Genomic DNA, 115343 nt, shown 5'->3' with positions numbered 1-115343 from the left:
AACACGGCGCCTGTCGCCGGACCAAGGGACTAGGAGCACAAGGTGCAAAATACGCTTAAGGCATCAGTGACATTTGAAGGGGTGGGCCTACATTCAGGTCAATCCACACGCTTGGTCGTTCATCCAGCAGCAGCTGGACATGGCATCGTCTTCAAACGTACTGACATTGCTTTGGGCAATACACTTGTTCCCGCTCTTTGGGATCATGTGGAACGCACGGCGCTTTGCACCCGGCTGGTCAATGCCTCCGGTGTTTCGGTCTCAACCGTTGAACATGTGATGGCAGCCTTGGCTGGCTGTGGTATCCACAATGCTCTCATCGAAATTGATGGTCCGGAGGTTCCAATTTTGGATGGCTCTTCGGCTGAGTTTGTGCGCGGCTTTCTGGGGCAGGGCATTCACCGTCTGGCGCAGCCAGTGTCCGCGATTGAGGTTCTCAAACCTGTCACGGTTGAAAAGGATGGCGCCACAGCCACCCTGTTGCCCTGTGATCGCCTAATGATTGAATTCCATATCGACTTTGACGAACAGGCCATTGGCCGCCAAAGCCGTGTTCTGGATCTGCGTAATGGTGCTTTTGTGCGTGAGTTGTGCGATAGCCGCACCTTCTGCCGCCGCGCCGATGTTGAAACCATGCAGGCCAATGGTCTGGCGCTTGGGGGTGTCCCTGGCGAAAACGCGATTGTCTTTGATGGCAGCCGGGTTGAGAGTGGTGCCGGGCTGCGCCATTCTGACGAACCTGTGCGACACAAGATGCTGGATGCATTGGGCGACTTGGCCCTGGCTGGCGGCCCTCTGTTGGGGCGCTATGTCGGTGACCGTGCTGGCCATGCGCTGACCAACACTCTGCTGCGTGAACTCTTTGCCACCCCCGGTGCTATGCGTCGTGTGGATTGCGATCTTGCGATGACGGCGCGCCTGCCCGGACAGGGACTTGTCCGGTCTGAAATCCCGCGCAGCATCCGCCGCGTCGCCTAACAACGACTCTTGCTGCTGCCCTGACTGTATTGTTGAGTTGGGGTACTTGTCCCCCTTCGATCTCGCCCCTCTACAGGTCCCGTTCAGCGGGACTCTTTTGCCGTTTGAGAGGCGAAGCCTCGCCGTTGAGCAGGCCTTGCCGGGCGGAGAGGCTTGACCATTCCAAACATTCTCTGCCAAGTGGGGGCGAAGTGGGTGAAAGGCGTTTTGCAAGCCGATTGAATGTGCTAAACGGGGCAGAACCCGGGGCACGGCACCCGAAAGTCAACGACGGTGAGGTTTAGGCAATATGATCGGCATCAAGGCAGGAGCCAAATTTGTCAGCGCGGCTCTGTTGATGGCTGCACTCTCTGGATGTGGCGGGGATGGTGGCGCCGCTGATCAGACCGTGCCGCTGGAGAGCTACACACCTCAGCAGATCTTTGAACGTGGTGAATTTGAACTGGCGCGCAGCCGTACCAAAGATGCTGCTTTCTACTTCTCTGAAATTGAGCGTCTTTACCCCTATTCCGAATTCGCCAAACAGGCCCTGATCATGCAGGCCTTTGCCAATCATCAGTCCAAAGACTATGAGGCCAGTCGCGGTGCGGCGCAGCGGTTCATTGATTTCTATCCCACAGATGAAGACGCCGCCTATGCGCAGTATCTCTTGGCCCTCAGCTACTATGATCAGATCGACGAAGTTGGTCGGGATCAGGGGCTCACCTTTCAGGCGCTGCAATCCCTGCGCACGGTGATCGAAGTCTACCCTGACAGTGAATATGCAACCTCGGCAATTTTGAAATTCGATTTGGCTTTTGACCATTTGGCGGGCAAGGAAATGGAGATTGGCCGCTATTACCTGCGCCGTGGCCACTATACTTCGGCGATCAGTCGTTTCCGGGTTGTGGTTGAAGACTTCCAAACCACCAGCCATACGGCAGAAGCTTTGCATCGCCTTGTCGAGGCCTATCTGTCCTTGGGGCTGACCGAAGAGGCTCAAACCGCGGGGGCTATACTTGGCCATAACTACCAATCCACCGATTGGTATGAAGACAGCTATAAACTGCTGACATCGCAGGGGCTAAAGCTCAAAGATCGCGGGAACAACTGGTTGAGCCAGATCTACCGTCAATCGATCAAAGGGCGCTGGCTCTAAGCTGCCTGCCGACGAAACAAGGCGATAAATCCGGCCATGCTGCGTGCACTCGATATTCGTGATCTCTTGATCATTGACCACCTGGAGCTGGCTTTTCAGCCAGGTTTGAACGTGTTGACCGGCGAAACCGGGGCAGGCAAATCCATCCTGCTCGACTCCCTTGGGTTTGTTCTGGGCTGGCGCGGGCGCGCGGAACTGGTGCGGCAGGGGGCTGCCCAGGGGGAGGTTATCGCGGAATTCGACATCGAAGAAGGCCACCCGGCCCATGCTATTTTAGACGAAGCGGGGCTGCCTGGCGGTGATGAGTTGGTGCTGCGGCGGGTCAATACAGCGGATGGTCGTAAAACGGCTTGGGTCAATGACCGGCGCTGCTCTGGCGAAGTCCTGCGGCGCCTCTCGGAAACCCTGGTTGAACTGCACGGTCAGCATGATGATCGCGGGCTTTTGAACCCACGTGGGCACCGGGCGCTGCTGGATGCCTTTGCCTCGGTCACGGATCTGCTGGCACAGACCCGGTCCGCATGGGGGACGGTGGCCAAGGCACGCAAAACGGTGCAGGCAACTCGAGATGCCCTGGAGGCTGTCAGGGCCGAAGAGGAGTTTCTGCGCCATGCGGTGGCAGAACTTGACAAGGTCGACCCTCAGATCGGCGAGGATGAGAGCCTGGATGCCCGGCGCCGTCAGATGCAACAAGCTGAGCGCATTCGCGGCGATATCGCCAGAGCGCATGCCCTGTTAAGCGAAGGCGCTGAGGCCTCACTGGGGGAAGCGCAGCGCTGGCTTGAAGGGGTGGAGGGTGCCGAGGATACCGGATTGACTGCGCCACTGGCTGCGCTGAGCCGGGCAATGGTCGAACTGGGCGACGCCCAAGATGGTGTGCTACGGGTGCTCGAGGGGTTGGAGTTCAATCCCGGAGATCTGGAAGACTGCGAAGCCCGGTTGTTCGAAATCAGAGCTTTGGCCCGCAAATATTCGGTTCAGCCCGATGATCTGGCTACTCATGCCGACCAATTGCGAGAAAAACTTGCGGCTTTGGACGCGGGCGACCAGGATCTTGCAGATCAGGAGGCGGCACTTTCCCAGGCGGAAGCCGACTACCAGACCTTGGCAGATCAGCTGAGCGCTGCACGTTGCGACAATGCCGAGGCGCTAGACCGTGCCGTCATGGCCGAGCTAGCACCCCTGAAAATGGAGCGGGCAGTGTTCAAAACACTGATCGACCCAGCGGAGCCTGGTCCTGAGGGCTATGACGCGGTGGCCTTTACTGTGGCCACCAACCCAGGCGCCCCATCCGGGCCACTGAATAAGATCGCCTCGGGCGGCGAATTGAGCCGTTTCTTGCTTGCATTGAAAGTCTGTTTGCGGGGCAATGACCAAAGCAAAACACTGATTTTTGATGAGATTGATCGTGGTGTTGGCGGGGCAACTGCCGATGCAGTGGGGCGTCGCCTAAAATCTCTTGCCGCCTCTGGCCAGGTGCTGGTGGTGACGCATTCTCCGCAGGTGGCTGCCCAGGGTGGGTTTCACTGGCGGGTGCAAAAGCGAGTTGCAGAGGGTATTACCCTGTCTGAGGTCGTGCCCTTGGATGCCGAAGATCGCATTGATGAGATTGCCCGAATGGTTTCCGGTGATACAATCACCCCAGAGGCCCGCGCGGCTGCACGGGCGCTCTTGGCCAGCTAGGGCAAGTGGTAGGCGCGAAATTTCGCTCGCCGTTCGTGTGATCCCAACCAATTGTTTACGCTCTGTTTCTATTTTGAACAGAGACACCCAAAGCCATTACACAGGATCCAAATGCCCAAGACACGAGACATCGCGCAGGCTGCCCTCTCTTCCAGCTGGATGTCTGGAGCTCGGGACCTTTGGAGGGTTCTGCTACACCGAGGGCCCAGTCAGTTTCAGTTTTGGATGATTGCCCTGCTGATCGGTATCAGCGCGGGATTTGCGGCCCTGTTGTTTCGCAAGGGGATTTCGGCGCTGCAGGCCTGGGTTTATGGCGCAGAAGATGCCAACTACCTTCATAGCTTTGCAGCAGACCTTCCCTGGTACTGGCTGATTTTGATTGCCACTCTGGGCGGCTTGATCGTTGGCCTTATCCTGGATCGCTTTACGCCGGATGGGCGGGTGCGCTCGGTGGCGGATGTGATCGAAGGGGCCGCTCTCCATGAGGGACGAGTGGAAGCGAAAGCAGGCCTGGCCTCTGCGATTGCCTCGTTCTTGACCCTCTCCACGGGGGGATCGACCGGCCGCGAAGGGCCGGTGGTGCATCTGGCAGGGGTTATTTCGAGCTGGGTGAGCGACAAGATCCGCGCCGATGGGATCACCGGGCGGGATTTGTTGGGCTGCGCCGTCGCAGCCGCGGTTTCGGCCAGCTTCAATGCTCCGATCGCAGGAGCGCTGTTCGCGCTGGAGGTGGTTCTGCGTCATCTTGCGGTTCATGCCTTTGCTCCCATTGTGATTGCATCGGTGGCGGGAACGGTGATCAACCGACTGGCCTATGGGGATGTGACCGAATTCTCCATGCAAACTCCGGGGGCGTTGCAGTTCTATGTGGAGTTGCCCGCGTTTTTGATGCTGGGAGTGATCTGCGGGCTGGTGGCCGTTGTCCTGATGCGGGCGATCTTTTTCACCGACCAAGTTGGAGATGCGATACAAAAGAGGCTGCGGATCCCCCGTTGGCTGCGACCTGCAATTTCGGGTCTGCTGCTGGGGGGGATTGCGATCTGGTACCCTCATATCATTGGGGTTGGCTATGAAACGACAGAACTGGCACTGACAGGTGGCTTGGTCCTGTCGCAGGCGCTGATCTTTGTGGTCGTCAAAACAGCCGCGGTAGCGATTACCATGGGGGGGCGTATGGGCGGTGGTGTTTTCTCACCCTCTCTGATGATTGGCGCCCTGACCGGCTTGGCCTTCGGCCTGATAGCGACCTCCTTCCTGCCGGATGTGTCCGGTAACCATACGCTCTATGCCTTTGCTGGGATGGGGGCGGTCGCTGCTGCCGTTCTGGGTGCGCCCATATCGACGACCTTGATCGTCTTTGAACTGACCGGGGAGTGGCAAATTGGCCTCGCGGTCATGGTAGCGGTGTCTATTTCTACCGCTCTCGCCTCGCGTCTTGTGGATCGGTCCTTTTTCCTGACCCAGTTGGAGCGGCGCAATATTCACTGTGCGGCAGGGCCGCAGGCCTATCTTTTGGCTTTGCTGAAATCCGATGCGGTGATGCGTCCACTGGGAGACCCGCGCTGCGCTTCGCGTGAAGAGTGCGAGGCTTTGCTGGGTCAGGGGTTGAGCCTCGATATGGGGGCTTCTCTGGAGGCGGCTTTGCCTATCTTTGATCGCGCAGAGGTGGCCTTCTTGCCCGTGGTCTCGATGCATGAGGGCAAAGAGCAACTCTGTGGGGCGATCTACCATGTCGACGCGTTGAAGGCCTTTAACCGGGCTCTGGTTGCGATTGCTGCAGAAGAACACAGTTAAAATTGCCCATCTCGAACCTTTAGTGTCTGTAGGATTCAGGAGATTTGGTGAAATTTTGGGCAAGAGTTTTATGATATACCCACGCACAAGCGTGATTTTTGCGAAATTTCGCCAAAATGCGAGGTATCTACATCACATATTGGTTAATTTTTTCTTTCTATTGATTCGCACTTTGGATTGTCGGATTCTGTTTTTGCGGTAATATTCGTTACCCTTGGGCGGAAGGAAGAAAATGCGTGCTTTTCAAGGCGGCCCAGAAGAGGCTGCGCAAAGTTCGGCTGTAGGTGAGCAGGAAAAAGAACAGGCTTCTCTGGAGGCATTGATAGACTATGCAATTCAATGCGCCATGGAGACCAATGTCTTTAGTGCGGACGAGAGATTAGAAGATGTGCGGCGCAACCTGTGCCGTGCTGTGCTGTAGCAAAGCGAGAAAAACACAGTTCAGGTGCGCAGAAAGTTCAGGTGCGCAGAAAGTTCAGGTGCGCAGAAAGTTCAGGTGCGCAGTAGGTCATTGCGGATCCTCTGTGCAGTCTCTGGGCCTTGGGGCGGGTGTCTGATATCCGCGATCCATTGGGCTGATCCAAGCGGTGTGCTTTGATATTTTGCGCGCATAGCCCGTTCTGGCATCTCTCTGCCAGTTAGCGCGTATTTCCCACTAGAATCTTACTTTAGGGCCTTCTGGGGCCGTGAGGTTGCAAAGCCCTCTAGACATCGTCTTTCATAGCAAACTTTGGGCCCCAAGAAACTGCGACACTTCTTTGCCGCAGCTCCCTGCTGTTATGGGATTATCGGGGGGCGGCAGTTCTTGGATCAGATCTGCTCGACTTTGACAGAGTCACTTACATGAAAGGCAAGATAGCCTTTGATTTCTGCAAGATCTTCATTTGGAGCTTCATAGCTCCAGACTGCATTTTCACTCACAGAGGATTTATTGACGATCGAGTAATAGGTTGCATCGCCCTTATGGGGGCAATGGGTGGTTTTGGCGCTGGGGTCCAAAAGGGCTGTCGCGATGTCTTCACGGGGGAAGTAGATCACCGGTTCATAGCCATCTTCGTCCAATTCCAGCGCGCGCGTGGTCTCACCCAATACGGCGCCGCCGGAACGGACAACCCAGGTACCAGTGGCCTTGCGGATACGAATATTGCTCATGTCTTCCCCCGAATTGTTTCTCATGGCACGTCTCTATGCCCAAACTATGTAACAATCTGTTATCAGATTGCTTTGGTGACGTCATCCAGCCAGGTTTGCGCTGCAGAACTAACGTGAGGGCGCAGTTTCGCGGCTGTCTCGGCGTGATAGCTATTGAGCCAGTCCCTCTCAGCTGTCGTTAGCATTTCGGTGCAGATCAGGCGTCGGTCAATTGGTGCATAGGTCAGCCCGCGCCAGCACAGCATGTCACGTTCGCTGTCCCCGGTTTCCAGTGCGGGGGCTGGTTCGACCACCAAGAGGTTCTCGATGCGGATGCCAAAGGCTCCCTCGCGGTAGTAGCCTGGCTCGTTGGAAAGGATCATCCCGGGTTCCAGCGGCACGGTGGACACTCTGCTCAACCGCTGCGGCCCTTCATGGACGCTGAGATATACACCAACCCCATGACCCAGCCCGTGGTTAAAGTCCTGTCCGGCCAACCAGAGCGGCATTCGTCCCACGGCCTCGATGTCACGGCCAGCCAAGCCTTTGGGCCAGCGTAGGCGGGACATGGCGATCATGCCTTGCAGCACCCGGGTAAAGGCGGCGCGTTCCTCGGCGCCAGGCGTGCCGATGGCAATGGTGCGGGTGATGTCGGTGGTCCCGTCCAGATATTGCCCACCGCTGTCCAGGACCAGCAAATTCCCCTCTTCCAAGCGGCTGTTGCTTTCCTCGGTCACGCGATAATGCATCACGGCCCCGTTTTCGCCGGTGCCAACAATCGTTTCAAAACTGATGTCACGTAGGGCAGGGTCGTTCCGACGCAGGGTCTCGAGCTGTTTGGCCACCTCGATTTCGGTGAGGCTGCCGACGGGCTGTGCATCCAGCCAGCACAGCAGCTCTACCACTGCGGCGCCGTCACGCAGGTGCGCTGCCGCAGTCCCTGCGATCTCGGCCGCGTTTTTGCGCGCTTTGGGCAGGGCGCAGGGATCACCAGCGTCCACCAGGCGGGCGCCGAGGGCATCTGCCACGATCTGGGGCAGGCTGCCACTGTCTGCGGCGACGGAGCCATTGAGAGCAGCAACTGTTTGCACAAACGTCTCTGGCGCGTGGGGGGTGACGCTGGCAGGAAGATGGTCTTTGATCTCATGCAGCTTTTCTGAGGCCATAAACAGATCTACCCTGGCGTCGTCATGCAGGATGGCAAAGCCATGCGCGAGGGGATTGCGCGCGACATCTGAGCCGCGGATATTCAACAACCACATAATGCTATCGGGCAGGGTGATCACGGCTGCTGAATGGCTGGCCTGACGCAGATCTTTGGCCAGACGTTCACATTTCTGCGTCGCAGGCTCTCCGGCGTAGTCCAGCGCGTGAGGCAGGGCAGGGTTCATGGGCGGGGCGGGCTGATCCTCCCAGATCCGGTCCACAAGATTGTCACACTGCACCAGCGTAATAGCTGTACCTTCCAGCTCCTGTGTCAGTGTCTTGATTTGTGCGGCGGCATGCAGCCAAGGGTCAAAGCCGACCTTGCCTCCAGTCGGAAGCTGCTCTTTTAGCCAGTCACCAAGCTGAACCTCAGGCCAGGGGACCGGCGTAAAGAGATCGGCAACCTGCCGCTTGACCTGAGTGCGGTAGCGCCCGTCGATGAAGACCCCGGCGCGGTTGACAAGCGCGGCACAAAATCCGGCAGATCCGGTAAACCCAGTGAGCCAGCTGAGCCGCTCATCGTGGGGGGCGACATATTCGCCCTGATGCGCATCGGCGCGGGGCACCAAGAAACCATCTAGCCCTTCACGGCTCAGTTCTGCACGCAGGGCCTCTAGTCTAGGGGGGCCTTGTTCGGGGCGGGCTGTGACATCATAGGTCTGAAACATGGAGGTCTCCTGCTTGGGCGGGTGTCAGCGGCGCCAGAGAACCCGGAAGCCTGGCCAGGCGCAACCCATGAATTTCAGCTGTCGCTGACGGACGGATTATTGAACCGGCCTCTGGCAAAGGGATGTGTCAGAGCGTGCTCCAGCAATTCCAGATGATCCTGACCATAGTAAGGATCCCCATCCAGAACATAGGTCGGGGAGCCAAAGAGGTTCATCGCGAGAGCAGTTTTGGTATTGTCTTCCAAAACTTGTTGTACGTCGGGCCGCATCGCCCCTGCGAGCAGGGGGGCTGGGTCCAGCCCTGCGGACTGTGCGGCTTTGCTAAGATCATCTTGATTCATCAGGTCGATGTCATCCCGCCAGTGCGCCTGCAACAGGGCATTGGTTAAGGCGTCGACATCCTGTCCCAGCTGCGCGGCGAGGATAACCATCCCGCTTGACAGGGTCAGCGCGTTGTCATGGTAGGTGGGGCGATGGTCTAGGATGGGCAAGCCACGATAGGCGGCCCAGCGTTCGATCTCGCGGCCAAAGAAATAATCGACATGGGCCTGGCTCCGCCCAGCAAAGGGTTGGCCCCCTGCCTGTTCAACGACCGGAGACAGCAAAAAGGGCCGGTGTACCAGTTCACAGTGATGGGCTGCACAGATTTCACCCAGACGTTTGGAGCCCAGATAGGCATAGGCGGAATGGGTGGAGTAAAAATACTCGATCCTATGCGGCATCCTACCTGTCCCTCTGTTCAGCCGACCTTCTTCATGCCCATCACCCGGGCGCGGGCGCGTGGATCACTGTCAAACAGGGCAGCCAGTTGTTCGGTCATCGCGCCGGCAAGCTGCTCCACATCGGTGATGGTCACCGCGCGGTCATAATAGCGGGTCACGTCGTGACCGATACCAATAGCCAGCAGCTCTACCTGCTTGCGTTTTTCCACCATTGCGATGACATCGCGCAGGTGTTTTTCCAGATAGTTAGCAGGGTTTACCGACAGCGTGCTGTCATCAACCGGCGCCCCATCTGAAATCACCATCAAGATCTTGCGGGCCTCCTGGCGGGCGGTCATGCGACGGTGGGCCCATTCCAGCGCTTCACCGTCGATGTTTTCCTTCAGCAGGCCTTCTTTCATCATCAATCCCAGATTGGGCCGCACCCGGCGCCAAGGAGTATCTGCGGATTTATAGATGATATGGCGCAGGTCATTCAGACGGCCCGGCATCTGTGGCCGCCCGTCATTGAGCCAGGCCTCACGGGCCAGACCGCCCTTCCAGGCGCGGGTGGTAAAGCCGAGGATCTCGACCTTGACGTTGCAGCGTTCCAGGGTGCGGGCCAAAACATCGGCGCAGATGGCGGCAATGGAAATAGGCCGTCCACGCATCGAGCCGGAGTTATCCAGCAAGAGCGTCACCACGGTGTCGCGGAACTCAGTGTCTTTTTCATGTTTGAAAGACAAGGGCGTGGTGGGGTTGGCAATCACCCGCGCCAGACGCCCTGCATCCAGAATGCCCTCTTCCAGGTCAAACTCCCAAGAGCGATTCTGCTGCGCCTGCAGGCGGCGCTGCAACTTGTTGGCCAGCCGACTGACGGCTCCCTTCAGAGGTTCCAGCTGCTGATCAAGATAGGCGCGCAGGCGCTCCAGTTCCGCCGGTTCCGCCAGTTCTTCGGCGGCGATTTCTTCGTCATTGACGTCCAGGAAAACCTTGTAGTCCGGGTCGGCCTCGGACACGGGGGGCGGCGGCGGCGGATCCAGCGGCGCCTCACCATCGGGCATCTCGGTTTCTTCAGCCAGCTCCTCGTCGGCCATCTCATCCATCGAGACCTGGGCCTGGCTTTCGTCCTGTTGCTGTTCCTGAGCCTGCTCTGCGTCGGCCTCGGCTTGCTCGTCGTCGGAGTCATCCTCGCCATTGCTGTCGGGATCGGGCTGCTCTTCGGCGTTGTCTTCGGCCTCGTCATCCTGATTGTCGTCCAGCTCATCCGGGTCATCGCCCAGCTGATCGCCATAGCCGAGATCGGCAATGATTTTGCGGGCGAATTTGGCAAATTCCGACTGGTCGGCGATCTTATCGTCGAGGTTCTCTAGCGTTTCACCAGCCTGAGATTCAATGAAGCCACGCCACAGCTCCATCACATTGTCTGCACCCTCTGGCAGGGGGCGACCCGTGGCCAGATGGCGTACCAGATAGCCGGCCGAGGCCGCCAGTGGCGCCTCGGAGGAGCTCTTCATCTGGTCATAGCCGCGCCGGATGGCCTCGTTGCGGATCTTGACGTCGATATTGGAGGCGGTGCCGGGCATGTGCCGTGCGCCCATGGCTTCGCAGCGGGCGGTTTCCATTGCCTCATAAAGGTCGCGCGCCATCTCCCCCTGTGGAGTGTATTTTGCATGGGTGGCGTCGTCGTGGAACTTGCGCCGCAGCGCCAGCGCATCGGCGGTGCCACGGGCCAGCAGTACCTCCTCACGCGTCATGCGACGGGAGACCTGCGGCAGGCGCATATTGTCACCTGAGACGCCCGAGGGGTCGACGGTATAGGAAACGCTCAGCTCGGGATCATCGGCCATGACCTTGGTTGCTTCGGCCAGGGCCTTTTTGAAGGGATCAGCTGGGTTGTCGTTTTGTTTTTTCATCTTGTCGCGCTCACTTCATCGAGGTCGGTGTCACCCGCCGCAAGCTGGGCCAGCAATTCCACATGTACGTCCAGTGCATCTACGACCCTATAGCCTGGGTCCTTTCCGTCAAAGGCCAGGTTCAGATCGGTGCCTGCGAGAACAATGGCCTGCGCCCCCTTTGTGTCCACCAAACGTTGGCCTGCATCCAGGAACGTTTCGCGCAGCTGAGGGCTGCAAGTCCCGGCTACGGCCATGTCGACATAGCTTTGACCCAAACTATCAATTTCGTCATCCAGAGTTACGGCCCGTGTCTGCGTCAACTGCCCATATAGCTTGGTGCGCATAACGACACTTGTGCCAAGCAGGCCGACAGTATTCAGCCCCTGCGCCGCAAGATAGCCATCCAGTGGAGACACAGCAGAGACCAAGGGCAGGCTCGACAGTGGTACAGTCTCGTCGAAACAAAAATGTCCACCCAAAGAGGTGATAGCGGCACAATCAGCTCCGGCTCCGCGCAACTGATCGATCAGGCCAGCATATATCTCAGCCTGGGCAGCCTGGTTATCTGTACGGTTGTTCCGAAGAAGATCCTGAACATCTGCATGCACAATGGTCATTTGGAGAGGCAGGTTGCGGGCGGCCATGACGGCAGTGAGCCGTTGATAGTAGACCACCGTGGCCGCAACACCGATCCCCCCAATCAATCCAATATGCATGTGTTTTTCCCTGCTTGATCAGCCCAGGCTTACGCTGGCGGCGCTTTCGGGCAGCTCTTCGTCAAAACAGCGCTGGTAGAACTCGGCGACGGTCTGGCGCTCCAGCTCGTCACATTTGTTCAGGAAGCTGAGGCGGAAGGCATAGCCCACATCGCGGAAGATCTCGGCGTTCTGCGCCCAGTTGATCACGGTCCGCGGGCTCATCACGGTGGACAGATCACCATTCATAAAGGCGGTGCGGGTCAGATCCGCGACAGTCACCATTTGGCTGATGTTCTTACGGCCGGCCTCGGTGTTGTAATGCGGCGCCTTGGACAGCACGATTTGGGTCTCGGCATCGTGGCTGAGGTAGTTCAGCGTCGAGACCAGCGACCAACGGTCCATCTGAGCCTGGTTGATCTGCTGGGTGCCGTGGTAGAGGCCGGTGGTGTCGCCCAGACCAACGGTGTTGGCGGTGGCAAACAGACGGAAGAAGGGGTTCGGGGTGATGATCTCGTTCTGGTCCAGCAGCGTCAGCTTGCCGTCATGCTCCAGCACTCGCTGGATCACAAACATCACATCGGCGCGGCCGGCGTCATATTCATCAAAAACAATCGCAACAGGGTTGCGTAGCGCCCAGGGCAGGATGCCCTCATGGAATTCAGTAACCTGCTTGCCGTCGCGCAGCTTGATCGCATCCTTACCGATCAGGTCAATCCGGGAGATGTGGCTGTCGAGGTTGACCCGAACGGAGGGCCAGTTCAGACGCGCGGCAACCTGTTCGATATGGGTCGATTTCCCGGTGCCGTGGTAGCCTTGGATCATCACACGACGATTGTGGCTAAAGCCCGCCAGGATGGCCATGGTGGTGTCGGGGTCGAACTTATAGGTGGGATCGATGGCCGGAACGCGGTCAGAGCCTTCGGCAAAGCCCTTGATGGTCATGTCGGTATCGATGCCAAAGACATCGCGCACCGAAATGGGGTCGGTGGGTTTTGCATTCATATCCAGCATGCCGTCGGTCATCACAGTCGATCCTTGTTCCTCTCCCGCCGATTGCGGGGTCAATCCGGTGGATTGGTGCCCGATCTTGCGGTGAAGGGCAAGAGGCAGAGTAGGGGGCGGCCAAATAACGTGATGTTGCAGGCCGATCTGGCCTTATTGCTGGTTTGCGATTTGGACCAGGAGGCAGCAAATACGAAAATTAGGCATGAAAAAAGGGCAGCTTGCGCTGCCCCTTTTCAATTTTGCATCTCTCTGGACCTCGCGCGCTATTTGAAGCTGCGGCTGTCCTTGATCTGATCCCAGGCCCAGCGGACCTCTTGCAGCTGCTCTTCCTGGCTACGGTCGCCGCCGTTCATATCGGGGTGCAGCACCTTGATCAGCTTTTTGTAGGCTTTGCGGATGTCGGCCTTGGACCAATCGTCCTTGGCCTCCAGCAGCTCCAGCGCCTTGCGCTCGGTTGCCGGCAGGCGACGCCCTGTCGCGCCAGAGCGACCTGGGTTCTGCGTGGCATTGCCGCCAAGCACCTGATGCGGATCTTCAATGCCCAGGCGGGCCCAGGCGCGGGCCTCGGGGTCGCCCATGGGTTTGGTCTGGCGCTCCCAGACCTTGTCCTTGGATTGCTGGGCGTTCAACTCGGCCTCTGTGGTGCCTTGGAAGAAGTTCCAGTGGTTGTTGTATTCGCGAACATGCTCCTGGCAGAACCAGAAATAGTCATCCAGCACATCCGGGGCCTTGGGCGCGCGGAACTTGCCGGGCTGGTTGCAGCCTTCCTTGTCACAGATACGCGTCGAGGTTTCCGACGCACCGCTTGCGGCCCGGCGGCCCCGCGGGTTTTTCTTTTTTGCAGAGCTGACGGACATATCGAAACCGAAAGGATCTGATTTACTCATGGGGTGCACCTTCTCGACGCAGCTACTCGACTCGGAGGCAGCAGTTTAGTCTAAGGGGCGTCAGATAGAAGGGGGTGCGAGAAATAAAAATGAGGATGAGCGGAATATGAGCATTCGTGTCGAGATGGAGCAGCGGCTTCGGGAAGCCTTTGAACCAACGGAGCTAGAGGTTGTCGATGACAGCAACAGTCATATTGGCCATGCGGGCCATGATGGCAGTGGTGAAAGTCACTTTAATGTGAGGATCCGATCAGTCGCCTTTGAAGGCCAGAACAGGGTGCAGCAGCATCGGGCGGTGCACAGGGCGCTGGGGGACATCGTGCCGCGTATTCACGCACTGGCGCTGGATATTGGCAGCGTTTGATCTGTCAGTCACCGCTGCAGGTGCCTCGGCGCTTGGGGCCCTGCAGCGCGTAAAGATTAGTCGTTATCTGCTGAGTGCTGCTTGGCACGGGCCTTCAGGGCGGCGGTCATGCCTGAGACTGGGCTCAGCTCTTCGACACCATCGTCGGCGCGCATGCTGGCAGCCCCTTGACCCGGTACAGGTGTTGCGTCTTCGGGGGCCTCGGGATCGCCTGCGGTGGCGGTAAGAGGCGCAGCTGCAGGGGCAGTGGTGCCGGGTATTTGCACCGCAGGCGCATTGCCTTCGGGGGCGAGGCTCGCAGCAAGGGGCTGCGCTGCCAAACCCGCCGCGTCAGACAGGGCGCGGCGAAACACCAGCACGTTGCGCCAATTGGTGGTTGAGCCCGTCAGGCCAGAGCGCTCATCCGAGGGCAAGAGTTCAGCGCGTTGATATTCCCACCCCTGCGCCGCCATTTCATTCAGCGTGATCTCGATGGAATTGGCAAACCGGCCCTCAGCTGATTTGACGCCTTTGGCCTTGGTGCCCTTATGGGGGGCGGGAACTACTTTATACTCAAACGCCTGCATTGCGGTCTCCTGACTTCCGGCGCAGGTTTAACCTATGCAGGCGAGGGGTCAAGTCTGGCTTCGCTGCGCGACGCCCACTGAAGACGCAAGCCCTGGGGCAGCGGTTTCAGTTTAGGCGGTCAGCGAGTTATTTTCTCGCCGCCAGCCGGGCGAGTGTCAGACAAACCTGCAGCGAGTCGGCCATGTCCTGTACCGACACCCATTCCAGGGGGCCGTGAACACATTGCATCCCACAGAAAATGTTTGGCGTCGGGACCCCCATTTCGGTGAGGCGCGACCCATCCGTGCCGCCCCGGATGGGCACGGAAATCGGATCAATCCCATTGGCGCGACAGGCCTCCAGCGCGAGATCGACCGGCGTCATATCTTCTTCCAGCCAATAGCGCATATTGCGGTACTGCGGATAGATTTCGCAGCTGATCTCGGCGCGGGGCTCGGAGGCCTGCACAGCCGCGCAGACACTGCGCAGCAAATCACCCTTGGCCGCCAGCCCGTCGCGTTCAAAATCGCGCAGGATCAGCTTGATCTCCATCTCTGACGACCCACCCGCCATATCGGTGACATGCAGGAAGCCCTCGCGCCCGTCGGTGGTTTCCGGCGTCATGGTCGCCTGTGGCAAGGTCTGCACGATCTTAGAGGCTAGATGGGCGGCGTTGACCATTTTTTCTTTGGCCCAACCGGGGTGGATCGACACGCCCTTGATCGAAACAATCGCGCGATCCGCCGAGAAACTTTCGTAGATGATTTCACCTAGGTCGCTGCCATCCAGCGTATAGGCGAAATCAACGCCCAGATCTGCGGGCAGTTTGGCATCGACGCCGCGACCAATTTCTTCGTCCGGGGTAAAGGCGATGCGGATGGGGCAATGCGGGATGTCCGGGTTTTCGATCAGATGCCGTGCCAGGGTCATCACGATGGAGACGCCCGCTTTGTCATCCGCTCCCAGGAGGGTCAGCCCAGAGGCGGTGATCAGATCGTGGCCTTCCTTGCCTGCCAGATAGGGGTGGTCCTTGGGTGACAGCACCAGATCTGGATCGTCGGGAAAGGTGATTTCGCCGCCGTTGTAGCCTTTGATCACACGGGGTTTTACCCCTGCAGCATTGAACTGTGGCGCGGTATCTACATGGGCGAGGAACCCAACCGTGGGGCCTTCCACCGTGCCCGGAACGGTAGCCAGAACCGTACCATAATCCGTGAGGGTAACATCTTGAGCGCCGATTTCCTTCAGCTCCTCAACCAGCAGATTGGACATGTCGAACTGGATGTCGGTGCTGGGCGAGGTGAGCGAGTTCTCGTCGCTCTGGCTGTCGATGGCGGCATAGCGGACCAGGCGGTCCTGAAGCTCTTGATTGAAATTATCTTGCATGAGACCTCCTGCGGTTTGGGCAGAGAAAAACCCGCAAGGCCGGGGAGGTCAAGGCTGAGGTGGCGAGATAATTTAAGAGGTTGCCCAGGTCAGAGCCTGACCGCAGGCGCAAACGAAGTGCTCGCCCATGAGGGCGGCCGGGCGATGGGGGCGCTGAACGAAAAAGGCGCCCGTGGGGGGGCGCCTTTCAATACATTTGTTGGGCTGGATCAGCTGCCCAGTTTTTGGGCAACCAGCTGGTTCACTGCCTTGGGGTTGGCCTTGCCGCCGGTGGCTTTCATTACCTGACCCACAAACCAGCCTGCCAGTTTGGGGTTCACTTTGGCTTTCTCCACCTGCGCGGGGTTGTCGGCGATGATCTGGTCCAGGGCGGCCTCAATGGCGCCAGTGTCTGTCACCTGTTTCATGCCGCGTTCTTCGACGATCTGCGCCGGGTCACCGCCTGTCGTATAGACGATCTCAAACAGATCCTTGGCGATCTTGCCTGAAATGGTCTCGGCCGAGATCAGCTCGACAATGCCGCCCAGTTGTGCCGGGGTGACCGGGCTGTTGGCAATATCGGCCTCATCCGCCTTGAGACGTCCAAAGAGCTCATTGATTACCCAGTTGGCGGCGAGCTTGCCATTGCGGCCCTCGGCCACGGCCTCAAAATATGCGGCGGATTCTACATCTGCGGTCAGCACCGAAGCGTCATAGTCACTGAGCTTGAAATCAGCGATGAAACGCGCCTTTTTTGCGTCGGGAAGTTCGGGCAGGTTGGCGGCGATATCATCCACCCAAGCCTGTTCGATCTCCAGCGGCAGCAGGTCGGGGTCGGGGAAATAGCGGTAGTCATGCGCTTCTTCCTTGGAGCGCATCGACCGGGTCTCACCCTTGTCGGGATCATAAAGACGTGTCTCCTGATCGACTTCCCCCCCTGCCTCGATGATGGCGATCTGGCGGCGCGCTTCGATCTCGATGGCCTGCTGGATAAAGCGCATGGAGTTCATATTCTTGATTTCGCAGCGGGTGCCCAGATGGCCAAAGTCCTGAGTTTCCTGATATTTCTCATACTGGCCGGGGCGGCAGACCGAAACGTTTACATCTGCGCGCAGGTTGCCGTTTTGCATATTGCCATCACAGGTGCCGAGATATTTCAGGATCTGGCGGATCTTGGCGATATAGGCGGCGGCCTCTTCGGGGCCACGGATGTCAGGGCGGGAAACAATCTCCATCAGACAGACGCCGGTCCGGTTCAGATCGACAAAGGACATGTTGGGATCCATGTCATGGATCGATTTGCCTGCATCCTGTTCCATGTGGATGCGCTCTACCCGCACGGTGCGGGCGGTGCCGTCGCCCAGCTCTACCAGAACTTCGCCTTCGCCCACGATGGGGTGATAGAGCTGGCTGATCTGATAGCCCTGCGGCAGGTCGGGGTAGAAATAGTTCTTGCGGTCAAAAGCAGACCAGAGGTTGATCTCTGCCTTGAGGCCGAGCCCGGTGCGCACGGCCTGTTCGACGCAGTATTCGTTGATCACCGGCAGCATGCCGGGCATGGCCGCATCCACAAAGGAGACGTTGGAATTTGGCTCCGCGCCAAATTTGGTCGAGGCTCCGGAGAACAGCTTGGCGTTGGAGCTGACCTGGGCGTGGACTTCCATACCGATGACCAGTTCCCAGTCATGTTTGGCGCCCGAAATCACCTTGGGCTTGGGGAGTTCATATGTCAGGTCGAGCATCTCGCACTGGCTCCTATTATCGCGTTTAATTGGCGTTCTAAGCCAGCCGGGCAAGCGGGGCAAGTGGTAGCGGAGATTCTGCCGGTGCCCGCAGCTGTTGCGCGCTGGCTGCGGGGGAACCGGGGTAAATTATCGGGCGGCACCTGCCTTGACGGCGCAAGCTTTTGCTTGGCGGCGGCCCGCGGCGCAGCTAAGAAGATCGCCCGAGCGAGCCTTTGGCTCCGAGCAGACAGTATGCACAGACAAATAAGAGGATGCGTCTTGGAAACAGCCGCCCGTATTGCCCAAAGAATTGCCAGTGAGATTGGCGCCGCTCCCAAACAGGTGACCAGCGCGGTAACCCTGCTGGATGAAGGCGCGACGGTGCCCTTTGTGGCGCGCTACCGCAAGGAAGTCACAGGGGGGCTGGATGATACGCAACTGCGCACCCTCGCGGAACGGCTGTCTTATCTGCGCGAGCTGGAAGCGCGCCGTGCAACAATCCTCGACTCGATCAAGAGCCAGGACAAACTGACGGATGAATTGGGGGCTTCGATCGCCAGGGCCGAAACCAAAGCCCAGTTAGAAGATATCTATCTGCCCTTTAAGCCCAAGCGCCGCACCAAGGCGATGATCGCGAGAGAAAACGGGCTTGAGCCACTGGTGGAGGCCATTTTGGCCGATCACATGGCAGAGCCCGAGGCTCTGGCGGCGGGCTATGTCAACGAAGCAGTGCCAGGCACCAAAGAAGCCTTGAATGGGGCGCGTGACATCTTGACCGAACGGATGACCGAAAACGCCGCGTTGCTGGGACGCCTGCGACAGTTCTTACAATCTGAGGCGCGGCTGACAGCGCGGGTGGTCGAGGGGAAAGAGCAAGAGGGGGCAAAGTTCTCTGATTATTTTGACCACAATGAGCGTTGGGCCGATTTGCCTTCGCACCGGGCCCTGGCGATGTTGCGCGGTTCAAATGAGGGGGTGTTGACGCTGGATATCGGTCCCGAACCGGAAGAGGGCGTCGCGCGGGCAGAGGCAATGGTGGCGGCAGAGCTGGGGGCCAGCGGCACAGGGCTTGGAGACAAATGGCTGCGCAAGGTGGCTGGCTGGTGCTGGCGCGTGAAACTGTCCTTGTCGATGATGCTGGAGCTGATGGCGGATCTGCGGGCCCGTGCGCAAGATGACGCCATTCAGGTCTTTGCCCGCAACCTCAAGGATCTGCTTTTTGCTGCTCCAGCCGGTGCGCGACCGACGCTCGGGCTGGACCCGGGCATTCGCACCGGCGTCAAGGCGGCAGTGGTTGATGCAACCGGGAAACTGCTTGCCACTGAAACGCTTTATCCCTTTCAGCCAAAGAATGATCTGCGGGGGGCTCAAATCAGTATTCTGAAACTGATCGCCGAACATGGCGTGGAACTGGTCGCCATCGGCAATGGCACCGCCAGTCGCGAGACCGAGCGCATGGTGGCGGAGGTGATCAAGAATCTGCCTGCCAAGGTTAAGAAACCGACCAAGGTGGTGGTTTCGGAAGCTGGAGCCTCGGTCTATTCGGCCTCGGAACTGGCGGCGCGGGAGTTTCCAGAGCTGGATGTGTCGCTGCGTGGCGCGGTGTCGATTGCGCGGCGGTTGCAGGACCCACTGGCGGAACTGGTTAAGATTGAACCCAAGAGCATTGGCGTTGGCCAGTACCAGCATGACGTCGACCAGCATCGCCTGTCCAAGTCGCTAGAGGCTGTGATTGAGGACGTGGTGAATGCTGTTGGCGTGGATCTGAACATGGCTTCCGCGCCCCTGTTGTCCCATGTCTCCGGCCTGGGGCCAGGACTTGCTGAGGCTATTGTGGCGCATCGGGATGTGAACGGGGCCTTTGTCTCGCGTAAGGAACTGCTGAAAGTCGCGCGTCTGGGTCCCAAGGCCTTTGAGCAATGCGCGGGCTTTTTGCGCATTCGTGACGGCAAGGAACCGCTGGATGCCTCGGCTGTGCATCCGGAGGCCTATAGTGTTGCCCGTAAGGTGGTGGCCGCCTGTGGACGTGATATTCGCCAGATCATGGGCGATGACAGTGCCCTGAAAGGGCTGCGCGCGGAGCAGTTTGTTGATGAGAGTTTTGGTCTGCCAACGGTGCGCGATATCTTTGCAGAGCTTGAGAAGCCTGGACGTGATCCGCGGCCCTCTTTCGTGACCGCCAGTTTCGCCGAAGGCGTTGAAACCATGCAAGATTTGAAGCCGGGCATGGTCTTGGAGGGCACCGTGACAAATGTGGCGGCCTTTGGGGCTTTTGTGGATATTGGCGTGCACCAGGACGGGTTGGTACATGTCAGCCAATTGGCCGACAAATTTGTCAAAGACCCCCATGAGGTGGTGAAGACCGGCCAGGTGGTCAAGGTTACGGTGACCGAGGTGGATGTGGCGCGCAAGCGAATTGCTCTGACCATGCGTAAGGATGGCGGTGCCTCTGCCCGCGAGGACCGCAACGCGCGCGGTGCTGCGGCAGGCGCAGCCAAAGGGCAAAGAGCCAACGGCCGCGGGAGCGGCAAGGGGGGCGCGGCAAAACGTGGCGCCATGTCATCGGCGCCTAAATCTGACCGCCCTCAAACCGGGGCATTGGGGGCGGCGCTTCTGGATGCCTTCAAGAAGACCTGAAGGGTGGCGCCTGAAGATCCGGGGGGCGGCAGGCCGTGCGAGGGCGCTGTCTTTTGCCGGATGACAGGGCAGGGGGCGCTGCCCCCTCGCGCCTTTGGCGCTCACCCCTGGAATATTTCAAGAAAGATGATGCTGGGCCAACAGTTTGGAGCGGGACGGCCGGAGAGCCGACTAAGCCGGGATCAGGTCAACCCCGTCTGGCGAAAAGGCGATCTTGTGGCCGCTATCGAGTTCGTCGCAGAATATTCCGGCTATGCATTGCAGGGCCTTGGCTTGACCATGGGCGGCAAAGCGGCGCAGCGAGGTGACGCGGGCATTGTTATCAAAGCCTTCGCAGGCATGGGCCCAGATCAGTGGGTGGAGCTCATGCAGGTGGCTGCGTACCAGCCAGTTGGCGGCCTTGGAGATCTCCAGCCGGTTTGAGTCGGCTGCTGGGTTGCTCCCCAGGCCATTGGGTAGAGTTATGGCGCAATAGGCAGCAAGCAGGTTGGTCATTTCCTGGCTGGGGTCTGCGCAGAGAATATCCTGCAACCCATCTAAGAAAAATTGGGGATCGACCCGGGCACAGGCCTGTGCATCAATGGCCATGGCGTCAAAATAGACCCAGGTGTAGCCTCCGGCGCCCCAGTGCTGTTGTGTGCGTGCTGCTGTGCGACGGGCTTCCAACTCAAGTGCGGCATAGGATCCATTGGCACGTGGCAGCATCTGCGCCCCAAGTGCGCGCATGGGGCGCGGGTTTTCGGGGGCTTGGTCAATGAGCGCGCCATAGGCGTCTGCGACGTCAACGGTATCAGCGTTCTGGCCCGCAAAAAGAGCACATTGTGCAGCCGATAAGAAAGCGCTGTCGCGACTTTGATTTTTGAGCGGTGCCAGCAAAGCCGCCGCACGTTCAAAATGGGCCGTGGCACGGCGCAGCTGCGAGTCTTGCCGGGTTTGGTTTGCGGCGCTATCGGAGGCGGCACCGCGCCAGATCCAAGCAATGTCGATATGGGCCAAAGCAACGATGGCCGTTAGGTATATGTCCTTTGGGTGGTCGCGCCGCAGGGATTCCAGGGCCATAACCCCGTCAATGAGGATTGGGTTCTCACCAGTTTTGCGTCTGCGAGTTGTTTTTGTGCCGGAGACTTTGTTGAAGGCGCCTGACCTATGGCTGCGATCCTGCAATGCGTGTTCCACCGCGTTGACCACATCAGAGCGGGCCCCATAGGCGAGAAGGTCTGCTTCGGGCTGGTCGCTCGTCGTGCGGCTATGGGCCTGGTCGGCGGCCTGGATCAACTGAGACAATTCGGGCCAGCGTTCTTGCCGTGCCAGGAACTGGCCTTTGTCCTGCAGGGACTGCCTGTTTTGACTGTCCAGGTCTTCATCATGGATTGGGATCAAGAGCTTTTCGGCAAAGCTCTCCACCTCATCTGTGCCCTCTTGTTGAGGTACTGCGGCCTTTGGATGCTCTGCTGTCAGCTGCGGCGTTGCGTAGGGGGGCTGTTGCTCGCAAGCGAGAGTTTGGGGGCCGCCCTGTTTTGTTTGGCGGCGCGGTCCCGTCCCTGAGAAGCCGGCCGAGATCCAGGCTGGGAACTCCTTTTGCAGTCTGGAGAGGTGCGTCCACATTTGAGAGTGAGGTCTGAGCATTCAAAATCCTGCAGGTTGGCAGCTGATCGGTAAGGCTCAAAATGATTGCTCAATGCGGCGCAAACGTGGCGGCGATGGGGTTATTGCCGTTAACAATTGGGAAATGGCGTGGCAGGCGGGGTGCTACCGTTAGATAACCGTAAAGTGGTGGCGCTCGCTGGGAATGCCCTTGGCGTTCAGCTGGTCTTCAAGCAGTTGAACTGGGGGAAGCGCAGGCTGGGGGAGGCGAATTTTGGCACCATTGCGTAGGATGAGAGTCGCGCGAAAAGAAAAATCCCAGCGCCGGTCAAGCCGCAGAGATGCAATCTCTGGCAGAGCGACACCTGTGTTGCGGGCACCACAGAACCAGCTGATTTGATCTTCCGTCAGGGTCAGGCCTGAGATGGGATTGCGCCATAGTTCCCAAAGGCCCGGCAGAAGTGGCAGGGCGAGCACAAAGAGAATGCCGGATGTGATCTGCAGCAGGAAACCGCCCAATAAAAGAGCGGCAGACCAAAGAGCGATGGCCACGATAAGTTGCGCCGATCTGCCCTGCCGTTCAAACTGCAAGAGCGGTGGCAGAGCCCCCGTGACCTCACAGGTCACGGGTGTTTGTGTCTCTGGGGCTTCAGGCATCCAGGATACGGCTGACCATTTCATTGGTATCGCGGCTCAACTTTGGTGCTGCTTTGATCCGCTCGAGTTGGCTGCGGATCAAGGCCTGACGGTCCAGGTCATAGCGTTTCCAAGTTTGAAAAGCCGTGCACATGCGCGCGGTGGTCTGAGGGTTCAGACTGTCCAGCGCGATCAGTTTGTCAGCCAGCAATTGGTAGCCCGCGCCTGACCCATGGTGGAAGCCCCCATGATTACCGGCCAAGGCGCCCATCACCGCACGGAAGCGGTTGGGATTCTTCAGGGTGAACAGAGGGTGCTGCGCGATTTTCGCAGCCACTTGGGCGGCTTTTTGCGGCGCGGCAAAGGCCACCTGCAGCGCGAACCACTTGTCCATCACCAGCCGGTCATGCTTCCATTGCTCGTAAAAGGCCTGGTTTTGGGCACTACCGGTTTCGGCCTGCAACAGGCCGATAAGGGCAGTGTGCTGCTGGGTCATATTATCGGCGGCGTCATATTGGCGTGCGGCCTGCTGTCCGCCGTCCAGCCGCGTGAGCAAAAATAGGATCCGCGCGTTCAGGTCTCGCTTTCCGGTGCTGGTGGCATCGGGGCTGTAGGGGCCGTCGATCGTGGTCGTGGCATAGAGCCGCGGCAGACTATCGGCGAGCCGTTCTGCCAGCGTCTGTGCAAAAGTCTCAGCGGCGTTGTAGATCTTTTGCGGGTCTGGCACATGGCCGCGTTCATGCAGGGTCTGAGCAATGTCTGACTGGCTGGGCGGCTGCAGCACCAGCGCCCTAAAGGCAGGATCCAGGCTGTCGTCGCGCACCAGCTTTTGCAGCGCATCCAGGTAGGCGGCGTCTGGGGCAGAGCCCTCTAGCACCATGGCTATGCGGGCCTCGCGAGCGAGGGCATTGCCTGCTTCCCAGCGATTGAAAAGATCGCTGTCATGGGCCAACAGAAATGCCCGTTCAACATTGTTGGTCTCGCGCTCCAGAATGACCGGTGCCGAAAATTCCCGCAGGATCGATGGGGTCGGCTTGCTGGCCAGGCCCTCAAAGCTGAAGCTCTGCTTTGCCTGGGTCATCTCCAATACGGTAGTTGGCTGGACCTCATCGCCGTTGTCATTCAACAGCCCCACGGCGATGGGGATCACGCGGGGATCTTTTACCGGCTGGCCAGGCGTTGGCGCGGTGCTTTGTTCAAAAGTTAACGTATAGGTGCCCTCCGCAAAGCTCTCGGCGACCTTCAAGCGCGGTGTGCCTGCCTGAGAGTACCAGCGTTTGAACTGCGCCAGATCGCGGCCAGTGCTGTCTTCAAACACCTGTAGCCAGTCCTCAATTGTGCAGGCCTGGCCATCGTGGCGATCAAAATAGAGATCAACCGCTTTGCGATAGGCCGCGTCCCCCACCAGACGTTTCAGCATGCCGATGATTTCGGCGCCTTTCTCATAGATGGTAGCGGTGTAGAAGTTGTTGATCTCCTGAAACTCTTCGGGGCGTACCGGATGCGACAACGGCCCTTGGTCCTCGGGAAACTGGCGGGCGCGCAGATCAATGACATCAGAAATCCGTTTTACCGAGGCGGAGCGCATATCGGAGGTGAACTGGGCGTCACGGAACACCGTCAGCCCCTCTTTGAGGCAGAGCTGGAACCAGTCGCGACAGGTGATGCGGTTGCCGGTCCAGTTGTGAAAATACTCATGGGCAATAATTGCCTCGATGCGCTCAAAATTGGCATCCGTCGAGGTCTCCGGGCTGGCCAGCACGCAGGAGGAGTTGAAGATATTCAGCCCCTTGTTTTCCATCGCACCCATGTTGAAGTCATCCACCGCGACGATGTTGAAAATGTCGAGATCATATTCCCGCCCATAGGCTTCTTCGTCCCAGGTCATGGATTTCTTCAGCGCTTCCATGCCAAAGGCGCATTTGTCTTCATCACCTGGGCGCACCCAGATGTTCAGCTCGACCTCTTTGCCGGAACGGGTGGTGAAAGTATCGGGGTGATTGACCAGATCGCCTGCCACCAGCGCGAACAGATAGGCCGGTTTGGGCCAGGGATCATGCCATTCTGCCAGACCCTGGGAGCGTGAGACCGGATTGCCGTTGGACAAGAGTACCTCTTCCTCGCCCTCAATGCGCACAGAAAAAGTGGACATCACATCGGGACGGTCGGGGTAATAGGTGATCTTGCGAAAACCCTCAGCTTCACACTGGGTGCAATACATCCCGCCAGACATATAGAGCCCTTCTAGCGCTGTGTTGCCTGCAGGGTCGATTTCAACCTCGGCTTCCCAGAGGAAAGGGGTTTGAGGCACGCTGCAGGTCAGGCCTTGGGGGGTGACTTCGGGGGTGACCGCCGCACCGTCGATTTTGGCTGAGATCAGTTTGAGCTGTTCGCCGTGTAGGAAGAACTGCGGATCTGCTGCGCCGGGTTTGGGAGTGAAGCGGATCTGGCTCAGAACGCGCGTGGCATGGGGGGCCAAGCGAAAGGTCAACGCGACGCTGTCCACTTCAAATTCAAAGGGGGTGTAGTCTTTCAGATAAAAGGTTTCTGCATCGGCCTGGGCTGCATCTGTCGTCATCACGCTATCCTCATCTCACCGCGACCACGAGGGGCGATCGGGGGCTTTGATCTTTTGGTTGTCCCAGTGGTAGGCAATGGCGCAGAGCCGGGCAAGCGTATGACGCGGAAAATGCGAGCAAAACCGGCAGGAATTACCCTGAAATGTTTGAAGCTGATTTGAACTTGATGGGAAAACTTGAAACAGTGTCGCGGAAACTGGTAAAATAATATTACCGCATCTGTTGCCGATAGGAAACTTTTCCTGTATCCGGAAACCGGATCGACAACCGGGTAAGGAGAAAATCAATGAGCCAGATGCGCACAATCGAAGGGATGCAAGTTGCATCCGAGCTGGCGGAATTCATTGAAAGCAAGGCGTTGCCCGGCACTGGGGTGTCGGCGGCGACGTTCTGGGCGGGCCTGTCCGGGTTGGTGAACGGTATGGGAGATGAGAACCGCGCGCTGCTGGCAAAACGTGCCGATCTGCAGGGGCAGATTGATGCCTGGCATGTGCAGAACCGGGGGGCACCACAGGATGGGGCCGCCTATACCGCCTTCCTGCGTGAGATTGGATATCTTTTGCCTGAAGGCGATGACTTCGAGATTGAGACAACCAACGTAGATGCCGAGATTGCCTTTACGCCTGGCCCGCAACTGGTGGTGCCAATCACCAATGCGCGTTTTGCGTTGAACGCGGCTAATGCCCGCTGGGGCTCTCTGTATGATGCACTTTACGGCACTGATGCCATGGGCGATCTGCCAAGCGGAAGCGGTTACGACGCGGCGCGTGGCGACCGGGTTATCGCCTGGGGGCGCCGTTTTCTGGATGAAACCTTCCCTCTGCAACAGGGGTCCTGGAGCGAGATCACCGGACTTTCTGTTGTTGATGGGGCGCTGGTACCTGGGCTGAAAGATTTGGCGCAATTTGCAGGTCATGTTGGCGCCGCTGATGCCCCCACGCGGGTTGTGCTGAAAAACAACGGTCTGCACGCAGTGATCGAGGTGGACGCCGCAGGCGACATTGGTGCCTCAGACGCGGCCGGCATTAATGACATCACGCTAGAGTCCGCGCTTTCAACGATCATGGACTGCGAAGATTCCGTGGCCTGTGTCGATGCTGAAGATAAGGTCGTTGCTTATTCAAACTGGTTGGGCCTGATGAAGCGCGATCTGGCAGAGGAGGTCACCAAAGGTGGCAAGACCTTCACTCGTGTGCTGAACAGTGATCTGGACTACACGACAGCCGCCGGCGAGGCTGACAGCCTCAAAGGACGTTCCTTGTTGTTGGTGCGCAATGTCGGCCACCTGATGACGAACCCGGCAGTTCTGGACAGTGCCGGACGTGAGGCGGGCGAGGGTTTCCTGGATGCCATGATCACGGTGATGATCGCCATGCATGATTTGCAGTCCACGGGCGGCAATTCGCTCAAAGGGTCGGTCTATGTGGTCAAGCCTAAGATGCACGGGCCTGAAGAAGTCGATTTTGCCTGTCGCATCTTTAGCCATGTGGAGGCCGCGCTGGGCCTGCCGGCCAATACCGTCAAGATCGGCATCATGGACGAGGAACGCCGCACCAGCGTGAACCTCAAGGAATGTATCCGCGCCGCCAAATCTCGCGTTGCCTTTATCAACACTGGCTTCCTGGATCGCACCGGAGACGAGATCCATACCTCAATGGAGGCAGGCCCTATGCTGCCCAAGGGCGAGATGAAAAGCACGCCCTGGATTGCCTCCTACGAGGACCGCAATGTGGATATCGGTCTGGCCTGTGGTCTCAAAGGGCGCGCTCAGATCGGAAAGGGCATGTGGGCGATGCCGGATCTGATGGGCGAGATGCTGGCGGCAAAGATTGGCCACCCCCAATCGGGTGCCACCTGTGCCTGGGTGCCATCACCCACCGCCGCGACACTGCACGCCACCCATTACCACCAGTTTGATGTCCTGGCCCATCAGGACACCCTGCGCGCGGGTGGCCCCCGTGGCAGCTTGGAGGATCTGCTCACTGTTCCGGTGATGCAGGGGCAAAATCTGTCGGAGGCGCAGATCACCCGAGAGATTGAGAACAATGCCCAGGGTATTCTGGGCTATGTGGTGCGCTGGGTGGACCAGGGCGTCGGCTGTTCAAAGGTGCCCGATCTCAACGATATCGGCCTGATGGAAGACCGCGCAACCTGCCGCATCTCCAGCCAGGCCCTGGCCAACTGGCTGCACCACGGTGTGGTGGAGGAGGCTCAGGTGATGGCTGCGATGCAAAAGATGGCAGCCGTGGTGGATCAGCAAAACGCCGGGGATGCCAGCTACAGGCCTATGGCACCGGGGTTTGAAGGCATTGCTTTCCAGGCGGCCTGCGATCTGGTCTTCAAGGGCCGCATCCAGCCCTCGGGCTATACAGAGCCTGTGCTGCATGCTCGCCGTCTTGAACTCAAGGCGGCAAACTGAGACGCCATCGATCAATTGGGGCAGGGATCTTCCTGCCCCTTTTTCACAACCAGATCCTGATCACGAGGACAAACCCATGACGATCACATTGAAATCCGCCCAGACCATTATCGATACGGCCCTGGCCAAGGGCCGTGAAATGGGCCTGAAGCCGCTTTCCGCTGTAGTGCTGGATGGCGGAGGCCATGTGCAGGCCTTTGCCCGTGAAGACGGTGCCGCTCCAGGTCGCTTTGCCATTGCCCATGGCAAGGCCTACGGCGCTGTGATGTTGGGCATGGCAGGCACCGCGCAGATGGCGCGGGCCGAGGCTCAGGCCTATTTCATGGCGGCGGTGAACGGGGTCTACGGCGGTCAAGTGATCCCAGTGCCCGGTGGCGTGTTGTTGCGGGATGAAAGCGGCGCAGTCATTGGCGCTGTTGGCGTGACCGGGGATACCTCTGACAACGATGCGATTGCCGCGATGGCGGGGATCGAGGCGGCAGGGCTGATCGGCGAAATTTAAGTCGCAGACAAAGTCGCGCTTTTTAGAGGGACGTTGCAGTGTGCGGCGTCCCTTTTGCGTTTGGGCGCAATCCTTGTTTCCGATTTGCCCGGTTTTGTCGCGAATCTTGCCGGTGACGTGACGGCGTGCAGAATTGAACAACCGACTGCGCGCGTTCCCGGGGCCTCGGAGCTTGCGGGACGCAGGGCGAGGCCTTAGCCTTCACATGTTCTAACACACTCGGAGTCACCATGGCGCGTCCCAAAGTCGGCATTATCGGCAATTCCTATCTGCTCAACGATCAATATCCCGCACATGCTGGCGGCACCATGAATTCTGAGGCCGTAGCCGAGGTTGCCGGTTGTATGCCGCTGCTTATCCCTTCAGATCCGCGGTTTTTGTCGGTTGAGGAACTGTTGGAGAGCTTTGACGGATTTTTGCTTACTGGCGGGCGTCCCAATGTGCACCCTAATGAATATGGCGAGGCCGAAACGGAGGCGCATGGCGCCTTTGATCGCGCCCGCGACGCCATTGTCCTGCCCTTGGTTCGGGCCTGTGTCGAACGTGGCCAGCCTTTCTTGGGGATCTGCCGGGGCTTTCAGGAGGTTAATGTGGCCATGGGCGGCACGCTCTATCCTGAGATCCGCGACCTGCCGGGACGAATGAACCACCGGATGCCCCCTGACGGCAGCCTCGAAGAAAAGTTTGCTCTGCGTCATCCGGTTAAAATGACGCCGGGGGGTGTGTTCAACGGGGTCTTTGGCGCCGAAGAAGTTATGACCAACAGCTTGCATGGCCAGGGAATTAAGGCACCAGGCGCGCGGATTGTGATCGACGGTCATGCCCCCGATGGCACGCCTGAAGCGATCTACGTGCGCGATGCTCCCGGCTTTACCCTTTCGGTGCAATGGCACCCGGAATGGGACGCCAACAATGATCCGGTTTCCCGGCCGCTGTTTCAGGCCTTTGGCGCGGCCGTTCACGCCTGGGCCAATGGGGCGAATAACCTTGGTGGCTTGCAGCAAGCAGGCTGACGGCAGGCTGAGAATCGGCCAAGCGGCTGATCGCGATCTCGATTGTGGCCACTGAGGTGGCACCGTGTCCACTCTATGATCCAAACACATGATCTTAGTGCTGGATTTTAACTGCAAAATCCTGGCCTGCGCGGTGTGCTATGTCTGCGCCGAGATCTTTTCGGGTGGTTGCAACTTGGGTGTTTGGTTTCCTTTGAGCGCTGTGCCATACATTGCAAAAGACGATATTTTGGAGATGAATGAATGCGCGACCTAATTTTCGACATCGGTGCCAACAATGGTGACGATACAGCATTCTATTTGAAAAAAGGCTTTCGTGTTGTTGCGATTGAGGCCGACCCTGCGCTTGCTCAGAAACTCTATGACCGCTTTGCAGAAGACATTGCTGCTGGCAACGTAGTGATCGAAGGTGTTGGCGTTTCAGATAAGGTCAGCTCTCTTGAATTTTACGTCAACAGCCACGCGAGTGGAGCTCTTTTGTCAAGCAGGGCAAGGCCACGCAGGAGAATGACTTCGAAGTCATTCGGGTGCCAACCATGCCCTTGTCGACATTGGTGCAGCGTCACGGCGCTTCTCGCTATTTGAAGATCGATATTGAGGGCTTTGAAAAGGCAGCACTCTCTACTTTGACCAAAGACCTGCCTTTGCCGCAATACCTGTCGTTTGAAGTGAATCTGGATCGCAATGACCTCATCTCCATGATGAGCGAGATTGGCTATGATGCGTTTCAATTGGTGCGCCAGGGTAAGCCCTTTTTGACTGCCCAGCCAAACCCCGCCCGCGAGGGAGACTTTGCCGATATCGAGTTCAACAGCTCGATGAGCGGTTGCTTTGGTCGAGATCTAGAAGGTGAATGGCTGGATCTGGAAGCAATGACGGCCTTCCTTGAAACCTTTGATGCCGAGGCCGCAGAGGCGATAGCCCGCGGAGAGCGGCGTGGTTGGCATGATGTCCATTGCCGCCTGCAGGGCGCGGACTAACCGCCGGTTTTATCTTAACGGAAGTCAAATAATTAGCCCCCCGCCGATTTGCCTTCGGTGGGGGGCTTTTTGTTACATGGTCTTGTTTAGGCGTGTCTTACAAAAAGCTGAAGTGCCTACTCAAAGGCAACTCGCGTGCACGTTTCCCGGTGAGGTCAAACAGCGCGTTGGCCAATGCCGGAGCTGCAGGCGGAGTGCCCGGCTCTCCTGCGCCGCCCATGTGTTTTTGCTCCTGCAATACAGCGACCTCGACGGCGGGCATGCTGGGCATGCGCATGGCGTCGTAGTCGGGGAAGTTTTCCTGCTCCACTGCGCCTCCATCAAAGGTGATTTCGCCAAAACAGGCCGCTGATAGCCCGTAGGCGAGGCCACTGAACAGCTGCGCTTCAACGTTGTGCGGGTCCACCGCCAGGCCAAGATCGGCAGCGATCCAGGCTTTGGTAATGGCGATCTCGCCATCGCGATCGGCCACCTCAATGATTTGCGCCGTTGGGGTGCCAAAGCTGTAGACCAATGCGACGCCGCGCCCGATGCCTTCGGGCGTTTTGCCGCTCCAGCCAGACATGTCGCGGACAGTTTCCAGTACTTTGGCTGCGGGCTCCCATTCGGCGCGGGCCAGTTCCAGACGGAACTCCAACGGGTCGCGGTCAGCCTTATGGGCCATCTCGTCGATGATACTGTCCGAGAAGAAACCATTGAAGGAGGCTGCCACCGAGCGCCAGAACCCAACCGGGATCATCGGTTTGGCGATATAGCCCTCGACACGGAAATTCGGGATCGCCAGGGGCTGGTTAAAGGCCGCGTCCACATGGCCTTTGTCGGGGCCGGACATGGGAAGACCCAGCATCCGCCCGGCACCTTCCTGGGTGGTGGACTGGGCGGCGATCTTGCCGTGCACCATAACGGCCTTGCCATCCTGGACGGCAGCGCGGTAGCGGCCGATGGCACCAGGACGGTAATAGTCGTGCTGCATATCTTCTTCGCGCGACCAGGTGAGCTGCACCGGAGTGCCTTTCAGCTTCTGGGCGATCTGAACGGCCCGGTTGCAATAGTCGACCTCGATACGGCGGCCAAAGCCCCCGCCTAGATAGGTTGTATTGACGTGCACCGCCTCTGGATCCAGGCCAGTGAGCGCGGCGGCGGATTTTTGGACAATGGTAGGCCCTTGATTTGGCGCCCAGATCTCCAGCCTGTCGCCAGAGTAGAGCGCGGTTGCATTCATCGGCTCCATGGTGGCATGTGCCAGATAGGGGAGGCGGTATTCGGCTTCGATCAACTCCGCCCCTTCGGGCAGGTTGTCCACATCGCCGTCATCGCGCATGGTCGAATTGGGGGCATCGCCAAAAGCCGCTTCAATCTCGGCAAAGATGGCTTTGGTGGTTTCGGGGTAGGCAGCAGGTTCCCAATCCACCTCGATGGCATCCACTGCTTGCTGTGCCAGCCAGGTGTTGGAGCCCACAACGGCAACCGCATCACCCAGATCCAAAACCTGATCAACACCGGCCATGTCTTTGGCTGCGGAGGCGTCAAAGCTGCGCATGCCTGCGCCAAAATGCGGGTTCTGTTTGATGGCGGCAAACTTCATGCCGTCAATCCGGGTATCCACGCCAAAGCCGGCGGTGCCAGTGACCTTTGCCAGCATATCGATACGCGGAACCGGCTTGCCGATGTATTTCCATTGTGCCGCTGGGCGCAACTCGGCCTCTTGCGGGTCAACCGCGGCGGCCTCGGTGGCCAAGTCTGCGTAGGAGAGTGTGACACCGCCGGGGGCCAGGACTTGGCCATCCCTGGTTTCCAGCAGGGCGCGGGAGACGCCAAGCCGTTGCGCTGCGGCCTCTTTTAGGGTTTCGCGGGCGCTGGCGCCGGCCAGGCGCATCCGGGTAAACCCATCTTTCATAGAAGAGGATCCGCCTGTCACCTGCAGGTCGAGGAACTTGGAGAAATTCCCGACGACCTGGCCAAGGGAGTGCTGGAAGTCGCTGGCGTTGTAGCCGCGACCAGGCAGGGCCTCGGCCATCATCGCGCTGTTGTAATAGGCCTTGGCGGCGGGACCATGGATCACGGTGACCTGGGCTGGATCCACATCCAGCTCCTCGGCGATCAGCGCCGCCCAGGAGCTGTGCACCCCCTGACCCATTTCGGCCCTTGGGGCGATCAGGGTGACACCGGATTGGTCCACAAAGACAAAGGGGTTTAGCACCGCCTTGCCCTCACCCGGCTCCAGGGGGTTGGGGGCGGGCTGGTGATACTTATAGGTGCCAAAGGCGACCCCGCCCAAAATAGCGGCAGAACCGACGAGGAAGCTGCGGCGGGCAATTTTTTTCAAGCTGGCCATGAGATCAGGCCTCCTGCATCATTTTAGCGGCGGTGTGGATGGCGGCGCGGATGCGCGGGTAGGTGCCACAGCGGCACAGGTTTCCCTGCATCGCCTCGTCAATATCGGCGTCGCTGGGGGTGGGGTTGTCCGCCAAGAGGCTGGCCGCCTGCATGATCTGGCCGGACTGGCAATAGCCGCACTGTGCTACCTGGTGGTCAACCCATGCCTGTTGGATCTTGGCCATGTTGTCGGGCGTGCCCAGACCTTCGATGGTGGTCACCTCACCCTCGATATCGCCCAGGCTCAGCTGGCAGGACCGCATGGCCTCGCCATCAATTTGCACGGTGCAGGCGCCACAGGCGGCCACGCCGCAGCCAAATTTGGTGCCTGTCAGGCCGATCTCGTCACGCAGCACCCAGAGCAGGGGCACATCATCGGGCAAATCCACCTCATGGGTTTCACCATTGATACGGAGCGTTTTTGACATTGGACTGGCCTCTTTGCTGGGTCCGGAAGGTTCTGACAAAATGCACTTCAAATGTCAGGATGTCAATTGACAAAATGCGGCAAAACTGTCAGAAGCGAAACCATGACGTTTTCTGCACCTGACACCAAGACACAGACCATTCTTGCCGCCGCTTGGGCGGGTTTTTCTGCCTATGGATTTCGCAAGACCTCAATGGATGACATCGCGCGCGCAGCCGGCATGTCGCGCCCTGCGCTTTATCTGCATTTCAAAAATAAAGAGGCGATATTCCGCGCGCTCGTCGAGAGCTACTACGATGAGGCTAGGAGGCATGTCACAGCAGCTCTGGCGCAGGAAGGCCCCCTGTCGCAGCGCCTTGCGCAGGCCTTTGCGGCCCATGGCGGCGAGACCATGGAGGCGATGATGTCTTCTGCCCACGGAATGGAGCTGTTTGAGGCCACCATGAATGTTGCTGGCGATATGATAGATCGAGGCGAATCCCAGCTACAGGGGCTCTACGCAGAGTGGTTGCGGGAGCAGGAAGCGCAGGGCGCGGTTGTCCTGACCGCCGATGCCGATGCCATGGGGCGTTTGTTTTGTGCCTGTCTAAAAGGGGTCAAACACACCGCCCAAAGCTACGATGATTATCGCCTTGGCGTTGCAACCTATGCCGCACTCTGTGCACAGGGGCTGACCCCGGCAGGATGACCTCGGTGGCGAGCCAAGGGTTCTGTTCCGCCTAAGCTTGGCTGTAGAGCGCGACCGCGCCGCGCGTGAGCGCGGCGCTCGGCCCAACGGGAGCCGATATCTTTGATGTCGCGAGACGGGCGGGAGCCTCCCCCTTCACTTGTTCCCAAAGATCACAGTGTGGTACGCAGGTGCCAAAGTTCGGGAAACAACTCCACCTCCAGCATGCGTTTGAGGTAATTCACCCCACCGGTGCCGCCGGTTCCGCGTTTGAAACCGATCACGCGCTCCACAGTGGTGACGTGATTAAAGCGCCAGCGGCGGAAGTAATCCTCAAAATCCACCAGTTTTTCTGCCAGCTCATAAAGCTCCCAGTGTTTTTCAGGCGCCCGGTAGACCTCCGACCAGGCGGCCTCAACTGACTCACTGGCCTGGTATGCCTCAGATAGGTCACGTTGGATCACCGCCTCCGGCAGGGGAAAGCTCTGGTGCAAAGCGCTGAGCGCCACATCATATAGCGAGGGCTGCGCCAGTTCTGCCTCCAGCAGGGCGAGCAAATCGGCACGGTGGGCATGGGGCTTCAGCATCGCCTTGTTGCGGTTTCCCAGCATGAATTCGATCAGCCGATATTGATGCGACTGAAAGCCAGAGCTTTGCCCCAGGGCATCGCGAAAGGCTGTATAATCTGAGGGTGTCATGGTCCGCAGCACGTCCCAGGCAGAGTTCAACTGCTCAAAGATTCGCGCCACCCGCGCCAACATCTTAAACGCCTGCCTCGCCTCGCCTTTGATCAGACGGTCGCGGGCGGCCTGCAGCTCGTGGATGGCCAGCCGCATCCACAGTTCCGAGGTCTGGTGCTGGATGATGAAGAGCATCTCGTCATGGGTGTCGCTCCAGGTTTTCTGGGCATTCAGCAGCATGTCCAGCGACAGGTAGTCGCCATAGGACATGCGCCCGTCAAAATCCATCTGGGCGCCATCCTCGGCGGGGTTGAAGGGGCAGCCTGGGGCTGTGGTCTTGGAATCACTCATGGGATCCCTCCTTTTCCTTGTAGTTATACTGTTCAGGGAAAGGTGGAGATCCTTTTGTTCAACGTTCCGCATTGGGCGAGGCGGCGCCAGAGCGCCACCCAGCCAAAGGGCCGACACAGGGGCAGAGCCTTTGTGCCAGGCATCGCCATCAGGTAACGGCCGCGCGGATTTTATATTCGGGTTTGTCCCACAGCCGATTGTTCATCACATCGGCAATGATCGCCACCGCGTGGTCGACATCTTCCTCGTCGATATAAAGCGGCGTAAAGCCGAAGCGCATGATATTGGGAGCGCGGAAATCTCCAATGACGCCGCGTTCAATCACGGCCTGCATTGCGGCATAGCCCTCTTCAAAGGCAAAGGAGATCTGACTGCCACGGGTGTCGCCATCACGGGGCGAGGCCAGGGTCAGGTCAGGGCAGCTGGCTTCGACTCCGGCAATGAAGCGGTCGCATAGCGCAATGGAGCGCGCCCGCAGCGCCTGCATATCTACCTGATCCCAGATATCCATCGAGGCACCAAGCGCGGCCAGCTGTATCATCGGTGGGGTACCAACGCGCATGCGTTCGATGCCAGTGCCGGGGCGATACTCCAGATCAAAGGCAAAAGGCGCCTCATGTCCCAACCAGCCGGAAAGGGCGGGACGCGCCACGTCCACATGGCGTGGTGCCACATAGATGAAGGCCGGGCCACCAGGACCGGAGTTGAGGTATTTATATGTGCAGCCTACGGCAAAATCGGCGTTGCATCCCGCCAGGTCCACCGGCAGGGCTCCTGCGGAATGAGCCAAATCCCAAACGGTCACAACGCCCCGCGCATGGGCCAAATCGGTCAGCGCCTTCATATCATGTTTGCGGCCAGTCCGGTAATCCACCTCTGTCAGCATCAAAACGGCAATATCATCCGTGATATTGTCGGCCACGTCCTCTGGGTTCACCACCCGCAGTTCATAGTCCGGGTCCAGGGATTTCAGCAGCCCCTGCACGATATAGAGATCGGATGGGAAATTGCCGTTGTCCGACAGTACCACCCGGCGCTCAGGGTTCAATTCCAGCGCTGAGGCGACCGCCTGATAGACCTTGATCGAAAGGGTGTCGCCCATCATTACATGGCCCGGTTCTGCGCCGATTAGCCGACCGATGCGATCACCGATAGCGCCAGGCTGTTGCATCCAACCGGCCTTGTTCCAGCCCGTGATCAGCATCTTGCCCCATTCATCTTCGATCATAGAGGACACGCGATCCTTTGTGGCCTTGGGCAGGGGCCCCAGAGAATTCCCATCGAGATAGATCATCCCCTCGGGCAGGTCGAACATCGCTTTTGTGGCGGCAAAATCAGTCATGGGAGCCTCGCTGGATCACAATTTACTTCAAGCTTAAAGCTTTTTGCATTTCGTATCCGATCCAATCCGATCTGTCCAGTGTCTCTCACTGTGGCCAGTGGATCACCCTTGAATACTCAGGTCTTTGCGTCAGGATCCGGTATGCCGAGCGCGCTTCTTTTCTTCTTTGACAAGCCTGCGGTGACCATTCTGTAGGAATGAGAAATACAGTCGCGCAGCTCGGTATCAGAGAGGCCATCGTCAGCAAACTGTTGCAGCCATTTCATCCCGCGTGATGCAAGGTAGGGGGCGGGGCGTACACCGGGGCGTTCCTGCAAGACCTCAAAACCGATCTCCCCCGCCTTGAAGGTGAAGGCATCTTTGCCATCGGCCCAGCCGCAGACGGCAAAGAGTTTGCCGCCTGCTTTCCAGACATCGGAATTGCCCCATTGCACCACATGTTCCGCTGCAGGGAATGTGGCGCAGAACTGGTTGAACTCCGCCCTGTTCATCTTACCAGCATCATTAGGTCTGGCCGCCGGCAATTTCGATGGTCTGGCCGTTGATCGACTGTGATCCGGGCCCACAGAGCCACATGGCGGCTGCGGCCACCTCTTCGGGTTCGATCAGTCGCTGGTGGCGGTTGGCATTGACCATGACCTTGAGCGCCTCATCCTCGCTGATGCCGGCACGGGCCGAGATCGAAGTGATATTGCGATCTACAATCGGGGTATCCACATAGCCTGGGCAGATCGCATTGGCGGTGATCTGGCTGCCCATGTAATCCTCGCTCAAGGCGCGGGTGAGACCAATCATGCCATGTTTGCTGGCGCTATAGCATGCACCACCCTTCAAGCCCCGCAGACCCGCGATCGAGGCCACAGTGATGATCCGGCCCCAGTCCGCCTGGTGCATGGATTTCAGACATTCACGAATGGTCAAAAAGGCGCCGTCAAGATTGGTTGCCATCATATTACGCCAGAATTCCATGGTGGTTTTGTGGAGGGATTTACCCTCCGCAACGCCAGCATTGGCAACGCAGATCTGGATCGGGCCACGGGCCTCGACGGCTGCGGCGACCTTGGCAATGATGTCTTCCTCGTTGCGCACATCCATCGCCATGGGGTGTAGCCCTGGCGTCGCCACCTCTTCCAGCACGTCCTGGCGGCGGCCGGTGATGGTCACCTGCGCGCCCTGTTCCGCCAGAGCGCGCGCAATAGCAAGCCCGATGCCGGTGCCGCCGCCTGTGACCAATGCATGTTTCCCGTTCAAATCCATTTGTGTCTCCTCCTGTTTTCGGCAGGGTATCTACGTGCCAAAGCTGTGCAAGCGCGCCGTTCCGTCACAGAGACAGAGGTGCTGCGGAAAATCTATTTACAATCATATTCGCAAGTGTGAATGATTTTAGCGGATCAATTGGGAGGATGACATGAAGGTAACTGCACTAAGGGCGTTCTGGCTATCAGGTTTGGTTGTTGGACTGCCGGTGGCGGGATACAGCAGCGAAGACATTGCTGATCAGTATCCGCAGTCTGAGCTCTACGCCAAGCCGGTCGAAGTGATCCCGCATGTATTCTCCGCAATTGGCGCCACCGCACCACCGACCTATGAAAATGCCGGCCACAACAACAATCTCTCCTTTGTTGTGACAGGGGAAGGGGTGGTGGTGATCAACTCGGGTGCTTCGGATGCGCTGGCAGCCGCCTTACATGCCGAGATCAAGGCGGTGACGGATCAACCTGTGGTCCTGGTCATCAATGAGAACGGTCAGGGGCATGCGGTGCTGGGGAATGGCTATTGGCGCGATCAGGGCGTTGATATTCTTGGCCATGCTGATGCCATTGCTGAAACACAGAAAAACGGCGACTTCATCCTGCAGCGCATGCAGGCCTATAACAAGGATCGCGCCGGCGACAGTCGTATGGAACATGCCAACGTCAGCTTTGATGACCGCTATGATTTGAAGCTTGGCGGGGTGGAGATCCAGGTGCTGCATCTGGGCCCAGCCCATGATCCAGGCGATGTCCAGGTCTGGATTCCGCAATGGGAGATCATGATCGCTGGCGATATTGCCTTTCATGAGCGCATGTTGCCGATCTTTCCGCATACCTGCACCAGTTGCTGGATTGAGACCTGGGTCGAGAAGTTGGAGCCAATGGCACCCACCTATGTCATCCCAGGCCATGGCCATCCAACCAACCTGGATCAGGTGCGCCGCTACACGCTGGACTACCTGACCGATCTGCGGGGCAAAATCGGCGCTCACATCGAAGACGGCGGCGATTTGGCAGGTGCCTACTATGTCGATCAAGAGCAGTGGCGTGGCCTGGATACCTTTGAGGAGCTGGCGACCAAGAACGCAGGCCGGGTGTTTGAAGAGATGGAGTGGGAGTAGGTCAATTTGACCCGCTCTCGGCAGTCAGTTTTGCAGCCAAAGGCCAAGCTGGAGAGAGGCCGGGGAACGAAGTTGTGATATGGCTTTAAAATCAAGCACGCTGTCCTTTTATCGGGAGGGACTTTGTTGAAACACTGGACCTTGCATCAGGATCTGAGGACAGTGCCGCTAAATCGCCCTGCAGCCTGGCTGTAGGGCTTTTAAGAAAGAGACTGCAATGAAATGGATCGACCTTCCGCCGGTCTGGCTGGCGAGCTTTGTCGCCCTGGCCTGGGGTCAGGCGCGCTACCTGCCCATGGGATTAGACTTTGGCCCCATATGGGCAGATCTGCTCGGTGGCTTGCTTGTGGGAGGGGGCGTCGTGCTGATGGTGCTTGCCGTAACTGAAATGCGGCGCCAAAAAACCACACTCATGCCGCATGAAACGCCCAGCAGGCTGGTGCAATCTGGCATCTTTACCCGCAGTCGGAACCCGATCTACCTAGGGGATATCTTGGTCCTAGCGGGGTTGATCCTCTATTTTGATGCGGTGCTGGCACTGCCCCTGGTTCCGGTGCTCACCTGGGTTCTGGAAAAGCGCTTTATCATCGGCGAAGAAAACCGCATGCGGCGGGCCTTTCGATCCGATTGGGCGCGCTATGAGCAGAAAGTCAGGCGCTGGGCCTAAGGGCCCTTTGGCGGGAAATAAGGGTCTAACAGTTGGCAAAGGCAGGCTTGTCTGTTGTAGCGTCACTTTTGAGCCCGGTTGCAGAATCCACGCCACTTTTGTTGAGTGGTGCAGAAATGCGGCAGCGCGGCAGTGATATGCGGCGACGCAGCGAAACCGTTGCGCAAAAATGTTGCGCAGGATAGTCATAATGTTTGCAATCCGTACCCGGGCGATGCTGGGGCGGACAGGACGAGGGGGACCGACAAGGTGAAAATTGGAACACCCAAAGAGGTGATCAACGGCGAGGCGCGTGTCGCGATGACGCCAGATTCTGCGCGTCAGCTGCAGAAACTGGGCTACGACTGCGCTATTGAGAGCGGTGCAGGCCTATCGGCTGGCTTCAGCGATGCCACCTACGAGGAGGCCGGCGTTGAAGTCATCAAAACCGCTGCTGCCCTGTGGAAGGCATCGGATATCATTGCCAAGGTGCGGCAGCCCAATGAGGCTGAGCTGAAGCGGCTGAATTCCAAAAAGACTCTGATCTCTTTCTTTAATCCCGGCGGGAATGAAGAGGGGTTAGAGCTGGCCAAATCCAAAGGTGCGAGCGTTATCGCCATGGAAATGGTGCCACGCATTTCGCGTGCTCAGAAAATGGACGCGCTGTCGTCGATGGCCAATATCGCCGGCTATCGCGCTGTTATCGAGGCGGGTAACAACTTTGGCCGCTTCTTTACTGGTCAGATCACAGCGGCAGGCAAGGTGCCCCCAGCAAAGGTCCTGGTGGTTGGCGCTGGTGTTGCGGGTCTGGCGGCCATTGGCACCTCGACCAGCCTTGGCGCGATTACCCTGGCATTTGACGTGCGCCCAGAAGTGGCGGAACAGGTTGAGTCCATGGGCGCCGAGTTTGTCTATCTCGACTTTGAAGAAGAGCAGGCCGATGGCGCGTCCTCCGGTGGCTACGCCTCTGTCTCCAGCCCTGAGTTCCGTGAAGCCCAACTGGCGAAGTTCCGTGAACTGGCACCAGAGGTGGATATCGTTATCACCACGGCGCTGATCCCCAACCGCGAAGCGCCAGAGCTGTGGACCGAAGACATGGTCGCCGCGATGAAGCCAGGCTCGGTCATTGTTGACCTGGCAGCGGAAAAGGGCGGCAACTGCAAGCTCACGGTGATGGACGAGAAGATCGTTACTGAGAATGGCGTGACCATTATCGGCTATACCGATTTCCCATCCCGCATGGCCGCACAGTCGTCGACACTCTACGCGACCAACATCCGCCACATGATGACTGATCTGACCCCTGAAAAGGACGGCCAGATCAATCACAACATGGAAGATGACGTTATTCGTGGCTCGACCGTCACCCATGGCGGAGAAATCACCTTCCCACCGCCACCACCAAAGGTGCAAGCGATCGCGGCCAAGCCCAAAGAGGTGGCGCCGGAACTGACACCCGAAGAAAAACGCGCTGAAGAAGTGGCTGCGTTTAAGGCGCAGACCAAAAATCAGGTCACCCTGCTGGCCGTGGGCGGTGCCTTGTTGCTTGCCGTTGGTCTGGTGGCTCCGGCCAGCTTTATGCAGCACTTCATTGTCTTTGTGCTCTCGGTCTTCATTGGTTTCCAGGTGATCTGGGGGGTGGCGCACAGCCTGCACACACCGCTGATGGCGGTGACCAATGCGATCTCTTCGATCATCATTCTGGGGGCCTTGATGCAGATCGGGTCGGGCAGCTTCCTGGTGATCCTGCTGGCAGCCCTGTCGGTCTTTATGGCCGGTATCAACATCTTTGGTGGCTTCCTCGTCACCCGGCGCATGCTTGCCATGTTCCAGAAATCCTAAGGGGGACACTGAGATGGAATATGGATTCACCACTGCGGCCTATGTTGTTGCCGCTGTTCTCTTCATCCTGTCGCTGGGCGGCTTGTCCGGCCAAGAAAGCGCCAAGCGCGCGGTTTGGTATGGCATCGTCGGCATGGCGCTGGCGGTTTTTGCCACCCTTGTTGGCCCAGGCTCCGGGCTCTGGCTCTTGTCGATCGTGCTGATCGCCGGTGGCGGCGTCATCGGCTATCACCTGGCCACACGGGTGCAGATGACCCAGATGCCAGAGCTGGTCGCGGCAATGCACTCTCTGGTTGGCCTGGCGGCGGTCTTTGTCGGCCTCATCGCCCATATCGAACTGGGCCGCGTCATGGCGATGGACGCCGAACAGAAACAGGCGCTGGACGGCTTTGCCAAGCTGCTGGCCAAGAAGGACGGCGTCGAAGTAGCGATCTTGCGGGTTGAGCTCTTCCTCGGCATCTTCATTGGCGCGGTGACCTTTACCGGGTCGGTTGTGGCCTATGGCAAATTGGCAGGCAAACTGACCTCCTCGGCGGTGAAACTGCCCGGTGGTCATATGCTCAACGCCGGTGCCGCTGGTCTGTCGCTGATCGCGCTGATCTGGTACTTCAACACCGGCGGTTTCTTCCCGCTGTTTATCATGACACTGGCTGCATTGTTCATCGGATATCACTTGATCATGGGCATCGGCGGTGCCGACATGCCTGTGGTTGTTTCGATGCTGAACAGCTATTCCGGTTGGGCTGCCGCGGCGATTGGTTTCTCGCTGGGCAATGACCTGTTGATCGTTGTTGGCGCACTCGTGGGCTCCTCCGGTGCTATCCTCAGCTATATCATGTGTAAGGCGATGAACCGCTCCTTCGTCAGCGTGATTCTGGGTGGCTTTGGCGGCACAGCAGGTCCACAGATGGAGGTCGAAGGCGAACAGGTGGCCATCGACGCCGATGGCGTTGCAACTGCGCTGGACGAGGCCGACTCTGTCATCATCATCCCAGGCTATGGTATGGCGGTGGCCCAGGCGCAGCAGAATGTGGCGGAACTGACCCGCCGTCTGCGCGCCAAGGGCAAGGAAGTGCGTTTTGCTATCCACCCAGTGGCTGGCCGCCTGCCAGGGCATATGAACGTGCTGCTGGCCGAAGCCAAAGTGCCTTATGATATCGTCATGGAGATGGATGAGATCAACGAGGATTTCCCGGAAACCGATGTGGCCATCGTCATTGGCTCCAACGACATCGTCAACCCAGCGGCCCAGGAAGACCCCAACAGCCCCATCGCCGGTATGCCGGTTCTGGAATGCTGGAAAGCCAAGCAGGTCTTTGTCTCCAAACGTGGACAGGGTACAGGCTATTCCGGCATCGAGAACCCGCTGTTCTTTAAAGAGAACACACGCATGTTCTATGGCGATGCCAAGGCGTCGCTGGATCAACTTTTGACCATGATCCAGTAACCCACTCCTCTATCTGTCATCAAAGGCGCGCCAGAGAAATCCGGCGCGCCTTTTTGTATCTTCATTTCGCCTCAAATACCTCCGGGGGAGGCCGTAGGCCGGGTGCAGAGCCCCTTTGATTGCGCCGCTACACTGTGCTTCTGTATACCATTGCATTCAGCTAAAGTATTGAAAAAGAAGAATTCTTTACAGGTCTTGTCGCGTTCGCTATGCTCCTGTCACGTTTTTGGAGATTTCCTGCCATGCCCCCAATCCTGGACCATCCCCTCCGCTATGACCTGGCCAATGAGTTGCATGCTCGGCCTTTCCCGACGATGCAAAGTCCTAGCACGGTTATCTATCTGGCGGTTAAGCAGCCCAATGAGGCGGTACACCGGGATCGCGCACTGGATCTGCAACACCTCAAGGCGCTGCTCGATCGGCACGGAGCGGCGCACCCGCAACCGGGAGCGACGCATCATTCAGCGCAGCTGGGCCGCTATATGTTGAAATGGGAGCAGCACACCGAATTCGTCAGCTATACGCTTTCTGGTGAAGGTATCAGCAAGCGGGCCTTTGATCCGGCGGATTTTGATGTTTTTCCATCGGACTGGTTGGAGCAGGCGCCGGGCCAACGGGTGACGTCCTTGATGATCCGCATTTTGCCGCGCCCCGAGAACAAACGAATCAAGGCGGCGCTTAGGGATTGGTTTGTTCCTGAAAGTCTGGCGGTTGCTGAGGTTTTGGATGACAGCGCTGTGGTGGCGGGGGATTTCCGTATCGACCCGGCCGGACACATGCGGTTTGCGCTCTTTGCTAATGCTGCGACGGGATCGCAGCGTATTGGCCGCCTGGTGCAACGCCTGTGCGAGGTGGAGACCTACCGGGCGATGTCAATGCTGGGGTTTTCCCGGGCCCGTGGGCTCAATCCGGATATTGGGGCGCTGGACAGTCATCTGAGCGAAATGATGGCTGAGATGACATCTGATACCGTGCCCGCAGAACAGACACTGACGCAGCTTCTGACGGTCTCAGCTGAGCTGGAGGCAATGGCGGCCCGTTCGGCCTTTCGTTTTGGGGCGACAGGTGCCTATGAGGCTTTGGTCAATCAACGCATCAGTCTGCTGCGAGAGCAGCGGCACGAGGGGTTTCAGACATTCACAGAATTCATGCTGCGCCGCTATGAGCCCGCAATGCGGACAGTGAAGTCGACGGAAAAACGTATTGCCACACTTGCAGATCGGGCCAGGCGTGGCGGAGAGTTGCTTCGAACCCGCGTGGATGTGGAACGGAGCGCGCAAAACCAGGCCCTTTTGGCCAGTATGGATCGGCGGGCAGATCTGGCACTCAGGCTGCAACATACTGTCGAAGGGCTCTCCGTAGTCGCGATCAGCTACTACGCGGTCTCCCTTGCCTCTTACCTCGCTTACCCCCTCGCGCAGGCTTTGGGCCAGAGCAAGGGGATGACGACAGCGATGATTACTCTGCCGGTTGTGGGGCTGGTGTGGTGGGCGATCCAGCGGGCGAAAAAGAAGCTGAGCTAGGGGACTCGCGCAACACCCGATGGGCCAGAACCCCACCCAGGGCAATAGATCCCAAGGCTAGAGGCGCTGCTAGACCTAAGGTAGATATCCCTGCAAGGCCGGCGCCTAGGGTACAGCCCCCCGCCAGAACCCCGCCAAACCCCATCAAACTGGCACCCAGCATGTAACGGCCGGTTTGGCGCGGGCTGTCAAAGCTCTGCCATTGAAAGCGGCCCGCCAGTAGGGCGGCAAGGAGCGCGCCAACCAAAACACCGCCAATCAAACCGGGACCAAAGCCCGCAGGGACTGCGCTGGAGGCGATGACATAGAACAGGCCTTCGGACATCGGCGCGGTAAAGGACAGGCTCTCCATGGCGATAGGGTCGAATTCGTCATAGAGTACAAAACCCGTGGTGACCCAGGCCAGCGGCACCAAGGCTCCAATCATGGCGCCCCCGAGCAAGGCCAAAGCGGAGTTTCTGGAGCGCAGCGCCACCCACAGAGCCGGGAGGGCAATTAGGCCGCTCCAAAGCGGGGCACCACCGGGCAGGGCGGCGAGGCTGGCATAGTCACCCAGTTGAAGGGTGTAGCTTCCCAGTGAACTGCGCAGCGGTGCTAACACGCCTTTGAGCGTTGCATGGGCCACGATGGCAAAAACCCCTACACAGAGTAGGGCGCGCAGGTTGCCGGTGCCGCTGAGCACAGTGAGGCGTGAGATGCAGCCCCGCGTCAGCACCATGCCAATCCCAAACAGCACACCTCCGATAGCGATGGCCAGCACTGGCAGTTCTGAGTTCAGTAACCGGTGGCCATCAAAGCTGATCCAGCCCTGTGTCACAGCGGCCTGAGTCCCCAGGACCGACACGGCCAGGGCCAGGGCCCAGAGCCCTGCCGCCTGACGGCGGTCCTCACCGATCAAGGCACGGCGAAAGCAAAACCGGGTGAGCTGCGCCAGCACACCAAACCCCAGCCCAAGGGCCAGTGAAAAATAGAGCGAGGCCAGCCGCGGGCTGGTCTCTTCAAAACCGAGTGTCTCAAACATCGCATGCTCCCGTTTTGCCGCGAAATGGAACTTTTTCCCGAAATGAGAGCAAAATTCGCAGCAGACAAGGGGAAAGCCCCGCTTAGACCGAGCTTGGGCAAGAACGGTGTTACTGACTGTGGTCTGCCTTTGGGACGGTATTCCCGACTGTTGCACGCAGGTTAAAACAAAAACGGCCGCCCTAAGAGGCGGCCGAATGTTATGTTCTTATTTGAATATGTCTCAGCGAGCGCAGGCTATAGCGCAGTCTGAGCAGAAAGCTCGCTTAGCGACCGCGAATCCTTGGATCCAGGGCGTCGCGTAGCCCGTCGCCGAGGTAGTTCACGCTCAACACGGTCAAAGAGATCGCCATGCCAGGCCAGAACACCCGCTCTGGGTGCTGCTGGAGATAGTCGGTGGCATCAAACAGCAACCGGCCCCAGGTTGGGAAATCCGGGGGGAAGCCCAGACCAAGGAACGACAGAGAGCTTTCGGTGATGATCGCCGTGGCAATTCCCAGGGTTGCCGACACCATGATGGGTGACAGAACGTTGGGCAGGATATGCCGGGTGATCAAGCCATTGTTGGAGGTTCCGATGGAACGGGCCGCCAGAACAAACTCTCGCTCTTTGATCGCCAGAACATCGCCACGCACGATACGCGCGGTCGGCATCCAGGAGGTCACCCCAATGGCGCAAACGATGAGGATAAAGATCCCCTGTTCCGGTCCAAAGGCCGCATTCAGCGGTTCGCGGAACAAGAGCATCATCACCAGGAGCAGCGGCAGCAGAGGCAGCGCTAGGAACAGATCCGTCAGGCGCATCAAGGGCCCATCGAGACGTTTGAAAAAGCCTGCCAAGACGCCAATGAAGGAGCCGAGGAACAGCGCCAGAGCCATCGCCGTGAGGCCAACCGAAACCGAGGTCGAACCACCAGCCATCATCCGGGCCATCATGTCACGGCCCAGCTGATCAGTGCCAAAGGGATGCGCCCAGCTGGGGCCCTGGTTACGCGCTCGGATGTCGATATGGGTCGCTTCGATGTCCCAAAACAGCGGTCCCAGATAGACTGAGGCTACGATCAACAGGAAGAGTATGCCCCCCATCAAGGCGCCACGGTGTGATTTGAACTGGTCCCAGACATCGAGCCATTGGCTGCGCGGAGGCTTGCTGGGGATGGGATTGCTAAGCTCAGTCATAGCGGATCCTCGGGTCTAGAATGCCATAAAGCACATCGGCAATTAGGTTGAACAGCACGATAAGGATGGCAAAGATAAAGGTGAGTGTCTGAACCATCGGCAGATCATTGGCCTGGATCGCGCCAATCAAGAGCTGGCCAATGCCGTTTACCTTGAACACCTGCTCAGTGATGATCGCACCGCCAAAGATGGATGGGATGCCCAGAGCAATCACCGTGACCACAGGGATCATCGAGTTGCGCAGCACATGGACCATGACCACGACATATTCGCTCAGGCCTTTTGCGCGGGCTGTGCGCACATAGTCCTGGTTGAGATTGTCCAGCATAGAGGCGCGCATGAACCGGCTGAGCTGCGCAGTGATCTGCAGCGCAAGCACCATTACCGGCATGATCATCTGCTTCAGCTGGTAGACAAACCCATCCCAACTATCGACCACATGAGTGGTGTCATAGATTGAGGGAAACCAGCCCAGCTGTACCGAGAAGATCACGATGACGAGAACCCCCGAAAAGAACGGCGGAACTGAGAAACCAACCATAGACACAAAGGTACCCAGCTGATCAAACCAGCTATACTGCCGATAGGCGGAATAGATGCCAATGGGCAGGGCGATGATGATGGCCACAACATAGGCGGTCCCAACAACCCAAAGGGTCTGGGGCATCCGCTGGATAACGATATCCATCACTGGCGAACGTGTCTGCCAGGAGATGACGCGCAGATCACCCTGGGAGAAAGTGGTGCCAAAATAGTGATCAACCAGAACCTGGGGTTCAATCCAGAAGAACTGTACCAGCCATTTCCAGAATCGGATCGGGGCCGGTTGGCCAAGGCCCAGGGCCTCGCGCATTTTTTCTTTGACTTCAGGGGGGACTGTCAGAGGAACCTGTGCCATTGGATCGCCAGGGGCGAGCTCGAGCAGCAGGAAAATCACCAGGCTGATGAACAGCAATGTCGGAACCGACAGGATCAGTCGCCTGATTGTAAAGGTCAGCATGGAACGTGCGCCTTTTGCAATGTGTTATTGTTGATTTGGACAAGGGGGCAAAGCCGCGAAGGGCTGTGGCCTTTGACCAGCGTGTCCAGCGATAGAACGGAACATGGCGCCAATGGCAAGAGGCCCCGGTGAAAACACCGGGGCCTCTGTTAGGCTAGCGCCGCTTACTTGATGCGGTGCCAGTCGGCAACGTTCCAAAGTTCGCTGTCCCAAACGTTCAGCACAACACCACCCAGGGAGTTGGCGTGGGCAGACAGACGACCACGGTGAACCAGTGGGATCATGCCGCCGTTTTCGACGATGAGGTCGTTGAGACGCTTGGAGATTTCGGCACGTGCAGCAGCACCGGCTGTGGTGGTCAGCTCAGCATGCAGCTTGTCGAACTCTTCGTTACAGAAGCGCGAGATGTTCTCACCCTGCCACTGAGTTGCAGGCGAAGGTGCCTTGTCGCACAGACCGTTGGCCAGGTAGGACTGAGGGTCTGTACCGTTGAAGGTGTTGGCATACATTTCAACGTCAGCATAGAACTTCTGGAATGTGTCGGGCGAGCCGGGATCACCACCAAAGAACACGGAACCGCTGAGGTTACGCAGTTCGGTTTCGATACCGATTTCGCTCCACCACTGCTTGATCAGAGCCTGGAAATCCTGGCGCACAGCATTGGTCGAAGTCTGGTACAGGATCTTCATTGGAATGCCAGCAGGGGTTTCGCGTACGCCGTCACCATTGGTGTCTTTGTAGCCTGCTTCGTCCAGCATCGCGTTTGCGGCTGCGATGTCCTGCTTGTCACAGGTGAAGGTGTCGGAGTTCACAGCAGCTGGTGCTGGGATCCAGTTACAGGTGACTTTACCTGCTTTGCCATAGCCGATTTCGACCAGCAAAGGACGGTCGATCGCCAGCGACATCGCGTTGTAAACCGCAGGATCGCCCAGGAATGGGTGAGGACGGATCACCGAACGCTCATCAGGGCCGAGGGCCGGATCAGGGTTGGTGTTGTTCAGCATGATACGCTCAACCAGCGGGCCAAAGCCAGCGACGGGTGTGCCTTTGCCAGCCGATTCCATCTGCGCGATGACTTCAGGTGCAAGCTGCAGGTTCCAGGCGTAGTCGAACTCGCCAGTTTCCATGACGGCACGGCCAGCAGCGGTTGCGTCGCCGCCACCTTTGAACAGGACCTTGGCAAAGGCAGGCTTGGCCGGGTCACGGTAGTTAGGGTTCGCCGACAGCGTGATCACGTCGTTTGGCTTGAACTCATCGACAACAAACGGACCGGTGCCGATGGGGCCAAAGTTGGCCTCGGTGCACTCAGGAGCCTTGGCGCCCATGCAGTCTGCGAACTGAGCGGCCTGGATGATGGGGCTCTCGCCGCCAACAAAGGGACCGTAGGGGAAGGGGGTTGGCTGAGCGAAAGTGACTTTAACAGTCAGATCATCGATCGCTTCGACTGCTGTCACGCCTTCGAATTTGGTAACCTGAGCACAGCCGCCTTCGGGGTCCATGCAATAGTCAGCGGTGAATTTCACATCCGCAGAAGTGAAGGGGCTGCCATCGGACCATGTGAGGCCAGGTGCGATCTTCCAAGTGATGGAGGTCAGGTCTTCGCTGACGCCGCCGTTTTCGACTGTTGGGATCTCGGCAGCCAGGAAAGGCACCATTTCGCCATCCTGATTGTAACGGGCCAGAGGCTCGATCACCAGAGACGCGGCTTCAACGTCCTTTGTCCCACCGGACAGGAACGGGTTCATGATTGAAGGCGCTTGCCAATAGATGATGCTGACCTGACCATCAGAGCCGCGCTCAGCAAAAGCTGCTGGAGCGATGGCGGCCGTGGCGATGGCACCCATCAAGAGGGTTTTGAGTTTCATTACACTCTCCTTGTCGAACACATTACGTGTCTTTTTGTGCCGGAGATCTGTGCTCCGGCTTGTTGCCGCATTTCTACGGATACGATGTCGCTCTGCCTAAGAGGGCCCTGAACAATTTGAAAGAACAAAATTTTCAAGCATATTGGTCGATATGCGACCAACCCCCGATGGCAGATACTGGCTGTATCGAAACAGAGTTTGGAAAAATTGCAAGCCTTACGCGGGGATTTTTCTTGCATGGCTTTCCATTCGGGAATTCTACACGCTGGATTTGACCTCTTGCCCAAGATTGTCTTACATCGCAGGCAAGTCCGACACACGGGCATATCAATATAACAAAACTAAAAGGGGACGGTTGGGTGCTTGATCAACCTATTGCACAAATTAAAGGCCTTCGTGTCGAGTTCCAGACCAAAGCGGGCCCAGTCGTCGGCGTTGAGAAGGTTTCCTTTGATGTAAACCCAGGTGAAACCGTCTGTGTCGTTGGTGAGTCGGGGTCGGGCAAATCAGTTTCGTCACTGTCGCTGATGCGTTTGGTGGAATTTGGTGGTGGCGAGATCGCCGCTGGCGAGCTGATGTTTGACCGCCGCGATGGTGGTGTGATGGATCTTGCTAAGGCCCCAGGCGAGGTGATGAAAGACATCCGTGGCAACGAGATTGGTATGATCTTTCAGGAACCTATGACCGCACTGAACCCTGTGTTCACTGTCGGTCGTCAGCTCACCGAGGGGCTGCGGGTGCATAAGGATATGAACAAGACGCAGGCCGAAGCGCGGGCGCTTGAGCTGCTGCGTGAAGTTCGTATTCCAGAACCCGAACGGCGTTTGCAACAATACCCGCATGAGCTCTCTGGTGGCATGCGACAGCGGGTTGTGATCGCCATGGCGATGGCCTGCGAGCCGCGCCTGTTGATCGCGGATGAGCCCACAACTGCCCTGGATGTGACCATTCAGGCCGAGATTCTGGCGTTGATGGATCGGTTGAAACGCGAAACCGGTACTGCGGTGATGTTTATCACCCATGACATGGCCGTGGTGGCGCAGATGGCGGACCGGGTTGTGGTGATGTTCCGCGGCAATAAGGTCGAAGAGGGCACCGTTGAGGAGATCTTTGAAAACCCTCAGCATGACTACACCAAGGCCCTGCTGGCTGCAGTTCCAAAACTGGGTGAGATGCAGGGCAAGGCCTACCCAGAGCCGATGAAACTGATGGGGGTTGAGGACCAAAACATCGAGCCGATCATCGGCTCCGATGAGGTTTTGTTGAATGTGGAGAACCTGACCACGCGGTTCCCTGTCAAAGGTGGCATGCTGCGCCGCACCGTGGCCAATGTGCACGCGGTTGAAGATGTCTCCTTTAAGGTCTTCAAAGGGCAGACACTGTCGCTGGTGGGGGAATCAGGCTGCGGGAAATCCACCGCTGGCCGGTCCATCCTGCGGTTGGTTGAGCCGTTGTCCGGCAAGGTCGAGTTTGAAGGGCGCGATGTTATTGGGCTGAACCAGCGAGACCTGCACAAGGCCCGCCTGGATATGCAGATGATTTTTCAGGATCCGTTTGCCTCTCTAAACCCGCAGATGCAGCTGTTGGATCAGGTGGCGGAACCGCTGCGTAACTATGGTCTCGCCTCTGGCTCTGAGTTGCAGGACCGGGTCGCGAATCTGTTTGACCGGGTCCAGTTGCCCCGCAGTTTCATGCGTCGCTACCCCCATGAGATGTCCGGCGGCCAGCGTCAGCGAATCGCAATTGCTCGTGCCCTGGCGCTGAACCCCAAATTGATCGTCGCAGATGAGGCCGTTTCGGCGCTGGACGTTTCTGTTCAAGCCCAAGTTTTGAACTTGATGATGGAATTGCAGGCAGACCTTGGACTTTCTTTCCTGTTCATCAGCCACGATATGGCTGTGGTAGAGCGGGTGAGCCACCAGGTTGGGGTGATGTATCTGGGTCGTATTGTCGAGTTGGGCCCGCGGGCGCGGGTTTTTGAAAACCCGCAGCATGCCTATACCCAGGCATTGATGAAGGCGGTTCCTATTGCCGACCCACGGCGCCGCAAGAGCGAAAAAGACCTGAACTTCAAGCCGATTCCATCGCCTATTCATGGTCTGGATTACCGCCCGGAACCCTCGCAGTATCTGGAGGTGGAGCCTGGGCACTTTGTTCTGACCACCGACAGTGGCTATTGATCGCGTGGCTTCGGTTCTGACCCCGCTGGAGCTCATGCAGAAACTGGTGAGCTTTCCCACCGTTAGCCGCGATAGCAATTTGCCACTGGTCGATTGGGTGCAAGACTACCTGACCGAGCAGGGCATTGCTTCGCACCGCTGGGTAGATCCTGATCAGCCCCATAAGGCCGCCGTTTTCGCCCATGTGGGGCCAGAGGTCGAAGGTGCTGTTGTGCTGTCAGGGCACACCGATGTGGTCCCCATCGATGGCCAGCCTTGGGAGAGCGACCCCTTTAGCGTGGTCGAACGTGACGGCAAATATTTTGGCCGGGGCACCTGCGATATGAAGGGCTTTGACGCCCTGGCGATCTGGGCCTTGGTGGAGGCGCATCACCGCGGGGTGACGCGACCGTTGCAATTGGCGCTTAGTTTCGACGAGGAGATTGGTTGCACCGGCGCACCTCCGATGATTGAGGCCATGCAGCCGCTGTTGCCCAAAGGGTCCGCCGTGATCGTTGGTGAGCCGTCGATGATGCAGGCGGTCACCGGCCATAAAGGGGGCACAGGCTATCGCACCCATATGGTTGGCTTCGAGGTGCACAGCTCGCTGATGCACACCGGAGTCAGCGCCATTATGCAGGGGGCCCGACTGATTGACTGGGCCAACCAGCGCAATGCGGAAAATATGGCGAAGGAGCCCGGGGCGATGCAGTCCCTGTTCAATCCCCCCTTTACCACCTGCCATGTGGGCATGATATCGGGGGGCACGGCTCATAACATCACAGCAAAAGACTGCAATTTCATGATGGATTTCCGGGTGGTTCCCGGTGAGCAGGCCAGCGACTGGGAAGCGGCCTACCGCGCCGAGGTCCAAAAGGTTGAGGCTGAGATGCAGGCCATTCACCCAGAGGCCCACATCGACATCATCAAAGGATTTGACGTGCCGCCCTTGGTGCCGGAAGAGGCTGGCGAGGCTGAGGCACTGGTGCGCAGCCTCACAGGGGACAACGGCACCCATGTGGTCAGCTACGGCACTGAGGCCGGGCAGTTTCAGGCCGCAGGCTATTCCGCAGTGATCTGTGGGCCGGGGGATATTGCCCAGGCGCATCAACCGAATGAATTTATCTCGGTGGCTCAGTTCAACGCAGGCCATGACTTTATGAAGCAACTCGTTGCGCGGCTGCAGACTTTTCCGTAGCGGCCCCCTGTGAAAGGTGATTATGGAAAAACGAGAGCACGACCTTCCCAAAGGCATCTACGAAGATATTGATTTTTCTGTTCTAACTCAGATTGCGGGTCGGATGATCGCGCAGCATGTTGAGGCCATTGGCAAGGAATCAGGCCTATCGGCAGGTCACCTCAGCGTCTTGGGGATGGTCCACCGCAAGCCGGGCTTGGTCCAAAGCGTCTATGGTGCGATTCTTGCGATCAATGACGCCACTTTGGGGCGCTACGTGGATAAACTGGAGGACCAGGGTTTGGTTCTGCGTGAGCGTTGCGATGATGACCGGCGCACGGTCCGCTTGACCCTGACGGATCCTGGTCTGGCCTATACGATCGCCGCGAAAAAACGTCTCGAAGATCTGCGCAGTGAGGTGACCGGCGGTTTGAGCCACGCCGATATTTCCGTCTTGCAGGAAAGTCTTGTGACCTTTCTCACCGCTCATGGCCCGGACTTGCAAGAGACATAGACAAGAGATTTTAATTCTCGTAACAATCATCTCAATTGAGAGGAGTTGCACCTTTGCCTATCAAAAACCGTTTCGCTGACCTGCAGCAAGAGATCACCGGATGGCGGCGCCATCTGCATGAAAACCCTGAACTGATGTATGAGGTGCATAAGACCGCAGCCTTTGTACAGGAACAGCTGAAGGGCTTTGGCGTCACGGATGTGATCCCCGGCATAGGTAAGACCGGCGTTGTTGCGGTGATTGAGGGCAAGACCAATACCTCGGGGCGGGTCATTGGCCTGCGTGCCGATATGGATGCGCTGCCCATTCATGAGGCGTCAGGGGTGGACTATGCCTCGAAAACGCCCGGTGTGATGCATGCCTGCGGCCATGATGGCCATACGGCTATGCTGCTGGGGGCGGCAAAATACCTGGCAGAGACCCGTAATTTTGATGGCAAGGTCGTCTTGATCTTCCAGCCCGCCGAGGAGGGCGGTGCAGGGGCCAAGGCCATGTGCGACGACGGGTTGATGGAGCGCTGGGGTATTCAGGAAGTCTACGGGCTGCACAATACGCCGGGCATGCCTGTGGGTGAATTTGGCATTCGCCCAGGTGCCCTTTTGGCCTCTTCGGATGAGTTTGAGATTTTGGTCACTGGCAAGGGTGGCCATGCGGCTGCCCCCCATGATTCCATCGATACCACCCTTGTGGCCTCGCAGATCGTGGTCTCGCTGAACGCCATCGTGTCGCGTAACGTCGACCCGGTGAAACGCGTGGTCTTGACCGTTGGTACCTTTGAAACAGATAGTACCGCTTCAAATGTTATCGCACATACCGCCAAATTGCAGGGGACAGTGCGCACTTTGGACACCGAATATCGCACCCAGGCCGAAGAGTGGGTGCGCCGTGTTGCCACCAGCACGGCTGAGGCCTTTGGTGCCGTCGCCGAGGTGACCTGGTCACCAGGGTATCCGGTGACAATCAACACCGATGCAGAGACCGGTTTTGCCATCGAGGCCGCTCGTGCAGTCGGCGCTGCGGTGGATGAGGATACGCCGCCAATCATGCCATCAGAAGATTTCGCCTACATGCTGGAAGAGCGCCCGGGCGCCTATATTTTCCTCGGAAATGGTGACACGCCAATGTGTCACCACCCGGCTTACATCTTTGATGATGAAGCGATTCCGCTGGGCTGCAGCTGGTTTGCCGAACTCGTTGAACGACGAATGCCAGCCGCCTAAATTTGCAAGAAGGACACGCGCGATGCCAGTCAAGAACCGAATAGCTGATCTGCACGACGAGGTGGCCGGTTGGCGCCGTGACATCCACGAAAACCCGGAAATCCTGTATGAGACTCACCGGACCTCAGCTTTGGTGGCCGAAAAGCTGAAGAGCTTTGGCTGCGATGAGGTGGTGACTGGCATTGGCCGCACCGGCGTTGTTGCGGTGATCCGGGGGCGCAGTGATACATTGGGGCGCGCCATTGGGCTGCGCGCTGACATGGACGCATTGCCGATGCAAGAACAGACGGGGCTGCCCCATGCCTCTAAAACCGATGGGGCCATGCATGCCTGCGGTCATGACGGGCATACGGCAATGCTCTTGGGGGCGGCCAAATACCTGGCTGAGACCCGCAATTTTGATGGCACGGCCGTGGTGATTTTCCAGCCTGCCGAAGAGGGCGGCAATGGTGCCGAGGCCATGTGCAAAGATGGCTTGATGGAGCGTTTTGGCATCGATGAGGTCTATGCAATTCACAACGCCCCGGGGATTGAATTGGGTAAATTCACCGTCCGTGCTGGTCCGATCTTAGCCTCAGTGGATGAGTTTACTTTGGTCTTGCAGGGGCGCGGGGGCCACGCGGCAAAGCCGCAGGAAACTGTCGATACGACGGTCATGATGTCCCATATTATCTGCGCCTTGCAGACTGTTCTGTCGCGCAATGTTGACCCGGTTTTGCAGGGAGTTCTGTCCGTCACCTCGGCCGAGACCTCCTCAAAGGCCTTTAACGTGATCCCGGATCGTGCCGAGGTGCGCGGCACCGTGCGCACCCACTCCCCAGAAGCGCGCAAGCTCATCCCTGAACGGATCCAGGCCATCGCCGATGGTATTGCCCAAACCTTCGGCGGTACGGCAGATCTGGCCTTCCATCTTGGAGTGCCGGTGACAATTAACGACGATTCTGCGGCAGATTTTGCCCAGTTGGCCGCAGAGACGGTCTCTGGTGTTGGGGCCTGCCAGGAGGCGAACCTGTCCATGGGGGGCGAAGACTTCTCCTTTATGCTGCAAGAGCGCCCTGGGGCAATGATCCAGCTGGGCAATGGCCCATCGGCAGGTCTTCACCACCCTGAATATGATTTCAACGATGCGGCCATTCCAACGGGGATCAGCTGGTTTGCCGAGATGATCGAACAACGGATGCCTGTGGCCTGATCTGGCTGGGGATCTGCAAGAATATGCAAACATCCCGGAAGATTACCGGGAAATTATACCAAGGAGAGTTTCCATGCCGGTCAAGAATCGCTTTGCCGAATTGCAAAATGAAATCACCGAATGGCGCCGCGACATTCATGAAAACCCTGAGATTCTGTTTGAGACGCACCGCACCTCGGCACTGGTGGCGGAAAAGCTAAAGGAATTTGGCTGTGACGAGATCGTCACCGGCATTGGTCGCACCGGTGTTGTGGGCGTGATCAAGGGCAAGAGCGACAGCGCGGGCAAGGTCATTGGGCTGCGCGCCGACATGGATGCACTGCCGATCCACGAGCAGACCGGGCTGGAGTATGCTTCCAAGACAGCAAATGCCATGCACGCCTGTGGCCATGATGGCCACACTGCGATGCTCTTGGGTGCGGCCAAGTACCTGTCTGAGACCCGCAACTTTGATGGCACCGTCGTGGTGATCTTCCAGCCCGCCGAAGAAGGCGGCGGCGGCGGCAAGGAAATGTGCGATGATGGCATGATGGAGCGCTGGAACATCCAGGAAGTCTACGGCATGCACAACTGGCCGGGTAAACCGGTTGGCAGTTTTGCCATCCGTCCCGGCGCCTTCTTTGCGGCGACCGACCAGTTCGACATAACCTTCGAAGGGCGCGGGGGGCACGCGGCCAAGCCGCAAGAGACCATCGACACCACCGTGATGTCTGCTCAGGCCGTTTTGGCGCTGCAAACCATCGCATCGCGCAACGCTGACCCAGTGGATCGCGTGGTGGTTTCGGTGACCTCGTTTGAAACCTCGTCCAAGGCGTTCAACGTGATCCCGCAGCGCGTGCAGATCAAAGGCACCGTGCGGACCATGTCTGCGGAGATGCGCAATCTGGCCGAAAAGCGGATCAACGAGATCTGCGCGGGCGTCGCCGCGACCTTTGGCGGCACGGCTGAGGTAACCTACCATCGCGGCTATCCCGTTATGGTCAACCACGAAGAACAGACAGACTTCGCGGCAAAGGTTGCGACAGACATCTCTGGAAATTGCGAAGAAGCGCCCCTGGTCATGGGTGGAGAGGACTTTGCCTTCATGCTGGAAGAACGCCCCGGCGCATATATCCTGGTGGGCAATGGCGACAGTGCCGATGTGCATCACCCGGAATACAACTTCAACGACGAAGCCATCCCGGCTGGCTGCAGCTGGTGGGCCGGTATCGTCGAGCAACGTATGCCTGCAGCCTAAAAAGACGGCATTCCGACCAAAAAAGAAAAAGCCCGGCACTTGCCGGGCTTTTTTATGCCCGGTGGGGCAGGACGCCCTTCGCCAAGTTTTAGCCTTTGGCCCAAAGTTCCTGATACACCGCCTCAATCCCCTGCGCTTCGCGCGTGACGCTAAAGCTGTTGAGGGCGATGTCATGGGCCGTCCGACTCATGGTCTGATGCTGATCCGGGTCGCACAGCAGTGCCAGGGCGGCCGCAGCCGCCTCCGCCGGAGCTTGTTGCGGCACAATGTGCCCAGCACTGCCCTGCGCGCTAAAGGCGCGATAATAGCCCGCTTCAGAGCCGACAAAGGGGACAGCGCTGGCCATCGCTTCTAGGGGTACCATGCCGTAGCCCTCGTAGCGGGGCAATTGCATCACGAGGGACAAGGCGCGCATGGTTTGCGGCAGTTCAGCAGCAGGGATCTCGCCGGGAAACAGAATGCGCTCGGACAGGCCTGCAGCCCGAATGCGCTCCTGTAGCCCTTTGAGGAACCCCTGATGCTCGCGCGTGGCCCGCCCCAGCACCAGAGCCTTGGCACCGGGAAGCTGCGGCAACAGGTGCAGCATAGCCTCAACAAAAAGGTCGGTACCTTTTTCCGGGCGGATCCGGCCAATGCTGGCAATCCCCATCTCTCCGCCATGGCCAAGCGCCTTCCAGGCGGCGCGACGGTCCAAAGCGGGGGTGAAGTTATCTGTATCGACGCCATGGGGAACCACGGCACGCACATGCGGTACGAATGTCGCCGCTTCCTCAGTGGTGGCAACCACGGCATCCATGCGTGAAATCAGCCAACGTGGCAGGGCAGAGTGACGGCGCAACGCGGCGGAGGTAAAGACAATGCGGATGGGGAGGCGTAGCACATCCCGTGTCCACAAGGCCGCGCGCATCTCGGTGTTGCGGCGCACGTGCCAGATTGAAAAGGGGTATTCTCGGGGAGGCTGTGCAGACTGTTGGCGGGCCTGTTTCAGGGAGATCGGGTGGGGGCAGCCGGGGAGGGGGCGACCAACCAGTTCAACTGAGTGCAACGCATGTTGTTGGCGCAGAACATTTGCCGCCGTGGCAGAAACTCCGGTGAAGTTCTTGTTGAAATTGGTGACAAAAAGCTCGGTCATGATGCTCTTTCCGATGAATTCAAGCTCAGACTGCTGATCAGGCGGTCAACCACAACGTCCAACTGTCCAGATTGATCGGCCACATAGTTGCGTGCTGCACCTTGGGCCTTTTGCAGCTGGTCGGGCTGGGTCAGCCAAAGGTCCACCGCCCGCGCCAGATCGAGGGCGTTTGTCACTTCGGTTGCGCCGCCAGATGCGATCATCGGCGGGAAGGTCTCGAGGAAGTTGCTATAGCCCGGCCCGGTGAGCACGGCGGCCCCGGCCTGGGCAACCTCAAATGGATTGTGTCCCCCGATGGGCAACAGGGAACCGCCGAGGAATACAATCGGTGACAGCGCGTACCAGGTGCCCAACTCCCCCAGCGTGTCAGCCAGATAGACCTGGGTTTGTTCGGGGAATGGGGAGGCTGAGCTCCGTTTTACATATGTCAGGCCCGCCTGAGTGATCTTGGCCCCGATTTCCTCTGCGCGTTCCGGGTGGCGCGGCACCAGTAAAAGACACAGATCTGGGTGATCGCGCAACAGGGTCTTATGGGCGTCCAAAATCGTCTCTTCTTCGCCCCGATGGGTAGAGCTGGCAATCCATAGAGGGCGCCCGGCAAGGGCAGTGCGCATCTCGGCCAGAACATCGGATTTTTGCGGCAGCGCGGCGGCACCTGCCTTCAGGTTACCACTGGGGAACACCCGCGCGGGATTAGCGCCCAGCGATAGCAGATCCTTGGCCACGGATTGGTTTTGGGTCAGCAGAAGATCAAAAAGCCCCATGATGAAACGCGCGGTTGGCAGTTTTTTGCGCCAGCCTGCGACAGATTTGGCAGAGAGCCGCGCATTGACCAGGGCCAGCCGGGTGCCGCGGGCCTTGGCAGCGGCAAGGGTTACGGGCCAAAGCTCGCTTTCCACAAAAATCCCTGCGTCGGGGCGCCAATGATCCAGGAAGCGGTTTACGGCGCCGACGGTATCCAATGGGGCAAACTGGTGTTCAGCGCAGTCCGGCAAACGGTTTTCCGCCATCTCGGCAGAGGTCGCGGTGCCTGAGGTCAACAAAAAACGGGCAGCGGGCAGGCGGCTGTGCAGTCGATTGATCAGGGTGATTGCCGCCAGGCTTTCGCCAACGGAGGCCCCATGAAACCAGATCAACGGTGCGCTTGCGGACATTTCCGGGCGGGCTTTACTGGCGTGACCCAGCCTTTCGCGTTGGCGCGCCTCGCTGATGCCATGGGCCGCGAGTTTCGCAGCAACCTTGCGATAGGCGAAGGGGGCCAGCAGCGCAGTCACGGCACGATAGCTATAAAACAGCAGCGTGGGCGATGCTGTTTGCTCAGGCTTGGTCATCACGTTTCGCTTAACCGCCGGTGTGGCTCATGTGGCGCGACATGGTCCCGCCCACTTCTTGCCGGGAGTAGTCAAAATCATGGCCTCTAGGTTTGTCACCAATAGCGGCGCGGATTGCCTGTTCCAAGATCTCTGAGCCTTCTTGTTCTGCGCGCAAAGGCGCGCGCAAATCGGCAGAGCCTTCCTGACCAAGGCAGGTGTAAATTTCGCCCGTACAGGTCACACGCACCCGGTTGCAGCTTTCACAGAAATTATGACTGAGCGGTGTGATAAAGCCGATCTTCTGACCGGTCTCTTCCAGCCGCACATAACGCGCCGGCCCCCCTGTGCGTTCAGCAAGATCGGTCACCGTATAGTGGTTTTCATACTCAGCGCGTACGTCTTTCAGCGACCAGAACTGGCCAATGCGGTTCTCATCACCGATGTCTTCGCCCATGGGCATCACTTCGATCCAGGTGAGGTCCAAGTCGCGTGTCGCACACCAGTGGGTGATGGCGGGCAGCTCTGACTCGTTGAAGTCTTTTAGCGCCACTGCGTTGATCTTGACCCGCAGCCCGGCCTTTTGGGCCGCATCAATGCCGCGCAGTACCTGGGGCAGGCGGCCCCAGCGGGTGACGCGGGCAAATTTGTCTTCGTCCAGGGTGTCGAGCGAGATATTCACCCGGCGCACCCCGGCGGCATAAAGCGCATCGGCGTATTTCTCCAGCTGCGAGCCATTGGTGGTGAGGGTCAACTCCTTCAGCGCGCCGCTGTCCAGATGCCGAGTCATGCTCTCAAAAAAGGTCATGATCCCCCGGCGTACCAAAGGTTCGCCGCCAGTGATGCGCAGTTTCTGCACCCCCATCTTGATGAAGCTGGAACACAGCACATCCAGTTCTTCCAGGGTGAGCAGCTCCTTTTTGGGCAGAAAGGTCATGTTTTCCGACATGCAATAAACGCAGCGGAAATCGCACCTGTCGGTGACCGAAACGCGCAGATAGGTGATGGCGCGGGCGAAGGGATCAATCAGTGGAGCATTCATGGCATCATTGCTAAGGCGCACACTCGCTTAGGGCAAGGACAGACTGCGTATTGGGACTGGCAATAGCTGCGCGCCAGAGCTAGGCTTGCCCCATGAAACAGATGATTTTCGCCTTGGCGCCCCTGGTTATTTTAAGTGGCTGCAATAGCTTGCAGTGGAACTCAGATATTCTGGGAGGGGGGGGCGCGGCGCCGGTGCAGGCATCACAAAGTGATCCTGGCGCGCCGCTCTCAGTTATTCCAGAATTGGAAAGCGAGCCAGAGGGGGTAACTGTGCAGAACCCTGCCGCCGTCAACTCCAGTGAACTGGGCGCTGGCCAGGGCGCCGGGGCGGGGGCCGGAGGCGCTGTGCCCAGATTTCAGGGACGGGCACAAACGGTGGCCTCTTTGGGCGATCCGGTGATCCCGGGGCTGTGGATGGAGACCTCCTTGGTCACAACTGACCATATAGCACGGCTGCGCAGTGCAAATGGCAAGGTGATCACCGTGACGTTAAAACCCGCATCTGGTGACAGTTCCAGTGGACGGTTGTCGATCAGCGCCATGCGCGCCCTTGGCGCGCCGCTGACCGAACTGGTTGAAGTCGAAGTGCTGCCAGCGGGCTAAGCTCAGTGGATCTCGCGCGCACCGTCTTGGGATGCGACGAGCGGCTCGGCGGTTTTTGTCTCTGCATCGGGCTCTTGCGCGGTTTCTTGCGCCAGAGGTGCCAGGTCCGGGTACTCGATCGGCTCTTTCAGGTATTTCGCGGCCTCTTTTCGGGCAAAGGGCTTCATCCCGGCGCCATGTTCCAACAAAAAGTCGCGACTGGCCGTCGCGTCATGTTTGCTGAGATCGCGGATCCACCAGGCGATGGCCTTTTGCAGAAACCAGGTCCGATCCGGCACATAAGACGCAGCCCAGCTTAGGATTTGGTCACGGCGGGCTCGATCCTCTGGTTTGAGATTGTTGAGTTTGGCCCAGGGCAGCGTGGCCACCAGGGCTGCGCGCCGGGTCCACATATGATCAGTGGTGGTCCAGACCGCAACCTCGTCCAGGCGCGTGGGATTAGCGACCAGTCGCTTTTGCATCGCCATGCAGGCGTGATCCGCAATGGCCCAGCTGTCAAAATCGGGCAGCCAGCTTTGCAACAGCTCCCAGACCGCCGCGTCATCCTGAATCCGGGCCTGAGTGAGCAGCTTGCCAGCGGCAATGCGGGCCTCAAAGACATCTGTTTTCCACAGCTCATCCGCCAGGGTGACGCGCTCTTCCACCGTCAGCGACTGGCGCCAGCCCTTGGTGATGTCATTGATTGCTGTATTGGGAATGCCCAGGACGATGCGCTTTTGCTTGTGGTAGCTTACCATCTGTTCGGCGCGACCGGGCTCAAAAGCGGCGTTCAACTCGTTCAGGGCATCTTCGAGGGTCATCAGGTCACTCCACCGTAACGGATTTGGCTAGATTGCGCGGCTGATCCACATCGGTGCCTTTGGCCACGGCGGTGTGATAGGCCAGCATCTGAGCTGGCAGCGCATATAGGATGGGCGTCAGGCTTTCGTGAACCTGTGGCATCTGAATGGTTTCCCAGGTGCCGTCGCCTCCCTCCTTAAGCCCCGCCTCATCAGAGATCAACAGCACCTTGCCCTTGCGCGCCATAACCTCCTGCATATTGGAGACGGATTTGTCAAAAAGCCCATCTTTTGGGGCCATGACCACGACCGGCATTTGCTTGTCGATCAAAGCGATAGGCCCGTGTTTCAATTCACCCGAGGCATAGGCCTCAGCATGGATGTAGCTGATTTCCTTGAGCTTGAGCGCGCCTTCCAGCGCCAGCGGGAACATCAGGCCACGGCCCAGGAACAAAACGTCCCGCGCTTCGCTCAGCTTTTGCGCCGCCTGGCGGATCTTGTCGTTTTGCTCCAATCCAGCCGCCAGAACATTGGGGAGGCCACGCAGGGCAGAGATATGCGCCTGCAGATCCTCTGCTGAGATTTCTCCGCGGTCGGTTGCGGCCTTGAGCGCCAACATCAGCAAAACGCTGAGCTGGCAGGTAAAGGCCTTGGTGGAGGCCACGCCAATTTCAACACCTGCATGAATGGGCAGCGCCAGATCACTTTCGCGCGCGATGGAGCTTTCGGGGACATTGACCACCGACAGGATCTTATCCGCCTTGCCCTCGCAGTAACGCAGGGCTGCCAGCGTATCTGCGGTTTCGCCGGACTGAGATACAAACAGCGCCGCCGTTTTGCCCGGAATTGGGGGGGCGCGATAGCGGAATTCCGAAGCGATATCGACCTCGACAGGGAGGCGAGCAATCTGTTCGAACCAGTATTTTGCGGTGAGGCAGGCATAAAATGCTGTGCCGCAGGCCACCATGGTCAGCCGCTCGATCTGTGAGAAGTCAATTCCATCGCCAGGCAGATGTACGGCGTCTTCTCCTACGGGCAGATAGTGGCGGATCGCCTCGGCAATCACCGTGGGCTGCTCGGCGATTTCTTTGGCCATATAGTGTTTATGCCCGGCCTTATCGACCTGCGAGACGTCAATCTGGATGGTCTTCATGTCGCGGTTGGCCAGCGCGCCCTGGGCGTCGCGGATCTCTATGCTGTTGCGGGTCAGATAGACGCGGTCGCCCTCTTCCAGGTAGGTGATGCGATCCGTGAGCGGCGCAAGAGCAATGGCATCGCTGCCCACAAACATCTCACCATCGCCATGGCCAACGGCCAAGGGAGACCCCTTGCGGGCGGCGATCATCAGATCGTCTTGACCGTCAAACAAGAAGGCCAGCGCAAAAGCGCCTTCCAATTGGTCGAGTGTTTTGTCGGCAGCTTCAATCGGGGTGGCGCCCTCGCTGAGATAGCGTTGGGTCAGCAGCGCGACGGTCTCAGTATCGGTTTCGGTTTGAAACTCAATGCCACAGCCCGCCAGTTCGGCCCGCAGGTCGCGGTAATTTTCGATGATGCCATTATGTACAACCGCAACGGACCCTGCCTTATGGGGGTGGGCATTGCCCACGGATGGCACCCCGTGGGTCGCCCAGCGGGTGTGACCGATTCCGGATTTTCCAGGCAGGGGCTCATGCACCAAAAGGTCGCTAAGGTTGACCAGCTTGCCCAGGGCGCGCCGCCGCGCAAGGCTGCCGTTGTTCACCGTGGCAATTCCAGCGCTGTCATAGCCGCGATATTCCAGCCGTTTCAGAGCCTCGACCAGGATTGGGGCCGCTTCATGTTTGCCAAGGACGCCTACAATGCCACACATTATTCAGATCCTTTTGTCAGGCGGGCCTTTTTGGCGCGCAGCATGTCCATGATTTTCTCGGCGTAGCCTGTCTTGTTTTCCTGTCGGGTGCGGGAAATGGCCAGGTCGCCATGGTCTACATCCTTGGTCACCACGGTGCCAGAAGCGGTCATGGTTTCATGGCCCAGGGTTACAGGCGCTACCAGCAGGGTGTTGGAGCCGATAAAGGCGCGGGCGCCAATCTTGGTTCGGTGTTTCATTACCCCGTCATAGTTACAGGTAATTGTGCCTGCTCCAATGTTGGTTTCTTTGCCAACAGAGGCATCGCCGATGTAGCTCAGATGGTTGACCTTGGCGCCCTCGGCGATTTCAGCGTTTTTGATTTCGACAAAATTGCCGATATGGGTGTTTTCGGCCAGCTCGGCACCGGGACGCAGGCGCGCATAGGGGCCGACTTTGGCACCGCGGCTGACATGGCAGCCTTCCAGATGGGAAAAGGCGCGGATCAAAACACCGCTCTCCACGGTGACACCGGGGCCAAAAACCACATTTGGTTCAATGACAGTGTCGCGGCCAATGACAGTGTCAAAGGCGAGATAGACCGTCTCCGGAGCCATCAGGGTGACACCCAGGTCCAGCAGTTCAGCCCGGGCCTTGGCTTGGAACACCGCATCCGCAGCGGCCAGATCGGCGCGCGAGTTCACCCCCAGGGTTTCGCTTTCATCACAGGCAATGGCTGTCACGCGATGGTCCGCAGCGCGGGCAAGTTCCACCAGGTCGGTGAGGTAATACTCGCCAGAGGCGTTCTCATTTCCGATTTTGGTCAAGAGGTCAAACATCAGACCCGCATCACAGGCCATCAGGCCCGAGTTGCAGAAATCAATGCTCCGCTCAGCCGCGCTGGCGTCTTTGAATTCGACAATGCGTTCTAGGCTGTCGCCCTGCATGACCAATCGGCCATAGCGGGCGGGATCTTCAGCATGAAAGCCCAGCACCACCAGGTCGGCAGAACCGCGCGCGGCCACCATTCGCTCCAGCGTGTCGGCACTGACAAAAGGGGTGTCGCCATAAAGTACGACAACATCGCCCTTGAACCCTTGCAGCGCATCGCGAGCCTGATCCACCGCATGGGCCGTGCCCAGTTGTTCCATCTGCAGCACCACTTCGGCACTCTCGTCAATCTCGGCGACGGCAGCGCGTACTGCATCGGCTTCATGGCCCGCCACCACAATGACCCGCTCTGGGTCCAGCGCGCGACCTGCAATAAGGGCGTGCTCCAGCATGGACCCCTGGGCGATGGGGTGCAAAACCTTGGGGAGATCAGAGTTCATTCGGGTGCCTTTGCCTGCGGCAAGGACGACAAGGGCAGTGCTCATTATCAGTTTTCTCTTTGACTTTTTCCGCCCCCGTTCTATCCGCTAACAGCAAGGGTGCAAGCCAATCTGCCATCAAAGATGGTTGCGGCTTGCAATAAAGGGCAGCGAAAAGACGCCGAGCGGGGGCAATATGCGAACAGTAATCTTTGATCTGGATGGAACATTGGCGGATACATCCGGGGATCTATTGGCTGCGGCCAATGCCTGTTTTCGTCAAATGGGCCTTGGTAATGTGCTGACCCAGCCCGGCGATGCGGCCACGGCGCTGCGCGGTGGCAAGATGATGCTGACGGCAGGTCTGAAGCGTGCCGGGATCTATGAGGCCCAAAAGGTAGAGGACTATTACCCCGTCCTTCTTGAGGCCTATCGCGATGCGATTGACCATCACACCTTTCTCTACCCCGGCGCCATGGAGGCGGTTGAGGCGCTGAAGGAAGCCGGGTACGGCGTTGGGATTTGCACCAATAAGCCCGAAGCCCTGGCAGAACAGTTGATGCGTTCTTTGGGGGTGCGGGATGCCTTTGCCGCGCTGGTTGGGGCAGATACGCTGCCAGTGCGCAAACCGGATCCCGCTCCGTTGTTTGAGGCGGCACGCCGGGCCGGGGGCGATCCGGCCAAGACGATTCTGATTGGTGACAGTGATACCGATCGCAATACGTCGGCCAATGCCGGGGTGCCATCGGTCCTGGTCACTTTTGGCCCTGCCGGAGGCGATATGGCTGCGCTCAAACCTGAGGGCCTGTTGGAGCGTTATGAGGATCTTCCGGATCTGGTCAGGCGCCTGATTGGCTAAAACGCCACTGAGCGGGGGCATTTATCCGGCGTCTTCCCCCTTGACCGTTGCAGGGCGGCGGCTCACAAACAGGTCATGAGCGAGAAATTCACTGGCAGCTTCACCCAGCAAGAAGCACTTCCCGAGGCGGCTATCGAGGCCGCTTTGAATGTCATGCGTCACGGGCGTCTGCACCGCTATAATGTTGTTGAGGGCGAGCTTGGTGAGGCGGCCCTGCTGGAGCAGGAATTCGCGGCTCAACTTGGTGCGAAATATTGCCTAGCGGTCGCTTCAGGTGGCTATGCCATGGCCACGGCGCTGCGCGCGGTGGGGGTGAAGCATGGCGACAAGGTGCTGACCAATGCCTTTACGCTGGCGCCAGTGCCGGGATCCATTGCTGCTGTTGGGGCCTCACCGGTCTTCGTGGATGTCACCGAAGAACTGACCATTGATCTGGAGGATCTGGCAGCCAAGGCGGATCAGGCTTCGGTGCTGATGCTGAGCCACATGCGCGGTCATCTGTGCGACATGGATCGCCTGATGAAGATCTGCGACGACGCTGGGATCATAGTGATTGAGGATTGCGCCCATACCATGGGGGCGGCCTGGAACGGCGTCGCCTCGGGGCGGATGGGGGCGGTGGGCTGTTACTCCTGCCAGACCTATAAACATGTGAATTCGGGCGAAGGTGGTCTGCTGATTACGGATGACGCGGAGATCGCGGCGCGGGCCATCATGCTCTCGGGATCCTATATGCTCTATGAGCGGCATCTGGCTGCGCCTCCGCCTGAGCTCTTTGAGCGAGTAAAGTTTGAGACCCCCAATATTTCCGGCCGTATGGACAACCTGCGTGCGGCCATCCTGCGTCCGCAGCTGCGTGATCTTGGCCGGCAAGTGGCGCGTTGGAACGAACGGTATCAAAAAATTGAGTCTGGACTGCGGGGAACGCCAGGGCTGACGGTGGTGGAGCGTCCGGAGGCGGAGACCTACGTTGGATCGTCGATCCAGTTTCTGCTCCTCGATTGGAGTGCTCAGAAACTGCAAGACGTCATCAGCAGATGCGGTCTGCGCGGGGTTGAGCTCAAATGGTTTGGCCCACCCGAACCTGTCGCCTTTACCTCTCGTTATGACAGTTGGCGCTACGTGGCGCCGCAAAGCCTGCCCAAAAGCGATCGCATTCTGGCGGGGATCCTGGATATGCGGGTGCCCTTGACCTTTAGCCTGGAAGACTGTGCGCAAATCGCCCGGATCATTCGCGCCGAGGTCAGCACGGTCTACCAAGCCGGGGAGGCGTGAGAGCCCAAAACCGAGAGTAAGGTCAGGGGCTCTCCTATTAGGAAACCTCGGTCGTTAGGCAATCGGGCGTGCGCTACCTGAAACCTGCACGGAAGCCCCTGGGGTATTGTCCAGTGTCACCTGGATCAGGGAGGGACTGCCCATGTCTTCGCCCTGGCGGATGGTGAGCGCGCCGCCGTGGGGCCAGCCTGCATCTCGCAGATAGCCAGCAAATGCGGCGGCGGCGGCACCGGTGGCAGGATCTTCCAAGACTCCCCCAGAGGCAAAGGCATTGCGCACGACAAAGCTCTGATCCGTCTCGATAAAGACCAACATGACAGTCACGAGCCCATGTTTGCGCATAACCCTACGCCCGGCATCTAGGTCGTAGTCCATTGCCGCCAGTTTGGCGCGGCTCTTGAGGGGGAGAAGGATATGATCCGCCCCGCCATGAATGCGCGCGGGTGCCAGCTTTGGGTCCAGATCGTCGGGCTCCAGACCAAACAGAGACATGACATCTTTTAGCTCCTGAGCTTGGATGGCGGTGCTCTTGGTGGGAGGCGAGGACAGCCGTGCCATCATCTCGCCATCTGACGGTATTGCATCAACTGTAATGGCGCTGTTGTTGAGCTCCAGTGCATAGGTGCCGGGGCCTTGGTGCTGCCCAAGGGCGGCACCAAGCGCTATGGTCGCATGGCCACAAAAGGGGACCTCGGATTCTGGTGAGAAATATCGGACCCGCCAGGCAGATCCCGTTTTATCCTGCGCCACTGCAAAGGCGGTTTCCGAATAGCCAACCTCGGCTGCGATACGCGCCATCTCGCTGGCGTTGATTTCTTCCTGTAACAAGACCACCCCGGCAGGGTTGCCGCCTTTTGGTCCCTGGCTGAATGCCGCAATCCGTTGCACGTCCATGATCATCTCCTGATTTGCTGATCTTTCTGATAAGGGGAATCTAGGCTGCAAGAGCGGGTTTGTCCCAAGCATGGCAAAGGCGTATGGGACAAAAAACTTTCAATACATAGCTGATTTCCCTAACCTGCCTTCATGTCAAAATCACTGGATCAAACAGACTGTGCCATTATCGAGATTCTCGACTTTGAGGGGCGCGCCAGTCTGGCGGATATAGGGAAGCAGGTGGGGCTCTCTGGCCCGGCTGTGGGCGAGCGATTGCGGCGCCTCAGGGACACTGGCTACATTCGCGGCTTTGGCACCCGGCTAGATCTGCGAGAGCTAGGCTATACTATTCAGGCCCTTGTCAGGATTAAACCACGCAGCGGTCAGCTGCATATGGTGGAGCGGATGATCGAGGAACAGCCGCAATTTATGTCCTGTGACCGCGTGACCGGCGATGATTGCTATGTTGCCCGCCTTGCGCTTTCGGATGTTGCAGAGCTGGATGACATCCTGTTGCCGTTTCATGATCGGGCTGAGACGCATACCTCGATTGTTAAATCTTCGATCTTTGAAAGCAGGCTACCTCCTCTGGATCCGAAACCCTAACAGCGCGCCGCTGCTGTTGTCTGCTGGCTGGGTCTATCGGGCGCAGTCTGACTGAGGTTTGGGAGCGCGTGGGTAAAGACCATTGGCCGAGGGATTGACCCGAATCGAGATTTGCGGCTAGTAAATGAACAGGTGTTCAAATAACTCGACATATAGCTTGGTAAAGGGAGCGGGCAATGTTCAATGCAAGCATGCAATTTGATCTTGGGGATGAAGTAAATGCGCTGCGTGACATGGTGCATCGCTGGGCGCAGGATCGTGTGAAGCCGATGGCGCAGGAGATCGACCAGAAAAACGAATTCCCACCAGAGCTCTGGACGGAGATGGGGGAGCTTGGCCTGCTGGGTATCACCGTGCCGGAAGAGTTTGGCGGCGCGGGCATGTCCTACCTGGCCCATACTGTAGCGGTTGAGGAAGTGGCGCGCGCCAGCGCGTCTGTCTCGCTGTCCTACGGCGCGCATTCCAACCTCTGCGTCAACCAGATCAAGCTGAACGCCACGGATGAGCAGAAAAAGAAATACCTGCCTGGGTTGGTCTCTGGCCAGCATGTGGGTGCGCTGGCAATGTCAGAAGCTGGGGCGGGCTCGGATGTTGTGTCGATGTCGCTGCGTGCCGAAAAGCGCAACGACCACTACCGCCTGAATGGCAACAAATACTGGATCACCAATGGCCCAGATGCCGACACGCTGGTGGTCTATGCCAAGACTGATCCCGATGCTGGTTCCAAAGGCATCACCGCCTTCATCATTGAGAAGGACTTCAAAGGCTTCTCGACCTCGCCGCATTTTGACAAGCTGGGCATGCGCGGTTCCAACACCGCCGAGTTGATCTTTGAAGATTGCGAAGTGCCCTTTGAAAACGTGCTGGGCGAAGAGGGCAAGGGCGTCAAAGTCCTGATGTCGGGGCTGGATTATGAGCGCGTGGTTCTGGCCGGGATCGGCACCGGCATCATGGCCGCCTGTATGGATGAGATGATGCCCTATCTGAAGGAGCGCAAACAGTTTGGACAGCCCATCGGGAACTTCCAGCTGATGCAGGGTAAGATTGCTGACATGTACACCGCGATGAACTCGGCCCGTGCCTATATCTATGAGGTGGCAAAGGCCTGTGACAAGGGCACTGTGACCCGCCAGGACGCAGCGGCTTGCTGTCTCTACGCCTCGGAACAGGCCATGGTGCAGGCGCATCAGGCCGTACAGGCGCTGGGCGGTGCAGGGTATCTGTCCGACAATCCCGTTGGCCGGATTTTCCGGGATGCCAAGCTGATGGAAATTGGTGCAGGCACCTCTGAAATCCGCCGCATGCTGATCGGCCGCGAGCTGATGGGCACCATGTAAGCCAAAAGAAACCCCCACCTGTCCGAGGGAGGCCAAGTGGGGGTTTGTGCGGATTGGCAGCCCCTGGATGGGCTGCCGATAGATGTTAGATCAAAGGATCAGAACCTGTGAACGTAGCTGACACCAATGGTGACCGGATCGATTTCGGCTTTACCGATCGACGCGCCGTTCAGGTAGGCATCGGACTCAATGTCCATGTAGCGTACGTTCAGACGCAGGGCGCCCTTGTCAGAGACCTGCCAGTCGGCACCAGCCTGCAATGCAAAGCCCCAGCTGTCTTCGAGTTTGAGCACCCCAAGACCGGAGGCTTCCTCAAAGAAGGTAGTGTAGTTGATGCCGGCGCCGATGAAAGGCTTGATCTTACCCTTGGTTGGGAAGTGGTAGTTGATCGACAGGGTGGGCGGCAGCTGCTTGGAGGTGCCGGCAAAGGCGCCGCCAATATTGATGTCATGCTCAAACGGGGTCGCGGCCAGCAGCTCGATGCCGAGGTTGTCGCGGATGAAGTACTCAGCAGTCAGAGAGATCTGAGTGTCGTCGGAGAGGGTCGCGGGAGAGCCTGCCAAGGTGCCGTTGTCGGACTTGGGATTGACGTTGATGATACCAACACCAAAGGTCCAGTCACCCTGCGACTGGGCAAGGGCCGGAGCGGCCAGAACAGTGCAGGCGGTTGCCAGGGCCAGGAAGGAAGCGGAGCGTTTCATGGGGATTATCCCTTTTCTTGTATTTGCCCCTCCTACCTGCGCCTAAAATCACCTTCCCTCCCTGATCTGGATCAAAAGAGCGTGAGCCTTCCCTTTATAAATACAAGGAAAAACGGTATACCTGCTATGCAATCTGGGAATAGTTTCAATGCCTGAAGCAATTCGCCCCCCTGGCTTGACCTCGCAGGGGGAATGGATCCTTTCTGCGCAGCTCAACATGGCGCGACAGGCCATGTCACATGCGCCAGACAAACTGGCGCTTGTTGATCTGACGGGGCCACAGCGGCGCGATATTAGCCATGGCGAATTGGCAGAGATGGTCGATGGGCTGGTACGCTATCTACTGACCCGCATCAAAGCGGGGGATCGCGTCGGTGTGCTGCTCAGCCAATCGCCCTGGTGCGCCGCGGCTCACCTGGCGATCTGGAAGGCCGGCGCGATCTCTGTGCCGCTGTTCAAGCTGTTCAAACGCGATGCGCTGGCGTCCCGCGCAGGTGATGCAGGGGTTCGATTTGTGCTGACCGATCCCGAGGGGGCGTTGCTCCTCGGGGATCTGGCCGAGGCGGTTATGGCCAGCGAGGTCGGTATCGACGGCGCCCCGATGCCCTTTGCCGAGACGACGGCCGAAACCCCGGCAGTCCTTATATATACCTCCGGCACCACCGGCAGTCCGAAGGGCGCGCTGCATGCCCACCGGGTGTTGACCGGCCACCTGCCGGGTGTGGCCATCAGCCACGATCACCTCGGCCAGACGGGCGACTGCATCTGGACCCCTGCGGACTGGGCCTGGATCGGCGGGCTGTTCGATGTGCTGATGCCGGGGCTGGCGCTGGGCGTGCCGGTGGTGGCGGCGCGACTGGATAAGTTCACGCCCGAAGCCTGCGCCGATCTTATCGCGCGCGGTGGTGTGCGCAATGTGTTCTTTCCCCCCACAGCGCTGCGCATGTTGAAAGCGGCAGGGCAGGGGCTCGACGGCCTGCGTTCGGTTGCGTCGGGTGGAGAGCCCCTGGGCGCAGAAATGCTCGCTTGGGGTCAGTCGAGCTTTGGCGTAACCATCAATGAGTTTTATGGCCAGACCGAATGCAATATGGTGGCCTCCTCCTGTGGCGGCGACTATGCGCCGCGTCCGGGCTGCATCGGCAAGGCGGTTCCGGGCCACGAGGTCGCCGTGATCGACGCGGAGGGCAATCCCACCGATCAGGAGGGCGATGTAGCGGTACGGCGCGGTTCTGCCTCGATGATGCTGGAATACTGGAACCGGCCCAAGGAGACAGCCGAGAAGTTCCGTGGCGACTGGTTGGTGACCGGCGATCGTGGCATCTGGGAGGGCGACTACCTGCGCTTTGTAGGCCGCGAGGATGATGTCATCACCTCGTCAGGGTATCGCATCGGCCCGGCCGAGATCGAGGATTGCCTGCTCACCCATCCCAGCGTTGCCACCGTCGGCGTTGTCGGCAAGCCCGACCCTATGCGCACCGAGATCGTCAAAGCCTATGTGGTGCTGAAAGAGGGCACTGCTGCCACCGAGAAAGAGCTGCAGGACTACGTCAAGAATCGTCTGGCCCATTATTCCTACCCCCGCGAAATCGCATTTCTGGACGCCCTGCCGATGACCGTCACCGGCAAGGTGATCCGCAAGGAGCTGAAGGCCCGTGCGGCCGCTGAACAGGAGTCTTCCGTATGAAACTACAATCCAAGGCAATGCCTTCCTCCGAAGGCTTCAAACAGAACCGCGCCGCGCATCTTGAAGCGCTGGCACAGATTGATGATGCGGCAGAGGCGGCGCGACTGGGCGGCGGCGAGAAATCCCGCACCCGCCATGAGAGCCGGGGCAAGATGCTGCCGCGCCGCCGGGTGGCTAACCTCTTGGATCCGGGCTCTCCGTTTCTGGAGGTCGGTGCGACGGCGGCCCACAATATGTATGAGGGCGCGGCTCCTGCCGCAGGTGTGATTGCGGGCATTGGCCGGGTGCATGGGCAAGAGGTCATGGTGGTCTGCAACGACGCCACCGTGAAGGGTGGCACCTATTTCCCGATGACGGTGAAAAAACACCTTCGGGCGCAGGAGATCGCCGAGGAAAATCGCCTGCCGTGCATCTATCTGGTGGACTCTGGCGGGGCCAACCTGCCGCAACAGGATGAGGTCTTCCCGGATCGCGACCACTTTGGCCGGATCTTCTACAATCAGGCGCGCATGTCCGCAAAAGGCATCCCGCAGATCGCCGTGGTCATGGGCTCCTGTACCGCAGGCGGCGCCTATGTGCCCGCGATGTCGGATGTGACAATCATCGTCAAGGAACAGGGCACCATCTTCCTGGCCGGCCCGCCGCTGGTGAAGGCCGCAACGGGCGAAGTGGTCAGCGCCGAAGACCTCGGCGGCGGCGATGTGCACACGCGCCTTTCCGGTGTGGCTGACTATCTGGCCGAGGATGACACCCATGCGCTGGCGCTGGCGCGGCGCGCGGTGCAGTCGCTGAACATCACCAAACCGCTGGGCGTCAACTGGGCCAGCCCAGAAGAGCCCGCCTATGACCCTGACGAAATCCTCGGCGTGGTCCCCGGCGATCTGCGTACCCCCTATGACATCCGCGAGGTGATTGCGCGTCTGGTGGATGGCTCGCGCTTTGACGAGTTCAAGCCGCGTTTCGGCGAAACCCTGGTCACCGGCTTTGCCCATGTGAAGGGCTGCCCAGTGGGGATCATCGCCAACAATGGCGTCTTGTTTTCTGAAGCGGCACAGAAGGGCGCGCATTTCGTCGAACTCTGCTCCCAGCGCAAGATCCCGCTGGTCTTCCTGCAGAACATCACCGGCTTCATGGTGGGTCGCAAGTATGAAAACGAAGGCATTGCCCGCCACGGTGCCAAGATGGTGACGGCCGTAGCCTCGACCAATGTGCCAAAGATCACCATGCTGGTGGGCGGCTCCTTTGGGGCTGGTAACTACGGCATGGCAGGGCGGGCGTACCAGCCGCGGTTCCTGTGGACCTGGCCTAATTCCCGGATCTCAGTGATGGGCGGCGAGCAGGCGGCGGGCGTGCTGGCGACCGTGAAACGCGACGCCATTGAGCGCCAAGGCGGCAGCTGGTCAGCGGATGAAGAGGCCGAGTTCAAGCGCCCCACCATCGATATGTTCGAAGAGCAGAGCCACCCGCTCTATGCCTCGGCGCGGCTTTGGGACGATGGCATCATCGATCCGCGCAAATCCCGTGAGGTGCTGGCCCTGTCGCTCAGCGCCGCTTTGAATGCCCCGATTGAAGACACGCGCTTTGGCGTGTTCCGGATGTGAGGACGAGCAATGTTTGACAAGATTCTGATTGCAAACCGGGGCGAAATCGCCTGCCGTGTCATGGAAACCGCCCGCGCCATGGGCGTAAAGACCGTGGCCGTATACTCAGACGCGGATCGCGCGGCGAAACATGTGGCCATGGCGGATGAGGCCTGCCACATTGGATACGGCCCTGCGCCGGCAGATAGCTACCTCTTGGGGGATGAGATCATTGCCATGGCCAAGGCCACGGGCGCGCAGGCGATCCATCCCGGCTATGGCTTCCTGTCGGAAAACCCTGAATTCGTTGATGCAGTTGAGGCCGCTGGCCTTGCCTTTATCGGCCCTTCGGCGGATGCGATCCGCAAGATGGGCCTTAAGGATGCCGCCAAGGCGCTGATGGAGGAGGCCGGGGTGCCGGTTGTGCCGGGGTATCACGGCACCAATCAGGAGGCGGATTTCCTGAAGGCTGAGGCCGACAAGATTGGCTACCCGGTCCTGATCAAGGCGGTTGCAGGGGGCGGCGGCAAGGGCATGCGCCTTGTCGAAGCCGCGTCGGAGTTTGCTGATGCCCTGGCCAGCGCCCAGGGGGAGGCCACCTCGGCCTTTGGCAACCCGGATGTGCTGATCGAGAAATATATCCAGCAACCGCGTCACATCGAAATTCAGGTCTTTGGCGACGGCACCCAGGCGGTGCATTTGTTTGAGCGCGACTGCTCGCTGCAGCGCCGCCACCAAAAGGTCATCGAAGAAGCGCCGGCTCCGGGGATGACCGATGAGATGCGCGCTGCCATGGGTGAGGCAGGCGTGCGCGCCGCCGAGGCCATCGGCTATAAGGGGGCCGGGACGGTGGAATTTATCGTCGATGGCAGCAATGGCCTGCGCGCAGATGGGTTTTGGTTCATGGAAATGAACACCCGCCTGCAGGTGGAACATCCTGTGTCGGAGCTGATCACGGGGGTGGATCTGGTGGAATGGCAACTGCGGGTGGCCGCAGGTGAGGCTCTGCCGAAACAGCAAGGCGAGCTCTCCATCACGGGCCATGCCTTTGAGGCACGGCTCTATGCCGAGGATGTCCCAAAGGGCTTTTTGCCAGCCACCGGCACCCTGACCCATCTGAAATTCCCCGAAAGCTGCCGTGCCGACAGCGGCGTACGGGCAGGCGATACCATTAGCCCATGGTACGATCCGATGATCTCAAAAGTGATCGTCCATGGTCCCACCCGGGCTGTTGCGCTGTCTCGCCTCTCGCAGGCATTGGCGGCAACCGAGGTGGGGGGCACTGTCACCAACCTGGCTTTCCTCGGTGCCCTGGCCGCACATGAAGGTTTTGCGGCGGGAGATGTCGACACGGGCTTAATTGCCCGTGATCTTGACACCCTAGTTCAGCAGCCAGAGGTCAGGTGCGAACACAAGGCCGCCGCCGGGATGCAGGCGCTTGGCCTGATCGACCTTGATTGGGATGCAGGCTTTACCCTTTGGTCCGACCTGCGTCGTTCGGTTCATCTCAGCCATCAGGGCGAGGTCTTTGAGGCCACGGTTGAGGTGGAGGGGCCGGATTACCAAGTCTGGGAATTTCCAGGGCATTCTGAGCGCCAGATCTGCGCCTGCCGGATCGGCGGCTCTTGGGTGCTGAGCAGCGACCGCTTGCCACCCATGGCGCAGGCTGGGAACGTGATCACCGTCTTTGATGGTTACGGGCTTCAGTTCGAGGTGGTTGACCCGCTGGATCGTGCCTCTGCTGCTGGGGGCGACATGAACGTGATCGAGGCGCCAATGCCGGGTCTGGTAAAAGCGGTCTTTGCCGAAGCCGGGCAAGAGGTGAAAGAGGGCGACCGCCTTGCCATTCTCGAAGCCATGAAGATGGAGCATTCTCTGCTGGCAGCACGCGATGGTACTGTGGCCGAAGTTCTGGCCGCTGCAGGTGATCAGGTAGAGGCTGGTGCGGCACTGGTGCGTCTGGAACCAGAGGACGAGTGATCAATGATCGCAAAGAAACTGCGTTGGCGGCAGGGCGCTGCCAACGCGACAAGATCTGGTTGGCATGATTGCCGGGGGAGGGCGCGCCATGGCGCAAAGCGTTGAAATCTTCGAGATGGGCCCGCGTGACGGGCTGCAAAATGAAAAGCGGGCCATACCCGTCGAGGAGAAGATCGCCCTGGTAGACTGCCTGTCGCGTGCGGGATTTCGCCGGATCGAGGTCGCGAGTTTTGTCTCTCCCAAATGGGTGCCGCAGATGGCGGGCAGCTCTGAGGTTCTGGCAGGCATCACCCGCGCACCGGGGGTGTCTTATGCGGCGCTGACTCCCAATATGCGCGGCTATCAGGACGCGGTGGCGGCCAAAGCCGATGAGATTGCGGTCTTTGCTGCGGCCTCCGAAGGGTTTTCCAAGGCCAATATCAACGCGACCATTGCGGAAAGCATCGAACGTTTCGTGCCGATCCTTGAAGCGGCGAAAGAAATCGAGCTGCCAGTGCGCGGCTATGTCTCTTGCGTGACCGATTGTCCTTATGATGGCGCGACCCCGCCTGAAAAGGTCGCCGAGGTGGCCGAGCGTCTGTTTGACCTCGGCTGCTATGAGGTCTCGCTTGGGGATACGATCGGGCAGGGCAGGCCGGAAACGATTGGCAAGATGCTCTCTGCCGTAACGAAACGGGTGCCTGTCTCGCATCTGGCAGGCCATTATCACGATACGGCGGGGCGGGCCTTGGACAACATCGAAGCCTCGCTGGAAATGGGCCTGCGGGTCTTTGATGCGGCTGTGGGCGGTCTGGGCGGTTGCCCCTATGCGCCAGGCGCGGCTGGCAATGTCGCGACCGAGGCGGTGCAGGAGCGCCTGACGGCCTTGGGGTATGAGACCGGCCTGGACCGGGACGTACTGGTTGCAGCGGCCGAGATGGCGCAGGCCATGCGCAGCGACAGATAATGCGGGGCTATGGCCATGGGCCAGAGGGAAGAGGGACTGAGAATGTATAAGACAGTATTGATCGAACGGGATTCGCGCGGCGTGGCGACGCTGACGTTGAACCGTCCTGAAAAGCACAATGCGATGTCTGGCGAGATGCTGCTGGAGCTGAAGGCGGCTGCCGAACAGCTGGCCGCAGATGATGCGGTACGGGTCGTGGTGTTGACGGGGGCGGGCAAGAGCTTTTGTGCTGGTGGGGATCTGGGCTGGATGCAGCAGCAGATGCAGGCAGATGCGGCCACGCGCGGCGCTGAGGCCAGGATCCTGGCAGAAATGTTGCAGCTCCTGAACACGCTGCCAAAGCCTTTGATTGGTGCACTCCAGGGCAATGCCTTTGGCGGTGGCGTTGGCATGGCTTCGGTCTGTGACGTCGCCATTGGCGTGGACCATCTGAAGATGGGCCTCACTGAGACCAAACTGGGTTTGATCCCGGCCACTATTGGCCCCTATGTGGTGGCGCGTATGGGGGAATCGCGCGCGCGCCGGGTGTTTATGTCGGCACGCCTCTTTGGCGCCGCCGAGGCGGTAGAGCTGGGGCTTCTGGCCAAGGCGGTACCTGCTGCAGATCTGGCGGCTGCGGTTGAAGCCGAGGTGGCACCCTATATGGCTTGTGCTCCTGGTGCCGTAGCAGCCGCGAAAAAACTCACCCGTGACCTTGGGCCGCGTCTGGATGACGAGACCATCGATATGACGATCCGTGCATTGGTTAGTCGTTGGGAAGGCGACGAGGCTTCAGAGGGAATTGGTGCCTTCTTTGACAAGCGCAAGCCGCGCTGGCAGGGATGAGGCGGGGCAGCGGACGGGGTCTGACTGGTCGATATTAACCAATATTTTCAATGTTTGTTTTGTGAGGCGTCGTGAATTTCCACGGCGCCTTTCCTTATGGAAATAATAAGAAATTAACTCCTGCTGGCCCAAATAGCGGTAAGTGATGCCGCAGGGTCGCGACTTGTACAGAAAGCCACTTTCTTCACCATAGGTTTGGTTGACGATAGAGGGGGGTGCGAGTAGACACATGCGCAAGTCAACACGCCAATTGACGGCGCGCGAGAATCCGCGCGCTCGGAAAGGAGCCACTCGTGGAAGAGATGTTGCGGGAATACCTCCCGATCTTGGTGTTTCTGGTCGTCGCCGTCGGCCTAGGAATTGTTCTTATTTTGGCAGCAGTTGTGCTGGCAGTTCGCAATCCGGACCCAGAAAAAGTCAGCGCCTATGAATGTGGTTTCAACGCCTTTGATGACGCGCGGATGAAATTCGATGTGCGATTTTACCTGGTGTCGATTCTTTTCATCATTTTTGATTTGGAAATTGCCTTCCTCTTTCCCTGGGCCGTTGGCTTTAAGGATATGAGCGATACCGGTTTCTGGTCGATGATGGTGTTCCTGGGGGTTCTGACCATTGGGTTTGCCTATGAGTGGAAAAAGGGAGCTCTGGAATGGGAGTGATGACCGGAGCCAATACTGCTGGCGTAGACAAGGAAGTTGTCACCCAGGCCCTGAATGCTGAGTTGCAGGATAAGGGTTTCCTGCTGACCTCGACCGAAGACATCATCAACTGGGCCCGCACCGGGTCGCTGCACTGGATGACCTTTGGTCTGGCCTGCTGCGCGGTTGAGATGATGCATACCTCGATGCCACGTTACGATGCCGAGCGTTTTGGCATTGCCCCAAGGGCCTCGCCGCGCCAGTCGGATGTGATGATTGTGGCTGGCACCCTGACCAACAAGATGGCGCCAGCGCTGCGCAAGGTCTACGATCAGATGCCTGAGCCGCGCTATGTGATCTCCATGGGGTCCTGTGCCAATGGCGGCGGTTATTACCACTACAGCTACTCCGTTGTACGCGGCTGTGACCGGATCGTGCCTGTCGATATCTATGTGCCGGGCTGCCCCCCCACGGCTGAGGCCCTGCTGTATGGGCTGATGCAGCTACAGCGCAAAATTCGCCGTACTGGCACCCTGGTGCGCTAAGCGATCTGGCTGGAGAGAAATAATGACTGAAGCACTGCAAGAACTTGGCACTCAGATCGCAGCCAAACGCCCAGACTGTGTCCTATCCTGGGATGTGGCCCATGGTGAACTGAACGTTGATGTGGCTCCAGCCAATATCGCGGGACTGGTTGAGTTTCTCAAATCTGACAGTAGTTGCAAATTTTCGTCGCTGGTGGACATCACCGCAGTGGATTACCCAGAACGTGGTAAACGCTTTGACGTAGTCTACCACTTGCTGTCGATGTACCAGAACCAGCGCATTCGCCTGCGCGTTTCGGTGCGCGAAGACGATATGGTGCCCTCGATCGTCGATGTGCACCCTTCGGCTAACTGGTTTGAGCGCGAAGTCTTCGACATGTTTGGCATCTTGTTTTCTGGCCACCCGGATCTGCGCCGGATCCTCACGGACTATGGCTTCCGGGGCTACCCTCTGCGCAAGGACTTCCCTACCACGGGCTATACCGAAGTGCGCTACGATGAGGCGGAAAAGCGCGTGGTCTATGAACCCGTGAGCCTGGTACAGGAATATCGACAGTTTGATTTCATGTCGCCATGGGAGGGTGCCGAGTACATCCTGCCCGGTGATGAGAAGTAAGAGGTCAATCGGATGGCTGAAATAAAGGTAGATGACCGCTTTGCGAAACCCGCCACCCTGTTCTTCGGTATCGGAGCACAGAAGGCGGGTAGGTCGTGGTTGCATGCCTATCTTGATCAGCACCCGGATGTCAGCGTGCCCCAGGGCAAGGAAATGCACTACTGGAGCTACCTAGAGACAGGCTATTCCTTTCATCACAATCGGCAGAAAGATCGTCTCGAAAAGTTTAGCAACGCCAAAGGCGTGTTAGGGAAGCTTGGCAAAGCAAATGCAAAGCTTCCGCCATTCTTCGCCGACTACGTCGAGATGCGGGAGACAAAAGACCCGTCTCATTCGCTCTATGCGAACAATCTGTTTGACGGTTACACGGACCAGAAAGTGGTTGGTGAGATCACCCCGGACTATTCAAAGTTGAGTTCAGGAACCTTTGCTCAAATGGCGGCATTGAACTCCGATACAAAGTTCATTTTTGTCATGCGTGATCCGATTGAGAGGCTGCATTCCGCGATGCGCATGCGGCTGCGGGGGCAGGGGAATCCGTCGCGTAAGTTAGGACAGGGCGAAATTCTGGATGCGCTGAAAGAGGTGGTTTCAACCCCGAATGCCGCGCCGCTGCGTCGCTCACGCTATGACCAGACACTTGCAAACCTCGAAGCCGCCGTCGCGGCCGAGAATATCGGCTATTTCTTCTACGAGGACATCTTTGAAAAGCGCAACGTGGATGATGTTTGTGATTTCTTGGGGATCGACCGTCGGCCCGGCGATTTTGATGCCCAGGTCAATGCCGGCGCGCCAAAGGAAAAAGAATTTGATCCCGCCTTCCGGGCCCTGGCTTTGGCCCATGTGGGGGAGGTCTACGACCTGATGCAGGCACGGTTTGGTGATCGCTTGCCCGCGGCCTGGAAAATGCACTTTGAGGGCGAGAGTGGCCCGGCAAAGGTTGCGGAGAATGTGGAATGAGAGTGACCTGTAAAACGAAACCCAGGGCGGATGCTGCGGTTATGGCCTATGGCCTGGCTTCGGATGCCCCCTTGATCACGCATACAAAGGGACAATCGCTATGATGGACGGCTCCAAATTCGATGACGCCCAGACCGGCGAGCAGAAGATCCGTAACTTTAACATCAACTTTGGGCCCCAGCACCCGGCGGCCCATGGTGTGTTGCGGCTGGTGTTAGAGCTGGATGGCGAAATCGTGGAACGCTGCGATCCACATATCGGCTTGCTGCACCGTGGCACCGAAAAGCTGATGGAAAGCCGCACCTATCTGCAGAACCTTCCCTATTTTGACCGGCTGGACTATGTGGCGCCGATGAATCAGGAACACGCCTGGTGTCTTGCCATTGAAAAACTCACCGGTGTTGAGGTCCCCCGCCGGGGCTCTTTGATCCGGGTTTTGTATTCTGAAATCGGCCGTATCCTGAACCACTTGCTGAACGTCACGACGCAGGCCATGGATGTAGGCGCGCTGACGCCGCCGCTCTGGGGCTTTGAAGAACGCGAAAAGCTGATGGTGTTCTACGAGCGCGCCTGTGGCGCCCGTTTGCACGCGGCCTATTTCCGTCCAGGTGGTGTGCACCAGGATATTCCCGATGATCTGCTGGATGATATCGACCTTTGGGCGCTGGAATTCCCCAAGGTGCTGGCGGACATCGACGGGCTCTTGACCGAAAACCGTATTTTTAAACAGCGCAACTGCGACATTGGCGTGGTGACTGAGCAAGAGATCCTCGACTGGGGGTTCTCGGGCGTCATGGTGCGTGGGTCTGGCATGGCTTGGGATTTGCGCCGCGCGCAGCCCTATGAATGTTATGATGAGTTCGACTTCCAGATCCCTGTTGGCAAAAACGGCGATTGCTATGATCGCTATCTGGTCCGCATGGAAGAAATGCGCCAGTCGCTGTCGATCATCCGTCAGGCTATCGCAAAACTGCGCGAAGCCACCGGCGACGTTCTGGCCCGTGGCAAGCTGACCCCGCCCAAACGCGGTGACATGAAGACCTCGATGGAGAGCCTCATTCACCACTTCAAACTCTATACCGAGGGTTTCCACGTGCCCGCCGGTGAGGTCTATGCCGCCGTTGAAGCCCCTAAGGGCGAATTCGGCGTCTATCTGGTGGCAGATGGGTCCAACAAACCCTACCGCAGCAAAATCCGCGCGCCGGGTTTCCTGCATCTGCAAGCCATGGACCACGTTGCAAAAGGCCACCAGCTGGCCGACGTCGCTGCCATCATCGGCACCATGGACGTCGTATTTGGAGAGATTGACCGCTAATGCTTCGTCGCCTTCATTCCGAACAGCCCGAAAGCTTTGCTTTCACAGCCGAAAACCAGAAATGGGCTGAGGCACAACTGACCAAATTCCCCGAAGGCCGTCAGGCCTCGGCGGTGATCCCGCTTTTGTGGCGGGCGCAAGAACAGGAAGGCTGGGTCTCCAAGCCTGCGATTGAATATATCGCCGATATGCTGGGCATGGCCTATATCCGTGTGCTGGAAGTCTGTTCGTTCTATTTCATGTTCCAGATGCAGCCGACTGGCTCCGTGGCACATGTGCAGATCTGCGGCACCACCTCTTGCATGATTTGCGGCGCAGAGGATCTGATCGCTGTCTGTCAGGACAAGATCGCGCCCAAGCCATTCACCCTGTCGGCGGATGGAAAATTCACCTGGGAAGAGGTCGAATGTCTGGGTGCCTGCACCAATGCGCCCATGGCGCAGATCGGCAAGGATTACTACGAGGATCTCACTGCCGAAGGCTTTGGCCAGATGCTCGACGATCTGGCGGCTGGCAAAAAGGTTGTGCCGGGTCCCCAGAATGGTCGCTATGCGGCTGAGCCGAAATCGGGCCTGACCTCGCTCACCGAATATGACAGCGGCAAGACGCAGTATAATGCGAGCGTCCAATTGGCTGTGGATCTCGGCGATGGTGTCAAACGCATTCAGGGTGATGAAGTGCCGCTGCTGACCCCTTGGATTGGCAAGGATGGTGTGGTTGCCGGTCGCGCTGCTGCGGCGCAGCCACCCAAGGCGCCCGAGGCGCCTAAACCGGTGGCCAAACAGGTCGAAGAGACGAAAAAGCCTGCGCCCAAGGCCAAACCAGCGGCAAAGCCAGCTGCTGCGGAAGAGGTTGCTGAGGTTGCGCCCGAAACGCTGAAAGAAGCCCGTGGCGGTCTGCCCGATGATCTGAAACTGCTGAAAGGTGTCGGCCCCAAGCTGGAGCAGACCCTGAACGAGCTGGGTTTCTTCCACTTTGATCAGATTGCCGCCTGGGGCGAGGCGGAGGTTGCCTGGGTTGATAGCCGCCTGAAGTTCAAAGGCCGTATTGAACGTGACGGCTGGATCGCACAGGCCGCCAAACTGGCAGTCGGGGATGAGACCGATTTTGCCAAAAAGGCCAAAAAAGACGGCCGTTACGAAGACGAATAACTAACTGTCCGTCTCCGTTCAGGGGCGGGCAGGGACCACAGATGAGGACCTAAATGAGCGTTGATCTGGATAGGGCTATCGCAGCAAAGGGGCGGCACATCTCATTGGTGATTGCCGGTACCATGTTGGCCTGGTTGGCCCTGACGCTGATCATTGGTCCGGCGATTGGAATGCCGGGCCGCTATGCGCTTTTGTTCGATTTCGCCGCGCTTGCGGGGATGATCTATGCATTGGTCAACATATTGCAACTCTGGCGCCTGCGTCAGACCAGTAAAAACAAAAACCAAGGGTAGGCAGACATGCTGAAGGACCAGGACCGGATCTTTACCAACCTCTACGGTATGCATGAGCGCACCCTCAAAGGTGCCCAGGCGCGCGGCCATTGGGATGGCACTTCGGGGCTCATCGAGAAGGGCCGTGATTGGATCATTCAAACCATGAAGGACTCCGGACTGCGGGGACGTGGCGGTGCGGGCTTCCCCACTGGCCTGAAGTGGTCCTTTATGCCGAAAGAGAGCGATGGTCGGCCGTCTTACTTGGTGATCAACGCCGATGAATCCGAGCCCGGCACCTGCAAAGACCGCGAAATCATGCGCCATGATCCGCACACGCTGATCGAAGGCGCGCTGATTGCCTCTTTCGCGATGAATGCCCATACCTGCTACATCTACCTGCGCGGCGAATATATCCGCGAACGCGAAGCGCTGCAGGCGGCCATTGACGAATGCTACGATAAGGGCCTTTTGGGGCGCAACGCAGCGGGCTCCGGCTGGGATTTTGATGTTTTCCTGCACCACGGTGCTGGCGCTTATATCTGCGGTGAAGAAACCGCTCTGATCGAAAGCCTCGAAGGCAAGAAGGGCATGCCCCGGATGAAGCCGCCCTTCCCGGCGGGCGCCGGTCTTTATGGCTGCCCCACCACGGTGAACAATGTCGAAAGCATCGCCGTTGTGCCCACCATCCTGCGCCGTGGTGCGGATTGGTTTGCCGGTTTTGGTCGTCCCAACAATGCGGGCACCAAGCTGTTTGCGATCTCCGGCCACGTCAACAACCCCTGTGTGGTCGAAGAGGCAATGTCGATTTCCTTTGAGGAATTGATTGAGAAACATTGCGGCGGCATCCGTGGTGGTTGGGACAATCTCCTGGCCGTGATCCCCGGTGGCTCCTCTGTGCCCTGCGTGCGCGGTGAAAACATGCGCGATGCGATCATGGATTTCGACTATCTGCGCGGTGAGCTGGGCTCGGGCCTGGGCACCGCTGCGGTTATCGTGATGGATAAGCAGACCGATATCATCAAGGCGATCTGGCGCCTGGCCAAGTTTTACAAGCACGAAAGCTGCGGTCAGTGTACGCCCTGCCGTGAAGGCACTGGCTGGATGATGCGCGTCATGGATCGTCTGGTCAAAGGCGAGGCCGATCTGGAAGAGATTGATATGCTGTGGGATGTGACCAAACAAGTTGAGGGTCACACCATTTGCGCCCTTGGCGATGCGGCGGCCTGGCCGATCCAGGGGTTGATCCGAAACTTCCGAGATGAGATCGAGGATCGCATCAAGGCACAGAAAACAGGCCGTAAAAGCGCGATCGCTGCTGAATAAAAAGACGTAAGGAACGGATGATGATTGGACATGTCAAATTGCTAACGGTGTCGCTGGTGACAGTCGCAGTGCTGGCTGGCTGTAGCGACAAGGATTCTCGTCCTGTATTTGATGGTGTTGCCTTCCGGACCAAGGCCTCGGTCGTTGACAAAAAGGCGACGCGCGCCTTTTTTGAGGCTGAAGTCTTTGATGTCGCTGCCTCACCGCAGGGGGCGCGCGAGGCAATGCGCTACGCGGGCACGACCTATTGCATCAAGAACTATGGCACGTCCAAGATCGACTGGGAGGTTGATCTGGATGATCCCGAGGCTCCGCTGCCGCGCAGCGGTGACAATGCTGTGCTGCGGGGGACATGCGACTCGTGAGCGAATTTAGGGCATATCACGACCAATCAATGGGGGCGTTATTGAATAACGCCGCCAGTATTGGTCCTGGTGAACTCTCCCTTACACAGGAGAGAACGATGTTGCCTGCCCAAATGTTTAATGCACTCATGGGAACGCTGGTTGCCTTTGCAACCGCGGTTTTCCCGCTGGTTTTGGCTGCAAAGCCGTCGCTGAGGGATGTTCCTGAAATCGAAGAGCCGCTTTTTGCGGTTGCCGTGGCCAAAGAGGTTGCGGATCACTGCGACAGCCTGGGGGCGAGACTTTTTAAGGGGATCGGAGAGCTTCGACGGCTGCGCTCCCATGCCAATTCGCTGGGCTACGCCGATAGCGAAATCCGGGCCTATATCGAATCTGACGTAGAAAAGGCCCGGATGCGTGCAAAGGGCGAAAAACTACTTAGCAAGAGCGGCGTTTCCTACGACGATCCAGAAACATTCTGCGCGTTTGGTCGCGCGGAAATACAGAAAAACAGCGCGATCGGCGCGTTACTGAGGGCGAAATAGACCATGTCTGACCTCCGCAAGATCAATATCGACGGAACCGAGGTAGAGGTGGATGGGGCAATGACCCTGATCCAGGCCTGCGAAGAGGCCGGGGTGGAAATCCCGCGTTTTTGCTACCACGAGCGTCTCTCGATTGCAGGCAATTGCCGTATGTGCCTGGTTGAGGTCGTTGGTGGCCCGCCCAAGCCCGCAGCCTCCTGTGCGATGCAGGTGCGCGATCTGCGCCCTGGCCCAGAAGGTCAGGCGCCTGTGGTAAAAACCAACTCGCCCATGGTGAAAAAGGCCCGTGAAGGCGTGATGGAATTCATGCTGATCAACCACCCGCTGGATTGCCCGATCTGCGATCAGGGCGGCGAGTGCGATCTGCAGGATCAGGCCATGGCCTATGGCGTTGATTTCTCCCGTTTCCGCGAGCCCAAGCGGGCGGTGGACGATCTGAATCTCGGCCCGCTTGTCTCAACTGCGATGACCCGTTGCATTAGTTGCACGCGCTGTGTGCGCTTCACCTCCGAGGTGGCCGGTATTACTCAGATGGGCCAGACGGGCCGCGGCGAAGATGCTGAAATCACCAGCTACCTGAACGAGACTTTGGACAGCAACTTGCAGGGCAATATCATTGATCTCTGCCCCGTTGGTGCCCTGACCTCAAAGCCCTATGCTTTCAGCGCTCGCCCCTGGGAGCTGACCAAGACGGAAACCATCGATGTCATGGATGCGCTTGGCTCGAATATCCGGGTAGATACCAAAGGGCGCGAAGTCATGCGCATCCTGCCGCGCAACAATGACGGCGTGAACGAAGAGTGGATCTCTGACAAGACCCGCTTTGTCTGGGATGGCCTGCGCCGCCAGCGTCTGGATCGTCCCTACGTACGTGTTGATGGCAAACTGAAACCCGCCAGCTGGCCCGAAGCGCTGAATGCCGCGGCGACTGCCGTAAAAGGCGCCAAAAAGTTTGGTGCTTTGGTCGGGGACCTGGCTTCGGCCGAAGCCGTTTTCGCGCTCAAGCAACTGGTTGAAGGCCAGGACGGCATTGTTGAATGCCGGACCGATGGTGCGCGTCTGCCCGCCAGCAACCGGTCTGCCTATGTCGGGACTGCGGCGATTGAAGACATCGATACGGCGGGTTCGATCCTGCTGATCGGCACCAACCCGCGCACCGAAGCGCCGGTTCTGAATGCGCGTATCCGCCAGGCCTGGATCAATGGCGCGCAGGTGTCCTTGATTGGTGAAAACGTAGACCTGACCTATGATGTGAACCATATCGGCACAGATCGTGCAGCTTTGGAGCAGGCGCTTTCAACCTCTGAGCATGTCAAAGACAAGAACCCGATTGTCATCCTGGGGCAGGGCGCCCTGCAGGAAGCAGATGGCGCGGCGGTTCTGGCAATGGTTCAAAAGATCTGTGAGGCTGGCGATGCCAAGCTCTTGGTGCTGCACACAGCTGCCGCCCGCGTTGGTGCGCTGGATCTGGGCGCCGTGACCGAAGGCGGCCGTAGTGCAGTGTCTGAATGTGACGTGATTTACAGCCTTGGCGCGGACGAAGTTGAAATCGGTGAAGGGGCCTTTGTGATCTATCAGGGCAGCCATGGTGATCGCGGCGCGCATCGCGCCGATGTCATCCTGCCAGGGGCTGCCTATACCGAAGAAAACGGTCTGTTTGTGAATACCGAAGGCCGTCCACAATTGGCCATGCGCGCAGGCTTTGCGCCGGGTGAGGCCAAGGAGAACTGGGCGATCTTGCGGGCGTTGAGCGCCGAAGTCGGTGCGCAACTGCCCTATGACTCACTGGCGCAGCTGCGTCAGGCGCTGGTCAAAGAGGTGCCGCATCTTGCGCAGGTTGACCAGGTTCCAGAAAACACTTGGCAACTGGAAGAGGAAGCCCCGCTTGGCAAGGCCGACTTCCGCAATGCTCTGGGAGATTTCTATCTGACCAACCCGATTGCCCGCGCCTCGCAAGTGATGGCCGAGCTTTCGGCAAATGCCAAGGCCCGTCGGGCCGAGAAGATTGCGGCCGAGTGATCCGCGCTGCACTCATATCGTCTTTGACGCTGGCGGGCTGTGCCCCGATCCCCGGCGGGTCAGCTGACGCGTTTAACCCCGATTACCATGGGGTTCGTACCAGTCTGCTGGAAGGGGATCTGGTGCAATTTCATGTGACCATGTCAGGGGCCCGCGGGGCGTCGGATGTGGATGACTATGCCGAATGTGCGGCAGCACAATATGCGTTGATCCGCGGTTACGGGTTTGCGCGCCACGTGCGCACAGAAATGAAACATGAGGGTGGCAATCAGGTTGCCGATGCGGTCTATACGATTTCGCCCTCCCTACCGCGCGGATTGCGCACCATCGACGCAGAAGTCGTGGTGGAAAATTGCGCGGCAAACGGAATACCTACGGTGTGAGGACCTATGGCTGAATTCTTTAACACCCCAGGCGGCATTGCTGTACTGATATTGGCGCAAGTGCTCGCGGTTGTTGCCTTTGTGATGATCTCCCTTCTGTTCCTCGTCTATGGGGACCGGAAGATCTGGGCGGCTGTGCAGATGCGCCGTGGCCCCAATGTTGTGGGTGTCTTTGGCATTCTGCAATCGGTGGCCGACGCGCTGAAATATGTGGTCAAGGAGGTGGTGATCCCGGCGGGTGCCGATCGCACCGTCTTTATCATGGCGCCGCTGACCTCCTTTGTGCTGGCCATGGTGGCCTGGGCGGTGATCCCCTTCAATGATGGCTGGGTTCTGTCCAACATCAACGTGGCGATCCTTTATGTCTTTGCGGTGTCCAGCCTCGAGGTTTACGGCGTCATTATGGGCGGTTGGGCTTCGAACTCGAAGTACCCCTTTCTGGGCGCGCTGCGCTCAGCGGCGCAGATGATCTCTTATGAAGTTTCCATTGGCCTGATCATCGTTGGGGTAATTATCTCCACCGGCAGCATGAACTTTGGCGATATCGTCCGCGCCCAGGATGGCAATGCAGGCCTGTTCAACTGGTACTGGTTGCCGCATTTCCCCATGGTATTCTTGTTCTTCATCTCCTGCTTGGCGGAAACCAACCGCCCACCGTTTGATCTGCCCGAAGCGGAATCCGAACTGGTGGCCGGCTATCAGGTCGAATATTCGGCCACGCCCTTCCTGCTGTTCATGGCGGGTGAGTATATCTCGATCTTCCTGATGTGTGCGCTGACTTCGCTGCTGTTCTTTGGTGGCTGGCTGTCGCCAATCCCCGGCCTGCCGGATGGCGTGCTGTGGATGGTCGGCAAGATGGCCTTCTTCTTCTTCCTCTTTGCAATGGTGAAAGCCATCACCCCGCGCTACCGCTATGACCAGCTGATGCGCCTTGGCTGGAAGGTCTTTCTGCCCTTCTCGCTGTTCTGGGTGGTCTTTGTGGCCTTTGCTGCCAAATTTGACTGGTTCTGGGGCATCTTCGCCCGCTGGACCGTGGGAGCCTAATCATGACAAACCAAGTCGATTACACCCGCGCCGCCAAATATTTCCTGCTGCAGGATTTCTGGGTCGGCTTCAAACTGGGGCTCAAATACTTCTTTGCCCCCAAGGCGACCATCAACTACCCGCATGAAAAGGGGCCACTGTCGCCTCGGTTCCGTGGCGAGCACGCCCTACGCCGTTATCCCAACGGCGAAGAGCGCTGCATTGCCTGTAAGCTCTGCGAAGCGGTCTGTCCGGCGCAGGCGATCACCATTGATGCGGAACCCCGCGAAGATGGCTCACGGCGCACCACGCGTTACGACATCGACATGACCAAATGCATCTACTGTGGCTTCTGTCAGGAAGCCTGCCCGGTGGATGCCATCGTTGAGGGGCCGAACTTTGAGTTCGCTACGGAGACCCGCGAAGAACTGTTCTATGACAAGGACAAACTCCTTGCGAATGGCGAACGTTGGGAAGCCGAGATTGCCCGCAACCTCGAAATCGACGCGCCGTATCGGTGAACTGAAAGGACAGTGATATGGGCGCTTGGGGTGTCGGTATTTTTGAAGACGATCAATCTCTGGACTGGCTAGCGGGGGAGTATTCTTCCGCAGGAGCCAAAGCTGTACGTGCTACCCTCTTTGAAACTGTCAGGACAGGTCCCGAGGACTACCTTGAAGCACCGAAAGGGATCGAGGCTCGTGCTGCAGCTGAAGTCGTTGCAGCGGCGAATGGTGCCGGTGACGCGGCTTTAGAAGAAAGGCATCTCGCGATCCTTCTTGAACATGCTGATTCCGTTCGTTCGGACAAAGAGTTGAAGAAGCTGTCGATAGAGGCCGTTCAGCGTCTTTCAGGTGAAAACTCCGAAATTGAGGAGCTTTGGGATGGAGATGAGGAATGGAAATCCGCTATCGCCGGGCTCTTGGAACGACTTAAGAGGATGCAATGACTGACCCCAAGAACCCATTCGAGGCCATGATGGCCCAGGCTCAGGCCCAGTATCAGGAGATGGTCAAGGCCATGAACCCCGATCTGGCCAAGGGTCTGGACCCCATGACCATGAAAGGGTTCGAGGCCCTGTGGCCGACCATGCCCAAAGAGGTGATGGAAATGATGTTTGGCAAGACCCTCAACAAAGAGGGGCTGGATGCCAAGACCCGGCTTTTGCTGACATTGGCCGGCCTAACCTGCCAGGGCGCGCAAGCAGATACCGCTGTGCGTCAAACCGTACGCCATGCCGTTGAGGCAGGTGCAAAGAAACAAGAGATCGTTGAAACGATCGGACAGATGTCGGTCTTTGCCGGCATTCCGGCCATGAACCGGGCGCTGGAATTAGCGCAGGAGGTCATGGCCGACAAAAAGGACGATGAGACATGAGCGTTTTTGCCTTCTACCTCTTCGCCATCAGCGCTATCACCGGCGGGCTGTTCACTGTGATCAGCCGCCAGCCGGTGCATTCAGTGCTGTGGCTGATCCTGGCCTTTATCTCTTCGGCCGGGTTGTTTGTGCTGCTGGGGGCGGAATTCGTCGCCATGCTGCTGGTTATCGTCTATGTGGGGGCCGTCGCGGTACTGTTCCTCTTTGTGGTGATGATGCTGGATGTGGACTTTGCGGCCCTCAAGGCTGAGATGGCGCAGTACATGCCGTTGGCCCTGCTGATCGGCCTGGTCATTCTGATGCAGTTCGTCATGGCCTATGGCTCCTGGGAAAGCGCCCACGGCGCCGCCGCGCAACTGGCGCAGCCGATCCCAGAGGACAGACACAACACCGAGGCCCTGGGCCTTATCATCTATGATCAATATTTCCTCCTGTTCCAGCTGTCGGGTCTGATCCTGCTGGTTGCCATGATTGGCGCCATCACCCTGACCCTGCGCCATCGTAAAGATGTCAAACGCCAGGACGTGATGCTGCAAATGTCGCGCGACCCGGCCAAGGCCATGGAACTGAAAGACATCAAACCGGGGCAGGGGCTTTGAAGCAGAAAGCTATTCACCTCGTGCTGATTGTACCTGCAGTGGTAATGGCCTGCTCGTTGCAGCTTTCTGCACAAGATTGTTCTGTGAACTTCATTCATCATGCTTTAGACGCGCCCGAAGATTGGAGCCAAGGCCATGTTCTCTCCAGAGGTGGTCATTCGGGGTATCATAACCCAAGCGATGCTTGGGGGGCTGTTGAGCTGACACTTGAGAATTGCGCGACTGGCCAAAACGTGGTTGTTCGGACATCAGAGCAAAGAGAAGACACAACAGAAGTGTTCAATGCTGCCGACAAGGTCGAAGCGCTGATGAATGATATTTCTTCACTGGCAAATGCCAATACTTGGGTATCGCGATTGCAAAGCCAAGCAATGAACTCTGGTGCAAAGGTCCGCCATTCCGGAATCTCAAACACAGAGTCCTGCGGGTGCCGGGTTTTTTACCCAGAGCTTCGCGGCAACAAAGAACCATATAAGGTCTAGGGACATGATCGGCATTGAACATTATCTCACCGTCGCGGCGACCCTGTTCGTCATTGGCATTTTCGGGCTCTTCCTGAACCGCAAGAACGTGATCATTCTGCTGATGAGCATCGAATTGATGCTCTTGGCCGTGAACATCAACCTTGTGGCCTTCTCCAGCTTCCTTGGGGATCTGGTGGGGCAGGTCTTTACCCTGTTCGTGCTGACCGTGGCCGCCGCCGAGGCTGCCATCGGTCTGGCGATCCTGGTCTGCTTCTTCCGTAACCGCGGCACCATCGCCGTGGAAGACATCAATATGATGAAGGGCTAAAGCATCATGGAAACCATCCTACTCTTTGCCCCTCTTGTGGGCGCGCTGATTTGCGGCTTTGGCCACAAATACATCGGCGAAAAAGCCGCCATGGTGACGGCGACGGGCCTGTTGTTCCTGGCAGCGCTGCTCTCCTGGATTGTCTTTCTCAGCTTTGACGGTGTTAGCCGCTCGATCGAGATCTTGACCTGGGTCCAGAGCGGCAGTCTGGATACCTCCTGGGGTATTCGTCTGGACCGTCTGACCGCGCTGATGCTGATCGTTGTGACCTCGGTCTCTGCCCTGGTGCATCTTTATAGCTTTGGCTACATGGATCACGATCCGCAGTGGAAAGACGGCGAGAGCTACAAGCCGCGCTTCTTTGCCTATCTGTCCTTCTTTACCTTCGCCATGCTGATGCTGGTAACTTCGGATAACCTGCTTCAGATGTTCTTTGGCTGGGAAGGTGTGGGCGTTGCCTCCTACCTGCTGATCGGTTTCTATTATCGCAAACCCACCGCAAATGCGGCGGCGATGAAAGCCTTTATCGTCAACCGGGTTGGGGATTTTGGCTTTGCGCTGGGGATCTTTGGTCTGTTCCTGATGACCGACAGCATCAACTTCACAGAAATCTTCGCGGATATTCCAACCAAGGTTGCCGGTCAGTCGATCTCTTTCCTCTGGGCGGAATGGGACGCGGCCAACCTGCTGGCGGTGCTCTTGTTCATCGGGGCCATGGGTAAATCGGCGCAGCTGATCCTGCACACCTGGTTGCCCGACGCGATGGAAGGCCCAACCCCTGTGTCGGCACTGATCCACGCCGCGACCATGGTGACGGCCGGTGTTTTCCTGGTCTGCCGTATGTCGCCGCTGATGGAATTCGCACCACAAGCCACCATGTTCATCACGGTACTGGGCGCGACCACGGCGTTTTTTGCCGCCACAGTTGGTCTGGTTCAGACCGACATCAAACGCGTCATCGCCTATTCCACCTGTTCGCAGCTGGGCTATATGTTTGTGGCCGCCGGTGTTGGCATGTATTCCGCAGCGATGTTCCACCTGTTCACACATGCCTTCTTTAAGGCGATGTTGTTCCTCGGAGCCGGTTCGGTCATTCATGCCATGCACCACGAGCAGGACATGATGAACTACGGTGGTCTGCGCAAGAAGATCCCCTATACCTATTGGGCGATGATGATCGGCACGCTGGCCATTACCGGTGTTGGCATCCCGCTAACCCATATCGGTTTTGCCGGCTTCCTGTCCAAAGATGCCATCATTGAAAGCGCCTATGCCGGAGGCTCGCAGTATGGCTTCTGGATGCTGGTGATCGCGGCCTTCATGACCTCCTTCTACTCTTGGCGTTTGATGTTCCTGACCTTCTTTGGCAAGCCACGTGGTGACAAGCACACCCATGACCATGCCCATGAAAGCCCGATGACCATGCTGATCCCGCTGGGTGTTCTGGCTCTGGGGGCGGTGTTCTCGGGTATGATCTGGTACAACTCGTTCTTTGGCCACACGGATAAGGTCGCCAAATTCTACGGTATCCCCTATGCGGAAGCAGCGGCTGATGCACATGGTGAAGCTGCGGAGGGTCACGGCGATGACGGTCATGGCGACAGCGATGATCAGGCAGCGGAAGCCGCGCACCACTATGTCTTTGCCGGTCAGCCCGGCGAAGGGGCGCTGTACTTTGCGCCGGACAACCATGTGCTGGACGATGCCCATGCCGCGCCGTGGGAGGTCAAGGTCGCACCCTTTGTTGCGATGTCCTTTGGTCTGATCCTCGCGGTCTGGTTCTACATCGTGAACCCCAGCCTGCCGGGCCGTCTGGCCAGCAATTTCCAGCCGCTCTACCTGTTCCTCAAGAACAAGTGGTACTTTGACGAGCTCTATGACGCGATTTTTGTCAAACCGGCTCTGGCCCTTGGCCGCTTTTTCTGGAAGCGTGGCGACGGCAATGTCATCGACGGCTTCCTCAATGGCATCGCCATGGGGATCGTGCCCTTCTTCACCAAACTTGCCGGCCGTGCGCAGTCCGGTTTCATCTTTACCTATGCCTTCTGGATGGTGCTGGGCATCGCAGCCCTGATCACCTGGATGTCGATCGGCGGAGGAGCCCACTGATGGACAACCTTCTATCTATTGTCACTTTCATCCCTGCTGGGGCGGCGGCTGTCATGGCCCTGCTCATGCGTGGCGAGGACGAAGCGGCACAACGCAATGCCAAATGGCTGGCCCTAATGGCCACCTCGCTGACCTTCCTTGTTAGCCTTGGCATCTACTTTCAGTTTGACCCCAACAATACCGGGTTCCAGTTCGTGGAAGAGCGCGACTGGATCTTTGGTCTGCAGTACAAAATGGGCGTGGATGGCATCTCGGTGCTCTTTGTGATGCTCACCACCTTTGTGATGCCACTGACCATTCTGGCCAGCTGGAATGTCTCGACCCGCGTCAAGGAATACATGATTGCCTTCCTGCTGCTCGAGACCCTGATGCTGGGCGTCTTTATGGCGCTGGATCTGGTTCTATTCTATGTGTTCTTTGAGGCAGGGCTGATCCCGATGTTCCTGATCATTGGGATCTGGGGCGGTAAAGATCGTATTTACGCTTCCTTCAAGTTCTTCCTCTATACCTTCCTTGGCTCGGTTCTGATGCTGGTGGCTATGGTGGCCATGTATGTGGATGCACAAACTACAGACATCGTTCAGCTCCTGACCCATAGTTTCTCAGCCGCAAGTTTTGACGTGCTGGGCATTCACGTGGTTGGCGGCATGCAGACCCTGATGTTCCTGGCCTTCTTTGCCTCCTTTGCGGTGAAAATGCCGATGTGGCCGGTCCATACCTGGCTGCCGGATGCGCACGTGCAGGCGCCAACTGCTGGCTCTGTAGTGCTGGCGGCGATCCTTTTGAAAATGGGCGGCTACGGTTTCTTGCGGTTCTCGCTGCCGATGTTCCCCGTAGGCGCGGATGTGATGACCGATCTGATCCTGTGGATGTCTGCAATCGCGGTGGTCTATACCTCGCTGGTGGCCATGGTGCAGGAAGACATGAAGAAGCTCATTGCCTATTCATCCGTCGCGCATATGGGCTTTGTCACCATGGGGATCTTTGCTGCCAATCAGCAGGGTGTTGACGGTGCGATCTTCCAGATGTTGAGCCACGGCTTCATCTCTGCGGCGCTGTTCCTTTGTGTGGGCGTGATTTATGATCGGATGCATACCCGCGACATCAACGCTTATGGCGGTCTGGTCATTCGGATGCCTGCCTATGCTCTGGTCTTCATGTTCTTCACCATGGGCAATGTCGGCCTGCCGGGCACCTCTGGTTTCGTCGGTGAATTCCTGACCCTGATGGGTGCCTTCCAGAAGAACACCTGGGTGGCAGCAGTTGCGGCCTCTGGGGTGATCTTCTCGGCGGGCTATGCGCTTTGGCTCTATCGCCGGGTGGTCTTTGGCGACCTAATCAAGGGTAGCCTCAAAACCATTCAGGACATGGATGCGCGCGAGCGGTTCATCTTTGCGCCCCTGGTGGTGATGACCATCCTTCTGGGCGTCTATCCTTCGCTGGTCACCGATATCATCAGTCCCTCGACTGAAGCGCTGATCGCCAACTTTAACCAGTCTCTGGCTGCTGCGGATACCTCCGCTGCCGTCCAGACTGCGTCGCACTAAGGGAGCATGGGCAAATGATCCAAGCTGATCTTTCCGTAATCCTGCCTGAGATTATCCTGGCACTTTACGCAATGGCGGCGCTTTTGGGCGCGGTCTATACAGGCAAGGACAAGCTGGCCTCAACGCTGATCTGGTCCACCTCGGCTCTGATGGTGGCGCTGGCTGTTTGGATTGGCACCAGCGGGAGCGGTGCAAACTCTGCCTTTGCTGGCATGTTTGTTGATGATGGTTTTGCGCGTTTTGCCAAGGTTGTGATCCTGATCTCGGCCGCAGCGGTTCTGGTCATGGGGCAGGAGTATATGTCCCGCCGCGGTATGTTGCGCTTTGAATACCCCATTCTGGTGGCGCTGAGCGCGGTTGGCATGATGATGATGGTCTCTGCTGGCGATCTGATGTCGCTTTACATGGGGCTGGAGCTGCAATCTCTGGCGCTCTATGTGGTCGCCTCCATGCGCCGCGACAGCGTCAAATCCACCGAGGCCGGCCTCAAATATTTTGTGCTGGGCGCGCTGTCCTCGGGGCTTCTGCTGTACGGTGCTTCGCTGGTCTACGGTTTTGCCGGAACAACCAAGTTCGCAGGCATCATTGAGGTCGCGCAGCATGGTGAAGTCTCGGTGGGCTTGCTCTTTGGTCTGGTGCTGCTGATTTCGGGCCTTGGCTTCAAGGTCTCTGCCGTGCCCTTCCACATGTGGACACCAGACGTCTATGAAGGCGCACCAACACCGGTGACGGCCTTCTTTGCCTCCGCTCCCAAGGTTGCGGCCATGGGGCTCTTTGCCCGTGTCATGCATGACGCCTTTGGCCATGCGGTGAGCGACTGGAGCCAAGTGGTCGCGGTACTGTCGGTTCTGTCGATGTTTGTCGGTGCGGTTGCTGCGATCGGCCAGCGCGATATCAAACGTCTGATGGCCTATTCCTCGATTGCCCATATGGGCTATGCGCTGATGGGCCTGGCGGCGGGCACCGTGCTGGGTGTTGAGGCCATGCTGGTCTATATGGCCATCTATGTGTCGATGAATATCGGCACCTTCGCCTTTATCTTGATGCTGCAAAAAGACGGTCAACCCGTCACAAGTATTGACGCGCTGAATCAGTATTCCCGCCGGGAGCCTGGCAAGGCGCTGGCTGTGCTGATCCTGATGTTCTCGCTGGCAGGTGTGCCACCAATGCTGGGCTTTTTTGGCAAGCTATACGTGCTGCGCGCGGCCTACGAGGCCGACCTTGCCTGGCTGGCTATTGCCGGTGTGGTCGCTTCGGTTATCGGGGCCTTCTACTATTTGCGGATCGTTTACTACATGTATTTCGGGGCCGAAGGTGAAGATCTGGACCGGACATCCTCGCCTGTTCTCTGGGCCTTCCTGATGGGCTCCGCTGCGGTCATGGTTCTGGGAATTATCAACATGTTTGGTGTCGATGGCGTGGCAGCTGCTGCGGCTGCGGCCTTGGTCAACTGAATGATCTAAAACTCTGACAAAAGGCCTGGTCCACTGGACCGGGCCTTTTGGGTTTTGAAGGAATGGAACAATGACGGATTGGCCCGAAGGATATGGCAAACGCATCTTGGATGCGGTGGACAGCACGCTGGACGAGGCCGCGCGCATCGCGAGCGACCTGTCTGGTCCTGAATGGATCCTGGCAAAACGCCAGACCAAAGGCCGCGGTCGCCGGGGCCGGGACTGGAAAGAACCCAAAGGAAACTTTGCCGCGACCCTGGTTATGCGCCCTACTGAGCCGCCACAGGTGGTCGCTTTGCGGAGCTTTCTTGCGGCTCTGGCGCTTTATGACGCCTGTGAGGCCCTCACAGGGCGCACCAGCGGGCTTGCGTTGAAATGGCCCAACGATGTGCTGTTGAATGGTGGCAAGCTTGCTGGCATCCTGTTGGAAAGCGCCGGGGCTGCGCAGGGGGTGACACATTTGGCCATTGGCATTGGTGTCAATCTGGTGGAAACCCCGATGAAGGAATGGCTGGAGCCAGGCGCGGTTTGGCCGGTGTCGCTCTTGTCCGAAACCGGGGTTCAGGTCACGCCTGAGGACTTCCTGACGGCGCTGGCAGCGGCCTATGCGCGCTATGAGCTGCAGTTCACCACCTATGGGTTTGAGCCGATCCGCACCGCCTGGCTCGCCCGCGCGGCCAAGCTGGGAGAGGTAATTACCGCACGTACAACCAATTCAGAGACCACAGGCACCTTTGAGACGGTAGACGCGGAGGGCAACCTTGTCTTAAACAGCGCCAAAGGCCGGGTGACGATCCCTGCCGCTGACATTTTTTTCTGAGCATAAGGGCTTCCCATGCTTCTGGCTGTTGATTGTGGCAATACCAATACCGTCTTCTCAATCTGGGACGGCGAAAAATTCATTGGCACCTGGCGCACAGCGACAGATTGGCGCCGCACGGCTGATCAGTATTTTGTCTGGCTCAACACCCTGATCCAGGCACAGGGCATTGAGGCGGATATCACCGATGTGATCATCTCCTCCACGGTGCCTCGCGTGGTGTTCAACCTGCGGGTGCTGGCGGATCGCTACTATAACACCCGCCCCTTTGTCGTGGGCAAACCCGATTGCCTGTTGCCCGTCGATGTGCGCGTGGATGAGGGCACCGCCGTGGGCCCTGACCGTCTGGTCAATACGGTCGCCGGGTTTGATCATTATGGCGGCAACCTGATCATGGTCGATTTTGGCACAGCCACCACCTTTGACGTGGTGGCTGAGGATGGCGCCTATGTGGGGGGCGTCATTGCCCCTGGTGTGAACCTCAGCCTCGAAGCGTTGCACCAGGCGGCGGCAGCGCTGCCGCATGTCGATATCTCTAAGCCTGAGCATGTAATAGGCACCAATACGGTGGCCTGCATGCAATCGGGGGTGTTTTGGGGCTACGTCGGCCTGGTGCGCGAGATCTGCGCCCAGATCAAAGCCGAACGGGCGGTCCCGATGAAGATTATTTCAACAGGCGGGCTGGCGCCTCTTTTCCAGCAAGCTGCTGATCTGTTTGACGCATATGAGGATGATCTCACGATGCATGGTCTCCAGATCATTCACAAATATAATAAGGATAACGGTACTCCTGCATGAGCACTGATGAACGACTGATCTATCTGCCCCTCGGCGGGGCAGGTGAAATTGGCATGAATGCCTATGTCTATGGCTATGGCAAACCCGGCAAAGAACGGCTGATCCTGGTGGATCTGGGCGTGGCCTTCCCGGATATGGACAGCACCCCCGGTGTTGATCTGATCATGCCCGACATTTCCTGGCTGCGCGAGCGCGTGGACCAGCTGGAAGCGATCTTTATCACCCATGGTCACGAGGACCATATCGGGGCGGTATCGCATCTCTACAGCCAACTGAACGTGCCGGTCTATGCCCGGGCCTTCACCGCCAATCTGGCGCGGCGCAAGATGGAAGAGCGTGGTCATGATCCGCTGGTGGTGAAAACCGTTGGGGCCTGGCCTGAAGTGACCAAGCTCGGTCCCTTTAGCGTCGGCTTTGCCCCTATGGCCCATTCAATCCCTGAGAGCGCGGGTCTGGTGATCGACAGCCCTGGTGGCCGTGTGGTGCACACGGGTGACTTTAAGCTCGACCGCACACCGCTGGTGGGCGAGGCTTTTGATCCAGAAATGTGGGCCGAGATTGCCAAGCCAGGTATCAAGGCGCTGATCTGCGATTCGACCAATGTGTTTTCCAAAACACCAGGCCGTTCCGAATCGGAGCTGCCGGATGAAATTCGCCGCCTGATCAGCGAAGCCGGCGGAATGGTGGCCGCCACAACCTTTGCCTCCAACGTTGCACGTGTAAAGACGCTGGCGGATGCCGGCACCCGGGCTGGGCGCTCGGTTGTGCTCTTGGGCCGTGCCATGCTGCGCATGGTCGAGGCTGCAAAGGAAACGGGTGTTCTGACAGATTTCCCAACGGTCTATTCGCCCGAAGAAGCCAAGGACATGCCGCGCAACAATCTGATGTTGATCACCACTGGTAGCCAGGGCGAACGCCGCGCGGCCTCCGCACAGATGGCACGCGGCAAATATCGCGGGCTGGAGCTGAAGGAGGGCGATCTATTTCTGTTCTCCTCCAAAACCATTCCCGGTAATGAACGCGGCGTGATCCGCATCATCAACCAGTTCTCGGAACGTGGTGTGGATGTGGTGGATGACAGTTCAGGGCTTTACCACGTATCCGGCCACGCCAACGGCCCGGATCTGGAAGCGCTGCACGCATTGCTGCAGCCGGCCATGCTGGTGCCCATGCACGGCGAACACCGCCACCTGCGCCAGCACGCCCGTTTGGGCGAGGCCAAGGGCATTCCCAGCATTGTTGCGGTCAATGGCATGATGCTGAACCTCTCTGGCAATCGACCCTCTGTGTTGGAGTATATCGACACCGGTCGCACCTATTTGGATGGCTCGATCCAGATTGGGGCCATGGATGGCGTTATCCGCGACCGTATCCGCATGGCGTTGAACGGCCATCTGGTTGTGACGCTGATCCTGGACGAGGAGGACGAACCTCTGGGTGAGCCCTGGTGTGACATCAAGGGGTTGACCGACAATGGCTCATCCAACGCAGCGCTGACTGAGGTGCTGGAAGAGGATCTGAACCAGTTCCTGATGCGCGCTGGTGCCAAAACGTTGAAGGATGATGACAAACTGGAGGGCGAACTGCGTCGGATAGCACGTCAATCCTGTCAGAATGAGATTGGTAAAAAGCCTGAGGTTACGGTTGTGATCAGCCGCATGCGCTAAGACCCTATCGATATGACTAAAAAAACGCCTCGGCAGGATCTGCCGAGGCGTTTTTCGTGAGTGGTGACAAAAATAGTCACGGGGGGCATTTCTATGGGTCTTAGACTTGGTGTTTATGCGGTGCGTGGACGAGCAAACCGTGCGGAGAGCTTGAGCACCAGATTGACCGTGCCGCGACCCAGAGCGCGAAGGGCATCAGCCATGGCTGCAGCACGCATTGCATGGGCGCGGGCCTCGATGTCTTGGATTTCTGCGGCGGTAAGGATAACTGGCTGATGTTGGGTCATGGTACTCTCGGTCTTTGGCATGGGTCGGATCACGCTCATGTAGAGAGGTTTGCCGCCAATTACATTGCTCAAAGTGTCAATGCCGCCATGCCACCTGTGCAAGCCTTGCTCACAAAAACGGCCGCCCCTGGGGGACGACCGTTCGTTTCACCGTATCTGTAGGGCCGCGTTAACCGGCGCGGCGCTCATCAAAGGAGAGGGCGATAAAGCTGGGCATATGGTCCCCCATGCCGACAACGACGCGATCATCGCGCCGCCCGCCCTGTTTGCTACCGCGTCCGCGGTTCCCCTTGGATCCAGAAGCCGATTGGGGAGCCTCATCTTCGGACCTATTGCTCGATCCTTTGCCCGAGCGCGAGCGCCCTTCGGATTTGGATTTATCCGACTTGCGCGCAGCAGATTTGGGCTTTTCGGCCTGTTGTTCCTCAGGCGTGCTGACCTCGGCCGTTTCAGTTCCTGTGACGACTGTTTCTGCTTCAACAGCCTTTGTTGAGGTCTTGCTACGGGTGGATTTGCGCCCTGATCCGGTCTCTGAGCCAGTCGTGGGTTTGGCATCCTGGTCGGACGGTTTCTTGGCGGAGCTGCGCTTGGCGGGCTCTGCTTTCTTAACCGGGTTCTCCAACCGGTTGATTTCCTTTTGTAAAAGGCTTTCAACGGCGGCAAGCGCTTTTTCGTCCCGGCCAGAGCAGATGGTGATTGCCTTGCCTTCACGACCTGCACGTCCTGTGCGGCCAATCCGGTGCACGTAGTCCTCAGGGTGGCCGGGCACGTCAAAGTTGAACACATGGCTTACGCTGGGCACATCCAATCCACGGGCAGCCACATCAGAGGCCACCAGGATACGCAGTTTGCCTTCACGGAAGCCATCCAGGGTTTTGGTCCGCTGGCTCTGGTCCAGATCTCCATGGATAGGGGCCGCGTCAAAGCCATATTTCTTCAACGACTTGGCGACGATATCCACATCCGACTTTCGGTTGCAGAAGATAATGCCATTTGTCAGCTTCTCGCCTTCGGCGTTGATCAAAGCGCGCAGGGCGGTGCGTTTCTCGCTGGCTTCACGATCTTTGCGGGAGGCTTTGAACAGAACCACATGCTGCTCGATGGTTTCGGAGGCGCTGGCCTGACGCGCCACTTCGATTCGTTCCGGTGCGGACAGGAAGGTATTGGTGATACGCTCGATCTCAGGCGCCATCGTGGCAGAAAAGAATAGCGTTTGGCGCGTGAAGGGCGTGAGCGAAAAGATCCGCTCGATATCCGGGATAAAACCCATGTCGAGCATCCGGTCGGCCTCATCCACGACCATGATCTGAACACCTGTCAGCAGGAGTTTCCCGCGCTCGAAATGGTCCAGTAGACGGCCTGGGGTCGCAATCAGAACATCGACGCCTTTGTCGATCAACTGGTCTTGTTCCTTAAAGCTAACGCCACCGATCAGCAGGGCTTTGGTGAGCTTCAAGTGCTTGGTATAAGTGTCAAAGTTCTCTGCTACCTGCGCGGCAAGTTCGCGGGTGGGGCACAGAACCAGGCTGCGCGGCATACGGGCACGGGCGCGGCCACGGGCCAGTAAGGTGATCATTGGCAAAGTAAAGGAGGCCGTTTTCCCAGTGCCGGTTTGGGCAATGCCCAAAACATCACGACCCTCAAGTGCGGGCGGAATAGCGCCTGCCTGAATAGGTGTCGGGGATTCATAGCCGGCCTCAGCAATAGCTTTGAGGACCTTTGCATTCAGGTTTAGATCGGTAAATTTTGTCATATGCGTCCGTTTTTGCGGACACTGACTTGGCCCGCGCGTGTTTGACTAAGCTGGATCCGCAGGGGACTGCGGTGTGACAGCGTCCAGCTTTTCGCGGGACATAACAAAATCTGGCTCAGCGGTCAATTATTGGCGTATTTTACAAGAGATTGCTGGCCATTGTGTCCCTACAGGCACCAGTTTAGTCGAAACCCGGAAAATGTTTCTTTCTCTTAGAGTTGAGCGCTAATGACCGTCTGCGCAAAAGGCCTGCCTTTTCGACCTCTGCTTGTTGCCGAGAGTCCGCCAGGTTCAACTCGTCATAAAAGGCGCGTAGTCCTGTCTCGCCTTCATTGCGCTCGAGATCTTTCAGAAAGCTGTGCAGGTTCGGACTGTTGCGGTCCCCTCGTCGTTGCGGGGCCAATTCTGCCCGATAAGAGCCTTGCTGCAGCCTGTAGCGATAGTGCGCCAGCCAATCCTCCCAATTGCAAGCATGATAGTGGCACAGATCCACATCATTCAGCTCTGTCGCTGCGGGATTTTCAATCTCACCTTGGAAGAAGTTGTGAATGCGAAAAGAGGCGTCGTCTTGCCCGGTGCGGACAAAGAGCTTGCCCTGAACATGGCTGAGAACCCCCCCACGAGACTGATCCGCGAAACGTGGGTAGAGCGAGTTCAGCACTGCGTCTTGGCTTGGGCCAGGTGGGAGATAGGCTTTGAACAGGTCTGGCGCGTTAGCGATGGCTTCTAACGGGCGGCTGCGGGCGCAGATGGTCTGTGGGGGCAGCTGGGCCAAGTGTTGTCCGATGGGGGAGGGGGACCAGAGAAACTCATCCACGTCTAGATGGGCGAGCCATTCGAGATCCTTGCATTGACGGCGGTAACAGCGCGTGGCGTTTTGAGCCTGGCGCACCTGATGTTTCACAGGGCGCCCCTTACGTCCCCGCTTGCCCCAATAGGCGTCATCACACTCGATGACGCGTATTTTAGGGTGATTTTTCAGAAAGTTGTGGGCTTCGAGGCAGGGGCTGTCCAGGTAGACAAACAGCCGATGTGCCCCTGCGTCCAAGTGATAGGCCGCAAAATTCAAGATCTGGGTCGCAGGGGCCTTGATCGTGCTGACAAGCCCCCATTTGTCGGATGGCGCTCCCATCAGCAGGAGGGACGCTTTTTGTAGCGTTGAATACGGGCAAAGACCGTGCGCGGCTCCCGCAGGAGATCGCCAAGCATCCGCTGACAAAGAGGCGCGATGACCTGGTCGTTCTCACCATGCCGCCAAAGGCGGGCCAAAATGTTCTTATCCATGTCACCGCCACGCAGGGAATAGCCCTCAAGACCAAAGGCGAGATCGTCTCTTGGCCGCCCCTTGATACGTGGAAATCCTGAGCTGTTGGGGCGACCTGACAGGCGGCGTTCGCTGTCATGGAGTTTGATGAGGTCAAAGAGCAGGGCCAGGCCCTGTCCCCCTAGACGTTGGTCAATGGTAGCCCCATGGTCGGCAAAGGTTGTGGCGGCAGAGATCAACCAGCGGGGAGCAAGTTCCTTCGCCATTTTTGCCCCATCTTCGCTCCAGAGACGCAAAAAGAGCTGGCGGGCAAGTTCCGAGGTCGGACTGCGCCGCAGGATTGCAATCAAAAAGGCATGAAGGGCAAAGATCTCGGACTGCCCGCGCATTTCGTAGCGCAATTGTTGTAGTTTGTGCTCTGGGTCATACCGAAAGGTCACTTCTGGTTCTGTGAGGTCTTGCGGGATTGTCTGGTGCCACAGGGCAGTGAAATCCACATCTGCCTCTGGAAGGACATGTTCAGGATTGACAAACGGGCGCTCCCTTTTCTCTAGCCGTTTCATCAAGCTAAAGAAACCTCCAGGGTACAACTCGCTATCAAATTCCATACTTTAAGTCACCGCGCAAACCTAGTTTTCTTCGGGTAATCTAGCCGAGAAAAACTCTGTATCGCAAGGTTTTAGGCGAAGTGAGACCCAATGGAGGAGGTGAGGGGGCGGTCAAGGCCCCCTCTGGATGACCGATCGGTTCAGACCATCATTTCTTTTGTCGCCGTCAGCTTCAGATCTGGGTAGTCACGCTCAACCCGATCAATGTCCCACTGCAAACGGGTGAGATAAACAATGTCGCCATCATGGTCGTAGGCGATATGCTGTTTGTTGGTTGCGACGAATTTATCAACCGCTTGCTGGTCGCCACTGACCCAGCGGGCCGACGTGAATTGCGAGTTGTCAAACCGTACCGGCAGGCCATATTCCAGCTCGATCCGACTGGCGAGCACTTCAAACTGTAGCGCCCCGACGACGCCAACGATAAAGCCAGAGCCAATTGAGGGTTTAAAGACCTTGGCAGCGCCTTCCTCGGCAAACTGCATCAGGGCCTTCTCCAGGTGCTTGGCCTTCATAGGATCGCCTGCGCGCACGCCCTGCAACAGTTCAGGCGCAAAGGAGGGGATGCCAGAAACGCGCAGGGGCTCGCCCTCGGTTAGGGTGTCTCCGATACGCAGCTGGCCATGGTTCGGAATGCCGATGATATCGCCGGCCCAGGCCTCTTCGGCCAATTCACGATCTGACGCCAGGAACAGCACCGGGTTGGAAATCGCCATTGGCTTTTTGGTGCGCACATGGGTCAGTTTCATGCCGCGTTTGAAGTGGCCGCTTGCCATGCGCACAAAGGCCACCCGGTCGCGGTGCTTGGGGTCCATATTGGCCTGCACCTTGAAAACAAACCCGGCGACCTTCTTTTCTTCCGGGGCGATTTCGCGCGGCTGCGCCTTTTGCACCTGCGGTTCTGGGCCATAGGCGCCGATGCCGTCCATCAGTTCTTTGACACCAAAGGAATTGATTGCTGAGCCAAACCAAATCGGGGTCATGTGACCTTCCAACACGGCCTGCGGGTCCAACGCGGGCAAAAGCGCGCGGGCCATCTCGACCTCTTCCAGCAGCTTGTCCAGCAGATGCGCGGGCACATGTTCTGCCAGTTTGGGATCGTCCAGGCCTTCGATGGCGATGCTTTCGGCCACCTTGTTCCGGTCGGCGCGGTCCATCAGCTCCAGCCGGTCGCGCAGCATGTCGTAGCAGCCGATAAAATCGCGCCCCACGCCGATAGGCCAGGCCGCTGGGGTCACGTCAATTGCCAGGTTTTCCTGGATCTCGTCAATGATCTCAAAGGTGTCGCGGCTTTCGCGGTCCATTTTGTTACAGAAGGTGAGGATCGGCAGATCGCGCAAGCGGCAGACCTCAAACAGCTTTTGGGTTTGACTCTCAACACCCTTGGCCCCGTCAATCACCATGACGGCGGCATCCACTGCCGTCAGCGTGCGATAGGTATCTTCGGAAAAGTCCGAGTGGCCTGGTGTATCGACGAGATTGAAGCGGAAACCCTCAAAATCAAAGGACATGGCCGAGGCGGAAACCGAAATGCCGCGGTCCTTTTCCATCTGCATGAAGTCCGAACGCGTCCGTCGGGCCTCGCCCTTGGCACGCACCTGGCCAGCCATCTGAATCGCACCACCGTAAAGGAGGAACTTTTCAGTCAGCGTGGTTTTGCCCGCATCCGGGTGCGAGATGATCGCAAAGGTGCGGCGCCGCGCGATTTCGGGCGGCAGGTCTGGGCGGTTTGCAGCGGTATCCAACATGGCATTGCCTCTAGCCAGAAACGGATTGGGAGGCAAGGAAAACGAGTGGGCGCTCAGCTGCGTAATGGCTAAGGCTTCCGGCCACCCCCTGGCATTGCTGCCGCTGCCGCCTCGGTCACCGGGATAGTGGCTCCCGCCAGCCGTGCTTTCCCGTTGTCAGACATATTTCTCCGCCCTCTGCCATCACTTTGTTGCGGCCTGAGTTCTTAGCTACGTAGAGCAAAGCGTCAGCGCGTTTCAACAAGAGCGGAGCTGCACTGATATGCTCTGCACTCTCAGTAAGCCCAATGCTGACGGTTAAGCGAATTTTGTGCTTATCAGCCAATATCTCTTTGGACTGGACCATGGCGCGCAAGCGCTCACATGCAGAATAGGCGCCGACCAGATCCGTGTCTGGAAAGACCAGAGCAAATTCCTCCCCGCCCAGTCTTCCGACGAGGTCGATTGAACGAAATTCGCTAATGAGCAGTCTTGAGAGCGCTTGCAGGGTCTTGTCCCCGGCATCGTGGCCATATGTGTCGTTGATACGTTTAAAGTGGTCCACATCCAGCATGGCGACGGACATTGGCATCCTGCGCTGCCGGGCTTGTTCAAACTGCGCTTCGAGAGTTTTTAGGAAAGGTCTTCGGTTGGAAACCCGTGTGAGCGGGTCAGTGTTGGCCTCTATCTGAAGAAGTTCATAGGCTTTTGTCAGCTCCCTTATGCTCAAGATGCCAACAAGTTCTTCTTGCTGAAGCACGGGAATGTGGCGGATCGCGTTTTCGTTCATAAGGTGGAGCAGGTAGGCGACCTCATCGTCGGGGCCGCAACATATGACAGAGCGCGTCATGACCTCACAGACTAAGGCATCTGCCGCCTTCGGGTCGCGACTGGCGACAACTGACAGAAGGTCTCTTTCGGAAACGATACCAATCAGCTTATTGGATTGATCGGTGACAACCAAAGCGCCAAGTTTGTTCTCGAGCAAAACCTGCGCTGCTTGTCTCAGCGTCGCGCTCGGATCAATCCCTTTAACGCCCGTAGATTTCTTTGTTTGCAGTAACTGCGCAACCTTCATCGTCAATACCCTAAATCCTGCCATCTGTAGATTAGGGGGGATTAGTGACTAGGGGTTAAACTTCAGCTGCCTATCTTCGCCTTGCGTTGTGAAACTTTTACTTAAACGCCCCCAGGTCAATTCAAGGCAGAACCAGGGGCAGGATGCCACCTTTATTCCGCTAGCGCAGCGAGGCGCGTTTTAGCAGGTTCACGGCATCAGGTCGGTCGAGCAGAGATTTTTGCACCTCAACCCCATGGGCGTCGCGCCGTTGACCAGTCTCCAGTGTGGGAGAAATACGGGCTAGGATCTCATCTGGCAGAGCTGGTTGGGTCATGGAATCCAAGAACAGGCTCTCTGCGGCGATACCTTCTGCATAGACGATGTGATGGCGGTCAAACAAAAGCTGGAAATAGTCGACAAAGCCGCCATCCTGAACCACGACGTCGCTGCCATTGACCAGATCCCGCGCCCGTACCAGCAATTCAGGGCTGCCGGCGCCCAGTTCATCATGCCGTTGATAGACCATGAGACGGTGATCGGGGCTGACCACCAGGTCGGCGGCATTGTTCAATACCCCGGCCCGGATCAGGACCGGCGCCATGCGGCCTACTGCGCGTGAGGTGGTCTGACCGATCCAGCGCAGCTCTTGTACGCCCTCATCCCGTGTCAGCACCCGATCACCCGGTTTGAGATCCTCTATCGGTTTTTGTGCGCCGGTCGCCATGGTGATCCGGGTGCCACGGGTAAAGGAAACACATGCCATCTGCGCCAGTTTGCGCCGCGCACTGTCTTGCTCGGCGCGCACCAGCGTATAGCTATGTTGCGCCTGCATCGGCGCTAAGGGCAGCAAGTATATGGCAGCGATTAGCCCGTCTTGGTCCACCTCTACCATGACCAAGGCTTCGATATTGTCGCCTGAGTGCGGCATCAGGGTCAGGGCACAGTCAAGATGTAGCTGAGCGCCAACCGTTCCGAGCTCGGTTCCCTGGGCGACGTAAACATTACCGTCTGCACCACTGGCAAGGGCCAGCCGCCTGGGTTTTGTCCCGGGGGTAAGCTGATAGATATCATCTAGCATCAACTCGTCCAGAACGCTCAGGCTGTCCCCCATATTGGCCCCGATCTCCACCTGAAACTGCTCAGCTGGATAGGCCGGAATGGATTGAACGGCGTGGTCTGGCGTGGACACTGGAGCCCTCCTGGCGAGTCAGATGTATAAGACGGTGCGGAATCGCGTGATTGTCTTGGTTTCCTTGAGTAAGGTGTAGCACCGAATTATGGCACGATACCGACAATTACGGGAAGAATCCCTGACAAGTTGTTAAGGCTGTACTCCTGCCCGGACAAGATCCTGATGCGGCGTAGTTCCGGCGCGGGCAGGCCAGTAGGACGCGGCATTGATCGCCTCCGTGTTTCAGGGCTGGCCATTGGCGCAGGGGCGGTGCACTCTGGGCCAATCACGAGATGAACCCATTGGAGGTAAGGAATGGATCTAGGAATCGCGGGAAAACGAGCATTGGTCTGTGCCAGCAGCAAAGGCCTTGGCCTGGGCTGCGCTGAGGCTCTGGCGGAAGCTGGGGTTAACCTAGTGATGAACGCGCGCGGAGAAGAGGCGCTGTTACAGGCGGCGCAATCGATCCGTGAAGCCTATGGTGTCGAAGTCGAGACTGTCGTGGCGGATGTCACCACCACAGAAGGCCAGGAAAAACTGTTGGCTGCTGCGGTTGATATTGACATTTTGGTCAACAATGCAGGCGGCCCGCCCCCCGGAATGTGGTCGGATTGGGAGCGCGAGGATTTCATCAAAGCCCTGGACGCCAATATGCTGGCCCCAATTGCGCTGATGAAGGCCTTGGTGCCTGGGATGATGGACCGGGGTTGGGGACGGGTGGTCAATATCACTTCGCAATCTGTCAAAGCGCCCATTGCCGTTCTGGGGCTGTCCAATTCCGCGCGTGCGGGTTTGACCGGTTATGTGGCTGGCACCTCGCGCCAGGTTGCGGGCAGCGGTGTCTGCATTAACAACCTGTTACCAGGCATTCATGCAACGGATCGCGCGGTCTCTCTGGATACAGGCGTCAGCAGCCAGCAGGGGATCACAATGGAGGAGGCCAAGGCGCAGCGTGCCGCGACCATTCCTGCAGGCCGTTATGGCACACGGGCCGAATTTGGCGCTACCTGTGCCTTCCTCTGCTCACAACATGCGGGCTTTATCGTTGGACAAAACATCCTTTTGGATGGCGGCGCAACCAACGCAACCCTCTAAAATTTTACAATATCGGACATTTTGGGAGTATTTCTTTGGCCTCTGGATTTTCCCTCAAAGATCAATTGTTCAATAAAGAGAAGACCCGCTATCTGGCGGGTCTTTTTGCGCAGGCCGTGCCCGGTTTTGACGCAGAGCGCTTTGAGGCGGAAGTCATGGCGGGGCTACTGCCATTGGAGCTGAAGGCCCGCATCAATTGGATCGCCGAAGTGCTGGGGCAGCACCTGCCTGGGCCGCTGTCTGAGGTGGCGCCAAAGATCTTGGCCGCCCTGCCACCACCATTGGACCCAACTAAATCGGATGATGACTTTGGTGATTTCATTTTTGCCCCCCTTGGGGAGCTCATCGTCGCGCGCGGGCTAGAGAATGATCCGGATTTGGCGCTGGATCTGCTGGCAGAGGTCACTCAACGGTTCTCGATGGAATGGTCTATCAGGCCGTTTTTAAACGAATATCCTGAATTAACCCTGACGCGTATGCAGGACTGGGCCAGTCACGCCAACTATCATGTGCGGCGTCTGGTCAGCGAGGGCACGCGGCCACGTCTGCCCTGGGGGCAGGCGGTTTCCCTAGAGCTGGACACGCCGTTGCCCTTGCTGGGGCAGTTGTACAGTGATCCGACCCGCTATGTGACGCGATCGGTGGCCAATCACCTGAACGATATCACCAAGAAAGATCCGGATCTGGTCCTGGACCTGTTAGAAAGCTGGCACAGCGAGGGGCGGCAAAAGGCCAAGGAGCTCAGCTGGATGACTGCCCATGCCTGTCGTGGGTTGGTGAAATCAGGTCATCCCCGTGCCCTGCAGATCTTGGGGTATGATCCAGATGCGGAATTTTCTGTAAGTCTTTATGTTCATACGGAATTAGTGAAAATTGACGACTGGCTGTCCTTTGAGGTTTCCCTCTCGGCGCCAAGGGATCTGCCAGTCATCGTTGATTACCGGGTGATCTTTCCGCGCGCTTCGGGAGCACTGTCAAAGAAGGTTTTCAAGATCAAACAAACCAGGTTGAAGGGCGGGCCTGTGACCCTGCCCAAACGGCACCGGCTGAAAGGCGACGCCACCACGTTTAAACTGCATCCTGGCCGCCATGAGATCGAGATCCTGGTCAATGGGCGGGTTGCGGCCCAGGGGTGGTTTGAGCTGGCAGCCTAGCTTTCACGTTGCTTTCACAGCTTTGTCAGCGGTGCCTTTGCACTCTTGCCGACTGGGCCTTGGCAAGATAGCCCAGTGCCCGGTGCCTGATTTCGTTTTGGGGCACAGTGTTTCACACTCACGATACCGGAGAAGCCCCTATGTCCCATGAATCCGTGCAAAACTACTATGGCGAGGTGCTTCAAGGCAGCGAGGATCTGCAGACCAACGCCTGCTGCACCCCGGATGACATCCCGGATCACGTTAAGGAGGTGCTGGCTCAGGTCCATGATGAGGTCTTGATGCGCTACTACGGGTGTGGCTTGATTGCCCCCGAGGCGTTGGAGGGGGCTCGTATTCTTGATTTGGGCTGCGGGGCCGGGCGCGATGTCTATGCGCTGTCAAAAATGGTGGGGCCCAACGGCCGTGTTGTCGGCGTTGATATGACCCCGGCGCAGCTCGATGTGGCGCGCCGCCACCAGGACTATCACGCCGAGGCCTTTGGCCATGACAGTTCAAACGTCGAATTTCACCTCGGGTTTATCGAGACCCTGGAAGACCTGGACCTGGAGCCGGGCTCTTTTGATATCATCGTTTCCAACTGTGTGATCAATCTGGCCACCGACAAGGCTGCTGTACTGCGCGGGGCCTATCATTTGCTGAAAGAGGGCGGGGAGATGTATTTCTCCGATGTTTATGCTGATCGCCGGGTGCCGGAGGCCATGGCGCGGGATGAGGTGCTCTATGGGGAATGTCTGTCTGGGGCGCTGTATTGGAATGATTTCCTGACCCTGGCCAAGGGGGCTGGCTTCAATGATCCGCGCATGGTGACGGCGCGGCCCCTGACCATTGAGAACCCAAAGCTGGAAGCCCGCGTGGCGCCGCTCAAATTTCTCTCAGCGACCTACCGTCTGTTCAAACTGCCTAAACTGGAATCAGACTGCGAAGACTATGGCCAGGCGGTGATTTATAAGGGCACTATTCCCCATGCGCCTCATGCCCTGCGCTTGGATGATCATCACGTGATTGAGGCAGGGAAGGTCTTTCCGGTCTGCGGCAATACCTGGATGATGCTCAAGGACACGCGGCTGGAACCGCATTTTGACTTTATTGGTGATTTCTCCAATCACTACGGTATCTTTGCCGGCTGTGGCGGCAATTCTCCCTTCACAGGGTTGGATCCTGAGGGCGCAGCTGCGGCTTGCTGCTGAGGACTTGCGCGGGGAGCGCCTGGTTGGTATTTGCCGCTAAAGCCGTTCGTAACCCGGCGCAGCTTGCGAGGCCGCATGAGCACAGCATCCCCCCACTCTCAGGGTTCTCAGTCCGCTGCGACTGAGCCCAAGTCGCATCCGCGGCTGGAGATCCGCAATATCCATCGCTATTTTGATGGCCGCGCGGTGGTGGATGATGTGTCATTGCAAATTCAGGCGGGGCAGGTGACCTGCTTGCTGGGGCCTTCGGGCTGCGGGAAATCCACCACCCTGCGGATGATTGCTGGGGTCGAGATGCAGGACAGCGGCGAGATCTATGTGGATGGCAAGCTGATCTGCGACACCGTGTTTCGGGTCCCGCCTGAACGGCGCGAGATTGGCCTGATGTTTCAGGACTTTGCTCTGTTCCCCCATCTGAGCGTTGCCGACAATGTCTCCTTTGGCCTAAAGGGCAGCAGGGAAGAGAAGCGGGCGCGGGTTGAGGAACTGCTGCAAAAGGTATCGCTGACGCGTTTCATTGACGACTATCCCCACCAGCTGTCTGGCGGTGAGCAGCAGCGGGTCGCCCTGGCACGGGCCCTGGCACCACGTCCGCGCATCATGCTGATGGATGAGCCTTTTTCGGGGCTGGACAACCGGCTGCGCGATGGCATTCGGGATGAGACGCTGACGCTGCTGAAAGAAGAAGACACCGCCGTTTTATTGGTCACCCATGAGCCGGAAGAGGCCATGCGCATGGCGGATGAGATCGCGCTGATGCGCGGTGGCAAGATTGTTCAGCAGGGCGCCCCCTACAATGTTTATACCCGCCCCAGTGATAAGGCCTCTGTGGCATTTTTTAGTGATATCAATGTCTTGAAATCACAAGTTAACGGGGCCTTAGCGGAAACGGCTTTTGGTCAGTTCCTGGCGCCGGGCATTGCGGATCGCACGGATGTTGATATCGTCTTTCGTCCACAACATGTGCGGATTGATTTTGACCGGGCAGGCAAGGGGCCTCTGCCCACGGCCTCGGACGGGGTGCCCGCACGCGCCGTGGTAAAGCGCGCGCGCTATCTGGGGCATGAAAGCCTGGTTGAATTCCAGATGGACTACGATGGATCGGTGCTTAAGGTGACGGTACCGCGGGTGTTCCTGCCAGAGGTGGGGCGGGTGATGTGGCTGACTGTGCCGCGCAACCGCTGCTTTGTCTTTCCAGCCTAATACAGTTAGCCCATCAGATCTGGGCCTGATTTGCTCCGAGGTTAGGCCTTATCGCGATGAGGGTCGTAATCAGCCAGAGTCTTTCCCGGCTCGTCAAGAAACAGCTCTGGCAGGGCGCGCACCTCTTCGATCAGATCAACGCGAAACACCCTGAAATTACCACGTGTTTCGCACCAGGCCGTCAGGGTCCAGACCCGCCCCCAATATTCCATATGCAGCGGTCGAATGATGCGCTCCGTTAGCGTGCCATCCAGGCGGTGGTACCGCATCGCCAGCTTTTGCCGTGATTTGATTGCAGCGCGCAGGGTGGGCATATGAGCAAAGCCACGGGCCACATCGGCAAAGGGGTAGACCGCAAATTTCCAGGCATCAGCCTCGGCAATGACCTCAGTGGGCAGAACGGCATCCACCTTGGCCGCCAGGGATTGGGCTGCGGATTTCAGATCCGCATCCGCCGCCTCGGCGACAATGGCCATGCCAAGGTTCAGGGCCTCCAGCTCTTCTGGCGTCAGGGTGAGCGGCGGGAGGGTGATCTGTTCCCGTACCAGATAGCCGACCCCGCGCTCGCCCTCGACCGGTACACCCGAGGCCACCAGCGTATCCATGTCGCGGTATATGGTGCGGGTTGAGACTTCGAGCCGCGCGGCAATGTCCTGGGCGCGATGGAGTTTTCCATCCCGTAGGATCTGGATGATCTCGAAAAGGCGGTCGGTGCGTCGCATGGGAGTACCCTTGGCGCAGAGGCAGGGGCCGCGTCAAGATAGGCGGCCCCGCCAGGATCAGGTCAAGATCAGTTTGGAGCCAAAGTCCAGAGGATTGTTTCATGGCGAATGGAGACGCTGTCGGGGGCAATCGCTGCCATCAGGGCGGGGGCGAAGTCTTGTTTGCCAAAACTATCCGCCACCTCCAGGGCGGTCTGCATGTCTTTCCAGATGACCGTGTCGGTCCAGGACCCGTCGCTGCCACAGCTGAGGCGGCGAAAGACAAAGCCGGGGTTGGAGCGCACAAAGCCCTCGCTGGCCTGGCTTAGGGTTATGAACTGTTCGGGCGTTACGCCTGCGTTCAGGGTGAAGGTGACGGTTTCGGCGACCTGTTGTGTCATATCAAACTCCTTTTGTTGACAGGTGTTCTCTAACAAGGAGCAACTGACATAAACCTGTCAGTTGTGTTTGGCTGTGACTGAAAAAAATCATTTTTGCCTCCTGCACTGGGCGCAAAGCGGCTCCGGGCTCTTTGCGCCAACTGAGGAGCTGCGTAGACCTGTGGTCAGAGGTATAGTCAGCCGATGCACTGCGCATTGGCAAAGTGAAGGAGAGATTCACATGCTTAACAATATTGGTCTTCCAGGCATCCTGCTTATCGCTGTTGTGGTTCTGGTGCTGTTTGGTCGCGGCAAAATCAGCTCGCTCATGGGCGAAGTTGGCAAAGGTATTACGTCGTTCAAAAAAGGCGTCAGTGAGGGCACCGCTGAACTGGAAGAAGATGCGGCTGCTGAAGCTAAGGACGTGACCCCCGAAGCTGACAAAGACAAGGCGTAAGCGCCGATGTTTGATCTTGGGTTAACCGAACTTCTGGTTATTGGCGTCGTGGCGCTGATTGTCGTCGGGCCCAAGGACCTGCCGGTGATGTTTCGCAATGTCGGCAGGTTTGTGGGCAAGGCCAAGGGCATGGCACGCGAGTTCAGCTCGGCGATGAACGATGCCGCTGATGAAAGCGGCGTGCGGGATGTGGCCAAGGGGCTGAAGGCCGCCACCAACCCGGTTGGTACGGCTATGGACGGGGTGAAAGAGGCGGCGCAGGATATGGCCAAATCCATTGATCCGACCTCTTACAAGCCGGGGTCGGAAACCGAAAAACTGGCTGCCGAGCGCGCCCAAGACGCCAAGAAAATCCAGGCTGCCACCGCCCGTGCTGCGGCAGAACGCAAGGCCCGCGAAGCTACCGAAGCCCTTGCCCATGCAGAGGCGGCAGAAGCCGCAGTCGGGGCTGCTCCTGAGCAACCTAGGGGTGGCGAGCAGGCCGTGGCGCCGTCTGAAGGAAGTGAGACCAAAACATGAGCCAGAGCGAAGAGGTTGAAGACTCAACCGCCCCGCTGATCGAACATCTGGCCGAGCTGCGCACCCGCCTGATCAGGTCGGTGATGGCCTTTGCGGTGGGGGTTATTTTGGCCTTTGTCGTGGCCGAGCCAATCCTGCAATTCCTGGTGCAGCCGATCGAGGAAACCCTGCGCGCTTTGGGAGACCCCTCGCCAACGCTGCAATATACCTCGCCGCAGGAATATCTGTTCACGCTGTTTCGCATCTCCATGGTCTTTGGTTTTGCGCTGTCCTTCCCGGTGATCGGCTACCAGCTGTGGCGCTTTGTTGCGCCGGGGCTCTATAAAACGGAAAAAGGCGCCTTTTTGCCCTTTCTGATTGCCTCGCCTTTTATGTTCCTGCTGGGGGCAACCTTTGCCCAGCTGGTGGTAACCCCATTGGCGATGCAGTTCTTTTTGGGCTTTGCGGATGTCAGCTCGATCTTTGCCAACCTGTTGTCGCAGGCAGCCGAGGGTGTCGCTGGATCTGCGCCAGCGGGCGTGAGCGTTGAAACCGCTGTGGTGCCGGCCAGCACCGACGGGGTGAAGATTACTTTCTTCGGGAAGGTAAATGAAAGCCTGGACATCACCCTGAAGTTCATCATGGCCTTTGGTCTGTGCTTTCAGCTGCCGGTGCTGCTGACCCTGATGGGGAAGGCTGGGCTGGTGAGTTCTGATGGGCTTGGGGCGATGCGGAAATATGCGGTTGTCGCTATCTTGGTATTGGCTGCTCTGGTGACCCCGCCGGATGTGATCACGCAGATGATCCTCTTTGTCGTGGTCTATGGTCTGTATGAGATCTCGATTTTCCTGGTGCGGCGCGTAGAGACCAAGCGCGAGGAAAAACTGCGTGCAGAAGGCTATTACGATGATGAGGACGAAGATCCCTTGATGGCTGAGTTCGAAGAAGACGAGGGAAAGTAGCCCGGTACTCGGCTATCCCCTAAGTCTTATGATGCGCAAAGGGCGTGCCGATATTGGCGCGCCCTTTGGTTTGGCAGCGAGAGCGGCGCCCTACAGGGGGCTCTGCCCCCTCGCGCCCTCTGGGCGCGCACCCCCGGAATATTTGTGGAAAAGTGAAAACCTGCCCAGGCCGTGCTCTGTAGGTGACTCTTCTTAGATGCACAGAAGGCACCGCAGGATAGAGCTACTTGCCGAGGGTGGCGGAACATGCTTTCAAAAGCGCAATTGTTGAAGGAGGCAGGCATGGACGAAAACACACTGACGCGGATTGCAGAAGCGCTTGAGCGGATCTCACCAGCGCCGCTGGACACCCCGGACTTTGCTGCTGCTTCGGCCTATGTCTGGCATGTCGCACCAGACCGGTTGGAACCGGTGACACGGGTAAACCGGGTTGAGCTTGATCTTTTGGTTGGCATTGAACGTGCACGCGATACCCTGCTGGAGAA

The 115343-nt window shown here is 58.3% G+C and carries 105 protein-coding genes and 1 pseudogene (1 of these 106 only partly in view); 66 read left to right on the top strand and 40 right to left on the bottom strand.

The window, feature by feature from the left end; genetic code table 11:
• Positions 1 to 42 precede the first annotated feature (42 nt).
• The 5 genes from lpxC (at position 43) to MED193_RS07070 (ending at position 6014) form a co-directional block, all read left to right on the top strand.
• A complete protein-coding gene (gene lpxC / locus MED193_RS07090) occupies positions 43 to 978 on the top strand; it encodes a UDP-3-O-acyl-N-acetylglucosamine deacetylase (RefSeq protein ID WP_039965997.1) in 936 nt (311 codons plus the stop codon).
• A 289-nt stretch (positions 979 to 1267) separates the two neighbouring features.
• Positions 1268 to 2116 carry an outer membrane protein assembly factor BamD gene (locus tag MED193_RS07085; protein ID WP_009809002.1) on the top strand — a complete coding sequence of 283 codons (849 nt, stop codon included), beginning with the start codon at positions 1268 to 1270 and terminating at the stop codon, positions 2114 to 2116.
• A gap of 36 nt (positions 2117 to 2152) precedes the next feature.
• On the top strand, positions 2153 to 3799 hold the full coding sequence (gene recN, locus MED193_RS07080; protein WP_009809001.1) for a DNA repair protein RecN: 1647 nt from the start codon (positions 2153 to 2155) through the stop codon (positions 3797 to 3799).
• Between the two features lie 111 nt (positions 3800 to 3910).
• Positions 3911 to 5593: a chloride channel protein gene (locus MED193_RS07075; protein WP_039965995.1), complete on the top strand. Its 1683-nt coding sequence runs from the start codon at positions 3911 to 3913 to the stop codon at positions 5591 to 5593.
• Between the two features lie 232 nt (positions 5594 to 5825).
• A complete protein-coding gene (locus MED193_RS07070) occupies positions 5826 to 6014 on the top strand; it encodes a hypothetical protein (RefSeq protein ID WP_009808999.1) in 189 nt (62 codons plus the stop codon).
• A gap of 389 nt (positions 6015 to 6403) precedes the next feature.
• Here MED193_RS07070 and MED193_RS07065 read toward each other — a convergent pair whose 3' ends face one another.
• The 7 genes from MED193_RS07065 to MED193_RS07035 all read right to left on the bottom strand — a co-directional run bounded on the left by MED193_RS07065 (position 6404) and on the right by MED193_RS07035 (position 13787).
• On the bottom strand, positions 6404 to 6745 hold the full coding sequence (locus tag MED193_RS07065; protein ID WP_009808998.1) for a DUF427 domain-containing protein: 342 nt from the start codon (positions 6743 to 6745) through the stop codon (positions 6404 to 6406).
• Positions 6746 to 6807: 62 nt separating this feature from the next.
• Entirely contained in the window at positions 6808 to 8598 is a 1791-nt protein-coding gene (locus tag MED193_RS07060; RefSeq protein WP_009808997.1) for an aminopeptidase P family protein, read from the bottom strand.
• A gap of 74 nt (positions 8599 to 8672) precedes the next feature.
• The gene (locus MED193_RS07055; RefSeq protein ID WP_009808996.1) at positions 8673 to 9320 is read right to left on the bottom strand and encodes a 2-hydroxychromene-2-carboxylate isomerase; all 648 of its coding nucleotides are present in this window, start codon (positions 9318 to 9320) and stop codon (positions 8673 to 8675) included.
• 17 nt (positions 9321 to 9337) lie between these two features.
• Positions 9338 to 11215 carry a cobaltochelatase subunit CobT gene (cobT, locus tag MED193_RS07050; protein ID WP_009808995.1) on the bottom strand — a complete coding sequence of 626 codons (1878 nt, stop codon included), beginning with the start codon at positions 11213 to 11215 and terminating at the stop codon, positions 9338 to 9340.
• On the bottom strand, positions 11212 to 11913 hold the full coding sequence (locus tag MED193_RS07045) for an aspartate/glutamate racemase family protein (RefSeq protein ID WP_009808994.1): 702 nt from the start codon (positions 11911 to 11913) through the stop codon (positions 11212 to 11214). The genes cobT and MED193_RS07045 overlap by 4 nt, the downstream gene beginning before the upstream one ends.
• A gap of 18 nt (positions 11914 to 11931) precedes the next feature.
• The gene (gene cobS, locus MED193_RS07040) at positions 11932 to 12918 is read right to left on the bottom strand and encodes a cobaltochelatase subunit CobS (protein ID WP_009808993.1); all 987 of its coding nucleotides are present in this window, start codon (positions 12916 to 12918) and stop codon (positions 11932 to 11934) included.
• Between the two features lie 245 nt (positions 12919 to 13163).
• Positions 13164 to 13787, bottom strand: a complete 624-nt coding sequence (locus MED193_RS07035; protein ID WP_009808991.1) for a DnaJ domain-containing protein — start codon at positions 13785 to 13787, stop codon at positions 13164 to 13166.
• Positions 13788 to 13893: 106 nt separating this feature from the next.
• Here MED193_RS07035 and MED193_RS07030 point away from each other — a divergent pair, with 106 nt between their 5' ends.
• Complete coding sequence (locus MED193_RS07030; RefSeq protein ID WP_009808990.1) at positions 13894 to 14151, top strand: BolA family transcriptional regulator; 258 nt, start codon at positions 13894 to 13896, stop codon at positions 14149 to 14151.
• A 56-nt stretch (positions 14152 to 14207) separates the two neighbouring features.
• Here the strand turns inward: MED193_RS07030 and MED193_RS07025 are convergent, their stop codons facing one another.
• The 3 genes from MED193_RS07025 to gatB form a co-directional block, all read right to left on the bottom strand.
• Positions 14208 to 14717 (bottom strand): DUF4177 domain-containing protein, encoded by a 510-nt coding sequence (locus tag MED193_RS07025; RefSeq protein WP_009808989.1) that lies wholly within the window; start codon positions 14715 to 14717, stop codon positions 14208 to 14210.
• A 127-nt stretch (positions 14718 to 14844) separates the two neighbouring features.
• Complete coding sequence (gene pepT, locus MED193_RS07020) at positions 14845 to 16083, bottom strand: peptidase T (RefSeq protein WP_009808988.1); 1239 nt, start codon at positions 16081 to 16083, stop codon at positions 14845 to 14847.
• A 209-nt stretch (positions 16084 to 16292) separates the two neighbouring features.
• Entirely contained in the window at positions 16293 to 17804 is a 1512-nt protein-coding gene (gatB, locus tag MED193_RS07015; protein ID WP_009808986.1) for an Asp-tRNA(Asn)/Glu-tRNA(Gln) amidotransferase subunit GatB, read from the bottom strand.
• Between the two features lie 261 nt (positions 17805 to 18065).
• Here gatB and MED193_RS07010 point away from each other — a divergent pair, with 261 nt between their 5' ends.
• Complete coding sequence (locus MED193_RS07010; protein WP_009808985.1) at positions 18066 to 20423, top strand: Tex family protein; 2358 nt, start codon at positions 18066 to 18068, stop codon at positions 20421 to 20423.
• Positions 20424 to 20594: 171 nt separating this feature from the next.
• Here MED193_RS07010 and MED193_RS07005 read toward each other — a convergent pair whose 3' ends face one another.
• The 3 genes from MED193_RS07005 to pepN form a co-directional block, all read right to left on the bottom strand.
• A complete protein-coding gene (locus tag MED193_RS07005) occupies positions 20595 to 22049 on the bottom strand; it encodes a hypothetical protein (RefSeq protein WP_157041303.1) in 1455 nt (484 codons plus the stop codon).
• 129 nt (positions 22050 to 22178) lie between these two features.
• Entirely contained in the window at positions 22179 to 22688 is a 510-nt protein-coding gene (locus MED193_RS07000) for a hypothetical protein (RefSeq protein WP_217626355.1), read from the bottom strand.
• On the bottom strand, positions 22657 to 25221 hold the full coding sequence (gene pepN / locus MED193_RS06995; protein WP_009808982.1) for an aminopeptidase N: 2565 nt from the start codon (positions 25219 to 25221) through the stop codon (positions 22657 to 22659). The genes MED193_RS07000 and pepN overlap by 32 nt, the downstream gene beginning before the upstream one ends.
• A 287-nt stretch (positions 25222 to 25508) precedes the next feature.
• Between pepN and MED193_RS06990 the strand changes: the two genes are divergently transcribed.
• From MED193_RS06990 to MED193_RS23225, 4 genes and pseudogenes are all read left to right on the top strand, one after another.
• Positions 25509 to 27641: a malate synthase G gene (locus tag MED193_RS06990; protein WP_009808981.1), complete on the top strand. Its 2133-nt coding sequence runs from the start codon at positions 25509 to 25511 to the stop codon at positions 27639 to 27641.
• Between the two features lie 76 nt (positions 27642 to 27717).
• Positions 27718 to 28143, top strand: coding sequence for a heme-binding protein (locus MED193_RS06985; protein WP_009808980.1), 426 nt, complete (start codon positions 27718 to 27720; stop codon positions 28141 to 28143).
• A gap of 230 nt (positions 28144 to 28373) precedes the next feature.
• Positions 28374 to 29156 carry a gamma-glutamyl-gamma-aminobutyrate hydrolase family protein gene (locus MED193_RS06980; protein ID WP_009808979.1) on the top strand — a complete coding sequence of 261 codons (783 nt, stop codon included), beginning with the start codon at positions 28374 to 28376 and terminating at the stop codon, positions 29154 to 29156.
• Positions 29157 to 29399: 243 nt separating this feature from the next.
• Positions 29400 to 30136, top strand: a pseudogene (locus MED193_RS23225) (FkbM family methyltransferase).
• 97 nt (positions 30137 to 30233) lie between these two features.
• On the opposite strand, the gene MED193_RS06970 reads toward MED193_RS23225, so the two are convergent.
• Entirely contained in the window at positions 30234 to 32471 is a 2238-nt protein-coding gene (locus MED193_RS06970; RefSeq protein ID WP_009808976.1) for a xanthine dehydrogenase family protein molybdopterin-binding subunit, read from the bottom strand.
• 4 nt (positions 32472 to 32475) lie between these two features.
• A complete protein-coding gene (locus MED193_RS06965; RefSeq protein ID WP_009808975.1) occupies positions 32476 to 32940 on the bottom strand; it encodes a (2Fe-2S)-binding protein in 465 nt (154 codons plus the stop codon).
• Between the two features lie 102 nt (positions 32941 to 33042).
• Here MED193_RS06965 and MED193_RS06960 point away from each other — a divergent pair, with 102 nt between their 5' ends.
• On the top strand, positions 33043 to 33627 hold the full coding sequence (locus MED193_RS06960) for a TetR/AcrR family transcriptional regulator (protein WP_039965994.1): 585 nt from the start codon (positions 33043 to 33045) through the stop codon (positions 33625 to 33627).
• 152 nt (positions 33628 to 33779) lie between these two features.
• Here the strand turns inward: MED193_RS06960 and kynA are convergent, their stop codons facing one another.
• From kynA to MED193_RS06940, 4 genes are all read right to left on the bottom strand, one after another.
• Positions 33780 to 34637: a tryptophan 2,3-dioxygenase gene (kynA, locus tag MED193_RS06955; RefSeq protein WP_009808973.1), complete on the bottom strand. Its 858-nt coding sequence runs from the start codon at positions 34635 to 34637 to the stop codon at positions 33780 to 33782.
• A gap of 148 nt (positions 34638 to 34785) precedes the next feature.
• The gene (gene kynU, locus MED193_RS06950) at positions 34786 to 35979 is read right to left on the bottom strand and encodes a kynureninase (protein WP_009808972.1); all 1194 of its coding nucleotides are present in this window, start codon (positions 35977 to 35979) and stop codon (positions 34786 to 34788) included.
• Positions 35980 to 36095: 116 nt separating this feature from the next.
• On the bottom strand, positions 36096 to 36470 hold the full coding sequence (locus MED193_RS06945; RefSeq protein ID WP_009808971.1) for an MmcQ/YjbR family DNA-binding protein: 375 nt from the start codon (positions 36468 to 36470) through the stop codon (positions 36096 to 36098).
• A gap of 13 nt (positions 36471 to 36483) precedes the next feature.
• Complete coding sequence (locus tag MED193_RS06940) at positions 36484 to 37236, bottom strand: SDR family NAD(P)-dependent oxidoreductase (protein ID WP_009808970.1); 753 nt, start codon at positions 37234 to 37236, stop codon at positions 36484 to 36486.
• A 151-nt stretch (positions 37237 to 37387) separates the two neighbouring features.
• Here MED193_RS06940 and MED193_RS06935 point away from each other — a divergent pair, with 151 nt between their 5' ends.
• The 5 genes from MED193_RS06935 (at position 37388) to MED193_RS06915 (ending at position 43811) form a co-directional block, all read left to right on the top strand.
• Positions 37388 to 38353: an MBL fold metallo-hydrolase gene (locus MED193_RS06935; protein WP_009808969.1), complete on the top strand. Its 966-nt coding sequence runs from the start codon at positions 37388 to 37390 to the stop codon at positions 38351 to 38353.
• Between the two features lie 217 nt (positions 38354 to 38570).
• Positions 38571 to 39020, top strand: coding sequence for an isoprenylcysteine carboxylmethyltransferase family protein (locus tag MED193_RS06930; RefSeq protein ID WP_009808968.1), 450 nt, complete (start codon positions 38571 to 38573; stop codon positions 39018 to 39020).
• 249 nt (positions 39021 to 39269) lie between these two features.
• A complete protein-coding gene (locus MED193_RS06925) occupies positions 39270 to 40841 on the top strand; it encodes a Re/Si-specific NAD(P)(+) transhydrogenase subunit alpha (protein ID WP_009808967.1) in 1572 nt (523 codons plus the stop codon).
• A gap of 13 nt (positions 40842 to 40854) precedes the next feature.
• Positions 40855 to 42288 carry an NAD(P)(+) transhydrogenase (Re/Si-specific) subunit beta gene (locus MED193_RS06920; protein ID WP_009808966.1) on the top strand — a complete coding sequence of 478 codons (1434 nt, stop codon included), beginning with the start codon at positions 40855 to 40857 and terminating at the stop codon, positions 42286 to 42288.
• 242 nt (positions 42289 to 42530) lie between these two features.
• Positions 42531 to 43811: a DUF3422 family protein gene (locus MED193_RS06915; RefSeq protein ID WP_039965993.1), complete on the top strand. Its 1281-nt coding sequence runs from the start codon at positions 42531 to 42533 to the stop codon at positions 43809 to 43811.
• Here MED193_RS06915 and MED193_RS06910 read toward each other — a convergent pair.
• The 4 genes from MED193_RS06910 to MED193_RS06895 form a co-directional block, all read right to left on the bottom strand.
• Positions 43747 to 44832, bottom strand: coding sequence for a YeeE/YedE family protein (locus tag MED193_RS06910; protein WP_009808963.1), 1086 nt, complete (start codon positions 44830 to 44832; stop codon positions 43747 to 43749). The genes MED193_RS06915 and MED193_RS06910 overlap by 65 nt on opposite strands.
• A gap of 265 nt (positions 44833 to 45097) precedes the next feature.
• On the bottom strand, positions 45098 to 46009 hold the full coding sequence (locus MED193_RS06905; RefSeq protein ID WP_009808962.1) for an ABC transporter permease: 912 nt from the start codon (positions 46007 to 46009) through the stop codon (positions 45098 to 45100).
• Entirely contained in the window at positions 46002 to 47009 is a 1008-nt protein-coding gene (locus MED193_RS06900; protein WP_009808961.1) for an ABC transporter permease, read from the bottom strand. The genes MED193_RS06905 and MED193_RS06900 overlap by 8 nt, the downstream gene beginning before the upstream one ends.
• A 164-nt stretch (positions 47010 to 47173) precedes the next feature.
• Positions 47174 to 48874, bottom strand: coding sequence for a peptide ABC transporter substrate-binding protein (locus MED193_RS06895; RefSeq protein ID WP_009808960.1), 1701 nt, complete (start codon positions 48872 to 48874; stop codon positions 47174 to 47176).
• 359 nt (positions 48875 to 49233) lie between these two features.
• Between MED193_RS06895 and MED193_RS06890 the strand changes: the two genes are divergently transcribed.
• The 6 genes from MED193_RS06890 (at position 49234) to MED193_RS06865 (ending at position 56373) form a co-directional block, all read left to right on the top strand.
• The gene (locus tag MED193_RS06890) at positions 49234 to 51054 is read left to right on the top strand and encodes an ABC transporter ATP-binding protein (RefSeq protein WP_009808959.1); all 1821 of its coding nucleotides are present in this window, start codon (positions 49234 to 49236) and stop codon (positions 51052 to 51054) included.
• A 4-nt stretch (positions 51055 to 51058) separates the two neighbouring features.
• Positions 51059 to 52231, top strand: a complete 1173-nt coding sequence (gene argE / locus MED193_RS06885) for an acetylornithine deacetylase (protein WP_039966736.1) — start codon at positions 51059 to 51061, stop codon at positions 52229 to 52231.
• A 22-nt stretch (positions 52232 to 52253) separates the two neighbouring features.
• Positions 52254 to 52724: a MarR family winged helix-turn-helix transcriptional regulator gene (locus tag MED193_RS06880; RefSeq protein WP_009808957.1), complete on the top strand. Its 471-nt coding sequence runs from the start codon at positions 52254 to 52256 to the stop codon at positions 52722 to 52724.
• Positions 52725 to 52777: 53 nt separating this feature from the next.
• A complete protein-coding gene (locus tag MED193_RS06875; protein WP_009808956.1) occupies positions 52778 to 53944 on the top strand; it encodes a M20 aminoacylase family protein in 1167 nt (388 codons plus the stop codon).
• Positions 53945 to 53966: 22 nt separating this feature from the next.
• Positions 53967 to 55136, top strand: a complete 1170-nt coding sequence (locus tag MED193_RS06870) for a M20 aminoacylase family protein (protein WP_009808955.1) — start codon at positions 53967 to 53969, stop codon at positions 55134 to 55136.
• A gap of 73 nt (positions 55137 to 55209) precedes the next feature.
• Positions 55210 to 56373, top strand: coding sequence for a M20 aminoacylase family protein (locus tag MED193_RS06865; RefSeq protein WP_009808954.1), 1164 nt, complete (start codon positions 55210 to 55212; stop codon positions 56371 to 56373).
• Positions 56374 to 56461: 88 nt separating this feature from the next.
• On the opposite strand, the gene MED193_RS06860 is transcribed toward MED193_RS06865, so the two are convergent.
• The 3 genes from MED193_RS06860 to moaA are packed head-to-tail and all read right to left on the bottom strand — an operon-like array spanning position 56462 to position 59857.
• On the bottom strand, positions 56462 to 57505 hold the full coding sequence (locus MED193_RS06860) for a glycosyltransferase family 4 protein (RefSeq protein WP_009808953.1): 1044 nt from the start codon (positions 57503 to 57505) through the stop codon (positions 56462 to 56464).
• Positions 57502 to 58836: a 3-deoxy-D-manno-octulosonic acid transferase gene (locus MED193_RS06855; RefSeq protein WP_009808952.1), complete on the bottom strand. Its 1335-nt coding sequence runs from the start codon at positions 58834 to 58836 to the stop codon at positions 57502 to 57504. The genes MED193_RS06860 and MED193_RS06855 overlap by 4 nt, the downstream gene beginning before the upstream one ends.
• Before the next feature lie 10 nt (positions 58837 to 58846).
• Positions 58847 to 59857, bottom strand: coding sequence for a GTP 3',8-cyclase MoaA (gene moaA / locus MED193_RS06850; protein WP_009808951.1), 1011 nt, complete (start codon positions 59855 to 59857; stop codon positions 58847 to 58849).
• Between the two features lie 92 nt (positions 59858 to 59949).
• Here moaA and MED193_RS06845 point away from each other — a divergent pair, with 92 nt between their 5' ends.
• The gene (locus tag MED193_RS06845; RefSeq protein WP_009808950.1) at positions 59950 to 60462 is read left to right on the top strand and encodes a hypothetical protein; all 513 of its coding nucleotides are present in this window, start codon (positions 59950 to 59952) and stop codon (positions 60460 to 60462) included.
• A 2-nt stretch (positions 60463 to 60464) separates the two neighbouring features.
• Here the strand turns inward: MED193_RS06845 and MED193_RS06840 are convergent, their stop codons facing one another.
• The 3 genes from MED193_RS06840 to glmU are packed head-to-tail and all read right to left on the bottom strand — an operon-like array spanning position 60465 to position 64445.
• A complete protein-coding gene (locus tag MED193_RS06840) occupies positions 60465 to 61262 on the bottom strand; it encodes a DNA alkylation repair protein (protein ID WP_009808949.1) in 798 nt (265 codons plus the stop codon).
• 4 nt (positions 61263 to 61266) lie between these two features.
• Positions 61267 to 63090: a glutamine--fructose-6-phosphate transaminase (isomerizing) gene (glmS, locus tag MED193_RS06835; RefSeq protein WP_009808948.1), complete on the bottom strand. Its 1824-nt coding sequence runs from the start codon at positions 63088 to 63090 to the stop codon at positions 61267 to 61269.
• Positions 63090 to 64445: a bifunctional UDP-N-acetylglucosamine diphosphorylase/glucosamine-1-phosphate N-acetyltransferase GlmU gene (glmU, locus tag MED193_RS06830; RefSeq protein WP_009808947.1), complete on the bottom strand. Its 1356-nt coding sequence runs from the start codon at positions 64443 to 64445 to the stop codon at positions 63090 to 63092. Before glmU ends, glmS begins: the two co-directional genes overlap by 1 nt.
• A 130-nt stretch (positions 64446 to 64575) precedes the next feature.
• Between glmU and MED193_RS06825 the strand changes: the two genes are divergently transcribed.
• Positions 64576 to 65238 (top strand): HAD-IA family hydrolase, encoded by a 663-nt coding sequence (locus MED193_RS06825; protein WP_009808946.1) that lies wholly within the window; start codon positions 64576 to 64578, stop codon positions 65236 to 65238.
• Positions 65239 to 65313: 75 nt separating this feature from the next.
• Positions 65314 to 66513 carry a DegT/DnrJ/EryC1/StrS aminotransferase family protein gene (locus MED193_RS06820; RefSeq protein WP_009808945.1) on the top strand — a complete coding sequence of 400 codons (1200 nt, stop codon included), beginning with the start codon at positions 65314 to 65316 and terminating at the stop codon, positions 66511 to 66513.
• Between the two features lie 54 nt (positions 66514 to 66567).
• Here the strand turns inward: MED193_RS06820 and MED193_RS06815 are convergent, their stop codons facing one another.
• Positions 66568 to 67407 (bottom strand): PhzF family phenazine biosynthesis protein, encoded by an 840-nt coding sequence (locus tag MED193_RS06815; RefSeq protein WP_039965990.1) that lies wholly within the window; start codon positions 67405 to 67407, stop codon positions 66568 to 66570.
• 132 nt (positions 67408 to 67539) lie between these two features.
• Between MED193_RS06815 and MED193_RS06810 the strand changes: the two genes are divergently transcribed.
• Together MED193_RS06810 and MED193_RS06805 are read left to right on the top strand one after the other, a co-directional pair.
• The gene (locus MED193_RS06810; RefSeq protein ID WP_009808943.1) at positions 67540 to 67995 is read left to right on the top strand and encodes an Lrp/AsnC family transcriptional regulator; all 456 of its coding nucleotides are present in this window, start codon (positions 67540 to 67542) and stop codon (positions 67993 to 67995) included.
• 176 nt (positions 67996 to 68171) lie between these two features.
• A complete protein-coding gene (locus MED193_RS06805) occupies positions 68172 to 69332 on the top strand; it encodes an isovaleryl-CoA dehydrogenase (protein WP_009808942.1) in 1161 nt (386 codons plus the stop codon).
• 98 nt (positions 69333 to 69430) lie between these two features.
• Here MED193_RS06805 and MED193_RS06800 read toward each other — a convergent pair whose 3' ends face one another.
• A complete protein-coding gene (locus MED193_RS06800; protein ID WP_009808941.1) occupies positions 69431 to 70033 on the bottom strand; it encodes an OmpW family protein in 603 nt (200 codons plus the stop codon).
• 148 nt (positions 70034 to 70181) lie between these two features.
• Here MED193_RS06800 and MED193_RS06795 point away from each other — a divergent pair, with 148 nt between their 5' ends.
• The 30 genes from MED193_RS06795 to MED193_RS06650 all read left to right on the top strand — a co-directional run bounded on the left by MED193_RS06795 (position 70182) and on the right by MED193_RS06650 (position 99348).
• Entirely contained in the window at positions 70182 to 71717 is a 1536-nt protein-coding gene (locus MED193_RS06795; protein WP_009808940.1) for an AMP-binding protein, read from the top strand.
• Complete coding sequence (locus MED193_RS06790) at positions 71714 to 73318, top strand: carboxyl transferase domain-containing protein (RefSeq protein ID WP_009808939.1); 1605 nt, start codon at positions 71714 to 71716, stop codon at positions 73316 to 73318. Before MED193_RS06795 ends, MED193_RS06790 begins: the two co-directional genes overlap by 4 nt.
• Before the next feature lie 9 nt (positions 73319 to 73327).
• Entirely contained in the window at positions 73328 to 75277 is a 1950-nt protein-coding gene (locus MED193_RS06785) for an acetyl/propionyl/methylcrotonyl-CoA carboxylase subunit alpha (protein ID WP_009808938.1), read from the top strand.
• An 88-nt stretch (positions 75278 to 75365) separates the two neighbouring features.
• A complete protein-coding gene (locus MED193_RS06780; RefSeq protein WP_039966731.1) occupies positions 75366 to 76223 on the top strand; it encodes a hydroxymethylglutaryl-CoA lyase in 858 nt (285 codons plus the stop codon).
• A gap of 42 nt (positions 76224 to 76265) precedes the next feature.
• Positions 76266 to 77048: a crotonase/enoyl-CoA hydratase family protein gene (locus tag MED193_RS06775; protein ID WP_009808935.1), complete on the top strand. Its 783-nt coding sequence runs from the start codon at positions 76266 to 76268 to the stop codon at positions 77046 to 77048.
• Between the two features lie 293 nt (positions 77049 to 77341).
• A complete protein-coding gene (locus MED193_RS06770) occupies positions 77342 to 77707 on the top strand; it encodes an NADH-quinone oxidoreductase subunit A (protein WP_009808934.1) in 366 nt (121 codons plus the stop codon).
• On the top strand, positions 77698 to 78231 hold the full coding sequence (locus MED193_RS06765) for an NADH-quinone oxidoreductase subunit B family protein (RefSeq protein WP_083790459.1): 534 nt from the start codon (positions 77698 to 77700) through the stop codon (positions 78229 to 78231). The genes MED193_RS06770 and MED193_RS06765 overlap by 10 nt, the downstream gene beginning before the upstream one ends.
• 22 nt (positions 78232 to 78253) lie before the next feature.
• Entirely contained in the window at positions 78254 to 78847 is a 594-nt protein-coding gene (locus MED193_RS06760) for an NADH-quinone oxidoreductase subunit C (protein ID WP_009808932.1), read from the top strand.
• Between the two features lie 12 nt (positions 78848 to 78859).
• Positions 78860 to 79807, top strand: a complete 948-nt coding sequence (locus tag MED193_RS06755; protein WP_009808931.1) for a sulfotransferase — start codon at positions 78860 to 78862, stop codon at positions 79805 to 79807.
• 103 nt (positions 79808 to 79910) lie between these two features.
• Positions 79911 to 81122: an NADH-quinone oxidoreductase subunit D gene (locus MED193_RS06750; protein WP_039966728.1), complete on the top strand. Its 1212-nt coding sequence runs from the start codon at positions 79911 to 79913 to the stop codon at positions 81120 to 81122.
• Positions 81122 to 82273, top strand: coding sequence for an NADH-quinone oxidoreductase subunit E (locus tag MED193_RS06745; RefSeq protein ID WP_009808929.1), 1152 nt, complete (start codon positions 81122 to 81124; stop codon positions 82271 to 82273). Before MED193_RS06750 ends, MED193_RS06745 begins: the two co-directional genes overlap by 1 nt.
• 53 nt (positions 82274 to 82326) lie before the next feature.
• The gene (locus MED193_RS06740) at positions 82327 to 82566 is read left to right on the top strand and encodes a DUF5337 domain-containing protein (RefSeq protein WP_009808928.1); all 240 of its coding nucleotides are present in this window, start codon (positions 82327 to 82329) and stop codon (positions 82564 to 82566) included.
• Positions 82567 to 82572: 6 nt separating this feature from the next.
• The gene (gene nuoF, locus MED193_RS06735) at positions 82573 to 83871 is read left to right on the top strand and encodes an NADH-quinone oxidoreductase subunit NuoF (RefSeq protein WP_009808927.1); all 1299 of its coding nucleotides are present in this window, start codon (positions 82573 to 82575) and stop codon (positions 83869 to 83871) included.
• Positions 83872 to 83891: 20 nt separating this feature from the next.
• Positions 83892 to 84236, top strand: a complete 345-nt coding sequence (locus MED193_RS06730; RefSeq protein WP_050757575.1) for a hypothetical protein — start codon at positions 83892 to 83894, stop codon at positions 84234 to 84236.
• A 128-nt stretch (positions 84237 to 84364) separates the two neighbouring features.
• Entirely contained in the window at positions 84365 to 84760 is a 396-nt protein-coding gene (locus MED193_RS06725) for a DUF5333 domain-containing protein (RefSeq protein ID WP_039966726.1), read from the top strand.
• Between the two features lie 3 nt (positions 84761 to 84763).
• Positions 84764 to 86779 carry an NADH-quinone oxidoreductase subunit NuoG gene (gene nuoG, locus MED193_RS06720; RefSeq protein WP_009808924.1) on the top strand — a complete coding sequence of 672 codons (2016 nt, stop codon included), beginning with the start codon at positions 84764 to 84766 and terminating at the stop codon, positions 86777 to 86779.
• Positions 86776 to 87162: a hypothetical protein gene (locus tag MED193_RS06715; protein WP_009808923.1), complete on the top strand. Its 387-nt coding sequence runs from the start codon at positions 86776 to 86778 to the stop codon at positions 87160 to 87162. Before nuoG ends, MED193_RS06715 begins: the two co-directional genes overlap by 4 nt.
• 6 nt (positions 87163 to 87168) lie before the next feature.
• Positions 87169 to 88206, top strand: a complete 1038-nt coding sequence (nuoH, locus tag MED193_RS06710; RefSeq protein WP_009808922.1) for an NADH-quinone oxidoreductase subunit NuoH — start codon at positions 87169 to 87171, stop codon at positions 88204 to 88206.
• Between the two features lie 2 nt (positions 88207 to 88208).
• Positions 88209 to 88706, top strand: a complete 498-nt coding sequence (gene nuoI / locus MED193_RS06705; RefSeq protein WP_009808921.1) for an NADH-quinone oxidoreductase subunit NuoI — start codon at positions 88209 to 88211, stop codon at positions 88704 to 88706.
• A gap of 17 nt (positions 88707 to 88723) precedes the next feature.
• The gene (locus MED193_RS06700) at positions 88724 to 89134 is read left to right on the top strand and encodes a DUF4259 domain-containing protein (RefSeq protein ID WP_009808920.1); all 411 of its coding nucleotides are present in this window, start codon (positions 88724 to 88726) and stop codon (positions 89132 to 89134) included.
• A complete protein-coding gene (locus MED193_RS06695; protein WP_009808919.1) occupies positions 89131 to 89562 on the top strand; it encodes a carboxymuconolactone decarboxylase family protein in 432 nt (143 codons plus the stop codon). The genes MED193_RS06700 and MED193_RS06695 overlap by 4 nt, the downstream gene beginning before the upstream one ends.
• Entirely contained in the window at positions 89559 to 90161 is a 603-nt protein-coding gene (locus tag MED193_RS06690; RefSeq protein WP_009808918.1) for an NADH-quinone oxidoreductase subunit J, read from the top strand. Before MED193_RS06695 ends, MED193_RS06690 begins: the two co-directional genes overlap by 4 nt.
• Positions 90158 to 90643, top strand: a complete 486-nt coding sequence (locus MED193_RS06685) for a hypothetical protein (RefSeq protein WP_039965986.1) — start codon at positions 90158 to 90160, stop codon at positions 90641 to 90643. Before MED193_RS06690 ends, MED193_RS06685 begins: the two co-directional genes overlap by 4 nt.
• A 4-nt stretch (positions 90644 to 90647) precedes the next feature.
• A complete protein-coding gene (nuoK, locus tag MED193_RS06680; protein ID WP_009808916.1) occupies positions 90648 to 90953 on the top strand; it encodes an NADH-quinone oxidoreductase subunit NuoK in 306 nt (101 codons plus the stop codon).
• Positions 90954 to 90959: 6 nt separating this feature from the next.
• Positions 90960 to 93062, top strand: coding sequence for an NADH-quinone oxidoreductase subunit L (nuoL, locus tag MED193_RS06675; RefSeq protein WP_009808915.1), 2103 nt, complete (start codon positions 90960 to 90962; stop codon positions 93060 to 93062).
• The gene (locus tag MED193_RS06670) at positions 93062 to 94609 is read left to right on the top strand and encodes an NADH-quinone oxidoreductase subunit M (protein ID WP_009808914.1); all 1548 of its coding nucleotides are present in this window, start codon (positions 93062 to 93064) and stop codon (positions 94607 to 94609) included. The genes nuoL and MED193_RS06670 overlap by 1 nt, the downstream gene beginning before the upstream one ends.
• 14 nt (positions 94610 to 94623) lie before the next feature.
• Positions 94624 to 96063: an NADH-quinone oxidoreductase subunit NuoN gene (gene nuoN, locus MED193_RS06665; protein WP_009808913.1), complete on the top strand. Its 1440-nt coding sequence runs from the start codon at positions 94624 to 94626 to the stop codon at positions 96061 to 96063.
• A gap of 70 nt (positions 96064 to 96133) precedes the next feature.
• On the top strand, positions 96134 to 96883 hold the full coding sequence (locus tag MED193_RS06660) for a biotin--[acetyl-CoA-carboxylase] ligase (RefSeq protein WP_009808912.1): 750 nt from the start codon (positions 96134 to 96136) through the stop codon (positions 96881 to 96883).
• Between the two features lie 15 nt (positions 96884 to 96898).
• A complete protein-coding gene (locus tag MED193_RS06655; protein WP_009808911.1) occupies positions 96899 to 97681 on the top strand; it encodes a type III pantothenate kinase in 783 nt (260 codons plus the stop codon).
• Positions 97678 to 99348, top strand: a complete 1671-nt coding sequence (locus MED193_RS06650; RefSeq protein WP_009808910.1) for a ribonuclease J — start codon at positions 97678 to 97680, stop codon at positions 99346 to 99348. The genes MED193_RS06655 and MED193_RS06650 overlap by 4 nt, the downstream gene beginning before the upstream one ends.
• A 113-nt stretch (positions 99349 to 99461) precedes the next feature.
• Here the strand turns inward: MED193_RS06650 and MED193_RS06645 are convergent, their stop codons facing one another.
• The 7 genes from MED193_RS06645 to MED193_RS06615 all read right to left on the bottom strand — a co-directional run bounded on the left by MED193_RS06645 (position 99462) and on the right by MED193_RS06615 (position 107236).
• A complete protein-coding gene (locus tag MED193_RS06645; RefSeq protein WP_157041299.1) occupies positions 99462 to 99707 on the bottom strand; it encodes an RSP_7527 family protein in 246 nt (81 codons plus the stop codon).
• A gap of 97 nt (positions 99708 to 99804) precedes the next feature.
• Positions 99805 to 101388, bottom strand: coding sequence for a DEAD/DEAH box helicase (locus MED193_RS06640; RefSeq protein WP_009808908.1), 1584 nt, complete (start codon positions 101386 to 101388; stop codon positions 99805 to 99807).
• Positions 101389 to 101569: 181 nt separating this feature from the next.
• Positions 101570 to 102520, bottom strand: coding sequence for a glycosyltransferase family 2 protein (locus MED193_RS06635; protein WP_009808907.1), 951 nt, complete (start codon positions 102518 to 102520; stop codon positions 101570 to 101572).
• Entirely contained in the window at positions 102520 to 103260 is a 741-nt protein-coding gene (locus MED193_RS06630; RefSeq protein WP_009808906.1) for a hypothetical protein, read from the bottom strand. The genes MED193_RS06635 and MED193_RS06630 overlap by 1 nt, the downstream gene beginning before the upstream one ends.
• A gap of 140 nt (positions 103261 to 103400) precedes the next feature.
• Positions 103401 to 105008, bottom strand: a complete 1608-nt coding sequence (locus MED193_RS06625) for a peptide chain release factor 3 (protein WP_009808905.1) — start codon at positions 105006 to 105008, stop codon at positions 103401 to 103403.
• A 115-nt stretch (positions 105009 to 105123) separates the two neighbouring features.
• Positions 105124 to 106065 carry a diguanylate cyclase gene (locus MED193_RS06620; RefSeq protein ID WP_009808904.1) on the bottom strand — a complete coding sequence of 314 codons (942 nt, stop codon included), beginning with the start codon at positions 106063 to 106065 and terminating at the stop codon, positions 105124 to 105126.
• Positions 106066 to 106225: 160 nt separating this feature from the next.
• Positions 106226 to 107236, bottom strand: coding sequence for a Hint domain-containing protein (locus MED193_RS06615; RefSeq protein WP_009808903.1), 1011 nt, complete (start codon positions 107234 to 107236; stop codon positions 106226 to 106228).
• A gap of 297 nt (positions 107237 to 107533) precedes the next feature.
• Here MED193_RS06615 and MED193_RS06610 point away from each other — a divergent pair, with 297 nt between their 5' ends.
• The 4 genes from MED193_RS06610 to MED193_RS06595 all read left to right on the top strand — a co-directional run bounded on the left by MED193_RS06610 (position 107534) and on the right by MED193_RS06595 (position 111860).
• Positions 107534 to 108313 carry an SDR family oxidoreductase gene (locus MED193_RS06610; RefSeq protein WP_039965982.1) on the top strand — a complete coding sequence of 260 codons (780 nt, stop codon included), beginning with the start codon at positions 107534 to 107536 and terminating at the stop codon, positions 108311 to 108313.
• A 35-nt stretch (positions 108314 to 108348) separates the two neighbouring features.
• Positions 108349 to 109467, top strand: a complete 1119-nt coding sequence (locus tag MED193_RS06605) for a hypothetical protein (RefSeq protein WP_009808901.1) — start codon at positions 108349 to 108351, stop codon at positions 109465 to 109467.
• A gap of 140 nt (positions 109468 to 109607) precedes the next feature.
• The gene (locus tag MED193_RS06600; RefSeq protein ID WP_009808900.1) at positions 109608 to 110657 is read left to right on the top strand and encodes a methyltransferase domain-containing protein; all 1050 of its coding nucleotides are present in this window, start codon (positions 109608 to 109610) and stop codon (positions 110655 to 110657) included.
• A gap of 75 nt (positions 110658 to 110732) precedes the next feature.
• A complete protein-coding gene (locus MED193_RS06595; RefSeq protein ID WP_009808899.1) occupies positions 110733 to 111860 on the top strand; it encodes an ABC transporter ATP-binding protein in 1128 nt (375 codons plus the stop codon).
• Positions 111861 to 111901: 41 nt separating this feature from the next.
• Here MED193_RS06595 and MED193_RS06590 read toward each other — a convergent pair whose 3' ends face one another.
• Together MED193_RS06590 and MED193_RS06585 are read right to left on the bottom strand one after the other, a co-directional pair.
• Complete coding sequence (locus MED193_RS06590; protein WP_009808898.1) at positions 111902 to 112582, bottom strand: YafY family protein; 681 nt, start codon at positions 112580 to 112582, stop codon at positions 111902 to 111904.
• A 68-nt stretch (positions 112583 to 112650) separates the two neighbouring features.
• Positions 112651 to 112962, bottom strand: coding sequence for a hypothetical protein (locus tag MED193_RS06585; RefSeq protein ID WP_009808897.1), 312 nt, complete (start codon positions 112960 to 112962; stop codon positions 112651 to 112653).
• A 220-nt stretch (positions 112963 to 113182) separates the two neighbouring features.
• Here MED193_RS06585 and MED193_RS06580 point away from each other — a divergent pair, with 220 nt between their 5' ends.
• From MED193_RS06580 to MED193_RS06565, 4 genes are all read left to right on the top strand, one after another.
• Positions 113183 to 113398 (top strand): twin-arginine translocase TatA/TatE family subunit, encoded by a 216-nt coding sequence (locus MED193_RS06580; protein WP_009808896.1) that lies wholly within the window; start codon positions 113183 to 113185, stop codon positions 113396 to 113398.
• 6 nt (positions 113399 to 113404) lie between these two features.
• Entirely contained in the window at positions 113405 to 113917 is a 513-nt protein-coding gene (gene tatB, locus MED193_RS06575; protein WP_009808895.1) for a Sec-independent protein translocase protein TatB, read from the top strand.
• A complete protein-coding gene (locus tag MED193_RS06570) occupies positions 113914 to 114858 on the top strand; it encodes a twin-arginine translocase subunit TatC (RefSeq protein ID WP_009808894.1) in 945 nt (314 codons plus the stop codon). Before tatB ends, MED193_RS06570 begins: the two co-directional genes overlap by 4 nt.
• 282 nt (positions 114859 to 115140) lie before the next feature.
• A protein-coding gene (locus tag MED193_RS06565) for an ATP-binding protein (protein WP_039966722.1) crosses the window boundary here: on the top strand, positions 115141 to 115343 show its start. It continues 643 nt past the right edge of the window; the window shows 203 of its 846 coding nt (coding positions 1–203); its start codon is at positions 115141 to 115143; the stop codon falls past the right edge of the window.

The sequence above is a fragment of the Roseobacter sp. MED193 genome, assembly GCF_000152965.1.
Classification (GTDB): domain Bacteria; phylum Pseudomonadota; class Alphaproteobacteria; order Rhodobacterales; family Rhodobacteraceae; genus Pseudophaeobacter.
The sequence above is the reverse complement of the archived record's forward strand: the minus strand, read 5'-3'. Positions and strand labels throughout refer to the sequence as shown.

Bases quoted from the DNA above. Each gene is read 5' to 3' on its own strand.
- MED193_RS07085 (WP_009809002.1), top strand. From the start codon at position 1,268: ATGATCGGCATCAAGGCAGGAGCCAAATTTGTCAGCGCGGCTCTGTTG.
- recN (WP_009809001.1), top strand. From the start codon at position 2,153: ATGCTGCGTGCACTCGATATTCGTGATCTCTTGATCATTGACCACCTG.
- MED193_RS07075 (WP_039965995.1), top strand. From the start codon at position 3,911: ATGCCCAAGACACGAGACATCGCGCAGGCTGCCCTCTCTTCCAGCTGG.
- MED193_RS07070 (WP_009808999.1), top strand. From the start codon at position 5,826: ATGCGTGCTTTTCAAGGCGGCCCAGAAGAGGCTGCGCAAAGTTCGGCT.
- MED193_RS07065 (WP_009808998.1), bottom strand. From the start codon at position 6,745: ATGAGCAATATTCGTATCCGCAAGGCCACTGGTACCTGGGTTGTCCGT.
- MED193_RS07060 (WP_009808997.1), bottom strand. From the start codon at position 8,598: ATGTTTCAGACCTATGATGTCACAGCCCGCCCCGAACAAGGCCCCCCT.
- MED193_RS07055 (WP_009808996.1), bottom strand. From the start codon at position 9,320: ATGCCGCATAGGATCGAGTATTTTTACTCCACCCATTCCGCCTATGCC.
- cobT (WP_009808995.1), bottom strand. From the start codon at position 11,215: ATGAAAAAACAAAACGACAACCCAGCTGATCCCTTCAAAAAGGCCCTG.
- MED193_RS07045 (WP_009808994.1), bottom strand. From the start codon at position 11,913: ATGCATATTGGATTGATTGGGGGGATCGGTGTTGCGGCCACGGTGGTC.
- cobS (WP_009808993.1), bottom strand. From the start codon at position 12,918: ATGACCGACGGCATGCTGGATATGAATGCAAAACCCACCGACCCCATT.
- MED193_RS07035 (WP_009808991.1), bottom strand. From the start codon at position 13,787: ATGAGTAAATCAGATCCTTTCGGTTTCGATATGTCCGTCAGCTCTGCA.
- MED193_RS07030 (WP_009808990.1), top strand. From the start codon at position 13,894: ATGAGCATTCGTGTCGAGATGGAGCAGCGGCTTCGGGAAGCCTTTGAA.
- MED193_RS07025 (WP_009808989.1), bottom strand. From the start codon at position 14,717: ATGCAGGCGTTTGAGTATAAAGTAGTTCCCGCCCCCCATAAGGGCACC.
- pepT (WP_009808988.1), bottom strand. From the start codon at position 16,083: ATGCAAGATAATTTCAATCAAGAGCTTCAGGACCGCCTGGTCCGCTAT.
- gatB (WP_009808986.1), bottom strand. From the start codon at position 17,804: ATGCTCGACCTGACATATGAACTCCCCAAGCCCAAGGTGATTTCGGGC.
- MED193_RS07005 (WP_157041303.1), bottom strand. From the start codon at position 22,049: ATGCTCAGACCTCACTCTCAAATGTGGACGCACCTCTCCAGACTGCAA.
- MED193_RS07000 (WP_217626355.1), bottom strand. From the start codon at position 22,688: ATGAAATGGTCAGCCGTATCCTGGATGCCTGAAGCCCCAGAGACACAA.
- pepN (WP_009808982.1), bottom strand. From the start codon at position 25,221: ATGACGACAGATGCAGCCCAGGCCGATGCAGAAACCTTTTATCTGAAA.
- MED193_RS06990 (WP_009808981.1), top strand. From the start codon at position 25,509: ATGAGCCAGATGCGCACAATCGAAGGGATGCAAGTTGCATCCGAGCTG.
- MED193_RS06985 (WP_009808980.1), top strand. From the start codon at position 27,718: ATGACGATCACATTGAAATCCGCCCAGACCATTATCGATACGGCCCTG.
- MED193_RS06980 (WP_009808979.1), top strand. From the start codon at position 28,374: ATGGCGCGTCCCAAAGTCGGCATTATCGGCAATTCCTATCTGCTCAAC.
- MED193_RS06970 (WP_009808976.1), bottom strand. From the start codon at position 32,471: ATGGCCAGCTTGAAAAAAATTGCCCGCCGCAGCTTCCTCGTCGGTTCT.
- MED193_RS06965 (WP_009808975.1), bottom strand. From the start codon at position 32,940: ATGTCAAAAACGCTCCGTATCAATGGTGAAACCCATGAGGTGGATTTG.
- MED193_RS06960 (WP_039965994.1), top strand. From the start codon at position 33,043: ATGACGTTTTCTGCACCTGACACCAAGACACAGACCATTCTTGCCGCC.
- kynA (WP_009808973.1), bottom strand. From the start codon at position 34,637: ATGAGTGATTCCAAGACCACAGCCCCAGGCTGCCCCTTCAACCCCGCC.
- kynU (WP_009808972.1), bottom strand. From the start codon at position 35,979: ATGACTGATTTTGCCGCCACAAAAGCGATGTTCGACCTGCCCGAGGGG.
- MED193_RS06945 (WP_009808971.1), bottom strand. From the start codon at position 36,470: ATGAACAGGGCGGAGTTCAACCAGTTCTGCGCCACATTCCCTGCAGCG.
- MED193_RS06940 (WP_009808970.1), bottom strand. From the start codon at position 37,236: ATGGATTTGAACGGGAAACATGCATTGGTCACAGGCGGCGGCACCGGC.
- MED193_RS06935 (WP_009808969.1), top strand. From the start codon at position 37,388: ATGAAGGTAACTGCACTAAGGGCGTTCTGGCTATCAGGTTTGGTTGTT.
- MED193_RS06930 (WP_009808968.1), top strand. From the start codon at position 38,571: ATGAAATGGATCGACCTTCCGCCGGTCTGGCTGGCGAGCTTTGTCGCC.
- MED193_RS06920 (WP_009808966.1), top strand. From the start codon at position 40,855: ATGGAATATGGATTCACCACTGCGGCCTATGTTGTTGCCGCTGTTCTC.
- MED193_RS06915 (WP_039965993.1), top strand. From the start codon at position 42,531: ATGCCCCCAATCCTGGACCATCCCCTCCGCTATGACCTGGCCAATGAG.
- MED193_RS06910 (WP_009808963.1), bottom strand. From the start codon at position 44,832: ATGTTTGAGACACTCGGTTTTGAAGAGACCAGCCCGCGGCTGGCCTCG.
- MED193_RS06905 (WP_009808962.1), bottom strand. From the start codon at position 46,009: ATGACTGAGCTTAGCAATCCCATCCCCAGCAAGCCTCCGCGCAGCCAA.
- MED193_RS06900 (WP_009808961.1), bottom strand. From the start codon at position 47,009: ATGCTGACCTTTACAATCAGGCGACTGATCCTGTCGGTTCCGACATTG.
- MED193_RS06895 (WP_009808960.1), bottom strand. From the start codon at position 48,874: ATGAAACTCAAAACCCTCTTGATGGGTGCCATCGCCACGGCCGCCATC.
- MED193_RS06880 (WP_009808957.1), top strand. From the start codon at position 52,254: ATGGAAAAACGAGAGCACGACCTTCCCAAAGGCATCTACGAAGATATT.
- MED193_RS06870 (WP_009808955.1), top strand. From the start codon at position 53,967: ATGCCAGTCAAGAACCGAATAGCTGATCTGCACGACGAGGTGGCCGGT.
- MED193_RS06865 (WP_009808954.1), top strand. From the start codon at position 55,210: ATGCCGGTCAAGAATCGCTTTGCCGAATTGCAAAATGAAATCACCGAA.
- MED193_RS06860 (WP_009808953.1), bottom strand. From the start codon at position 57,505: ATGACCGAGCTTTTTGTCACCAATTTCAACAAGAACTTCACCGGAGTT.
- MED193_RS06855 (WP_009808952.1), bottom strand. From the start codon at position 58,836: ATGACCAAGCCTGAGCAAACAGCATCGCCCACGCTGCTGTTTTATAGC.
- moaA (WP_009808951.1), bottom strand. From the start codon at position 59,857: ATGAATGCTCCACTGATTGATCCCTTCGCCCGCGCCATCACCTATCTG.
- MED193_RS06845 (WP_009808950.1), top strand. From the start codon at position 59,950: ATGAAACAGATGATTTTCGCCTTGGCGCCCCTGGTTATTTTAAGTGGC.
- MED193_RS06840 (WP_009808949.1), bottom strand. From the start codon at position 61,262: ATGACCCTCGAAGATGCCCTGAACGAGTTGAACGCCGCTTTTGAGCCC.
- glmS (WP_009808948.1), bottom strand. From the start codon at position 63,090: ATGTGTGGCATTGTAGGCGTCCTTGGCAAACATGAAGCGGCCCCAATC.
- glmU (WP_009808947.1), bottom strand. From the start codon at position 64,445: ATGAGCACTGCCCTTGTCGTCCTTGCCGCAGGCAAAGGCACCCGAATG.
- MED193_RS06825 (WP_009808946.1), top strand. From the start codon at position 64,576: ATGCGAACAGTAATCTTTGATCTGGATGGAACATTGGCGGATACATCC.
- MED193_RS06820 (WP_009808945.1), top strand. From the start codon at position 65,314: ATGAGCGAGAAATTCACTGGCAGCTTCACCCAGCAAGAAGCACTTCCC.
- MED193_RS06815 (WP_039965990.1), bottom strand. From the start codon at position 67,407: ATGGACGTGCAACGGATTGCGGCATTCAGCCAGGGACCAAAAGGCGGC.
- MED193_RS06810 (WP_009808943.1), top strand. From the start codon at position 67,540: ATGTCAAAATCACTGGATCAAACAGACTGTGCCATTATCGAGATTCTC.
- MED193_RS06805 (WP_009808942.1), top strand. From the start codon at position 68,172: ATGTTCAATGCAAGCATGCAATTTGATCTTGGGGATGAAGTAAATGCG.
- MED193_RS06800 (WP_009808941.1), bottom strand. From the start codon at position 70,033: ATGAAACGCTCCGCTTCCTTCCTGGCCCTGGCAACCGCCTGCACTGTT.
- MED193_RS06795 (WP_009808940.1), top strand. From the start codon at position 70,182: ATGCCTGAAGCAATTCGCCCCCCTGGCTTGACCTCGCAGGGGGAATGG.
- MED193_RS06790 (WP_009808939.1), top strand. From the start codon at position 71,714: ATGAAACTACAATCCAAGGCAATGCCTTCCTCCGAAGGCTTCAAACAG.
- MED193_RS06785 (WP_009808938.1), top strand. From the start codon at position 73,328: ATGTTTGACAAGATTCTGATTGCAAACCGGGGCGAAATCGCCTGCCGT.
- MED193_RS06780 (WP_039966731.1), top strand. From the start codon at position 75,366: ATGGCGCAAAGCGTTGAAATCTTCGAGATGGGCCCGCGTGACGGGCTG.
- MED193_RS06775 (WP_009808935.1), top strand. From the start codon at position 76,266: ATGTATAAGACAGTATTGATCGAACGGGATTCGCGCGGCGTGGCGACG.
- MED193_RS06765 (WP_083790459.1), top strand. From the start codon at position 77,698: ATGGGAGTGATGACCGGAGCCAATACTGCTGGCGTAGACAAGGAAGTT.
- MED193_RS06760 (WP_009808932.1), top strand. From the start codon at position 78,254: ATGACTGAAGCACTGCAAGAACTTGGCACTCAGATCGCAGCCAAACGC.
- MED193_RS06755 (WP_009808931.1), top strand. From the start codon at position 78,860: ATGGCTGAAATAAAGGTAGATGACCGCTTTGCGAAACCCGCCACCCTG.
- MED193_RS06750 (WP_039966728.1), top strand. From the start codon at position 79,911: ATGGACGGCTCCAAATTCGATGACGCCCAGACCGGCGAGCAGAAGATC.
- MED193_RS06745 (WP_009808929.1), top strand. From the start codon at position 81,122: ATGCTTCGTCGCCTTCATTCCGAACAGCCCGAAAGCTTTGCTTTCACA.
- MED193_RS06740 (WP_009808928.1), top strand. From the start codon at position 82,327: ATGAGCGTTGATCTGGATAGGGCTATCGCAGCAAAGGGGCGGCACATC.
- nuoF (WP_009808927.1), top strand. From the start codon at position 82,573: ATGCTGAAGGACCAGGACCGGATCTTTACCAACCTCTACGGTATGCAT.
- MED193_RS06730 (WP_050757575.1), top strand. From the start codon at position 83,892: ATGATTGGACATGTCAAATTGCTAACGGTGTCGCTGGTGACAGTCGCA.
- MED193_RS06725 (WP_039966726.1), top strand. From the start codon at position 84,365: ATGGGAACGCTGGTTGCCTTTGCAACCGCGGTTTTCCCGCTGGTTTTG.
- nuoG (WP_009808924.1), top strand. From the start codon at position 84,764: ATGTCTGACCTCCGCAAGATCAATATCGACGGAACCGAGGTAGAGGTG.
- nuoH (WP_009808922.1), top strand. From the start codon at position 87,169: ATGGCTGAATTCTTTAACACCCCAGGCGGCATTGCTGTACTGATATTG.
- nuoI (WP_009808921.1), top strand. From the start codon at position 88,209: ATGACAAACCAAGTCGATTACACCCGCGCCGCCAAATATTTCCTGCTG.
- MED193_RS06700 (WP_009808920.1), top strand. From the start codon at position 88,724: ATGGGCGCTTGGGGTGTCGGTATTTTTGAAGACGATCAATCTCTGGAC.
- MED193_RS06695 (WP_009808919.1), top strand. From the start codon at position 89,131: ATGACTGACCCCAAGAACCCATTCGAGGCCATGATGGCCCAGGCTCAG.
- MED193_RS06690 (WP_009808918.1), top strand. From the start codon at position 89,559: ATGAGCGTTTTTGCCTTCTACCTCTTCGCCATCAGCGCTATCACCGGC.
- nuoK (WP_009808916.1), top strand. From the start codon at position 90,648: ATGATCGGCATTGAACATTATCTCACCGTCGCGGCGACCCTGTTCGTC.
- nuoL (WP_009808915.1), top strand. From the start codon at position 90,960: ATGGAAACCATCCTACTCTTTGCCCCTCTTGTGGGCGCGCTGATTTGC.
- MED193_RS06670 (WP_009808914.1), top strand. From the start codon at position 93,062: ATGGACAACCTTCTATCTATTGTCACTTTCATCCCTGCTGGGGCGGCG.
- nuoN (WP_009808913.1), top strand. From the start codon at position 94,624: ATGATCCAAGCTGATCTTTCCGTAATCCTGCCTGAGATTATCCTGGCA.
- MED193_RS06660 (WP_009808912.1), top strand. From the start codon at position 96,134: ATGACGGATTGGCCCGAAGGATATGGCAAACGCATCTTGGATGCGGTG.
- MED193_RS06655 (WP_009808911.1), top strand. From the start codon at position 96,899: ATGCTTCTGGCTGTTGATTGTGGCAATACCAATACCGTCTTCTCAATC.
- MED193_RS06650 (WP_009808910.1), top strand. From the start codon at position 97,678: ATGAGCACTGATGAACGACTGATCTATCTGCCCCTCGGCGGGGCAGGT.
- MED193_RS06640 (WP_009808908.1), bottom strand. From the start codon at position 101,388: ATGACAAAATTTACCGATCTAAACCTGAATGCAAAGGTCCTCAAAGCT.
- MED193_RS06635 (WP_009808907.1), bottom strand. From the start codon at position 102,520: ATGGGAGCGCCATCCGACAAATGGGGGCTTGTCAGCACGATCAAGGCC.
- MED193_RS06630 (WP_009808906.1), bottom strand. From the start codon at position 103,260: ATGGAATTTGATAGCGAGTTGTACCCTGGAGGTTTCTTTAGCTTGATG.
- MED193_RS06625 (WP_009808905.1), bottom strand. From the start codon at position 105,008: ATGTTGGATACCGCTGCAAACCGCCCAGACCTGCCGCCCGAAATCGCG.
- MED193_RS06620 (WP_009808904.1), bottom strand. From the start codon at position 106,065: ATGAAGGTTGCGCAGTTACTGCAAACAAAGAAATCTACGGGCGTTAAA.
- MED193_RS06610 (WP_039965982.1), top strand. From the start codon at position 107,534: ATGGATCTAGGAATCGCGGGAAAACGAGCATTGGTCTGTGCCAGCAGC.
- MED193_RS06600 (WP_009808900.1), top strand. From the start codon at position 109,608: ATGTCCCATGAATCCGTGCAAAACTACTATGGCGAGGTGCTTCAAGGC.
- MED193_RS06595 (WP_009808899.1), top strand. From the start codon at position 110,733: ATGAGCACAGCATCCCCCCACTCTCAGGGTTCTCAGTCCGCTGCGACT.
- MED193_RS06590 (WP_009808898.1), bottom strand. From the start codon at position 112,582: ATGCGACGCACCGACCGCCTTTTCGAGATCATCCAGATCCTACGGGAT.
- MED193_RS06585 (WP_009808897.1), bottom strand. From the start codon at position 112,962: ATGACACAACAGGTCGCCGAAACCGTCACCTTCACCCTGAACGCAGGC.
- MED193_RS06580 (WP_009808896.1), top strand. From the start codon at position 113,183: ATGCTTAACAATATTGGTCTTCCAGGCATCCTGCTTATCGCTGTTGTG.
- tatB (WP_009808895.1), top strand. From the start codon at position 113,405: ATGTTTGATCTTGGGTTAACCGAACTTCTGGTTATTGGCGTCGTGGCG.
- MED193_RS06570 (WP_009808894.1), top strand. From the start codon at position 113,914: ATGAGCCAGAGCGAAGAGGTTGAAGACTCAACCGCCCCGCTGATCGAA.